We start from the raw sequence: 86821 nt of genomic DNA on the forward strand, positions 1-86821 counted from the left end.
GACCTTGCGCTCTTCCGGGAGCCAGTTGACGGGGCCGAGCCGCTGGAAGGCAGGCTCTTCGGGAGTTTCGGCCATGGGGATGCTCGCCTATCGCTAGCGGAGAGATGTCATGGTACGCGGAGCGTGGGGGAGCGCGCCGGTGAAGCGGCCAAAAGCCGTACGAAAGGGGCTATTCCGACCGGATGCCCTGGGAAGCCGGCGAGAGGTTGTCGCCCTTGAGCCACGCCGAGATCACCCGGGCGATGCGCGGCCCGGCGGCGCCGTCCCACAGCGGGGGCAGCTCTCCCGACGGCGTCGAGGCGCCGTCGGCCAGCGCCTTCTCCGCGGCGGCCGGCAGCAGAGCCGGCGTGACCAGCCGGTTGGTGCCGTGGGTGATCGTGACCGGCCGCTCGGTGTTGGGCCGCACGGTCAGGCACGGCACGCCGAGCATGGTGGTCTCCTCCTGCACGCCGCCCGAGTCGGTGACCACCAGCGCGGCCCCGCGTACGAGGGAGAGGAAGTCCACGTAGCCGAGCGGGTCCACGACCTGGACCGACGGGCCGTCCACGAGCCCGGCCTCCGCCAGCCGGGTGCGCCCCCTGGGGTGGATCGGCACGATGATCGGGATCTGCCGCGAGACCTCCAGCACCGCCGAGACCAGCTCGGCCGCCGCCTCCGGGGTGTCGACGTTGGCGGGCCGGTGCAGCGTCGCCACCGCGTAGCGCTCGGGCGCGCCCAGTCGCGCCACCACGGGCGCCGGGTCCAGCGACGGCAGCGCCGCGAACAGGCTGTCGATCATGGGGTTGCCCACCAGGTGCAGCTTCGAGGCCGGCACGCCCTCGGCCGCCAGGTACGACAGCGCCTCGGGGGAGGTGGCGAACAGCAGGTCCGACAGGGAGTCGGTGACGATCCGGTTGACCTCCTCCGGCATCCCGCGGTCGAACGAGCGCAGCCCCGCCTCCACGTGCGCGGTGCGGACGCCGAGCTTGGCGCAGACGAGGATCGCGGCCAGCGTGGAGTTGACGTCGCCGTAGACCACGACCAGGTCCGGCGCGTGCTCCAGCACGACCTCCTCCAGGCCGACGAGCAGGGCCGCGGTCTGCTTGGCGTGGGTGCCGGAGCCGACGGCCAGGTTGGCCACCGGCTCGGGCAGCCCGAGGTCGGCGAAGAACACGTCGGACATCAGCGCGTCGTAGTGCTGACCGGTGTGGACGATGCCCTGCCGCACGCCGAGCTCGCCGAGCGCTCTGACCACCGGGGCCGCTTTCACGAAGTTGGGCCGGGCGCCCAGGACGTGCAGGACCAGGGGGTTCTCCCTCATTGACCTCGCCTTTCGGTGCGGAAGGGAAAAAACGCTGCCTATGGTACGGTCACCGCGTGGTATCCGACGCCAGTCGACCAGACTCCTCCAAGGTTTCCGCCAAGTCCGCGCGTGCCGGTGTCGGTGGGCTGCTGAAGGGCTTCGTCCAGCACCCGATCCTCGTCTCCAGGGTCGTCTACACCAAGGTCAAGTCCGACCCGGTGCGGGTCGCGCAGGCCGCCGCCGAAGCCCTTCCGCCGAGCCTTCGCCCCGTCGTCGGCAAGGTGGCCTGGCCCGCCGCGCGCCGCGCCCGCCGGGCCGTGCGCAAGTTCGGCATGCGGGTCATCAGGGCGCCGTGGGACGAGGCCAAGGAGCACTGGAACGCCGGCCGGGTCAGCATGGCCGCGCAGGTGCTCGAAGCCCACACCAAGTACCCCTTCGTCAAGCGCCGGGCCGCCTACTACCGGGGTGAGCTGGCCGCCATCAGCCCCGGCCCCATCCCGCCCGGCGCCAAGGTGTCCGTCGGCGAGCGCGTCGAGGGCCGGGTGCTGCACTGCGTCACCAACGCCCTGCCGTACACCCAGGCGGGCTACACCGTCCGCACCCACCGCATCGTCACCGCCCAGCAGGCCGCGGGGCTCGACCCGCACGTGGTGACGAGCTGGGGCTGGCCGATGTTCCAGGGCCACGCCGACGCCACGCCGTACGAGGAGATCGACGGCATCCCGTACCACCGGCTGCTGCCGGACGGCCACGGCGACATGCCGTTCGAGATGCGCGGCCGGATGGTGCGCGGCGCCGACGCGGTCACCGACCTGGTCAAGGAGCTGCGCCCGCAGCTCCTGCACGCCGCCACCGACCACCGCAACGGCTCGGTGGCCCACGCCGTCCGCGACCGCACCGGCACCCCGTACGTCTACGAGGTGCGCGGCTTCCTGGAGGAGACCTGGGCCTCCCGCGACCCGATCCGCGTCGGCAGCGAGCGGCACGTGCTCCAGCGCGAGCGTGAGGCGTTCCTCATGCGCGAGGCCGACGCCGTCGTCACGCTGGCCGAGACGATGGCCGCGGAGATCGTCGAGCGCGGCGTGCCGAGGGAGCGGATCTTCCTGGCCCCCAACGCGGTGGACGACTCGCTCCTGAGCACCCACTACGACGGCGCGTCCTTCCGCAGGAGCATGGGCATCGGCGACGACGAGATCGTGGTCGGCTCGGTGTCGAGCATCGTGGCCTACGAGGGCTTCGCCACCCTGCTGCGGGCCGCGGCGCTGCTGCGCGACCAGGGCGCGCCGGTGCGCGTCCTCATCGTCGGCGACGGCGCCGAGCGCCCCAACCTGCTGGAGCTCGTCGAGGAGCTCTCGCTGACCAGTGCCGTCCTGCCGGGCCGGGTCGGGCCCGACGAGGCGCTCCAGGCCCAGGAGGCCATCGACATCTTCATCTGCCCGCGCGAGGACCTGCGCGTGTGCCGTCTCGTGACGCCGCTCAAGCCGGTCGAGGCGATGGCCCTCGGCAAGCCCGTCGTCCTCAGCGACCTGCCCGCGCTGTCGGAGCTGGTCGGCTCCGAGGGCGCGGGGATGCTCGTGGCCCCTGGCGACCCGGCGGAGCTGGCCAAGGCCATCGCCGGGCTCAGGGACGATCCGGCCAGGCGCGCGGAGATGGGCGAGGCCGGTCGCGCCGAGGTCGCGGCCAAGCGGACCTGGGGCCGCGTGGCCGAGACCTACCGGGACCTTTACCGGTCGCTCACCTGATGCTGGCCTCCGGATTGCCTGTCTGTTACGACAGGTTCAGCGGCATTAGGCGTGAGCTAGGTGGACTTGAGATAACCTTTGCGACCATGAAGTGTTGTTTCCGTCTTTCCAAGGCACTGCTGTGACAGAAATAGACTTGTCTGTCATCGGCCTGGGGTACGTCGGCATGCCGCTCGCCAAGGAGGCGGTGGCCGCCGGACTGAAGGTCGTCGGCGTCGACGTCGACCCCGCCAAGGTCGACGCGCTCAACGCCGGACGGTCCTACATCGACGACCTGTCCGACGCCGACCTCGAGCACATGCTGGCCAACGGTTTCAGCGCCACGCTCGACGAGTCCGTCCTGGCCAGGAGCAACACGATCGTCATCTGTGTGCCGACTCCGCTGGACGAGGACCACCGCCCCGACCTGTCCGCGGTCGAGGGCGCCACCAGGACCGTCGCGCGCAACCTGAGCAAGGGCACGCTGGTCGTCCTGGAGTCCACCACCTGGCCGGGCACCACCGACGAGGTGGCCCGCCCGCTGCTGGAGACCTCCGGCCTGGTCGCCGGCGAGGACTTCCACCTGGCGTTCTCGCCCGAGCGCATCGACCCGGGCAACCCCAAGTTCGGCCTGCGCAACACCCCGAAGGTCGTCGGCGGCTACACGCCCACCTGCCGCGACCGGGCGACCTCGTTCTACGGCCGCTTCATCGAGCAGGTCGTGCCGGTCAGCGGCACCCGCGAGGCCGAGATGGCCAAGCTGCTGGAGAACACCTACCGGCACGTCAACATCGCCCTCGTCAACGAGATGGCGATCTTCTGCGACGAGCTGGGCATCGACCTGTGGGAGTCGATCGAGGCCGCGGCCACCAAGCCGTTCGGCTTCCAGAAGTTCCTGCCCGGGCCCGGCGTGGGCGGCCACTGCATCCCCGTCGACCCGTCGTACCTGTCGTACACCGTGCGCAAGCTCGGGTACCCGTTCCGGTTCGTCGAGCTGGCGCAGGAGATCAACGAGCGGATGCCGTCGTACGTGGTCGCACGAGTACAGCGACTGCTGAACCGGCATAAGAAGCCCGTGAACGGCGCCAAAGTGGTTATGCTCGGCGTCACCTACAAACCGGACATCGCCGACGAACGCGAGACTCCTGCCCTCCCCGTGGCCCGCGCGCTGCTGGAACTGGGCGCCGATCTCACGTTTGTGGACCCGTATGTCAAGGAATGGTCGGTCGACGGCACACCCGTGCCGCGCGAAGAGGATCTGGCCGAGGCCGTGGTCGGCGCCGACGTGACGCTGCTGCTCCAGCAGCACGCCGCGTTCGACCTCGACATGGTCGAGGCGAAGGCCAGGCTCGTTCTCGACACCCGCGGCGTGCTCGCCGAGGGTGAACGCGTCGAGCGGCTGTAGCGACGGAGGGTTGCGCGCTGTGCACGTGCTCGTCATGACGGTGGTGCATAACCCCGAGGACGCGCGGATCCTGCATCGGCAGATCCGCGCCCTCGTGGACGCCGGTCATGAGGTCACGTATGCGGCGTCCTTCACGGCGCACGGCATCGTGCCCCGGCCGTGGGTCAACGGCGTGGACCTGCCCCGGGCCGCGCAGCGCAAGCGCCTCGCGGCCGTCTGGGCGGCTCGCAGGCTGTTCAAGCGGATGCGCGACAAGGTCGACCTCGTGCTCATCCACGACCCCGAGCTGCTGTTCGCGGTCTGGGGGGTGCGCAACAGCCCGCCCGTGGTGTGGGACGTGCACGAGGACACCCCGGCGACGCTGTCGCTCAAGCCGTGGCTGCCGTCGTTGCTGCGCCCGCCGGCCCGCTTCCTCGCCCGCATGCTGGAGAGCATGGCCGAGCGCCGGATGCACCTGCTGCTGGCCGAGACCGCCTACGCCGGCAGGTTCAAGCACGCCCACCTCATCGTGCCCAACGAGACGTGGGTGCCCGACTCGGTCACGCCGCCGGGCGACGACCGGGTCGTCTACCTCGGCTGGCTGTCCAGGGCGCGCGGCGTCATGGAGGCCATCGAGGTGGCGCGGCTGCTCCAGCCGTACCGGGTGTCCGTCGAGCTGATCGGCTACGCCGACCCGCAGAGCCGCCCGCTGCTCAACCAGGCCGTCACCGAGGGCCTGCTGGAGTGGCGCGACTTCATGCCGAACGACGAGGCGCTCAAGCGGCTCGACGGTGCCCTGGCGGGCCTGTCGCTGCTGCACGACGAGCCCAACTACCGGCACTCCATGCCCACCAAGATCATGGAGTACATGGCGCACGGCATCCCCGTCATCACCACGCCCTCGCCCCGCGCCGTCGAGCTGGTCGAGCGGTACGAGAGCGGCGTCGTGGTCCCCTGGGAGGACCCCAAGGCCGTGGCGCGGGCCGTCCTCACCCTCCGGGACGACGTCAGGGAGCGGCGGGCGCAGGGCGCGCGCGGCTACGCGGCGGCCCGGTCCAACCACCACTGGCCCAACTCGGCCAAGCGGTTCGTCGCCCAGCTCGAAGCCTGGGCCGCGGGCCTGCGCTAGCGGCTGACATCCGGTATATCCCGAGGGCGGTAGGTTCCTGAACGTGCGCTGGCTCTTCGTGCTCGTGGGCGCGGCGATCCTGGCGGCCGTCGCGGCCGTGGTCGTCGTCCTCCCGTCGGATCGGCCGTCCAGGCCCGTCAGCCGGCAGACCGTGCCGACGCCCTCCGCCACCTTCCCGACGCCGCAGGTCAGCGCGGTCACCGACTCCTGCGGCACGTTCGACACCGGCGAGAAGGCCCCGTACGCGGTCACCGGCTACTGGGTGACGCCCACCTCCAACCCGTGCACCTGGCGCAAGCAGCTCCAGGAGATCCACAACGTCGGCGGCGACACGGTCATCAGGATCGGGTACGGCCTGCAGTACCGCGCGGTGGACGACGAGGGCCGCGTCCTCGACAAGGACGGCGAGCTCGACACCCTCTACAGGGACTGCGAGGAGGACGGGCTGTCCTGCCACGACGCGGCCGAGCGCGACCTGAAGAAGGCCGGCGCCGGCAACCGGGTGGCCCGCACCTACGTCTACCGGACCGACGAGGCGTTCGGCGACGACCTGTTCCGCTGCGCCACGATGGAGCACCGGGTCATGTCGGCCAAGCGCGTCTACTACCGCCTGCTGGCCCCCATGGACGGCTCCGACGACGCCACCTGCGACTTCACCAAGCCCCGGCCGTACGACCTGATCATCGTCGCCGGCGCGACCAGGAAGGGCGACGGCGAGGTCAAGGACAGCCTGACCACGCTGCTGGACCTCGGCGACCAGTTCGGCATCCGGATCTTCCCCGCGCTGCCGCTGGCGCCGCGCCAGCGGGACAACCAGACGAGGGCCAACCCCGAGCACATCGACACGCTGACCACGCTGACCCGCCGCATCCTGCAGGACTACGGCGTCCGCTTCGCCGGCCGCGACTCGCTCGGCGGCGTCTACCAGCCGTTCGAGGTGCAGATGGCCGCCACCCTCGCCAGCAACCCCACCCTGCAGGTGTACGCCGGCCAGCACGACATCGTCCAGCAGGAGCTGCCGGGCAAGCCCATCCTCATCAGCCCGTACCTGGACGCCCGCAAGCGGGTCCCCTTCGGCCAGACGCCCAAGCAGGTGGCCGCGGCCTTCAAGGCGCTGGCCCTGACGGGCGTCGGCATCATCGCGCCGCAGGACAGCCGCGGCACCGGCAAGGTCGGCCTGTTCTGGCCGGACGAGCGCGACCAGGAGGTCGACGAGCGGCTGCGGCCCGTCGTCGGCGAGAGCACGTACGGCACGGCGTACCACGGCTCCACCCGCGACTACTACCGCGAGATGGCGCTCGTCCGCGAGGAGCTGGTCAAGGGCGGCCGCGACGTGGACCTGTGGGCCAACGTCGAGGCGTTCGAGCCCTCCGGCGAGGAGCCGTGCGCGGCGCAGGGCTCGCGCGGCAAGACCGACAAGAAGCGGCTCGACCAGGCGGTCACCATGGCCGGCCGGTACGTCCAGAAGATCGTCTCCTACATGTGGAGCGACTTCATGACCTGCGGCTCGCCGTCCCTGGAGAGCGAGGTCATGAAGGACTGGGCCCGGCCGATCGCCGTCGACGCGATCCGGCGCGGGCGCGACGTGCAGGACGGCATCGAGGTGCGCGGCTACAACCTCAAGGGCGGCACCGTCACCGTGGAGTGGGAGAGCGGAGCCCGGGACCTGGACGTGGCCGCCGTCGGCTGGCTGGACGACGACCCGCTGGAGGAGCTGCCCGAGGGCATGCAGACGGCATGGGTGCCGTTCGACTGGGCGCAGGTGCCGTCGGGGGCGTGGGTCCGGGTCGGGGTCAAGCTGCCGTCGGGCCAGGAGACCAGCGAACGCCTGCACGTCCGCATCACCTCGTGACGTCCGCCCGTCATGCCGTCACGCGGCCGGGCGGGGGCGTGTAACGTGCAGGCCATGGTCCCGAGCGTCCCGGTCAGCGTCGACCTGGTCGTGCTGACCGTGCGCTGCCAGGAGCTGTGCGCCCTGGTGTGGCGGCGCGACAACCCGCCGTTCCTGCGCCGCTGGTCCCTGCCGGGCGGGTTCGTCCAGCTCGACGAGGACCTGCCGGCCGCGGCCCAGCGCATCCTGGCCGAACGGGCCGGCCTGCCGGGCGCGCCCGTCCACCTGGAGCAGCTCCAGACCTACGGCTACCCCGACCGCGACCCGCGCCAGCGCGTCGTCAGCGTCGCCTACCTCGGCCTGGCCCCCGACCTGCCGGCCTCGGAGAAGGCCCACATGAGCTGGCGGCCGGCCACCGAGCTGGCCGTGATGGCCTTCGACCACCGGCGCATCATGCTCGACGGCATCGAGCGGGCCCGCGCCAAGCTGGAGTACACCTCGCTCGGGGCGGCCTTCTGCCCGCCGGAGTTCACCGTGGCCGACCTGCGCCGGGTCTACGAGATCGTCTGGGGGCGCACCCTCGATCCGCGCAACTTCCACCGCAAGGTGACCAAGGCCGAGGGCTTCCTCGTGGAGACGGGCGCGTCGACGACGCGTGACGGCGGCCGCCCCGCCAAGCTCTACCGGCGCGGCCCCGCCGAGCTGCTCCATCCGCCCATGCTGCGCTCCCTGAAGGAGTAGGCACGGACGTCGTTAGAGTGAGGGCATGCCTCGTTTCCGCCCCATTCTCGACACCATGCCGCCCTACCGGCCGGGCAAGGCCGTGGCCACCGCCGACGGACGGTCGTACAAGCTGTCCTCCAACGAGTCGCCCTACGACCCGCTGCCGTCCGTGGTCGAGGCCATCGCCGCCGGCGCCCGCCAGGTCCACCGCTACCCCGACCCGGCCGCCGTCGCCCTCACCGAGGCCATCGCGGAGCGGTACGACGTCCCCACGGGGCACGTGGCGCTCGGCGCGGGGTCCGTCACCGTGGCGCAGCAGCTCTTCGAGACCGTGGGCGAGCCGGGCGCCGAGGTGGTCTACGCCTGGCGCTCCTTCGAGGCGTACCCCCTGCTGGCCGACCTGTCCGGCGCCACCTCCGTACGGGTGCCGCTGGCCGGGGAGGACCATGACCTCGACGCCATGGCCGAGGCCATCACCGAGCGGACCCGCATGGTGTTCGTCTGCAACCCCAACAACCCGACCGGCACCGCGATCCGCCGCGCCGAGCTGGCGGCGTTCCTCGACCGGGTGCCCGGCGACGTGCTGGTGGTGCTCGACGAGGCATACCGCGAGTACGTCCGTGACGAGGACGTCCCCGACGGCCTGACCCTCTACCGCGACCGGCCCAACGTCTGCGTGCTGCGCACGTTCTCCAAGGCGTACGGCCTGGCGGGGTTGCGGGTCGGCTACCTGATCGGGCACGAGCCGGTCGCCGACGCGGTGCGCAAGACGATGGTGCCGTTCGCGGTCAACCACCTGGCGCAGGTCGCGGCGGTCGCCTCCCTGCGGGCGGAGGACGAGCTGCTGGAGCGGGTGGACCGGGTGGTCAAGGAGCGCACCCGGGTCCGGGAGGCGCTCATCGCCCAGGGCTGGACCGTGCCGCCCACGGAGGCCAACTTCGTCTGGCTGCGCCTGGGCGAGCACACGCTCGACTTCGCCGCCGCGTGCGCGGTGGAGGGCGTCGCCGTGCGGCCGTTCGGGGGCGAGGGGGCGCGGGTCTCGATCGGCGACCCGGAGGCCAACGACGCCTTCCTGAAGGCGGCGGCGGCCTTCCACACCCGGCTCTGATCCCTCCCTGGCCGGGGCCGTCCACTCTTCGGACTCGTCAGTCGTGCGGGGCCTCGGCGGGCTGCCGGGCGTCCCGTACGGCGTCCTCGCGCGGCGTGGTCTCCACGTGCTCCGTCCGGCGGCCCCTGCGTTCGGTCGAGATGACCAGCGCGACCCCCACCAGGATCACCAGGCCGCCCGCGATGATCTGGACCGTCACCTGCTCGCTCAGCACGAGGGCGCCCAGGACCACGGCCACCACCGGGTTCACGTACGCGTAGGTCGACACGAGTGAGATGGGCGCGTTGCCGAGCAGCCACGAGAACGCCGTGAAGCCGACCAGCGACCCCACCAGCACCAGGTAGACCAGCGCCAGCCACGACCTCCCGGTGACCGCCGAGACGTCCAGCCGCTCGCCCGTCGCGACGCCGAGCAGCAGGAGCCCGGCGCCGCCCGCCAGCATCTCGACGGCGCTCGCGGCGAAGGCGTTGGCCGGCATCGCGATGCGGCTCGACAGGAACGATCCCACCGACCACGACAGCGAGCCCACCAGGACGATCACGATCCCGGTCGTGCTGCCCGCCTGCCCGCCGGTGAGCGAGAGCGCCGCCACCCCGGCGAACCCCACCAGGACGCCGGCGAGCGTCAGCGTCTTCGGCCGGTCCCGCACCACGAACCTGAACACGACCAGCCACAGGGGCACCGACGCCACGAGGAGCGCGGCCAGGCCGCTGCTGATGTACTGCTCCGAGACGGCCAGCATGCCGTTGCCCAGCGTGAGCAGCAGCAGCCCGACACCGGCCGCACCCAGGAACTCCCGCCGGGTCATCCGGAACGCCCCGGTCCCCGACCTGGCCAGGACGATCCCGCCGAGGAGCAGCGCGGCGACGAGGAACCGCATCGCGCCGCTGAGCATGGGCGGGATGGACTCGACGGCCACGGCGATGCCGAGGTAGGTCGAGCCCCACACCACGTAGACGATGCCGAGCGCACCCCAGATGAGGAGGGGAGCCCGGCGGTCAGGTGTGTTCTCGTTCATGGGTCATGACGATAGCGGCCGGCACCGACAGAAAACCCGCAGATATCGGACAATCAACTGGCGGGATCTCATCGGTCGCGGACCTGTCCGCCACTGTCGCGGGACACCCGTTCGTTGCGAGGATTCCGCTGAAGCCGGACCCCTGGCCGGGAGCCGGCTCCGCGCATCCGATGCATCGGATGCGTCCGCCCCGGCGACGCATCCGCCCGACGATGGGAGTCCACGCACCATGTCCGCCGTCACCGCCGTACCGCCCGCCGCCAACGCCGCGGCGCTCGCCCACTTCGCCGGCCGCCTCGCCTTCGAGACCGACGTCTCGGACGTGGCCGCCGATCTGGCCGCCGCCGTGCCCGGCATCGTCGTCGTCGACTCCCGCAGCCGGGAGAGCTGGGAGCAGGGCCACATCCAGGGCGCCGTCCACCTGCCCACCGCGGAGATCGCCGCGCGGGCCGCGGAGGTGATCCCCGCGGGCGCCACGGTCGTGACCTACTGCTGGGGCCCCGGGTGCAACGGCGCGACGCGGGCCGCGCTGGAGATGGCCAAGCTCGGCCACCCGGTCAAGGAGATGATCGGCGGCTTCGAGTACTGGGCCAGGGAGGGCTTCCCGGTGGAGACCGCCTCAGGAGTCGCCCGGCGCCCCGTGGACGCCCTCACGGCCCCGGTCACGGGCATCGCCTGCGCGTGCTGACCTCCGAACCGGGAGGCGCCCGCGACGCCACCGTCTTCGACGGCGGATGACGGTGTCATAGTGGACAGCTGTCAGATATCGCCGCCTTCTTCGGATGGGTGAGGAACGTCATGAGCGAGCTCAAGCGGGCATTGGTGCTGGGTGGCGGAGGCGTGGCCGGAATCGCCTGGGCCACCGGCGTCCTGGCAGCCCTGGCCGCCAACGGAGTGGACGTTCCCGCCACCGCCGACAAGATCATCGGCACCTCGGCCGGTTCCGCAGTAGCCGCCCAGATCACCAGCGGTCTTTCGATGCCCGAGCTCCTCGAACGCCAGACGAACCCCGCCCTCCAAGCCCCCGAGCTCAGGAGTGGCGTGGAGATGGACCAGCTCTGGGCCGTCATGCAGGAGATCTACGAGAGCTCCAGGGACCGGGTGGAGCGGCTGCGCGGGTTCGGCGCGATGGCCCTGGCCGCGGACACGGTCCCGGAGGCCGAACGCCGCCGGGTGATCGAGGGCCGCCTGCCCGTCCACACCTGGCCGGAACGCGACCTCGTCATCGTGGCGGTGGAGGCGCTCACAGGGGAGACCGCCCTGTTCGGCCCCGGCTCGGGTGTGGAGCTGGTCGACGCGGTCGCGGCGAGCTGCGCGATCCCGGGTGTCTGGCCGCCGGTGACCATCGACGGCGTACGGTACATCGACGGCGGCGTGCGCTCGGCCGCCAACGCCGACCTCGCTTCCGGCCACGACCGGATCCTCGTCATCGCGCCGATGCCGGAGCCGGTCGAAGGTTTCGAGGCCACGGGCGGCAAGGTCGAGGTGGTCGGACCTGACGAGGCGTCACTGGCGGCATTCGGCGCCGACCCCCTGGCTCCCGAGGTGCGAGGCCCCGCCGCCGAGGCTGGATACGCCCAGGGCGCCGCTCTGGCGGCCCGCATCGCCGAACTGTGGGGATGAACCGGTCCAAACCGGTGCGGCCCCTGGGGGGGCCAGGAAATGTTGGCGCCCCCGTCCGAATCCCGTCGATCGGGGGCTCCCAGAACATACCCCGATCTGCAACGGTCAACCAAGAACCTCGCAACCAGGCTCCCGAAAATCCTGGAGCATCCCCATGAGGGGGCAAAGTCCGGTTCTGTCTGACTCGTCCCTCGGCAGGCGTGGCCCGCGGTTTTCCGGGAAGGCATGGCCCGTGGTTTTCCGGGAAGGCATGGCCCAGAGGACGCCGTGACGGCGGCCCGCCACCATCCGGTCAGCGGCCGTCTCCCTGGAGGCCCTCGGCCCCGTGCGGCGGGTGGGGGCAGGTCGGCTGTGCCGTGAAGGATGGCAAAAGGGCGGGCCCGCCGTCCTGGAAGGGGAAGGAGAACGGCGGGCCCTGTGTGATCAGCGGGCTGTGATCAGCGGGGTGTGATCAGCGCGGCCCCAGCTTCTCCACGATGAGCCGGTAGAGCTGGCGCGGACGCCCCGGCTGCGGCGTGCGGTTCGGCGGAAGCGGCCACGCGAGTCCCTCGTCAACCAGCGTGCGCAGCAACCGCCGAGCCGTACGCGGCGTGACGCCCAGCATCTTGCCGGCGCCCTCCGCGTCCACGACCGTGTCCCCGCCCTCCAGCTTGGCCGCCAGGCGGGCCAGCACCTCGACGCCCTTGGGCTTGAGCGTGCCGGCGCCCGTGGGCGGCATCCGCGGGGCCGGGATCAGCGCTCGGCCCTCCCTGTCCACCGCGAACCCCTGGGCCTGCTTGCCCGCCTGGGTGCGCGCCAGCGCGGCCCGCGCGTGCGCCTCCGCGTCGTGCGCGGTGCGGCCCATGCCCACCCCCACCTCGACGGCCAGCCCCAGCTCCTCGCGGATCCTGGCGGCGAACGGCAGCACCCTGAACCCGTCCGTGGCCGCCGTGATCGAGCCCCGGGTCGCCGTGACCAGGTAGCTGTGATCGTCGATCGGCCACACCGTGGCGTTGATGCGGTTCGCCTCCTGCACCAGTAACCGGTGCAGGGACAGCCGCAGCTCGTCGCGCCAGTAACGCGGCGCGGCCCGGCGTACGGGCTCGCGCAGCGTCGGCACCTCCACCAGCACCACCGTGAGCTGTGACTCCTCCAGCCGGTGGTGGGCGCCGAGCAGCGCCGCCGTGTGCAGCGCGCTGCGCACGGCCGCCGACGTGGGCCTGATCCTGATGGCGGGCACGCCCGCCGTCTGCAGGCGGTCGGCCACCGCCGGCAGGCACGTCAGCGCCCCCGTCGTGGCCCCCTGCCGGTTCAGGCGCTCGTGGTAGGCCGCGATCGTGCCGGTCGCTCCCGGCTCGTCGCGGCTGTGCACGTCGGACGCGGGTATGCCGAGATCGGTGTACGCCTCCTCCACGTCCGCACGTGACACCACGTCGATGCTCACCCGCTGCGGCTCGATGCGCGGATCCAGTGCCGCCTTGGCCAGCGCCGCCACCAGGGCAGCGCCGCCGAGCTGCACGTACGTCGCCGGCATCGTCAGCACACCCGAACGCCTGGCCAGGTCATAGGGGACCGGGCTGGCGAACAGGCACGCGTCCACGCCGGGACCGAGCCGTGTCACCTTGTCGGGCGCCTCCTGCTCATCGCGGTACGCGGCGGCCACGAGGCGACAGGGCAGAGGCGCGGCGGCGTGCCCCATCAACATGACGCGCTCGACCAGATCGTGGGGCCCGACCACGCCAATGGTGAGGTCCGGTGTCATGGCGCCCGGGCGCGACACTCGAGTTGTTTCTTCGGCCCTCTCGACCAATGTTCGTCCCATCCTGCCGTAAGTTGCAGTGCTCTCTTTTGGAACGATCGCTCGCGAGGGCCGTAATGTCACGCCCGACTTTTCCGGAAAGTCGTTCAGCTTGGCCGCGTGGGAAGAAGTTCTAGCAGCTCAGAGAGGATTTCCCGGCCATTTTCAACCTTCAGAAATCTCTCGTGTAATGTCCGCTCCGAGTGCCCGCATTCGGTCGGCGAGATGCGCGTGGCCACGGTCGATGAGGTATCCCGACTCGATGAGGGTCTCGCCCTCGGCCGCCAGTCCCGCGAGCACCAGCGCGATGCCCGAGCGAAGGTCGTGAGCGGTCACCCGCGCGCCCGTCAGCGGGGTCGCCCCCCGCACGATCGCCCGGCTGCCGTCGACCTCCACGTCGGCGCCCATCTTGTTCAGCTCGCCGGCCAGCGCGAAGCGGCCGTCGAAGATGCGCTCGTGGATGTAGCTGGTGCCGTCGGCCAGCGCCGCGACCGTCATCATGGGCGACTGGAGGTCGGTGGCGAAGCCGGGGTAGGTGTCGGTGATGATGTTGATCGGGCGCAGCGGCCGGTCGCAGCGCACCTTCAGCACCGCGCCCTGCCGGGCGAAGTCGACCCCCATCTGCTCCAGCTTGTAGCGGACCACGCCCAGGTCGAGGCCGGTGCCGACGAGGCTCAGCTCGCCGCCGGTGATGGCCGCGGCCATGGCGAACACGCCCGCGTCGAGCCGGTCGGGCATCACGGTGTGCTCGACGGCGTGCAGCTCCTCGACGCCCTCGACGGTGATGAAGCCGGTGCCGCCGCCGCTGATGCGGGCGCCCATCTTGGTCAGCATGTCGATGACGTCGAGGACCTCGGGCTCCAGCGCGGCGTTCTCGATCACGGTGGTGCCCTTGGCCAGGGCGGCGGCCATGATGAGGTTCTCGGTGCCGGTGTGGGAGGGCGTGTCGAGGTAGAGGGTGGCGCCCGTCAGGCCCGACGCCTTCACGTGGATGACGGTCTCGCCCTCGTCCACGACCGCGCCGAGGCGCTTGTAGCCGAGGTAGTGGAAGTCGAGGTTGCGGCTGCCCAGGTTGCAGCCGCCGACGCCCTCGACGATGGCCTCGCCCAGCCGGTGCAGCAGCGCGGGCGTGAACAGGACGGAGCCGCGGAAGCGCCGGGCGATCCGGGCCGGCAGCACGGCCTTGTCGAGCCTGGAGGCGTCGATGACCAGCGTCCGCTCCGCCTCGTGCAGCTCCACATGGGCGCCCACGGCCTCGGCCAGCTCGACGGCCCGGCGCACGTCCTCGATGATCGGCACGTTGCGCAGGACCGTGCGGCCCTGCGGCACGAGAAGAGCGGCGCCGATCATGGGCAGCACGGCGTTCTTCGCGCCCTGGATGAAGGCGGTTCCACGCAGGGCGTTGCCACCGCGCACGCGGTAACGGACCATTTCCGGCGGCTCCTCGGAAGTCATCGGTGGGGGCGGGGGATCGGGCCAACAGTAGCCGCTCGCACCACCTGCCCCAGCCGAATCACCTGTTAAAGGAACTGCCGGTGATGCGTTCGTACGCCTCCAGGTAGCGCTGCCTCGTCTGCTCGACCACCTTGTCCGGAAGAGGCGGCGGCGGGTTGCCCGAGGATTTGTCCCATCCTGATTCGGGCGACATTAGCCAATCGCGGACAAATTGCTTATCGAATGACGGCTGCGCACGCCCGGGCGTCCATCCGTCGGCCGGCCAGAAACGCGACGAGTCGGGGGTGAGCACCTCGTCCCCGAGCGTGAGCACGCCGTCGGAGTCCCAGCCCAGCTCGATCTTGGTGTCGGCCAGGATGATGCCGCGCTCCCGCGCGATCTCCGCGCCGCGCGTGTAGACGGCCAGCGTGATGCGGCGCAGCTCCGCTGCCGTCTCCTCGCCGACCTGCTCGACGACCTGCTCGTACGAGATCGGCTCGTCGTGCTCGCCCATCGGCGCCTTGGTCGACGGCGTGAAGATCGGCTCGGGCAGCCGGGAGCCGTCCTCCAGGCCCTCGGGCAGCCGCACGCCCGACACCGCCCCGTCGCGCCGGTAGTCGGCCAGCCCGCCGCCCGCGAGGTAGCCCCGGGCCACGCACTCGACCGGGACCATCCGCAGCGGCCGGCACAGCACGCTGCGCGCGTCGGGGCCGGGAGCGGCGATGTGGTTGGGGATCACGTCCGCGAGCTGCTCGAACCACCACAGCGAGAGCTGGGTGAGCACGGCGCCCTTGTCCGGGATGCCGGGCTCCAGCACGTGGTCGAAGGCCGAGATCCGGTCCGAGGCGACCATGAGGAGCAGCCCGTCGGGAGCCTCGTACAGGTCGCGAACCTTGCCCGAGTGCAGATGCCTCATCACGCGTCCTCCATGCCCGAGCCGGCGATGTCCGTACGGTGGAAGGAGCCGCGTAGCTCGATGCGGGCCACCAGGTCGTAGGCGTGGCGCCGCGCGGTGCGCTGGTCGGGCCCGGTGCCGACGACGCTGAGCACGCGCCCGCCGTCGGAGACGACCTCGCCGTCCACCCGCCGGGTGCCCGCGTGGATCACGTACGCGTCGTCCGTGGGCTCCAGCCCCTTGATCGGGTCGCCCTTGACCGGCGCCTCCGGGTAACCCTCGGCCGCGACCACCACGGTCACCGCGGACCCCTCGCGGAAGGCGGGCGGGGCGTGCTCGGTCAGCGTGCCGGTCGCGCAGGCCAGCAGCAGCGCGCCGAGCGGCGTCTCCAGCCGGTCGAGCAGCACCTGCGCCTCCGGGTCGCCGAAGCGCGCGTTGAACTCCACGACCTTCGGGCCCTTGGCGGTCAGCGCCAGGCCGACGTACAGCACGCCCTGGTACGGCAGGCCGCGCCGGGCCAGCTCGCCGATCGTCGGGTGGACGACCTCGCGCATCACCTGCTCGGTCAGCCCCTCGGGCGCCCACGGCAGCGGCGTGTAGGCGCCCATGCCGCCGGTGTTGGGGCCCTGGTCGCCGTCGTAGGCGCGCTTGAAGTCCTGGGCGGGCTGCAACGCCACCGCGGTCGTGCCGTCGCACAGCGCGAACAGTGACACCTCCGGCCCGTCGAGGAACTCCTCGACCACCACCCGCTCGCAGGCCCGCGCGTGCTCCAGCGCGTGGTCGCGGTCGCCCGTCACGACCACGCCCTTGCCGGCGGCCAGCCCGTCGTCCTTCACCACGTACGGCGCCCCGAACTCGTCGAGCGCCGCGGCCGCCTCCTCGGGCGTCGAGCACGTACGGGCCCGCGCCGTGGGAACGCCGGCGGCGGCCATGACGTCCTTGGCGAACGACTTGGAGCCCTCGATCATCGCGGCGTCCCCGGACGGCCCGAAGCACGGGATCCCGGCGGCGCGCACGGCGTCGCCCACCCCGGCCACCAGCGGTGCCTCGGGACCCACGACCACGAGGTCGGCGCCGAGCCGGGTGGCCAGGGCGGCCACCTGCTCCGGGTCGGTGGGGGTGACGGCGTGCAGGGTGGCGACCTCCTCGATGCCCGGATTGCCCGGGGCGCAGTGGAGGTCGGTGACCTGGGGGTCGAGTTTGAGTGAGCGGCACAGGGCGTGCTCACGCCCGCCGGATCCGATGACTAGAACGCGCACGCGCCCATTCTCGCAGCTACCGCCGTCCGCCCCGCATCCACGTGGGCCGGAGGCCGTATGGGGAACATCCCTGATGGCCGGGCCGCCATGCGGGTATCGTCGGCTTGGTTCTCACCGCCTGTGGTAGCTTGGGGCGGCTATGTGCGTCTCGTGTGATTGGAGGTGGTCCGGGATGAATCCTGGTGATCCCAGCAGTACGTGCTCGTTCACGTACACCATCAATACCCCCGACCACTCCAATCCGGCAGCCTGATCGTGCCTCCACGCATTTGTGTTGATTGAGGTGACTTTTCGTCGCGCGTGGAGCGTGCCAGGTCGGGCGGAAAGGGACTGCCATGCGCTCGTCCACGCTTTTCCGTCGCATCAACCGTCACCCGGTTCAGCCGCACTCCCAGCGCCAGCACTCCAAGCTGCTGCCTGAGGTCCGTGTGCCCCACTCCATCGTCGAGTACGGCGCCTACATCGACGGCAAGAAGACCGGGGCCGTCGGCATCCCGGAGTCGCTGCGCCTCGTCCGCGAGCACAACGCCGGCGCCGCCAAGCCCAGCGCCTTCCTCTGGGTCGGCCTGCACGAGCCCGAGGCGCCCGAGGTCGAGTGGCTGGCCGGGGTGTTCGGGCTGCACCCGCTGGCCGTCGAGGACGCAGTCAAGGCCCACCAGCGTCCCAAGGTCGAGCGCTACGGCGACTCCCTGTTCATGGTGCTCAAGACGATCGCGTACCTCGACCACGACGAGCTGACCGCCACCAGCGAGATCATCGCGACGGGCGAGATCATGGTGTTCCTGGGCGCCGACTTCGTGGTGACCGTACGGCACGGCGAGCACTGCCCCCTCACCGAGGTGCGCGAGCGCCTCGAAGAGCGTCCCGAGCTCATCACCCGCGGCCCGGCCGGCGTGCTGCACGCCATCTCCGACCACGTCGTCGACCGCTACCTCCAGGTGGCCGACCTCATGCAGATGGAGCTGGAGGAGGTCGAGGCCACGGTCTTCGCCGACGTCAGCTCCCGCGACATCAACCGCATCTACCAGCTCAAGCGGGAGATGCTGGAGCTCAAGCGCGCGGTCACGCCGCTGCAGCACCCGCTGGCGGCGCTGCCCCAGCGGCGCGTCATCCCCTCGGAGATGCGCGAGTACTTCCGCGACGTCGGCGACCACCTGTCCCGCGTCTGCGAGCAGGTCGAGTCCTCGAACGAGCTGTGCAGCTCCATCCTCCAGGCCGCCCTGGCCCGCTCGAACGCCCTCGCCAACGAGGACATGCGCAAGATCTCCTCCTGGGTCGCCATCCTGGCCGTCCCCACGATGATCGCCGGCATCTACGGCATGAACTTCGACTTCATGCCCGAGACCAAGCAGGTCTGGGGCTACCCGGCGGTCCTGGCCATCATGATCACCGCCTGCGTCCTCCTCCACCGCGGCTTCCGCCGCAACGGCTGGCTCTGAAGGGACCCTCTCGGCAAGGCCCTCGCTGACGGGGGCCCTCAAGGCATGGCCCTCGCTCCGCTCGGACGCCCCACCGGGGGCTACGCCCCAGGTGGGGGCCTACCGGCCCCCACACCCCCAGTCCTTGCCGATGGAACCGGCTGTTTGTCGTGGCACCGCTTCAGACATTGATCAATCGGTATCCTTCGGATGTCGGGGGGATGCGTAGATCACCCAAACAGTGCGGGCGGCGTCGTCTATGACATAGCGAACGCGCCCGCCGTTGGTGACCTCGAACTCCCACTGCTCCAGGTTCTTGCCATTGTGACGATGTGTCGCCATATCGCCGCGCAGACGATGCTGCCGCTCATGATTCGCGCGAGAGCGCGGGTCGGCGCGTAGCGCCTCGAAGCATCGGCGTGTATTGGTCAGGGCGTGACGGCACAGTTCTTCCCACCCTGTGACGGCGTCACTGTCGCCGAACCGTAGATCCCACTCGTCGCCAGAGGGCGGCACCGTGACCCGATCCCCTCGTTTCGGGCTCATGCCGAAATCTCTACCGGCCCGTAGTCACCGCTCGTCGCCTTGCGGGCCTCGGCATAGTGCGCGGGATCGGCCTTGATCCGAGCGGTGGCGCGCCAGCCGGCGATGACCTCCTGTGTAGTGGCATCCACGTCGAGTTCGACGGCATCGGACAGGGCCTCGACCAGTTCGAGAGTGAATGCGCGGAGCTCGTCGGAGGTGAGGTGGCGAACCCATGGAAAGACCTCTGGCATGGCGATGACCAGCATGCGGGCTGTCGGATCGTGCTTGAGCAGCGCGAGGAACAGCCGGGATGCCGTTGTCAGGGTCTCCTCGCGCCGCTCCTCGCGGTCCGCGGCGGTCAAGTAGAAGTCCGGGGCGTCACGATGGGTGACGCGTACGCGGCCCAGGCGGACTGCGCGTTGAGCGACGGCTCGGGGGTTGCGGGAGAGGTCGGAGAAGGTCACTGAGTCGGCTTGGCTGGTGCTCACCCCATCATGCTAAGTCAGAACACGTTCTGATGTCGGACGTTGTGAAACTCGCCGTGGACGTGATGTGGCCGCACGAACGCCGATCCACGTCCGTTGCGGACCTCACCTGTGGTCGCGGAGGAAGGCGGAGATGTCGGCGGGGGTCGGGTAGTTCCGCTGAGGCGACGGCTCGCCCTGGAGGAACGCCGTGATGACGGCGGCGGCGCGCTCGTTGTTGTCGTCGAGACCGTTCCACATGTGGTGTCCGACACCGGGCATGTATTGGGTTCGCTCGATGGCGGGGTCGGCGGCGAGGACGGCGGTCGCCCATTGACGCACCTGTGAGGAGCATTCGGCGATCATCAGCATCGCTGGTGTGCGGGAGCGTTTCAGCTCGGAGGCGATGGAGGGCGAGCCCTTGATCGTTTGCATGATGCGGAGGCTCGCGGCGACGTTGAAGGAGAAGTTCTCCGCGGTGTCCTCGACAGGGATGCGGCCGGCGTCCCGCGCGCAGTAGGCGGAGGCGGTGTCGCCGCCGAGATCGGCGGGCTTGAAAACGTTGACGCCTTCGGCCTGCGTGATCAGACCGGTGTCGGCTGGGAGGAGCCCGAGTTGGATGAGGCCGAGCGCGACGGCGTACCGGGGGACGCGCGTCGCCCGCGGTCCGCTCGGGGTCGGTGCGAGGCCGCGCGCGGACGGTCGTCCCTTTTGCCCGCTGATCAGCGCGGTGGGGCCGTCCATGGGGCCGGGCTCGGCGATGATCGCCCGGTGCACGCCGACGGCGACGTCCGGGGTGGCCAGGGCCCGGGTGAGCACGACCCCACCCGCGGAGAATCCGAGGACGTCGACCGGACCCTTGTCCAGGTGATCGATGAAGGCGGAGAGGTCGCGTACGGACCTGGAGATCGTGTACTGCTCCATGGGCAGCAGGTCGCTCCGTCCGCCGCCGGGCTGCTCGTAGGCGTACACGTCGTAGCCCCGTCCGGCCAGGAGTCGCAGGAATCGGTGGTCGAGCACGGAGATGGAGCGGACGGGCCCTCCGTGGAGGTACACGAGCGGCGTGGGACGGCGGGGGGCGCCGGCGGCGGGGGGATAGTGGTAGACCGCGACCCGGCTTCCCGTGCTCAGGCTCCAGTGTCTCGTCGCGACGAATGGCAGGTCGGGCGGATACTGCCGGGTCGTGGGGGCGGTGGGGACACAGATCAACGCCGTGAGCGCAGCGGCGGCGACCACCGGCGCGAAGGGCCACAGCCGGCCTGGCCAGGTACGGCCGCGGCCTCGCCACAGCGCGGCGACGACTCCGGCGCCGAAGGCCGCCAGCCAGGCGGCGAGCCCGGAGCGCGCGCCGTCCGTCAGAACGATGAGGGCGAGGAACAGCCCGGCCAGCATCACGACGGCGAGCACGCCGAGGATCAGGCGGCCGGTGAGGCGGACGGGAACGGGAAGAGGCATAGTTTTTTCCAAACGCTGTTTCAAAACGATGTTTGGATACCGTAGCAGCTCGGCTAGGCTGGTCGTCGTGGGAAGGCCGAGAACGAACGACGACACGGTGAAGGACCGCCTCATCGAGTCCGCGACCGAGATGTTCGCGACCCGGCCACGGGAGTCGATCACCATCCGCGCCCTGGCCGCCGCCGCCGGGACCGCGACCGCCGCGGTCTACTCGCTGTTCGGCGGCAAGGACGGGCTGATCGCCGAAGTGCGTAACAGGGCGGTCGCCGGGCTGTTCGAGGACCTGTCGGCGGCACCGACCTCCGAAGACCCCCTTGCCGACCTCTACGCGCTCGCGGTCGCGTACCGGCGGTGGGGACGCGAGCACCGCCACCTGTACACGGTGTTGTTCGGCGGCGTGCAGAGCTTCGAACCGTCCGGCGACGTGGGTGCCGCAGATCCCGTCAGGCCGCTCATCGAGGCGATAGACCGCGCTCTGTCGGCCTCCGTGCTCTCGGGCGACGCGACCTCCATCGCGCTCTCACTCTGGGTGACCCTGCACGGGCTGGTGACTCTCGAACTGGCCGGCGCCCTCGACACCGCCACGGCCGAGACCACGTTCCGCTCCACGATTCCCGCCGCGCTGCGTGGCTGGGCGGCTTGACTCCGCAGCGTCAGCCCACGCAGCGCCCTCAACTGTCCCTCCGCCGCGGCGGCCGTCGTCGTGGCACTGGGCACTGGCGGATTCGGCCGTGCCGCCACGCCCTCGAGCAAGGCTCCGATCACGATTGTGCCTCGCCGGCCCTCGCGTCTCCCCGGTTCGGGACCTTCTGACGCCCGGTCCCTCCTGCTGGCCGCGGCCGATACCGCCGCCCGTGAGTGAGCCTGACTACGACATCGCACTGTCCTTCATGATCGGCACGCATCGTCGAAAGGCGCCGAAGAGGGTTGGCAGACCGTCAGGGCCGAGCTCCGGCTCCTCGGTGCGTGAGTGGACGAGCTGGAGGAGCCGCGCGTGCTCTTCACGCACCTGATCTGGCCGGAGCTGGTCGACCAGGCGGTGAAGGTCTTCGTACTGCCCGGCCGTTGGTGTCCTAGGGTTCGGTGTCGTGTCTCGACGATCATGGATTCTGTGGAGTGCGGCATTACTGGTCACCCTGACTCCCCGAGTCTTCTTCTGGATTCAGTCGCTCCTGACCGGAGACGCGGGTGGCCGGGGCTACGTGTGGATGTCGGGGGGTTCGTGCCTGGGCGACCAGATCAACGAGCTGATCAGATCACCGGAACGCATGGTCAGGATCCTGCCCCTCTTCTGGTACGGCGGCGCGCCGATGATCGTCGTGGCCTTCGCCTGCTGGTACCTGAGCGTTCGGACCGGGCGTGACCGGCTCGGCAGGGTCATCGCCCGCTCAGGCGCCGTGACCCTTCTCCTCTTGCGACTCCCCGAGCTGCTGCTGTTCACGCTCGACGGGGCGCTGGGCCAGGAATGCATGGACGCGTGGGGCCCACCCGAGATAGCGACCCGGAACGCGGGCATGGACCTCTACTTCCTGGCGCCGCCGATCCTGGTCCTGCTCGCGGTGCGCCCCGCTCGCCGCGGTTTCGTCCGGAGAGGCCGCTTCGCCCGTACGGTGGTCGCGGTCCTGACGCTGATGACGACCCTTCTGGTCGTGGACCAGGCGGCCGCTTCCGGCAAGGTGAGCAGCGACCGGGAGCTCGACTGCGGCGGTTTCGGCAACGGCACCGTCCATGACGTGACCAAGGCGGAAAAGGACTTCCTGTGCCGGGTCCGCGGCTACGACTCGTTCATGGACGACGGCATCGAAAGCTGGGCGAAGGTTCCCGATCGGGTGGTCCTGACGCAGGGTCGTCACCTGTGCCGTCTCGCCGAACAGCATGGCGGCGACACCGGCGCCCCCGCCGTGCGGGAGGCACCCCACGCGGCGCTGGCCGGCGCACTGGCACCGTTGTGCCCCGCGGTGGCCCGCGCCCAGGAGCTGGCCGGCCAGCGCCAACAGGCGGAACATGCCGCGTACTTCGCCGAGAAGGAGAAGGCCTGTGCCGCGCACCCCGCCCACCGTCCGAAGATCAAACCGGTCCGGCAGCACCGAGCCACCATGTGGACCGAGTTCTGGAATATCGGCGGATGGGAGGACGGATACGAAGACAGCGTCCCCGACCTGGTCAAGGAGTTGGTCGGAAGCGAACCGGGCGCGCTGGCCATCTGGGCCGCCGACGAGATCGGCCACGCTTGCGTGACCACCGAGTCCTACACCCGGCGGCCGCCGCTGGAGACCAAGGGGTGGAAGGAAGTGGTCGAGGTCGCCTACGAAAGCCCGACCGGTTCGCTGACCCTGGTCGACGGTAAGGGGGCGACATCGCCCAAGCTGACGACCAGCGGTCCCGGGTCCTACCGGGTTCGGGTCCACCTGCGCGGCCGGGCCCTCGTCCACCAGGTTCCCTATCCTCCGGACGGCGCCGTCGAGCTGCTGATCATGGTGTTCCCCGGCGAGCGGAAGGGGCCGACCGTCTACCGGTGACGTTGTGCTTCAGAAGGAGCCTTGGCGCCGCCCCGGCGGAAGCGGGAAACAATCCTGCCCGTCTGCCAACCTTTTCCCGCCACCTCCGCGTCGAGGCCATGTGAGTGACCCAACGGAAGAAGCCGCGTACGCCGCCTTCGTCGAGGCGGCCTGGAACAGGCACATGGCCGTCGCCATCCTGCTCACCGGCGACCGCCACCGGGGCGAGGAACTGCTCCAGGACTGCCTGGTGCGGCTGTACGTGCGGTGGCGGCGCGTAGCCCCCGACGACCCGCACGCCTACCTGCGACGCATGCTGGTCAACGGGAACGTCAGCTGGTGGCGACGGCGTGGACGGGAACTGCCCACCGCCGAGCCGCCTGACCACGCGGATCCTCGGTCCGGACCGTACGAGCCGCACGAGGGCTTGCGGCGCGCGCTGCTCTCCCTGCCGCGCAGGCAGCGCGCCATAGTCGTGCTCCGCCACTACGAGGACCTGACGGAGAAAGCGGTCGCGGCCGCCCTCGGTTGCACGGTCGGCACAGTCAAGAGTCAGCACTCCAGGGCGATGGCGCGGCTGCGCACGGCTCTGCGGGAGAACCAGGAGGCAGCACGATGAACGACGATCAGGAACAGCTCGCGCGAGCGTTGCGTACCCTCGCCGACCGAGAGCCGGCCACCCCCGCGCCGGTGTCGGACCTGGTACGCCGGGGACGCCGCGCCAGGAGGACCCGTGCCGTGGTGGGCGCCATCGCGGGAACGGGTCTTGCCGCGGCAGCCGTCGTCGTGGCCCTGGGCGCCGGCGGGGTCGGCCCTGCCGCCACGCCGTCGAGTACGGCTCCGGTCGCCAGTGGGCCGCGCTCCGGAGACGGTTCGCCGCCCCCGCGTCTCCCCGGTTCGAGATCTCTCGACGCCCGCTCCGTCCTGCTGGCCGCGGCCGAGACCGCCGCCCGTGAGCCGGCCACGTCGGGCCACTACTGGTACACCCGTCAGCGCATCTCCCAGCCGGTGCGTCGCCTGCCGAAGGACATCGGAAAGCCGGGACGCCAGGAGATACCGTTCTCGGCGACCGTGGCGAGTACCCAGGACAGCTGGTACGCGAGCGACAAAGGCGCGCCCAGCCGAACCGTGACCGGCCAGAACCCGAAGGCCGCCTTCGCCTCCCCGGAGGACGAGGCGAAGTGGAGGCGACTGGGCTCGCCGGCGCTGGTCGAGGAGAAGCCGTCGACCAACGACTACGACATGGCACTGTTCTTCCAGATCGGCACACACCGCTTCACGGTCCGGCAACTGCTCGAGCTGCCGGCCGAGAAGGACAGCCTGGAGAGCCGGTTGCGGCGGCTGTACGACGAGGAGCCTCCAGACGAATGGTCGCCCGCCAAGCCGGAGTTCACCGACTACGTGTGGTCGACGGCGCAGGACCTGCTGGCCGGGCCGATCAGTCCCGGGACCCGCTCCGCCCTCTACCGGGTGCTCGCCGAACAGCCCGCGATCAGGTCGCTGGGAGGGGTCACCGATGCGCAGGGCCGCACCGGGACCGCCCTGGCCAGGACCGTGGCAGGGGAGGGTGAGGGCGAGTCCCGGCTGATCGTGGACGACGACACGGCGGAGCTGCTCTCCTTCGAGTTCCGCTCGCGAGGGGAATCGTCGCCGGCAATGCAGGTCACCTACGAGGACATGGGCTGGGTCGACAGCCTGGGCGAGCGCGTGTCCGGGTAGGACGAGTTCGGAGTGATCGGCCGAGCGACAGGTGATCGTCCATGAGAATCCTCATCGTCGGGGGCAGTGGTTTCCTCGGCAGTGAGCTGGCCCGGCAGTCCGTCGCCGGAGGGCACGTGGTGGCTGCGACCTGCCTGTCCCGTCCCGGGAAGGTGGAAGGCGTCGAGTGGTCGGCGCTGGACGTCCGTGACCGGGAGGCCGTCGCCGCTCTGGTCAGCGCCTTCCGGCCTGATGCGGTCGTCAACGCCGCGTTCCGGCAGGCGGACTGGACGGCGACGGCGGACGGCGCCGCTCATGTGGCGCTCGCGGTCTCCGCGGCCGGTGGGCGGTTGGTGCACGTGTCCAGCGACGCCGTCTTCTCGGGGAGGGCGGTCACCTACGCGGAGGAGTGCGTGCCGGACCCCGTCTCCCCGTACGGGGCGGCGAAGGCGGCGGCCGAAGTGGCCGTCCGGGCGATCGCGCCGGCGGCGGTGATCGTCCGGACGTCTCTGATACTCGGTGACGGGCGGTCCGGGCACGAGTCCTTCGTACGCGACCTGGCGACCGGCCGGAGGCAGGGGACGCTGTTCACGGACGACGTACGCTGCCCGGTGCACGTCGGCGACCTCGCCGCCGCCCTGCTGGAGCTCGCGGCCGCTGACCGTCAGGGGGTCCACCACGTGGCCGGAAGCGACGCGGTGAGCCGGTACGAGCTCGGCTGCCTGGTCGCGCGCCGTGACGGGCTCGATCCGTCCCGTCTGACGCGGGGACGACGTGCCGACACGGACCTGACGGGGCCGCTCGACGTACGACTGGACTGCACGATGACGCAGCGGTTCCTGAGGACGCGGCTGCGGGGCGCACGGGAGTTCCTCCAGCCGTGACAGTGCCGGTGGCGGGTCAGCGTTTGCGGGCCATGGTGATGCCGTCGCGGACGGGCAGCATCACGCACACCGAGCCGTACGGGCCGCTGCTCGGCCTCTACCGGGCCGGCATCCCCCGCCTGCCGCCCGGCGAATGAGCCGGCCCGAGGAGGGCCGGAAGCGGGTCCTGGCCGAGGAAGCGGGCTCCGTTGGCGGCCGAGTCGCGGACGGCCGCGAAGCCGTACTCGACCATCTCGCCCTCGTACGCCCGCAGCGCGTCCAGAGGATCGCCGCCTTGAGCCAGGGCCGAGGCGAGGGCGGTCGCGTCGCGCAGGGCGATGCCGGCTCCCGCCCCCGCCGCCGGGCTCATGGCGTGGACGGCGTCACCCAGCAGCGTGACCCGGGTGGTCGGCCACGCCGGGACCGGCACGCTGGTGCGCAGCTCCAGCGGGAAGATCTCCGTCCAGCGGGCGATCATCTCGTGGACGCGGGGGTGCCAGCCGGGCGTCATGGCCAGGACCATGGCGCGGAGCCGTTCCTGGCTCAGCTCGTCCAGGCCGGCCGGGAGGTCCTCGGCGCGGGCGCTGAACGAGAAGGTCGTGTAGTCCCGGGTGGGCGCGACGCCCACCACCCGGTGGCCGGACCCGGAGATCGCGGTGAACACGTTGCCCATGTCGTCCGCCAGACCGTGCGGGATCTTGCCGTAGAGCTGGACCAGGCCCGTGGCGACGACCCGGGCATGCGGCAGGTACTGCCGGCGCACCGCGGAGTTGACGCCGTCGGCGCCGACGAGCACGTCGCCCGTGGCGGTGGACCCGTCGGCGAACAGCGCCGTCACCCCGTCCGGCCGCGCGTCGAAGGCCGTCAGGCGCCGGCCGAACGTGACCGCGTCCTCCACCCCGGCCAGCAGCGCCCGGCGCAGGGTCTCCCGGTCGACGGCCAGGTGCCGGCCGTGGTGCCCCATCTCCACGACGTCGAGGACCTTCAGCGCCGGGTCGAGCCGGACGAAGCGCGGCCGCGGCACGTGGGCGGTGGCCAGGAACTCCTCCCACCGGTCGGGCGGCAGCACGGCGGTGAGGGCCTGGATGGCCGTCTCGCCCAGGTGCAGGCGGTAGCCCTGCCGGCGGGTGTTCAGCGCCGGGTCGCGCTCGTGGACGGCCACCTCGATCCCGGCCCGGCGCAGCGCGCCGGCCAGGCACAGCCCGCCCAGCCCCGCCCCGGCGACGATCACTTTCACGCGGGGAACCTCTCGAACGCGCCGGCGTGCTCGGCGGCCCAGGCGGCCAGCGTCGCCGGGGGCGTCCCGGTGACGTCCTCGACCGTGCTGGTGGGGGCCGGGGGCGGGGCAGAGGTCATCTTCGCGTACCCGGCGAGCAGCTCGTCCACGAAGGAGTCCGGGAAGGACGGGTCGGCGAGCAGCCGCTCCCGCTCCTCCGCCAAGGAGAGCTCCACCCAGCGAAGGGGACGGCCGATCGCCTCGCCGATCACCCGTACCTGCTCGGCCTGCGTCAGCGCCTCGGGGCCCGTCAGGTCGTAGCGGCGTCCCCCGTGCCCGGACCCGGTCAGCGCCGCGACCGCGACCGCGGCGATGTCGTCCTCGTGGATCGGCGTCATGGTCACCGAGCCGTACGCTCCCCGGACCGTGTCGCCGGCCCTGATCTGGTCGCTCCACCACAGGGTGTTGGTCATGAACGTGCTGGGGCTCAGCACCGTCCACTCCACGCCCGACTGCTCGATCAGGTGCTCCACGGTGGCGTGCCAGCGGGCGACCGGGTTCGGCTGCTCCTCCGGCGGCAGCCCGGGACGCACGCCGCCGCCGGTCATGAAGACCACGCGGCGGACGTTCCGCTTGATCGCCTCGACGAACGGGCCCGCCTGCTCGGCCGAGTGGAACGGCCACATCAGGAACACCGCCTCGACGTCCTCCAGGACGCCGGGCGCGGTCAGGTCGGGGGCGACCACCTCGACTCCCTCGGGCAGCCGCGCCGACTCGGGGCGGCGGCTGGTGGCGCGCACGGCGGCCCCTGACCAGGAGAGTCGCTCAGCCACTCGCCTGCCGACGTTACCGGTGGCGCCGAAAACCAGATATGTGCTCATGGCTCAACCATCGTCCCGGCAGCCCGGGTGACGCAGCTCGGAGTCGGTCGGATGATGATTTCCGGCACTAGATCGGGAAATTTGGCGAAAAGCGGCTTATTCGCGGCGATCGGCCCAGCTCTCGTGCATGCTCGGCGACTCGATGGGCGCGCCGTCCCCCTCCGGCTGATCGGCTGTTGACAGGCATTGGCTAATGACAGTAGCTTTAAAGCAACAGAGATTAGCCAACAGGAGGACGGCATGACCCAGTACCTGGAGATCGAGGGCGGTCGGCTGGCTTACGACGTGGCCGGTGAGGGGCCGCTCGTCGTGCTGGCGCACGGGATCGGGAACGGCCGGGAGGCGTACCGCTTCCTGGCGCCCCGCCTGGTGGCCGCCGGCTACCGGGTCGCCACGGTCGACATGCGCGGTCACGGCGAGTCCAGCCTCGACTGGCCGTCCTACACCCGCACGGACGTCGCGGGTGACCTGCTGGCCCTGGTACGCCATCTGGGGGGCCCGGCCGTCATCGCCGGCCACTCCTTCGCCGGCGGCGCGGCCACCATCGCGGCGGCGCTCGCGCCCGACCTGGTCAGCGCCGTCGTCGAGATCGCCCCGTTCACACGGGAGCAGAAGCCCGACCTCGGGGGCCTGCTGCGCAACGGCCGGCACCGCAAGGGGATCAGACTGCTGATGAGCGCGGGGATGCTGCGCAGCCTGAAGCTGTGGCGCAGCTACCTCGACCACGCGTACCCGGGCGCCAGACCCGCGGACCACGAGGCGTACATGTCCGCGCTCGCCGCCGCGCTCAGCCGTCCCGGCCGGATGGACGTGGTCGCCAAGATGGGCCTGTCCGCTCCGACCGACGCCGGCGCCCAGCTCGCGAACCTCCGCGTCCCCGCTCTGGTCCTCATGGGTACGCTCGACCCCGACTGGGCCGACCCCGAGGCCGAGGCGGAGGGCATCGTCGCCGGCATGCCGGCCGGGCTGGGTACGGTGGTGATGGTCGAGGGCGCGGGCCACTACGCCCACACCCAGTTCCCCGAGGAGGTCGCCGAGGTCATGCTGCCCTTCCTCAAGGAGCACGCCCGTGGCTAGGGCCGGCCTGTCCCGGGACGCGGTGGTCGATCTCGCCCTGCGGATCATCGACGAGGAAGGCGCGGCCGCGGTCACGCTGGCGGCGGTGGCCGGCCGCGCGGGCGTCGCCACGCCGTCCCTCTACAAGCACGTGCGCAACCTCGCCGAGCTCAACACCCTCGTGTCCGTACGCGTGATGGACGAGCTGGCGGACCGCCTGCGCGAAGCCGTCCTGGGCCGCTCGGGGGACGAGGCGCTGCGCGCCTGCATGGCCGCCTACCGCGACTACGTCACCGGCAACCCCGGCAGGTACGCCGCCGTCGTCCAGGCCGCCCGCCCCGAGCAGGACGACATGGCCAAGGCGGGCCAGCGGGTGATCGACATCATGCTCGCCACGCTCCGGGGGTACGGGCTGGAGGGCGCGGACGCCGTCCACGCGGCGCGGTGCCTGCGCTCGGCCGTCCACGGCTTCGCCGTTCTGGAGAGCGGGGGCGCGTTCGGGCTCCCGCTGGACCTGGACGCCAGCTACGCCCTGCTCGCCGATATGATCATCTCGGGCCTCCCCTCCCCGGCTCCGCGACCATGAGCGGCAGCTCGATGGACGCGCTCGACCTCGCTCTCGTGCATGCCCTCCAGGTCGACGGACGGGCCCCGTTCAACGGGATCGGCGAGGTCCTGGGCGTCTCCGAGCACACGATCGCCAGGCGTTACCGGAGGCTTCGCGCGCAGGGGCTGCTGCGCATCGTCGGCACGCTCGACGGCACCCTGCTCGGGCACACCTCGTGGGCCGTCCGGCTGGTCTGCACGCCCGACGCCGCCGGGCCCGTGGCCGAGGCGCTGGCCCGGCGTGACGACACGGTGTGGGTGCGCCTGCTGTCCGGCGGCACCGAGATCGTCTGCGGCGTCCACGCCGGCGGCGAGGAGGACGGCGACGCGCTGCTGCTGAAGAAGCTGCCGCGCACGCCGCGCGTCGTGTCCATGACCGCGCACGCGACCCTGCACATGTACGCGGGATGGCGCTCGCGGATCGCCGTCCTCTCCGAGGAACAGGTCGCACGGCTCAGCCCCGCCCCGCCGTCCACGACGGAGGTCTCCTTCAGCGAGCAGGACCTCGCGATGCTGCGGGTGCTCGCCCAGGACGGACGCGCCGGGTACGGCGACCTGGCGGCGGCGGGGCGCTGCTCGCAGTCGACGGTACGGCGGCGCGTCGAGCAGCTTCGCGGCGCCGGCGCGCTCAGGTTCGACGTCGAGATCCCGCCGCGGGCCCTCGGCTACCGGGCCGAGGCGTGGCTGTGGATGAAGGTGCGGCCCGCGCGGCTGGCGGAGGTGGGGGCGGCGCTGGCGGCGCATCCGGAGGTGGACGTGGCCGCGGCCGTCACCGGCCCGAGCAACCTCATGGCCGGCGTGACGTGCCGCGACACCCAGGACCTGTACCGGTACCTGACCGAGCGGGTCGCGCCCCTGGACGGTGTGCGGGAGGTGGAGACGTCGCCGGTCATCCGCACCGTCAAGCGGGTGGGCGCCGTCCTCCCCTGAGCCGTCCTCCTCTGAAGGGTTTCAGGCGGGGACGGGCCTCAGGGGCTCGACCGGGGCGGGCAGCGGCAGCCCGCGCTCACGCCACAGCTCCCGCATCCGGTCCGGGTAGTCGGTCACGATGCCGGAGACACCCAGGTCCAGCATGCGCGCCGCGAGCCCGGCGTCGTTGACCGTCCACACCGCCACGTCGAGCCCGGCGGCGGCGGCCTGGGACATCAGGCGCTCGTCCACCATCACGTGCTCGGGCGACAGCGTGGTGGCGCCGGCGTCGCGGGCGGCGGCCGGGACGTCGTCGCCCAGGTCGTCGTGCCAGTGCAGCGTGTCGGGCTCGATCAGCGCGAATCGCCGCGTCCCGGGCGCCATCGCCGCCGCGTGCGTGATGATCCGCCAGTCGAAGCTGAGGACGGCGACGTTGTCCAGCCTGCCGTGCCGGTCGAGCTCCTCGATCACGAGCCCGGTGAACAGCTCCGGGTCGGGGGTCAGCTCGGGCCGGGTCGGGTCGGACTTGAGCTCCACGTGCAGGCGCACGGCGTCCGCCTCGTAGGCGTTCACCAGTCCGAGCACCGCGCCCAGCGTGGGCATGCGGGTCTCCGGGACGGGCACCTGCGTGATGGCGAACGGGTCGTCGGGGTGTCGCGGCAGCCGCACGCCCACGTCGAGCGTGCGCAGCTGGGCGAGCGTGAGGGAGTTGACGGGCTTGCCGACGTACGGGTACGCCGGGTCGCCCACCCGGACCGGCCGCGTGTCGGCACTGGTCACGGCCGAGACCGTGAGGTCGTGCGTGAGCACGAGCCGCTGGTCCGCGGTGAGGGCGACGTCCAGCTCCAGAGCGTGGACCCCGAGCTCCAGCGTGCGGCTCAGGCCAGGCAGCGTGTTCTCGGGCCAGAGGCCCCTAGCCCCCCGGTGGCCATGTATCTCGACGCGCACACCCGGACCCTACCGGGCGCCCGCCGCCTTCCCGCGCCGCCACGCCGCATCCCTTTTGCCCGCAAAATCCCTACATTGGACCGTCGAAGGCCCAGGTGTAGATCACCTGCTCCCACTCCGGGTCGCCGCCCGTGCCCGAGTACGTCGCCTGGGCCGCCGCGTTGTCCTTGCCCGTCGCCGTCCACAGCCCGTACAGGCCGCGCTCCCGGGCCAGCCGGCCCAGCGCCAGCACCAGTGCCCGCCCGATCCCCTGGCCGCGGAAGCGCTCGTCCACGCCCAGCTCGTACAGGAACATCTCCGTGCCCTTGTCCGGGTGCGTCATCTCCACCCCGGTGACCATCCCGGCGGGCGTGCCGTCCACGTACGCGATGAGCAGGTGGTGCCCCTCGTCGGCCAGGAACCTGCCGGTCGCCTCCCGTCGCGGCGGCGTGTCGAACAGGTGGCCGGCGGCCTCGACGGCCTCGAACGCGGTGACCCGGCGGATGTCCATGGGGTCGAGATTAGGTGTCCGGTGTGAGCTGTCGCATGCCTTTTTTGCCTGGATAGCTGCAATCTTCCTGCAATAAGCTGACCGCCATGACACGGGCTCTCAAAACGGTCCGGCCCGCGACCGTACGGGCTTGGGTGGACGGCTGGGTCGTCTCCCGCAACGCCCCCACCCCCGTGCGCGAGCCCTGGGGCCTGAGAGTCGACGTCGGCCTGCCCGGCCACGTGGTCCGCCACGTCGTCCCGGCTCCCACCCCGGCCACCCTGCGCCACCTGACGGCCCTGCCCAGCGCCCCCGGCACCTGGCTGAAGCTCTGCGCGCCGTACGAGGAGGTCGCGCCCTGGCTGCCGCGGCCGTGGGACGTACAGGAGCAGGAGTTCATGATGACCGCCTCGCTCGACCCCGCGCCGCGCACCAGGGGCCTGACCGGCGCGACGGCGGCCGCGCGGGCCGGCGTGGTCGCGCCGGACGGCTACACGCTGGCCGTCACCACGCGGGCCGGCGTCACCGTCGCGCGCCTGCTCACCGCCGCCGGCGAGATGGCCGCGCGGGGGCAGATGGCCATCGCGGGCACCACGGCGGTCGTCGACCAGGTCGAGACCGCGCCGCACCACCGGCGGCGCGGCCTCGGAACCATCGTCATGGGCGCCCTCACCGCGACCGCCGCGGCCGGCGGAGCCACCGACGGAGTGCTGGTCGCCACCCCAGCCGGCCGCTCCCTCTACGAGACCCTCGGCTGGGCCGTCCACACCCCCATGACGGCCGCGGTCCTCACGAGCTGACCGGGGGGCGCCCAGGTGAGCGGGCGCGCCCCCCACCGCCGCTCAGGTGAGCGGGCGCGCCCCACGGCCGCTCAGGTCAGCGGGCGCAGCACCAGGGTCGCGTCACGCGCCGGGCCCACGCCCACCGCGCTGATCGGGGCCCCGCTCATCTTCTCCAGCGCCCGGACGTAGTCCTGCGCGTTGCGCGGCAGGTCCTCGAACGTCTTGGCGCCCGAGATGTCCTCCTGCCAGCCCGGAAGCTCCTCGTAGATCGGCTTGGCGTGGTGGAAGTCGGTCTGCGTCATCGGGATCTCCTCGTGCCGCACCCCGTCCACCTCGTACGCCACGCAGACCGGGATCCGCTCCAGCCCGGAAAGGACGTCCAGCTTGGTGAGGAAGAAGTCGGTCACCCCGTTGATGCGGGCCGCGTACCGGGCGATGACCGCGTCGAACCAGCCGCAGCGGCGGTTGCGGCCGGTGGTGACGCCGTACTCGCCGCCGGTCGTGCGCAGCCAGTCGCCCATCTCGTCCTCGAGCTCGGTCGGGAACGGGCCCGACCCCACCCGGGTCGTGTACGCCTTGAGGATGCCGATGACCTTCGTCAGCCGGGTCGGCGGGATGCCGGAGCCGGCGCAGGCGCCGCCCGAGGTCGGCGAGGAGGAGGTGACGAACGGGTACGTGCCGTGGTCGAGGTCCAGCAGCGTGCCCTGGCCGCCCTCCAGCAGCACGAACTTGCCCTCGTCCAGCGCCTTCGACAGCACCAGCGAGGTGTCGGCGATGTGCGGCTTGAGCCGCTCGGCGTAGCCGAGGTACTCCTCCAGGACCCGCTCCGGCTCGATGCCGCGGCGGTTGTAGACCTTGGTGAGCACCTGGTTCTTCTCGGTCAGCGCGGCCTCGATCTTCTTGGCCAGGATGCCCGGGTCGAGCAGGTCCTGGACCCGCACACCCATGCGGTAGACCTTGTCGCCGTACGCGGGCCCGATGCCGCGCCCGGTCGTACCGATCTTGGCCTTGCCCAGGTAGCGCTCGGTGACCTTGTCGAGCGCACGGTGGTGGGGCATGATCAGGTGCGCGTTGGCCGAGATCAACAGCCGCTCGGCGGAGATTCCCCGCGCGGCGAGCCCGTCGATCTCGTCCAGCAGCACGCGCGGGTCGATGACCACGCCGTTGCCGATCACCGGCACCACGTCGGGCGACAGGATCCCCGTGGGCAGCAGGTGCAGAGCGTACTTCTGGTCGCCGATGACCACGGTGTGGCCCGCGTTGTTGCCACCCTGGTAGCGGACGACGTAGTCGACATCGCCACCGAGCAGGTCGGTGGCCTTGCCCTTGCCCTCATCGCCCCACTGGGCGCCCACGAGAACGACAGCCGGCATGGTTCTAGTCTCCCGAGCACAAAACGAAACCCCTGGCGCAAGCGCGACAGGGGCTCTTGCGTAGAGAGACTACCCGAGTATGCCTATTCGTCCCAAGGGCTACCCGGCCAACGCGTCATAGGCGGCCTCGTCGCTGTCCTTGAGGAACTGGACGCACCGCTCGGCCTCGTCCTTCTCGCCGATCGCCTGCGCGGCCCTCGCCAGGGCGTACAGGCAGCGCAGGAAGCCGCGGTTCGGCTCGTGCTCCCACGGGATCGGCCCGTGCCCCTTCCAGCCGCTGCGGCGCAACTGGTCGAGCCCGCGATGGTAGCCGGTACGGGCGAAGGCGTAGGAAGTGACGGCGTGCCCCTGCGCGAAGTACTCCTCCGCGAGCGCGGCCCAGGCCGTCGGGTAGGCCGGGAACCGCGCGGCCACGTCGGAGGGCTTGGCCCCGGCTTCCAGCGCCTCCCTGGCCTCGGGCAGGTCCGGAAGGTACGTCGGGGGCGGCCCGGCGAGAAGGTTGTCCATAGGACAAGTCATACCCGCCGGGCCCCTGACGTGGCTAGGAGATCTTCGTCCCAGCGCTTCCGAGGTGTTCGCACGCCTCACGCACGCGGGTGGCCATCCCGACCTCCGCGGCCTTGCCGTACGAGCGCGGGTCGTAGCTCTTCTTGTTGCCGACGTCGCCGTCGACCTTCAGCACGCCGTCGTAGTTGCGGAACATGTGGTCCGCGATCGGCCGCGTGAAGGCGTACTGCGTGTCGGTGTCGATGTTCATCTTGACCACGCCGTACGAGATGGCTTCCCGGATCTCCTCCAGCGACGAGCCCGAGCCGCCGTGGAAGACCAGGTCGAACGGCTTCTCCTTGCCGTACTTGGCGGCGACCGCGTCCTGGAGCTCCTTCAGCACGCCCGGCCGCAGCTTGACGTGGCCGGGCTTGTAGACGCCGTGCACGTTGCCGAACGTGGCCGCCAGCAGGTAGCGGCCCCTGTCGCCGATGCCGACCGCCTCGGCCGTGGCGAGCGCGTCGCCGGGCGTGGTGTACAGCTTCTCGTTGATCTCGCCGACGACGCCGTCCTCCTCGCCGCCGACGACGCCGATCTCCATCTCCATGACGACCCGCGCCCGCGCGCACTTCTCCAGGAGCTCCTGCGCGATCTCAAGGTTCTCCTCCAGCGGCACGGCCGAGCCGTCCCACATGTGCGACTGGAAGAGCGGGTCGAGGCCGCGTGAGACGCGTTCGAGGGAGATGTCGAGGAGCGGCCGCACGAAGCCGTCCAGCTTGTCCTTCGGGCAGTGGTCGGTGTGCAGGGCCACGGTCACCGGGTACTTGGCGGCCACCACCCGGGCGTACTCGGCCAGCGCCGTCGCGCCCGTCACCATGTCCTTCACCGACGCGCCCGACAGGAACTCGGCGCCGCCCGTGGAGATCTGGACGATGCCGTCGCTCCCGGCCTCGGCGAAACCGCGCAACGCGGCGTTGAGCGTCTGGGAGGAGGTCACGTTGATGGCCGGGTAGGCGAATCCGCCAGCCTTGGCCCGGTCGAGCATCTCGGCGTAGATCTCTGGAGTGGCTATCGGCATGATCGTCTCCCTGAGAAGTAAGGCTGCGCGCTGCCCAGTATTACCGTCAGCTACCCCATGTGGTAGTGACAACGCGCCTCGGACCACCCGTCGAGCCCCCGCTCTCCAGGTAGGCTCAGCCTGTGGACTCGCTCTTGAACCTTCTCGATCCGACGTGGTGGCTCACCCTTTTCGGCGCCTTCGCGACGATCGGCGTGCTCGTCATCATCTTCGCCGAGACGGGTCTGCTGCTCGGCTTCTTCCTGCCGGGCGACTCTCTGCTGGTCGCGGCCGGTATCTTCAGCTCCGCGTCGGTGGCCGCCGGCATGGGGATCGAGCCGCTGTCGTTCCCGATGCTGCTGATCGGCGCCCCGCTGTGCGCGATCGCGGGCGCGCAGCTCGGTCACTTCCTCGGGGCGAGGTTCGGGCGGAGGCTGTTCGACAAGCCCGACTCGCGGCTGTTCAAGCGCGAGCACGTCCTGCGCGCCGAGGAGTTCTTCGACAAGTTCGGCCCGGCCAAGGCCGTGGTGCTGGCCCGGTTCGTGCCGATCATCCGCACGTTCATGAACCCGGTCGCCGGCGTGCTGGAGATGCCCGCGAAGCGCTTCCTCCTCTGGAACGTCATCGGCGGCGTGGTCTGGGTCGAGGGCATGCTGCTGCTCGGCCACTACCTCGGCGACAAGGTCGATCCCAAGGCCATCGACAAGTACATCCTGCCGGGCGTCTTCCTCATCGTGCTGATCTCGCTGATCCCCATCATCTTCGAGGTGCTCAAGCGCCGCAGGTCGCCCAAGCCCGCCGGGCCGGCGCCCACGGGCAAGCACCACCGCGTTCCCACGGGCACTGACGGCCCGTAACCGGAACCGGCCCGTTCCGGGAGTACTCTCCGGTGTGTGGGACGCCACAGGTCAGATCCGATGGGCCTCGCCCGCCTCGCGGTCGCCGTTCTGGCGGTCGCCGGCATCGCGACGCTTCTCGTCATCGGCGGGCGCGCGTTGTTCCTGACGCTCGACACCCCTGAGCGGGCCGAGCCGCACCGTGCCACCACCGAGCCGTCGGCCGGCGCCCAGGCGCCGACCGTGCGCATCGAGTGCGTGGCCGACACCTGCCCCCTCGTCACGGTCCGGGTGCCGGGCGGAGACGTCCTGCAGTACCGCGACATGAGCAGGGGCGAGGAGGTCAGCTACTTCCAGCCCGAGCTCGACGTGGTCCTCAGCGACGCGGCCACGGTCCGGGTCACGGAGAACGGCAGGCCGCGCGCCCAGGGCAAGGCCGGCGCGCGGGAGGCGTTCACGGTCAAGGCGCCTTAGCGCCGCGCCGTCCGTCCGGGCGGCTCAGAGCCCCAGGTCCGTGAGCGTGAACGCGGTGCGGTACTCCAGGCCCTCCTCGGCCATGCGCGCGGCCGCGCCACGGTCGACGATCGTGGCCACCGCCACCACCTCGGCGCCCGCCTCGCGCAGGCCCTCCACGGCCGTCATCGACGACCCACCGGTCGTCGAGGTGTCCTCGACCACGAGCACCCGCCGGCCCGTCACGTCGGGGCCCTCGACGCGGCGCTGGAGGCCGTGCACCTTCTGCGCCTTGCGCACCACGAACGCGTCCAGCTCCCGCCCCCGGGCCGCCGCCGCGTGCAGCATCGCGCCGGCCACCGGGTCCGCGCCCAGCGTGAGCCCGCCCACGGCGTCGTAGCCGAGATCCTCGGTCAGGTCCAGCATCACCCTGCCGACCAGCGGCGCCGCCACGGCGTCGAGCGTGATGCGGCGCAGGTCCAGGTAGAAGTCCGCCTCCCGCCCGGAGGAGAGCACCACCTTGCCGTGGACCACGGCCTTCTTCTTGATCTCGGCCAGCAGGTCGTCGCGATCCGTCATGCGCCCAAGCTTAGGGGCCGGCCTTCCACGCCGGACGACGGCCCGTCCGAGGTAAAGGCTCGCGAGGGGTTTGGCCATGCCCATGGCTGCGGAATGACTCGGCGAGGCAACGAACCGTAATCGCGAGGTGACCATGTGTATCGAATCACCACAGAGCGATGCCGAGCTCCTCGAAGCCGTCAGAGAGGGCGACGCCGCCGCCTACGGGCGGCTCCATGAGCGGCACGCCACCGCCGCCCGCGCGCTGGCCCGCCAGCTCGTACGGTATGAGGAGGAGATCGAGGACGTGGTGGCCGAGGCGTTCACCAAGATCCTCGACCTGGTGGGGCGGGGCGGCGGGCCCGGGGACGCCTTCCGCACGTACCTGCTGACGGTGGTGCGGCGCACGGTCTACGACCGGGCGCGGATCGAGAGCCGGCAGGTGTCGGCGGACGACACGGAGCGGTTCGACCCGGGTGTGCCCTTCGTCGACCCGGCGCTCGTCGGGCTGGAGAAGTCGATGATCGCCCAGGCGTTCCTGTCGCTGCCGGAGCGGTGGCGGGCGGTGCTCTGGCACACGGAGGTGGAAGGCGCCAAGCCCGCCGAGGTGGCGCCGCTGCTGGGACTCGCGCCGAACGGGGTGCCGGCGCTGTCCTACCGGGCCCGCGAAGGGCTGAGACAGGCGTACGTCCAGATGCACCTGTCCGCCTCCTCGGGCTCGGCGTGCGAGCCGGTGCTCTTCAGGCTGAGCGCGCATGTCCGGGGCGCGCTGTCGCGCCGCGACTCCAGGACGGTGACGCGGCACGTGAACGGGTGCCCGCGCTGCCACGCGGTCATGACGGAGCTCGCGGACATCAACGGGGGGCTGCGGGTCGTCATCGGGCCCCTGCTGCTCGGCCCGGTCTTCCCGGGCTACGCCTCGGCCCTGTCCCGGCCTGCACCGGCGCCTCCGTCGTCGGCGCTCGTCCGCGTCACTCCGGCTCCCCGCCGCTCCGCAGCACCCCTCGGGCCGGACACGGCGGCGGTCGAGGCGCCGTTCGGTACGCCGGTGGCCACCGGGCGCGCGGAGGAGGAGACCGCGTTCTGGGAGGAGGACGGCGGTCTGGCGGACGCGGACGAGGACCTCGAGCTCGAGGAGGACCACGACGATCGGGCGGGCGAGGGCTCGGCAGAGGAGGGACGGCCCGGTGGGGAGCGGGAGGCCGGCGCCTGTGGGGCGCGCCGGACCCCGTACCTGCTCGCCTGGCTCCAGCGCGTGGCCGCGAGCCGGCGGGTGGCCGTGGCGGGCGGCGCGGCGGTGGCCGTCGCCGCCGCCACCACCTTCGCCGTCGCCTCCGGCCGCCACGCGGTCGACCGGCCCGCCACCTTCCCCATGGCCCACCCGCTCACTCCGGGGCGTTCACCGCTGACCGTGACGGAGCCGAACCCGGTGTCGCCGCCCGGCCCCGAGCCCGGGTGGGCGGCCGGCGGCGGCGCCCGGCTGCACGCCACGATCGACCCGCTCGGCGCCCTGGTCCGCGCCCGCCCCGGGATCGTCGCGATACGGGTCCGCAACTCCGGAGGGGGGCCGAGCGCGGGCGTGAAGGCACTGGTGGACCTGCCTCCCGGCGTCACGATGATGCCGCCGGGCAGCCGCGGCCACGGCGCCGTGCTGGGCCCCGCCACGGGCCGCGGCCTGCTGCCTGGTCGCGGCGCGCTGCCGGGCCGCGACGCAACCTCGGGCCGCGATGCGACGGCGGGCCGGGACGCGACCTCGGGACGCGATGCGACGGCGGGCCGGGACGCGACGGCGGGCCGGGACGCAACCTCGGGCCGTGACGCGACGCCGGGCGGCGCGGCCAAGCGCCACGGGCGTCGCGCAGCCGTCCCTCCGGGCTCGCGGGAGGCCGTAGGGGCGACGGGCGCGGGCAGTGCGGTCGGCGGGTGGGTGTGCCGGGCCGTCCCGGAGGGGGCGCGGTGCGTCCGGGGAGCGCTGCGCGCCGGTGAGAGCACCGTGCTCTTCCTCCGGGTCCAGGTGGCCCCCGACGCCCGGGAGGGCGCGGCTCCGGCCGTACGGGTGCGGGCCGGTCGGCAGAGGACGGCGGCGCGGGCCGCGGCGGGCGTGCGGCTGTCCGGGGCGCCCGCGAGATTCGCCACGGAGGGCAAGGTGTCGGTCATGGCGGTCGGCAACTCCCTGCTCACCTGCCCCGACGGCCAGAGCGGCTGCCCCGAGGCGAGGCGGCGCGAGGGCACCAGACGCGACAACGACCTGTGGTCGATGGTCCCGCTCGACGCCGACCGGACCGCCTCCACCGCCGCGTCCAGCGCCGCGCGCCTGCGCATGCCGGGGCGCGGCAGGGTCGTGTGGGCGGGGCTGTACTGGTCGGCGGGCGGCGGAGTCCCGGGGCCGATCAGGCTGAGGCCGCCCGGTCACAGGAGGTACGAGCCGGTGCGGCCGGACCAGGTGGTGGCCGGCAGGCTGCCGTCCGGGACGGCCTACCAGGCGTTCGCCGACGTCACCGGCCTGGTGGCCAACTCCAGGAAGGACGGCGACTGGTGGGCGGCCGACGCGCCCATGGAGCGCGGCGTGTCCCGGCACGCCGGGTGGAGCCTCGTGGTCATCTCGACCGACCCCGCCAAGCCGTACACCAGGACCGTCGTCCTGGACGGGGCGGCCGTGACGGGCGACGGCAAGGGGCCGCTGCGGCTGCCGCTGGACGGCCTGACGCCGGGCCGCGCGCCGGCGCGGGTGCGGCTGGTGACGTGGGAGGGGGACGCGGAGCTCGGCGGCGACACGGTGTCCGCCGGCGGTGGCCCGCTGGTGCCGGAGGGCGGCGACCACGACGCCGCGAACCCGTTCGACGGCTCGTCCGGCGGGGCCGCGGGGACGACGTTCGGGGTGGACGTCGACACGTTCGAGGCGGAGCTGGGCGACGATCCCGCCCTCACCATTGCCAGCGAGAAAGATGCGATTCTGTTTGGAATTGCCGCAGTCAGCACCCGTACGCGTCAGTAACCATAAACCGGGACAAACTGGTACGGTCTCCCTGAATCGTCTGGCCTATGCCCGGTGCGGTGGCGAATCGTCGGGATTAACCTCGGACGATCACCTGCTTTCACTACCCTGAGAAAGGGCCGCCGAGTCCGGCTCTGACGGTGCAGAGCCTTTGAGGGCGGACCATCAGGAAAGGGGCGGTGTCAGTGGATCGCTGCGCGCTGTTCGTGGACGCCGGCTATCTGCTGGCTGACGGCGCGATGGCCGTGCATGGGACCCGTCATCGCGAGGCCGTCGCGTGGGACTACCCGGGTCTGCTCCAGCTCATGAGCAACCTCGCGCGCGAGCGCACCGGGCTGCCGCTGCTGCGCTGCTACTGGTACGAGGCGACGGTCGAGGGCCGCCGCACCCCCGAGCACGACGTCCTCGCCGACATCCCCGGCCTGAAGCTGCGCCTGTCCCGCATCCGCCCCGGCCGGCGCGAGGGCGTGGACGCCCAGGTCCACCGCGACCTCATGACGCTGGCCCGCAACAACGCGATCTGCGACGCCGTGGTCGTCAGCGGCGACGAGGACCTCGCCCAGGTCGTCTGCGACGCGCAGGACCTCGGCATCCGGGTGACCGTGGTGCCCATCGCCACCGAGGACGGCTGGGCCGTCTCGCGCGCCCTGCGTCAGGAGGGCGACGACCTCATCGAGCTGGGCAACACCCACCTGCGGCCCTACGTCAACCTGGTGAGCGGCGTCAGCGAGACCGGCAACGGCCACCATTCGCTGTCCAACGGCCGCTCCGCCGCCCACGCCGCGACCCACTCGCTGCCGCCCGCTCCGCCGCCGTCCTCGTCCCTGCCGACGCCGCTGCCGGCTCCGAAGCCGAGCGGCAGCCACGCCGCCCCGCCGACGACCCCTTCCCCCTCGCTCCCGGCGGGCGACGGCCAGCCGCCCTCCGGACGGGGCCAGGCCGCGCCGCCCTCGATGCCCACCTACTACCACCAGGAGCCGCAGGCGCCGGCGACCGGCCCCATCCCGCAGCAGCCGTCGCAGTCCCCGTCCACCGGGCAGTTCGCCGCGCAGCCGTCCAACGGCGCCTACCAGCAGCCGCCACAGCCGTCACAGCCCCCACAGCCCGCGCAGCCCGCGCAGCCGGCCAACGGCAGCTACCAACCGGCGCAGTTCGGCGCCTTCACCGGGCCGCAGTCCGGGGTGACGCCGACGCCGCCGTCCAGCTCGCAGGCCACCACGCTGGCCGACGCCGTGAAGGCCGCGCACCGCGAGGGCCACGACTTCGGCGAGTCGGTCGCCCGTGACGCGCCCGCGCTCTGGCTGGAGGCCGTGCTGGCGCGCAAGCCACGCATGCCCTCCGACCTGGAGGCCAGGCTGCTGCAGGGCTCCTCCCTGCCGATCGACTTCCTGCTGCACGACGAGGTCCGCCACGCCCTGCGCCGCGGCTTCTGGGACGCGCTGGAGCGCGCCCGCCACTGACCCGGCCTTTCTCACCAGCGCAGCAGCGCGCCCACCCCGTCGTACGCCGCCAGGGCGCCTGCCGCGCCGGCGTGGACGACAGTCACCTCGGCCCCGCTCTCCAGCGCCCGCTCGATCATCCGCTCCCCGAGGTCGGGCTCGTCCGTGGTGACCGTGCCGTGCGGCACCTGCTCCGCCGGGTAGAGGAAGCCGTCGGGCCCCCGTGCGCCGCGCCACCGCCCGTTCTCGTCGATCAGCAGGCAGTCCACCCGCCCCTCGTTCAGCAGCGCGAGCGTCTGCCCCAGACCGAGCACGGCGCGCCCGCCGGACCGCGCCGTGTCCACGACCCGCCGGACCAGCGCGGTGTCCCTGCGGACGCGCACCGCGACCAGCTCCGCCGAGACGCGGCTCACCACGTCCCCGGCCGGGCCGTCGGAGATCACCCTGTCTACCTGGATGAGGTCGAGCGGGCGCAGCGCCTCCGCCAGCGTCGAGGTCAGCCGCGGATCGCCGACCAGCAGCACGTCGGCCCAGCGCAGGGCGCCCATCCGGTTGCTGATCTCGGGCGCGATCCCCTGCAGGTAGCGGACCAGGCTTTCCTCGGCGCGCCGCCGGAAGCGCTCGTGGTGCGCCGACGAGCGCCGCTCGGTGCCGGCCCGTCCGGGGCCGCGCATCTCCCGCCAGTCGTCGCTGTCCAGCTCGTACGAGGACCGGTACACGTCCTCCGCCATGCCGTACCGGTAGTCGATGAGCCGGACGCCGTCCCGGCTCACCACGGCCACGCCGGCGGGCGCGCTGGTCGCCATCGCGGCGATCATCGGCCGGACGTACGCCGTGGACTCCAGCACCGCGCACGTGCCCACGGGCACCTGGAGCGACGTCCGGTGGATCTCACCGGTGCAGACCGGGGCGAACAGCGCCCGCCCGAGGCCGGGCGAGGCCGGGTCGACCAGCCGGGCGATCTCGGGTTCGAGGGCTTCCAGGTGCTCCAGGACGGTGGCGCGCCGGACCCGCTCCGGCCAGGCCGACACCCTGGCGCGTATCGCGGCGAGGTCGTCACGCAGCCGGATCTCCCACGCGGGCCGGATCCCCGGGTCCACCCGCGGCCCCGCGTCCACGTAGAGCGAGACCACGCCCATCTCGTCCTTCATCGCGACGAGCTCACGGAGGAAGCCATGATCGTGCAGCACGTCGGTTCTCCTCTGCGTCGGCCTCATTCCGACTGTAGAGAACCCGAAAAGGCACAAATCCCCACGTTAATGGATATTGTCCCCGGTTTTACGCACGTCAGGACAGCGCGTCGAACCCGGCCCGCAGGTTGGTCACCCGCTCGGCCAGATCGCCCAGCGGGATCGCCAGCGCCGGGTCCTGCGACTTGCGCGCCAGCTCCCGCACCCTGGCCAGCTCCTCCTCCACGGCAGTCAGCCGGCGCGACAGCTCGGGCAGCACCGCCGCGGGGTCGCCCGCGCCCGGCGCCAGCTCGCCCGCCATCCGCTCGCGCAGCATCGACGACTGCTCGGCCAGCCGCTTGTTCATGTTGTACAGCTCGATGAACACCGCCACCTTCGCCCGCAGCACCCACGGGTCGAACGGCTTGGTCAGGTAGTCCACGGCGCCCGCCGCATAGCCCCGGAAGGCGTAGTCGGGGGCGCTGTCGACCACCGTGAGGAAGATGATCGGGATGTTGCGCGTCCGCTCGCGCCGCTTGATGTGCGCGGCCGTCTCGAAGCCGTCCATGCCCGGCATCCGCACGTCCAGCAGGATGAGCGCGAACTCGGTGTTGAGCAGGGCCTTGAGCGCCTCCTCGCCCGACCGGGCGCGCACCGGCACGAGGTCGAGCGAGCTGAGGATGGCCTCAAGGGCGATCAGGTTCTCCTCGCGGTCGTCGACAAGGAGGATGTTGGCTCGATCCGTCATGGATCACGCCCCTTCGGCTGAGTCCGTGGTGGTGGACACCCGCCCACGGCTGAGCCAACCGCGCAGTCGTTCGAGCAGGCGGTCCACGTCGACCGGCTTGGGCACGTAGTCGGACGCGCCCGAGGCGATGCTCTTCTCACGATCGCCCCGCATGACCTTAGCGGTCAACGCGATGATCGGCAGATCGGCGAACTGCGGCATGCGGCGGATGGCCGACGTCGTGGCCCAGCCGTCCATCTCCGGCATCATGATGTCCATCAGGACCAGCGCGACGTCCTCGTTGCGTTCGAGCTGCTCGATGCCCTCGCGCCCGTTCTCGGCGTAGACGACCGTCGAGCCGTGCCGCTCCAGCACGCTGGTGAGCGCGAACACGTTGCGGATGTCGTCGTCCACGATGAGGATCTTCGCGTTGTTGAGCGGGTCCTCGCCCTGCCACTGCGGCGTCTCGGACGGCGTCTCGACCAGCTCGGGCAGCTCCATCGGCATCGGCGGCTCCGGCGCGGGCTCCTCGACCGGGGTGGTCATGAGCTGCCGGCGGCTCGCGTCGCCCTCGGCGGCGGCCAGCGGGCCGCTGTAGGAGGCCGGCAGGTACAGCGTGAACGTGCTGCCCTCGCCGAGCTCGCTGTCCACGTGGATCTCGCCGCCCAGCAGCCGGGCGATGTCGCGGCAGATCGCCAGGCCCAGGCCCGTGCCGCCGTACTTGCGGCTGGTGGTGCCGTCGGCCTGCCGGAACGCCTCGAAGATCAGCTCCCGCTTGTCCGGCGCGATGCCGATGCCGGTGTCGACCACCTGGAACGCCAGCAGGTCCGGGGCCTCGCGCAGCGTCTCGTCGTCGAACACCACGCCGGGCGGCGCGACCGCGACCCGCAGCCTGACCTCGCCCTTGGGGGTGAACTTCACCGCGTTGGACAGCAGGTTGCGCAGCACCTGCTGCAGGCGCTGCTCGTCGGCCAGCAGCTCCCTCGGGACGTCCTCGGCCACGTCCACGGTGAACGCCAGCCCCTTGTCGGCGGCCAGCGGCGCGAAGGCCGCCTCCAGCAGGTCCACCATCTTCGGCAGCGACACCTGGATCGGGTGGATGTCCATCCGGCCCGCCTCGACCTTGGACAGGTCGAGCATGTCGTTGATGAGCTGGAGCAGCGCCGAGCCGGCCCCGTGGATCGTGCGGGCGAACTCGACCTGCTGCGGCGTCAGGTTGCCCTCGGCGTTCTCCGTCAGCAGCTTGGCCAGCACGAGCAGGCTGTTGAGCGGCGTGCGCAGCTCGTGCGACATGTTGGCCAGGAACTCGGACTTGTAGCGCGAGGACACGGCGAGCTGCTCGGCCCGCTCCTCCAGCGTGCGGCGGGCCTGCTCGATCTGGAAGTTCTGGATCTCGATCGCGCGGTTCTGCTTGGCCAGCAGCGCCGCCTTGTCCTCCAGCTCGGCGTTGGAGCGGCGCAGCTCCTCCTGCTGGCGCTGCAGCTCGTCCGAGCGCTCCTGGAGCTCCCGGGTGAGCCGCTGCGACTCGGTCAGCAGGTCCTCGGTGCGGGAGTTGGCGATGATCGTGTTCATCGTGACGCCGATGGTCTCGACGAGCTGCGTCAGAAAGTCGAGGTGCACCTCGCCGAACGGCGTGAACGAGGCCAGCTCCAGCACGCCCAGCACCCGGTTCTCGAACAGGATCGGCAGCACCACGATCTGCGCCGGCGTCGAGGAGCTGAGCCCGCTGTCGATCGTGACGTAGCCGGGCGGCACGTCGTCGAGCACGATGTGCCGGCCCTCGGCGGCGGCCTGGCCGACGATGCCCTCGCCGACGGCGAAGCGCTGGCGCGGACCGCGGTCGGGCCGCACGCCGTAGCCGCCGATCAGCAGCAGCTCGTGGTCGCCCTCGGGATCGACGCTGTAGAAGGCGCCGTAGCGGGCGGAGACGAGCGGCGTCAGCTCGCTCATCGTCAGCTTGGCCACCTCGAACAGGTCGCGGTGGCCCTGCATGAGCCGCGAGATGCGGGCCAGGTTGGACTTGAGCCAGTCCTGCTCCTGGTTGGCCTGCGTGGTCTCGCGCAGGTTGGCCACCATGGAGTTGATGTTGTCCTTGAGCTCGGCCAGCTCGCCCTGGGCCTCGACGGCGATCGAGCGGGTCAGGTCGCCCCGGGCCACGGCGCTGGTCACGGTGGCGATGGCGCGCACCTGCGTGGTCAGGTTGCCGGCCAGCTCGTTGACGCTCTCGGTGAGGCGTTTCCACGTGCCCTCGACGCCCTCCACCCGGGCCTGACCGCCGAGCTGGCCCTCCGAGCCCACCTCGCGGGCCACGCGGGTCACCTCGGAGGCGAACGACGAGAGCTGGTCGACCATCCGGTTGATGGTGGTCTTCAGGGCGAGGATCTCGCCCTGCGCGTCCACGTCGATCTTGCGGGTCAGGTCGCCGTTGGCGACCGCGGTGGTCACCTCGGCGATGTTGCGCACCTGGTACGTCAGGTTGTTGGCCATGAAGTTGACGTTGTCGGTGAGGTCCTTCCAGACGCCCGACACGCCCTGCACCCGCGCCTGCCCGCCCAGCTGGCCCTGCGTGCCCACCTCCCGGGCCACGCGGGTCACCTCGTCGGCGAACGACGAGAGCTGGTCCACCATCGTGTTCAAGGTGTCCTTGAGCTGGAGGATCTCGCCCTGCGCGTCAACGGTGATCTTCTTCGACAGGTTGCCCTGGGCCACGGCCGACGACACGGCCGCGATCTGCCGCACCTGGGAGGTCAGGTTGTTGGCCATCGAGTTGACGTTGTCGGTGAGGTCCTTCCAGACGCCCGACACGCCGCGGACCTGCGCCTGCCCGCCGAGCTGCCCCTCGGTGCCCACCTCCCGGGCCACGCGGGTCACCTCGGAGGCGAAGGAGGAGAGCTGGTCCACCATCGTGTTCATCGTCGACTTGAGCTCCAGGATCTCGCCCTGCGCGTCGACGTCGATCTTGCGGGTCAGGTCGCCGTTGGCGACCGCGGTCGTCACCTGGGCGATGTTGCGCACCTGGTACGTCAGGTTGTTGGCCATCGAGTTGACGTTGTCGGTGAGGTCCTTCCAGACGCCCGACACGCCCTTCACCTCGGCCCGGCCGCCCAGCTTGCCCTCGGTGCCCACCTCCCGGGCGACGCGGGTCACCTCGTCGGCGAACGACGAGAGCTGGTCCACCATCGTGTTGAGGGTGTCCTTGAGCTGGAGGATCTCGCCCTGCGCGTCAACGGTGATCTTCTTCGACAGGTTGCCCTGGGCCACCGCGGTCGCCACGGTGGCGATGCTGCGCACCTGGCTGGTGAGGTTGTTGGCCATGAAGTTGACGTTGTCGGTGAGGTCCTTCCACACGCCCGACACGCCCGTCACCTGCGCCTGCCCGCCGAGCTGGCCCTCGGTGCCCACCTCGCGGGCCACCCGGGTGACCTCCTCGGCGAACCCGGAGAGCTGGTCCACCATGGTGTTGACGGTGTTCTTCAGCTCGAACATCTCGCCCACGGCGTCGACCGTCACCTTGCGGCTCAGGTCGCCCCGGGCCACGGCGGTGGTCACCACGGCGATGTCGCGCACCTGCGCGGCCACCCGCGAGGACATCGTGTTCACGGCCTCGGTCAAATCGCGCCAGCTGCCCGACATGCCGCGCAGGTTGGCGCTGCCGCCCAGCCGGCCCTCGGTGCCCGCCTCGCGCGCCACCCTGGTCACCTCGGAGTTGAACAGGGCGAGCTGCTCGACCATGCCGTTGATCGCCTTGCCCAGGCGGCGCACCTCGCCGCGGGCCGACCGGTCGAGGTCGATGCGCCGGGACAGGTCGCCCTTGGCCACGGCGTCGATCACGTCGGCCGCGCCGCTGACCGGGCTCACCAGGGCCTCGATCAGCATGTTCACCGACTCGACGCCCTCGGACCAGGCGCCCACGCCGGGCCCCGGCGTCAGCCGCTCGCCGAAGCGGCCCTCCTTGACGATCTCCTTGCGCACCCGGGTCAGCTCGTTCGCCAGGTGCTCACGGCGATCGGCCACCTCGTTGAGGAGCAACCGGACCTCACTGAGGATCCCCGGCTTGGCGTGGGGCACACGCCGCCGGAAGTCGCCGTCTCGCCAGGAGAACAGGGTCTCCAGGATCGGGACGAGATCGGCCTCGCTGTAGACCTTCTCCTCAGATACAGGTGCGGTCCTGACCGTGGTCATAGGCCCTCCTTGACGCGCGGGGTGCCGCTTGAGTGGTTCAAGTCTGTCACGTTGTGTAGCCCGTAGTCCTGTCCTTGGATTTACCCCAAGTCACCGGGAAGTGTGGTAGGCACGTGGGGATGACTGCTTCTCCTCAGGCCGTGCTGGCCGCCACATTCGCGCCCGGCGAGACCGCCGTGCCGGCCGCGATGCGGTTCACGCGCGAGGTGATGACCGCCTGGGCCGTCGGCGGCGCGCTGCTGAACACGGCCGAGCAGGTCACCGGCGATCTGGCGGAGCAGGTGGTCGACGAGCCGTTCGAGGTCGTGTGGAAGCACTTCGGCGACGCCGTGCAGGTGGAGCTGAAGCAGCGCAACGCCCCCCAGGGTGATCCGAAGGCGCCCTCTGCGGCGGTGGCGGAATGGGGGATCACCTTCTCTCGGGATGGGCACGTCCACTGGGCACGTCTCACGCTACCCGGCTTCACGGAAACAGTCGTCTCCGATCGCCCGTCGGAGGGCTCGCGGGGACCGCACTGGCTGGGGTTCCTGGCCGACGCGAGCGACCTGCTCGCAGGCACGCTCAACCCCGACATGGTGCCCGCCATCGTCGCCCAGGTCGTGGTGCCCAGGCTGTCGAGCTGGTGCGCCGTCTACACCGCCGACAACGCGACCGGGCCCATGCGCCTCGTCTACGTCTGGCACGCCGACGAGGCCCGCATCGACGGCCTGCGCCAGGAGCTGGACGGCGTGGACGTGGACTCGGCCGGCACGCAGCCGTCCATCCTGCACCTGGGCGACTCCCAGGTGCTCACGGTCCCGCTGACCGCCCGCGGGCGCAGCCTCGGCGTGATGTGCCTGGGCCGCTCCGACCGCTTCCCGGACGAGGTCATCCAGCTCGCCGAGGACATCGGCAGGCGCGCGGCGCTGGCCATGGACAACGCCCGCCTGTACGCGCAGCAGGCCGCCGCCAACCGGGCGCTCCAGCGCAGCCTGCTGCCGCCCAACGAGCCGGAGGTGCCCGGCCTCGACTACGGCGTCATCTATGAGGCGGCCGGCGAGGTCAACGAGGTCGGCGGCGACTTCTACGACCTGTTCAAGGCCGGCGACGACTCGTGGCGGTTCGCGATCGGCGACGTGTGCGGCACCGGGCCCGAGGCGGCGGCGGTGACGGGCCTGGCGCGCCACACGCTGCGGCTGCTCGCCCGCGAGGGGTACGGCGTGGCCGCCGTGCTGGGCCGGCTCAACCAGGCGATCCTGGAGGAGGGGGAGCGGGCCAGGTTCCTGACCCTGCTGCACGGCGACATCACGCCGGTGGAGACGGGCCTGGAGATCCGGATGGTGTCGGCCGGCCATCCCGAGGCGCTGCGCCTCAAGGCAAACGGCCAGGTCGAGTCGGTGACCACTCCTCAGTCGCTGCTGGGGGTCTTCCCCGAGGTGGTGTTCGAGGCCGACACCATGCACCTCGACCACGGCGACGTGCTGCTCGCGGTCACGGACGGCGTCACCGAGCGCCGCTGCGGCGACCGCCTGCTCGACGACGACGGCGGCCTGGCGAAGCTGCTGGGCGAGTGCGCGGGCCTGTCGGCGCGGGCGGTCGCGGAGCGGATCCGCCGGGGCGTCGCCGACTTCGCCGTCGAGCCGAGCGCCGACGACCTCGCCATCGTGGTCCTGCGCGCCCGCTGAGCCGCCGCACCCAGCCGGGCGGTCAGTGGCGCAGGTGCTTGCGGGCGAACTCCAGTTGCAGGCTCATCTGCGTGATCCGCTCGGCCACCACCAGCGAGCCGCGCACCGCGTCGTAGGTGTAGACCTCGTACGGCCGCCCGTGCTCGGCCAGCTTGGCCACGTACTTCTTGATCTGGCGCAGCGGGCAGCGCGTGTCGTTCTCGCCGGCCAGGATGAGCACCGGGCTCTCGACCCGGTCCACGTAGGTGATGGGGGAGCTGGCGGCGTAGCGCTCGGGCTGCTCGTCGGGCGAGCCGCCGAGCAGGGCGCGGTGGTAGGCGCGCAGGCTCTCGGCCTCGTCCTCGTACGAGGTCTGGTGGCAGGCGATCGGGACGGCCGCGATGCCCGCGGCCCACAGGCCCGGCTGGGTGCCGAGGCCGAGCAGGGTGAGGTAGCCGCCCCACGCGGTGCCGCTCAGCAGGATCCGGTCAGGGTCGGCGACGCCGCGCTCGACCACCGTCTCCCGGACGGCCGCCACGTCCTGTAACTCGATGTGGCCCACGTCGCCCCGCAGGGCGTCGCGCCAGGCCGAGCCGTAGCCCGTGGAGCCGCGGTAGTTGACCCGCACCACGGCGAACCCGGCGTCCACCCACGCCGCGACCTCGGGGGAGAAGGCGTCGCGGTCGTGCGCGGTGGGGCCGCCGTGCAGCATGAAGATGGTCGGGAACGGTCCGCCGCCGTGCTCGGGCCGGGAGACCAGCGCGTGGATCCGGCCGCCGGGGCCGGTGATGTCGAGGTCCTCCACGGGCACGCTGGGCGGCGCGGCGGGGCCGCCGGCGTTGATCACGACCTGGCCGTTGGTCGACTTGATGACCGGCGGGCGGGACGCGCTCGACCAGGAGTACTCGACGTGACCGGCGGGGCGCGGCGCGGCCTCCTCGATCACGCCGTGCGGCGTCTCGATCGGCGTCAGGCCGCCGCCTCCCAGGTCGTAGCGGTGGAGGTACGTGCGTGCCCGGTTGTCGCGCAGGATCAGCAGGCCCCGCCCGTCGTGGTACCACTCGGCGGCCAGGTCGCCCGAGTCGCGCAGCCAGATCTCGCGCTGCTCGCCGGTCACCGGGTCCCAGACCAGGGGCTCCTGCCGATGGCGGCGCTCGTGCAGGGCGAGCAGCCGGCGGTCACCGGCCACGGGGGCGAAGCGGAGGCCGATCACGCCCTTGCCCGGCCCGTCGTACAGCTCCCGGACCGTCTCGCCGTTCTGGCGCACCACCCGGAGCGCCGGGTGCCGGAAGTCGCCGTACTCGCCGTGGTTGATGGCGATGAGCTCCCCGTCGAGGGACATGTCCGCCACCCAGGCGGCCTCGGGGTGCTCGTAGAGCAGGTGGGAGGGCTCGCCGGGTCGTACGAGATGGATGCGGAAGGTGCCCTCGCTGGCGAGGCTGATCGCGGCGAAGCCGGTGCTCGACAGCGCGATGCCGCCCGGCTGGCCGGGTGGCAGGCCCGGCGCCACGAGCTCGCTGGGGCCGCCGTTGAACGGCTGCCGCCACCACACGCCGAACTCGTCGCCCTCGGTGTCGGCGAACCAGTAGATCCACTGGCCGGTGGGGTCGATGGTGGCGTGGGCGGTGCCCTTGGGCCGCTCGGTGACCTGGCGGGTGGCGCCGTTGGCGCGGTCCCAGGTGTAGACCTCCCAGGTGCCCGTGGCGTTGGAGCGGTAGACGGACCTGCTCGGTGCCTGGCGCGCCCAGATCGGCAGCGTCATGCGCGACGCTCGGAACCTGGCCTGCCAGCGTTCCTCGGCCTTCATCCGGCGCGCCCCCTCCCTCTGCCGCCCGCCTCCGGCCACGGGTTGCCGTCCAGTATTGCTCCTGTATCGCGGAAATACTCGCCGAATGTAGGGGAATTTCGGGTTAAATGCCTCATGAGCAACACCAGCCCCACATGTCCGTCAAGGAATGGTCCTTGACTTCGGCGCCGCCTCGAAGACGGACAGGTGAAAGGCGGCCCGCGCCACCGCTTTTCCCGGGTTTCCCGCCGCTCCCGCCGTTGTACCGGTGCCGCGCGCGATATACGCGGCGATTCGTTCGTCCAGCTCCGCGGGGTCCGTGTGCCACGCACTCGGGCCCATCCGCACGACCTCGGCCACGCCGTGGCGGTCCAGCTCCATGTCGAAGGTGATGGAGCGCCGATCCACCTCGGCGAACCCCTCCATGCCACGTGCCAACCGCCGCTCCTTGTCCTCGTCGACGGAGAGCAGCCCCAGCTCCTCGACCAGCGGGCTGAGATGCGCGGGCGCGGGCGTGACGACGACCACGGCTCCGCCGGGCCGCAGGACCCGCAGGAACTCCGCCGAGTTCCTGGGCGCGAAGACATCCATCACCACGTCGGCCACCCCGCTCCGGATGGGCAGCGGCCGCCACACGTCAGCCACGAACGCTCCCAGCCTCGGATGCGCTCGCGCCGCCCGCCGGACGGCGTGCTTGGACACATCGAACGCCACTCCGATGCTTCTGTCGACCGCCTGGAGCACGCTTGCCAGGTAGTGCCCGGTGCCCGCTCCGGCGTCCACGATCACCGGCCTCGGCGCGTCGCCGGGCTCCTGCCCGACCGGCTCCGCCCGGTGACCGGGATCCACTCCGGGACCACCGTACGCCTTCGCCGCCGCCCCGTCCTCCGGCTCAGCGAAGCTTTTCTCACGAATCGCCGTTCCTGCGCTCTCCCGGCCGACCGTAATCCGCATATCTACACATTCGGCGACAGCTTCGACAAGCGGCGCGAAATGCCCATTGCTCAAGAAATCCGCACGTGCGGCGACCATCTCGGCGCTGTCGGCCGTCCCGGGTACGCGTGATCCCACGAGCAGGCTCACGTATCCCTGCTTGGCGATGTCGAACGCGTGCCCGTCGCCACATCGGACGGCACCCCGGTCAATGGTCACCGGTTCCCGGCAAATAGGGCAGGCCAGAAATTCGATGATGTCAGCGAGCATGCCGCTATTCTTCCGGCTGCCGGTCGGGGCCGCCTCCGAGGGGAGGGGTCAGGCGGCCGCCGCGTGGAGGAAGTCGGCGTTGCTCGTCGTCTCGCGGAGCTTGCCGATCAGCAGCTCCAGCCCCTGGTTGCGGTCGAGCGCGGCCAGCATGCGGCGCAGCCGCCACACGACCTGCAGCTCGTCGCCGGGCAGCAGGAGCTCCTCGCGCCGCGTCCCGGACGCCTCCAGGTCCACGGCCGGGTACAGGCGGCGCTCGGCCGAGTCCCTGGCCAGGTGGAGCTCCATGTTGCCGGTGCCCTTGAACTCCTCGTACAGGCTGTTGTCCATGCGCGAGCCCGTGTCCACGAGCGCGGTCGCGAGGATCGTGAGGGAGCCGCCCTCCAGCACGTTGCGGGCGGCGCCGAAGAAACGCTTGGGCGGGTAGAGCGCGGAGGCGTCGATGCCGCCGGTCAGGACGCGCCCGCCGCCGGGCGCCAGGTTGTTGTAGGCGCGCCCGAGCCGCGTCAGCGAGTCGAGCAGCAGGACGACGTCCCGGCCGGCCTCCACGAGCCGCTTGGCGCGCTCGACGGCCAGCTCCGCGACGGCGGCGTGGTCGTGGTCGGGGTGGTCGAAGGTCGAGGAGAAGACCTCGCCGCGGATCGAGGCGCGCATCTCGGTGACCTCCTCGGGCCGCTCACCGACGAGGACGACCATGAGGTGGACCTCCGGGTGGTTGCGGGCGACGGCGGCGGCCAGGGCCTGCAGGACCATGGTCTTGCCGGCCTTCGGCGGGGCCACGATGAGCCCGCGCTGCCCCTTGCCGATCGGCGCGAACAGGTCGATGACGCGGGTGCTGAGCGACTCGGTCTCCAGGCGCAGCCGCTCGGACGGGTGCACGGGGGTCAGGTCGGCGAAGGCCGGCCGGTCGCGCCACTCGGCGGCGCCGTTGACCGACTCGACGCTCACCAGCTTGCCGCCCGCGACGGAGGCGGCGACATGGTCGCCGTGGCGCAGGCCGAGCTGCCGGGCCCGGTCCGGGAGGACGCGGACGTCGCCTGGGCCGGGCGCGTGCCCGGCGCGGATGAAGGCGTCGCGCTCCCGCAGGTCGAGCAGGCCGGTGACCTGCCGTACGGGTGCGCCGGAACGCTGCTGGGGAACGGAACGCTGCTGGGGGAGGGTGTGAACAGACATGATGGGGCCCCTTTCAAGGGCAGGCAGGACGGAGGTCCGGCGGCCAGGGCTCGTACACGGAGAAACGCCGTGTGACCCGGCGGGGTGGGATGGTCGCGATCCGGCCCGACGAAAGAGGGCGGTTCGCGGAGAAGAAACCGGCGGAGCGGTAGCTCAACGCCAATCGGAACGTATCACACGTTCTGAGCCATGCAACGCCTAGCCCGCATGGGCTATTCCCGGGCTGTTCTCGTGTCGTAGCACGCCGGACGACCTGCGCGGCCGTAACAATGTTCTTCTCGCGACGCCGTCGAACGACACCGAGGCCGTCGAACGACGCCCATGCGGCGCGTACGACGACATGGAACGCCCGGCCGTGCCGCGGCATCGTGTCAAGCGTGATGCAGGGCTCCTGCAATCCGGCCAGGTTTTCCTGTAGGCGAGCAGCATTCCAAGGGGGATCCCATGAAGACCAGCACCTGTTGCCCTCAGTGCCACCACGAGCTCGACGAGGGGCCGATCATGTACCGGTGCGCGCACTGCCGCCGCACGGTCTACGCCGCCGACCTCGACAACGAGTACGTGCCGCGCACGCCCGTCGCCGCCTAGGAGCAGGTGTCCGAGGCCCAACGCGGCCGAAGCCGTCAGGTCGTCCGGCGACCGCTCCATGCGCGCACGTGCGACGCGTCGAGGAGTTCGGCCCCGTCTCCGAGCGGCAGCGCCGCGGAGGTCCTGCCCTCGACGAACCGGTCGAGGAACGCCAGCGTGAGAGCCCCCACGAGCCGGGTGACGCCCTCCCCGTCCACGGGACCGAGATGGTCGAGGCGCTGCTTGCCGGGCAGCAGCGCCAGGTCCGTGAAGTCCCGGTGCGCGGCGTCGGCGATCTTGACCCGTACTACGTCTCCGCGCAGCCCCGTCCGGCCGAACTCCTCGTAGAACAGGTGGCTGTGGTGCACACGGCCCTGGAAGTCCGCGTACAGCCCGAGGATCGGGACGCGGGCGGGGCGACCGAAGAGGTCGGCCGCGAGGTGCATGCCGTCGAGGTTGACGGCGGCGCGGGCGCGCGGGTCTGCCTGCGCGGCGCTCGCGGCGGCGCTCCCGCCGAGGGACATTCCCATGTACGTCAGCCGCGCCAGGTCGCAGGCTCCGGCGAGGTCGCCGAAGGGGCCGTCCGGTGTCGCGGCCGACAGCGCGTCGCCGACGGCGATCATGCGATCGCGCCACTGCCGTACGAGCGGGACTATCTTGCCGCTCTCCCAGAGGTCGGCGTACCAGTCATGGCGGGCGTCGAGGTCGGCGCCGAGCGACGTGAGGCGCTCCAGCCGAGAGAACAGGTCGACGGCCGCGGCGAAGATCGGCTCCCTCGGTCCGAGCCGCGATCCGTCGGGCCGCGCGGCGAACCCGCCGCCGCGCTGCAGCACGCTGACGACGACGTAACCGTGGGAGGCGAGTTCGGTCATCAACGCGGTGTTCTGGGCGGGGTACAGGTCGGCGCCGTGGGAGTACACGATCGTCGGATGGGGTCCCGGCAGGGCGGGTGCGTCGCGGTGGTCGTGCGTGAGCGCCGCGGCGAGCAGGGCCGTGGTGGTGTTGGGCGGCCAGGTCGGGTTGCGGCGGGCGGTCCACTCCAGCAGCAGGTCCCGCTCGCTGCCGACCGCGTACGGCCGGGGCCGGCCCGTCGCCGCCGCCGCGGGGTACCAGACTCGCATCAGCAGCGGGCCCGTCTCGATGTCCCGGACGCCGGCCAGGCGAGGGCCGGTGGGGCGGGGAAGGCGTACCTCAGGCATCGGCGCCGTCCCCCCTCAGCCAGATCAGCCCGTCGCCGAGACGGCTGCGCCACCAGGTCTCGTCGTGGCCGCCGGCGAACTCGCGGTAGCGGTGGTCGTAGCCCTTGAGCGCGAGCACGTCGCGCAGGTGCCTGCTGGCGTGGATCTGGCCGGGCGTGGCGGGCGGCGGCCCCGTCTCGAACGCACCGACCTCCTGGTAGATCCGGATGGGCACGCGGTCGGCCCGCCGGAACTCGTCGATGAGCGCGGGCGTCCTGGACCTGGCGCCGACGACCGTGTCGGCCGGATTGGAGGCGGGGTCGGCGAGGCAGAGGTAGGCGCGCAGGGTGTCCGGGTCCCACCAGGCCGATCCCGACAACATGAGCACGCCTCCGAACACGTCAGGGTGCTTGAGCCCGGTGTAGGCCGCGCACAGCCCGCCCAGGCTGCGGCCGGTGATGACGGTAGCCGCCGGGTCCTCGGTGAGGGGGTGGCGCCGACGCGCCCAGGGCAGCAGGTCCTCGGCCAGGTGGCGAGACCATTCCGGGTTGCAGGAGAGTTCCTTGCCACGGTCGCCGTTCTGGACGAACAGCGCCGCCGTCGGCGGGATCAGTCCCTCGGCGTGCAGGTTGTCGAGGACGGTGCTCGCACTGTGGCCGGCGTAACCGTCGAGCACGACCAGAACGCCCAGGGGAGCGCCTGGCTCGTCGTGGCCCGCCGGGATGTACGTCCACACCTTCCTGCCGTCGTCGTACACCCCCTCGGTCACCGTTCCCCTCGGGACGTCGGGGCGCCGGTCGGTCCACGACAGCGGCTCGGCGTCCGGGCACACCAGCACCGACTCCAGCGGCGGCACGCCGCGCGCCATCTGAGCGGCGAAGTCATGCGGTTCGCGGACCCGGGCGTACGGGTCGGGGACGCGCTCGGTCCCGGACGCGTCGGCGACCTCGAAGCTGTAGGTGGTGCGCACGTCCGCCCTGATCCTCCAGGTGAGGAACCAGGTGGCGGTGCCCGGCACCGGCAGCAGAGAGCGCCGGTGCGGCGGGAGCCCGCTGACCGTCTCGTTCACCGTGACCCGCTCGACCGGCCGGTCCGCCTTCCACAGGAAGGTCACCAGGCGGGTCCGCGGGTCGTCGGGGCACGTCTCGATCAGCGGCGTGCCGCCTGACCGCAGCTCGGTCCACAACCGCGCCTCGCTCCCGACCGGATCGTCCGACTCGAACAGAGCCTTGATGCTCGGGCTGAGCACGTCGTCCCCCATGTCGCCGGTCTCCCCTTCTCGCTCGCCTGTCTGGCTGAACGGAACCAAAGCACGGTACGGCGACGGATGGCCGAATCATGAGCGATCCGTCACGGCGGGCGGCGTGACGACGGATTCGTGCCAGGGGTCGAGCGGGACCACCCCGATCGAGCGCCCGTCCGCGTCCAGCACGCGGCCCATGCGCTTGACGACGCGCAGGGCGACCATCCGGTCCAGGACCTCCAGGGACGGGATCGCCCCCGTCATGCGGGCCTCGCCGTACGGGACGTCGGACACGTGGCGCAGCCACTGGCTCGCGAAGAGGTTCGGTCGCGCGGCGACGGCGAAGCTGCCCCGGTTCTCCGGCAGGGCGGCCAGCGCCCGCCCGACGGCGTCCAGCTCGACGGCCGGCACGCGCAGGAAGTAGTTGACGAGGATCGGCCAGCCCGCGGCCTCCTGTGTGACGTCGCACCTGATCGACACCAGCCCGGCGGCGATCATGGCCGCCACCCGCCGGCTGGTCGTCGAAGGGCTCTCGCCGACCTGCTCGGAGAGCGCCGCCACCGGGGCGCGGGCATCCAGGCTGAGCGCGCGGAACAGCGTCCGGTGCCGTTCGGAGACGGCGAACGGCCGGGGCGCGCGTTCGGAGCGGCGGTCGAGGCCGCTGATCTCGGAGCGTGCCAGCGCGTCCAGGCGCCAGGAGCTGCCCTCGCCGTACACCTGTGTGATCGGGTAGAGCTCGGTGCGCAGCACGCCCGACAGGGTTTCGATCCGGGCGAGGACGAGGTCGGCCAGGGCCTGGTGGGAGGCGGCCATCAAGGTCAGGAACAGGCTGCGGCCGGAGCCGACGATCGTGATCGAGGCCACCCGCGGGTTGACGAGCAGGGCGGCGATCACAGCCTCGCGGTCGGACGGCCGGCACTCCACGTCGAGGTAAGCGGGTGCGAGCCGGCGCAGGAGCGCGGGACCGGGCGTCACCAGCACCGACACCAGGCCGCGGTCCACCAGCCGCTGCCAGCGCCGGGCGGCGGTGATCGGGTGCTGGGCGCAGGCGGGGCCGATCGTCGTCCAGGGGGCTCGCGGCGCGAGCTGGACCGCGTGGATCAGCCGAAGATCCTGCTCGCTGAGCTCCTGCCGCACGGATCCGTCACCTCCAGCCCTGGATTTGCCGATTCGCTGACGATAGCGGCTACCGGATGGGTGGATCTGCTGCACTCCAGCGACGAAGCCCATCCAAGCAGGAGGACGATCCGTGATACCCACCGGCCTGTTGGTGTCCCTGCGCCGAGCGCTGCACGCCGACCCAGAGCTGGGGCTCGCGCTGCCCTTGACCCAGCGGCGGGTGCTCGACGCACTGGGCGGGCTCCCCCTGGAGATCGCCCTGGGAGCCGCCTCGACCTCGGTCACCGCGGTGTTGCGCGGCCGAGGGAAGCGTCCCGCGGAGGAGGGACCGGTCGTCCTCCTGCGCGCCGACATGGACGCGCTGCCGGTCCAGGAGCAGACGGTCCTGCCGTACGCCTCCCGCGAACCGGGCGTGATGCACGCCTGCGGCCACGATCTGCACACCGCGATGCTCGTGGGCGCGGCGCACCTGCTGTGCGCCGCGCGCGATGAGCTGCCGGGCGATGTGATCCTCATGTTCCAGCCGGGCGAGGAGGGGCATGACGGGGCCGCGGTGATGCTCTCCGAAGGGGTGCTGGAAGCGGCCGGCGCTCCGCCGCTCGCGGCGTACGCGCTGCACGTGCAGTCCGTACGGCGGGCCGGCGTGTTCGCCACCCGTTCAGGCACCGTGCTGTCGGGCACCGCGCGGATGCGCGTCACCGTGCACGGCAAGGGCGGCCACGGCGCCGTGCCGCATCGTGCGCTCGATCCCGTGCCCCCGCTCGCGGAGATGATCACAGCCGTGCACGCCCTGGTCACCCGCAGGTTCGACGCCTTCGACCCGGTGGTCGTGACGGTCGGCCACGTGTCGGCCGGATCGCACGGAACCGCCATCCCCGCCTCGGCGTTCTTCGAGGCCACGGTCCGCACCTACTCCGAACGCAACCGCGTGGCGGCCCGCCGCCTGCTGCGCGAGCTCGTCACAGGTATCGCGGCGGCGCACGGAACCACAGCGGAGATCGAGTACGACGCCGAGCTGCCGGTCACCGTCACCGACCCGGCGGAGACCGCCTTCGCGGGCGATACGATCCAACAGCTGTGGGGCGCGCAACGGCTGGCCGCGATGCCCCACCCGCACCCCGCCTCCGAGGACTTCTCGCGCGTGCTGGCGCAGGTGCCCGGGGCTTTCGTGTTCCTGGGCGCGCGCCCGGCGCGTCTGGGCCGCGACGAGGCGCAGGAGAACCACTCTCCGCTGGCGGAGTTCGACGACGTGGTGCTGGACGACGGCGCGCGGCTGCTGGCCGAACTGGCCATCCGGCGACTGCGTGCGGCCGGCACGGCCCCATGAGCGCCGCCTTGGCTGCGTCTACACGTCGCCAGGCTTCCGGTGTTCGCTGAACCGGTGGGCGATCGATTCGAAGGTTTCGGCCCGTGCGGGCAAGCCCGGCAGAGCCCACGGTCATGCCGCGGCACTCTAGTCTGGGCTGGTGCCACACCAGCCCCTCATCGTCTCGGGCGTCGAGGTCACGCCCCTCTGCGACGCCGTCGGACCCATGGGCGCGAGCATCCTCCGCCCGATGGCCGAGATGTTCCCGGGAGCCGACCTCCCCGAAGAGCCGTGGACCCTCCACTTCCACTGCTTCCTGATCCGCGACCCGGCCGACCGGCTCACGCTCGTCGACACCGGCATCGGCGCCGCGGGCTCACCGGCGTCCAGCTGGGCGCCGGTGCCCGGCTCGCTGACCGGTGAGCTGGCCGCTGTGGGCGTCTCGCCCGCCGACGTCGGCACCGTGATCCTGACCCACCTGCACAGCGACCACGCCAGTGGCGCGGTCGGCGACGACGGCACGCCCGTGTTCGCGGACGCCCGCCACGTCCTCCAGCGCGCCGACCTGGACGTGGCCGGCGGGCAGGTGCTGGATCAGGTGATCACGCCCCTGAAGGACCTGCTGCACGTCGTCGACGGCGACGCGGAGGTCGCCCCGGGCGTGCGGGTCCACCTGACCCCCGGCCACACGCCGGGCCACCAGATCGCCCGCGTCGGCGAGGTCGCCATGACGGGCGACCTGGTGCTCCACCCGGCGCAGCTCGCCGACCCCGCCGTGCGGTACGTCTACGACGACGACCAGGAGCAGGCGGCGGCCACGCGCGCCAGGGTCCTCGACGGGCTGCGCGCCGACCGCGCGGTCCTGGCCACGGCCCACTTCGCGGACCCGTTCGTCCGGCTGTGACCCCTCCGGTCCCGGCGTGACGTCCGGGGCCGGCTCAGTGGTCGGCCATGGCCGGCCGGCCGGACAGGATCGACGCGGGCAGCGCGACCATCGCGGTCAGCCCCCCGTACGGTGAGGCCCCGAGCCGGACCCGGATGCCCTGCCGGGCCGCCAGCCGGCTCACGACGAACAGCCCGAGCCGGTCGCTCTGCGCCAGGTCGAACTCCGGCACCTCCTCCAGCCGGGCGTTCAGCTCGTCCAGCTCGGCGCGCGGGAGCCCGAGCCCGCGGTCCTCGATCTCGACCGTGACCCCGTGCGAAGTGATCGTGGAGCGGACGTCCACGCGCGTCTGCGGCGGCGAGAACAGCGTGGCGTTCTCCACCAGCTCGGCCACCAGGTGCGCGACGTCGGTGACCGCGCCGCCCAGCACGGACACCTGCGGCGGCTGCAGCACCTCCACCCGCGGGTACTCCTCCACCTCGGCCACGGCGGCCCGCAGCACGTCCATGAGCGGGACCGGGTTGCGCCAGCCGCGCCCCGGCGCCTGGTCCGACAGGATGATGAGGCTTTCGGCGTGCCTGCGCATGCGGGTCGTGAGGTGGTCCAGCTTGAACAGGTCGGCCAGGATCTCCGGCTGCTCCGTGTGGCGTTCCATGCTGTCGAGCTGGATGAGCTGGCGGTGCAGCAGCGTCTGGTTGCGCCGGGCCAGGTTCACGAACACGTGGCTGACGCCGTGCCGCAGCCGCGCCTGGTCCACGGCCGCCTCGACGGCGGTGCGCTGCACGCTGTTGAACGCCGTGACGATGTCCCGCACCTCCGCCGTCTCCGCCTTGACCTCCAGCGGCGCCAGCTCCTCGGGCGTGGGATCGCCGCCGCCGGCGCGCAGCCGCTTGACCAGTCCGGCGAGCCGCACCTCGGCCAGCTCCGTCGCCGCGTCACGCAGGCCGGCCAGCTCCTCGCCCAGCCGGCGGCGGAAGCGCAGCGAGAGCAGGATCGAGGCGACGACCGCGAGCAGGCCCGCGCCGCCCGCCACGCCGATCTTGGTGAGGATGCCGTTGGCGGCGGGCGTGACGCGCCGCACGAAGCCCTGCACGGCCTGGGAGTGGTCACGCTCGGTCGCGGCCCACAGGTTGGCGCCGTCCACGGGCCACGTCGCCGCGGAGGCGGGCAGCCCGTTCGTCGCGGCCTGCCCGCGGATGGCGTCCTCCGCCTGCACGAACTCCTGGTACGCGGGGGAGGCCACCAGCTTGTCGTACGGTCCGCGCAGCTTCCCGTCGAGGTGGGAGAGCGCCTCGGTGTAGAGGAGGCGGCGGGTGGCGACCATGCCGATGAACGCCTCACGCTCGGCCTTGGTGATCCGGCCCCGCGCCAGCACCACGACGATGACCGCGCGCTCCCGGGACAGGATGTCCTTGGCCTCGCCGAGCATGGTCACGGCCCTGGCCTGCCGGTAGAGCGACTGCTCGGGCACCAGCACCATGGCGTCGAGCATGCGGAACGCGGCGTCCACGATCCGGCTGTAGCCGTCGATCACCTGGAGCGGCGCGGCGTCCGAGCCGTCGACCCTGCGGCGCAGCTTGTCCAGCTTGCCGAGCTCGCCGTACAGGGCGGTGAGCTGGGTGGCCATCTGCGGGGACAGGCCGCGCTCACGGCCGGCGAGCTGCCGGAACGTGGCCACGGTCCGGTCGGTGAGCGCCCGCTGGGTGGTCAGGCGCTGGCGGCCCTGCCTGCTGGTGAGGTACTCCACCGAGGCCAGGCGCTCGTTCTGGAGCTGCACGTTGATCTGCTCGGCGGGGTCGGACAGGTTCGTGACCAGCTCGTTGATCTGGAGGAGGCGCAGCCCGTCGCCGCCGGTCAGCGACGCGGCGAACGCCCACAGGCCCACGAGCGAGGTGAGCGGGACGAGCAGCAGGACCAGCAGCTTGAGCGCGATGGGACGGCCACGTGTGGGGGGCATGCGACCTCCGGAGGCATGGTGAGATCGCCTCGCAGAGTACACCTCTTTGGGGGGATTTCTCCGGCCTCACAGCGTCGGGCCGTGGCGGGGCGTCCTGGACGCCGCACCACGGCCCGTCGTGTCCTTCGAGGCACTCGGCCTCGAGGGGCCCGGTCAGGGCATCCTGTCCTCGCGGCCGCGCGCCACCAGGCGGTCGCCCGGCATGCGCGCGTGGGCGGGGCCGTGTGCCCGCGCCTCCGTGTACGCCGGCTCCCGGCCCGCGCCGTCGCGGCGGAAGGGAGCGGTGTCGCGGTCCTCTTCGTCCCGCTCCACCGCCCGGTCGCCGGCGGCCGTACGGTCGGCGGCGGCACGGTCGGCGCTCGCGCGCTCGGCGGCGACGCGGTCCTCGGCGGCGCGCTCGGTCTCCAGCCGGCGCTCCAGCTCCCGCTTCTCGTCCTCCAGCCGGGCGACCCGGTCGGAGGTCTGCGCACGGGCGCTGCGCATCTGCCGGCGCTTGCGCGCCGACCTGCGCGTGCCCGCCACCATCAGCGCGATGCCCAGGAGCAGCACCGCGGCGGTGACGGCTCCGGCCACGAACATCTGGAAATGGTCGGGCTCTAACGTGTAACCGAACAAGATGTACCTGGACGTCTCCTCGGTGGCCACCAGGATGACGGCACCACCGGCGAGCAGGACCAGGACCAGCCCAAGAAAGGTCATCCGAACTCACCCCTTGTCGTCTGAGCGAGTTTCCCCCTGCCCCCAAGCGGCCCCGGTATGCCGCGCAGGCCCCATCCGGCAGGGGTTCCAGGCCATGATGGCGTTCATGAGACCCGAGCCAGGACAGGTGCTGCACTTCTCCGAGGACCCGGCCATCGAGCGGTTCGTGCCGCACGTCGCGCCGACGTCGGCGCTCTCCGAGTCGTACGTGTGGGCGGTCGGTCCCGAGCGCTGCCCCGACTACTGGTTCCCGCGCCAGTGCCCCCGCGCGATGGCCTGGCGCGTCCCGGACACCACCGACGCCGACGCCGAGCGCGTCATCGGCGCCGGCTGCGGCGACCGGGTCCACGCCGTCGAGTACGGCTGGCTGCGCGCGATCATGGAGACGCGCCTGTACGCGTACCGGCTGCCGGCCGAGCCGTTCGCGCCCATCGGCGACCCGCCCCACGCCGTGGTCGCGCGGGTGCCGGTGGAGCCCCTGGGCCCTCCCGAGCCCGTGGGCGACCTGCTGGAGCTGCACGAGCGGGCCGGGATCCAGCTCCGCGTCCTCGACCGGCTCTGGCCGTTCTGGGACGAGGTGACGTCCAGCACGCTCGGGTTCAGCGGGATACGGCTGCGGAACGCTCGTCGATGAGGGCGGTCAGGCGCTCGACCGGCATCGACCCGGGCGGGAGCTTCTCGCGCGCGTAGCGGCCGCTTTCGAGCTGGAGCACCTCGTTGACCGGAGTGGGCACGCCGTGGTCGCGGCCGAGCAGGACGATCTCGCCGTTGAGGTAGTCGGTCTCGATGGAGCCGCTGGAGCGGGCGAGGCTCTGCCAGGACGAGCCGCCGCCGCGGGTGACCCCGTCGATGGGCAGCAGGTCGACCAGGTGGCCGCGCAGCTCGCGCTCCTCCTCCTGGCCGCTGAAGGGGATGCCCGCCTCCTTCAGCACCGCGGCGCCCTCGGCGCGGGCCCGCTCGTACACCGCGTCGGCGCCGGGCCGGTGACCGCACAGAGCCTCGACGGCGTTGCCGAGGTTGCCGATCAGCTTGCCGTACTTCCAGCGCATCACGTCGGTCTGGGCCAGGGCGACGAGGCCGCCCTTGGTCAGGTCGGCGACCATCTGACGGGTCAGGTCGTCCACAGCCTGGGGATAGCGGCCCACGTGCAGGAGGCCCGAGTGGGGATGGCCGTAGGCGGCGACCGTGCCGGGCTCCAGGTGCAGGGCGGGCAGCCACACGCACATGCCGTAGACGCGCTCGAACCTGCGCAGCACGGTCCGCTCGTTCTCGACGCCGTTCTGGGCGCAGACCACCGGCAGGTGCCGCGGCCAGGGGTCCAGCGCGGCGATCGTGTCCTGCGACTTGGTCGCGACGACCAGCACGTCGTCGTCGCGGGTGGGAACGGGGCCGTCGGCGGCGGGTATGGGGAGGGTCTCGTCGGACTGGGGGGTGATCAGGCGCAGCCCACTCGTCCTGAGCGCCTCGTAGTGGCCGCCCCGCGCGATCAGCAGCACCTCGTGGCCGCCCTGGAAGAGGCGGGCCCCGATGGTGCCGCCGACCGCTCCCGCTCCTATGACGATGTAACGCATGCGTTCGAGGATGTCACCCTCGTCACCGCCGGCGCCACCGGCCCCGTCGCGCTCGGCGAGGCTACTTCGCGAGCGCCACCTGGGTCCGGGGAGTGGCCGCGCCGCGGAAGCGCTCACGCACGATCGTCCTGAGCACCCGCCAGCCGTCGCGCACGGCGTGCAGGTTGCTCTCGCCGTGGATGCGGCTGCGCTCGTGGCTGGGGACCTCGGCGATGGCCAGGCCGGCCTGGGCGGCGCGGACGTTCATGAGCGTCTCGATCTCGAAACCGTCGCAGTCGAGCGCCATCGCGTCCAGGTGCCGGGCCCAGAAGGCGTTGTAGCCGTAGCACAGGTCGGTGTAGCGGGTGCCGTACAGCCAGTTGGTCAGCCCGGTCAGCGCCCGGTTGCCCAGGGACCGCAGCGGGCTGATGTCGTCGGAGCCGCCGCCCGGGGCGTACCGGGAGCCCTTGGCGAAGTCGGCCCCGTCCTCCAGTGCGGCGACGAAGGAGAAGATCTCCCGGCCGTCGGTGGAGCCGTCAGCGTCGATCATGACGATGATGTCGCCGCCGGCCGCGGCGAAGCCTTCGATCAGGGCGTTGCCCTTGCCCCGTCCGGTCTGGGTGACCACCCGGAGGTCGGGGCGCAGCCGACGGGCCACGGCGACGGTGTCGTCGCTGGAGTCGCCGTCGACGAGGACGACCTCGTCGATCCAGGCGGGCAGGGTCGCGAACACGTGTGGCAGGTTGTCGGCCTCGTTCATCGCGGGGACGACGACGGTGACGCTGGCGGTGAATGGCCCCTTGTTCATGCCTAGACCGTGCAACCCGGCACATGCAAGCCGCTTGACTTCGCCTTGCAGGGATCATGGTAATCCCTGCTTCATCAGGGCGTGTTCATCATCCTGTGACCTGGTGACACACTCGCGGCGCAGGGGTTGCGGGGCCTCGTCCGACGACCTTGACTTCGCCTGTCGAATGTGCGCCTCTAGCGAAGCAGGGGCAGCCGGCCGGTCAGGCGCTCCACGTCCGCGCGCGGTCCGAGCAGGCTCACGGCGTAGTACGACAGCTCCTCGGCCCCGGTACGGGCCAGCTCCGCGAGGTAGTCGTCGTAGACGTTGGTCCGCTGCGCGATGGCGGCCATGTCCGCGACCACCACGCCGGCCGTCCGGGCGGCCTCGTCCCTGACGGACCGGACGATCGCGGACGGCGCGGCCAGCACCGTGCACCCCGTCCACGGCAGCCCGGCGTGCGGCTGGCCGGAGGCGTCCGCGCCGCCCGAGCCCAGGATCGACGGCACGGCCTGGCTCGTGGACGCGGCCAGGCACGCCGCGGCGTTGGCCTGGAGCCCGCGGGGGAGGTCGCGGTCCATCACGATGACCCACTTGACCGGGAGCTCCCTGGTCGGCAGGTCGGGACGGCGGTCGAGGTCGGCCAGCGCGGTCATGAACGATCCTTTCTCCGAACTTATGGAGCGACCATCACAGATGCTCCGCTGACATGACAACACGACTACGCTGTTTCCGAAGGAAGTTCGGAAATTCGTCAGGGAGCGCGTACGTGGACGAACTTGATACGGCGATCCTCGCCGAGCTCCAGCGCGACGGCCGCCAGACCAACAGGGAGCTGGCCGAGCGCATCGGCATCGCCCCCTCGACCTGCCTGGAGCGCGTACGGTCACTGCGCGCGAACGGGGTGATCGAGGGCTTCCACGCCGAGGTCAACCTGGCCGCGATCGGCCGCCCGGTCCAGGCGCTGATCAACGTCCGGCTGCACCCGAAGATCCGCGAGGCGGTCGAGGGATTCCGCGAGTACATAGCGGCGCTGCCCGAGACGCTCGCGGTGTTCGTGGTGTCGGGCGGCGACGACTTCATCATCCAGGTGGCCGTACGCGACACCGGGCACCTGCGGGACTTCGTCCTGGACCACGTGTCGCGGCACCGCAACATCGCCGACGTGCGTACCTCGCTCGTCTACGACCACATCCGCAAGACGTCGATGGAGGTCCTGCCGCCGGACGGCCCGAGCAAGCACCCCCGCACGGGCCGCAGATCCCGCTGAGCCCCCACGCCCGCCGCCCGCCCGAGCCGGCTCAGATCAGGGCCTCGTCCCGGCGGGCCAGGATCTCCTCCACCGTCTCGGCCGGCGTCTGGCTCGACGTGTCCAGCCAGAGGCCGATGCGCGGTGTGCCGTTCCGCAGCGCGTCGTCCAGGGCGGCGACCGTCCACGCGCCGTACCCGGTCTTGGGCCGGCCCTCCTCCCGCCGCTCCACCGCGGCCGGGTCGGGCGCGAGCACGACCACCCGCAGCGGCCGGCCGCCGACCAGCGACACGAAGTGGGCCAGGTCCTCGCCCAGCACCACGTCCTGGACGATCGCGGTGAACCCCTCGTCGGCGTACAGGTCGGCCGCCGCGGCCGCGAGGCGGTACCTCAGGCGGAGCTGGCGCGCCGCCTCACCGGCGTCGTCCGGCGTCATGTCGGCGCGGCCGTTGACGATCATGCGCCGGAACAGGTCGCCGCGGACGTGGACGGACCGCGGCAGCCGCTCCGCCAGCGCCTGCGCGACCGTCGACTTGCCCGCGGCCATGATGCCGGTGATCAGCACGACGCCCTTCACTGGGCCGTCGATTCCTGCGGGGCCTCCGGCGTCTCCGGCACCTTCAGCGCCACGATGGCGACGTCGTCGCTGAGCACGCCGGACTGGAACGCGGACACCTCGTGCAGGAGCCGCCCGGCCATGTCCGAGGCGCTCTCGTCCCGCGATGCGGCCAGCACCCGCTCCAGCCGCTCGTCGCCGAACAGCTCGTCGTCGCGCCGCGCCTCGACGACGCCGTCGGTGAAGAACACGACGCTCTCTCCGGGGAGGACCTCCACGGTGACGTCGCTCAGCCGCAGCTTCCGCAGCATGCCGAGCAGCGTGCCGGGGTTGCCGATCCGCGACGGGCCCTTTTCCGTGAGGTGGACCGGTTGCGGATGCCCGCCCAGGCTCAGCGTGAGCAGGCAGCCCCCGCCGGGCGAGGGCGACACCTGGGCGTACACGGCCGTGACGAAGCGGTCGGTCCGCTCCTTCACCACCGCCCGGTGCAGCGAGGCCAGGGCCGCCGACGGGCTGGTCTCGCGGGCGGGCGCGGCGCGCAGGGTGTAGCGGGCCAGGCTGGTGACCACCGCGGCGGCCACGCCCTTGCCGGACACGTCCCCGATGACCAGCGCCCAGCCGTCGCGGGTCTCGTACATGTCGTAGAAGTCGCCGCCCACCTCCTCACCGAGGCCGGCGGGTGCGTAGACGCCCGCCAGCTCGATGCCGTCGATCTGCGGCAGGGTGGGCGGCACGAAGCTGGCCTGCAGGACGCCGGCCAGCTCGCGGGCCTCCTTCTCCGACTGCTCGGCCCGCTGCCGGGCGAGCAGCAGCTCGCGCTCGTAGCCACGCCGGTCCGTGGCGGCGAAGACGCACACCCAGATCTCCCGCGGCCCGGGCGGCTCGCCCTTCATGACGGCGTTGAGCAGAACGGGCAGCCGGTCGCCGGCCGCGCCACGGAAGTCGACGGCGATCTCATGGGCGGAGGACTGGAGAGCGAGCAGAGGGGCGAAGTGCGTCTCGTAGAAGATCCGGTCGCCGACCACGAGCAGCTCCTGGAGGCGGACCCGGCCCACCAGGTCCTCGGCGCGGCGGCCGGTCATGGTGAGGAAGGTCCGGTTCGCCCGGCGGATCACACCGTCGGCGTCCGTCACGAGGAACCCGCACGGCGCGTCCTCGAACAGCTCCTCGAAGCCGCTCGTCAGGCCCACGTGGACCCCGCCCGCCGCGTCACAGGAAGCCCTTGATCGCCGCGATCGTCTCCTCGGGTGCGCTGAGGTTCGGGCAGTGTCCGGTGGCGCGCATGAGGACCAGCTCGCTGCCGGAGATCGCCGCGTGGACGTACCGGCCGACGACCTCCGGTGCGATCACGTCGTTCGAGCACTGCAGGACGAGGGACCGCGTCCGGCACTTCTCCAGGTCGGCGCGGTTGTCGGACAGGAACGTCACCTGGGCGAACCGCCTGGCGATCTCCGGGTCGGTCCGGCAGAAGCTGTTGGTCAGCTCCTCGCCGAGCTCCGGCCGGTCCGGGTTGCCCATGATGAGCGGCGCCATCTGGCTGGACCAGCCGAGGTAGTTGCTGTCGAGCGACTCCAGCAGCTCCTCGATGTCCTGGGCGCTGAAGCCGCCGACGTAGCCGCCCTCGTCCACGTAGCGGGGCGAGGGGCCGATGAGCACCAGGTTCGCGAAGCGGTCCGGCTCGGCGTTGGCGGCGAGCACGCCGATGAGGGCGCTCACGGAGTGACCCACGAAGCTCACCTCCGTGAGGTCCAGCTCGTGGCAGATGTCGAGAACGTCCTGCGCGTACCCGTGGAGGCTGGAGTAGCGCTCGGGGGTGTAGGCCGACAGGTCGGACCGTCCCGCGCCGACGTAGTCGAACACCACGACCTTGTACGCGTCCTCGAAGGCGGGCGCGACGAGGCGCCACATGTTCAGGTCGCAACCGAAGCCGTGGGCGAACACGAGCGGCTTGCCGTCCGGCCGGCCGGAAATTCTGACGTTGTTGCGTACCAGAACACTCATGATTACTGAGCATAGGCCATCAAAAACGCCCAAATAGCTCCACATAATGGCAAAGCGCGCACCTAGAACCCGCGTTATACAACAGGAGGATCAGCTGCCTTGGCACCTGGCCGCGGACGAGCATATGCATTCAGCTCGTCGTCACCGTCCTCGTGTTACTGACGCTCGCTGTCAACGGAATCCTGCTGGTCACCTTCTTCTTCGGGCTCGGCGCGTCCGTGCTCATCGGCTTGGTGGTGTGGTCGGTCCTGCCTTCCTCGGCCTGGTCACCATCGAGGCCTCCTGAAAGAGCCTCCTGGAACGACGAGATCCCGCCCGATCACCAAGATCGGACGGGATCCCGTCAATTGCGGTCCAGCCGGCTCAGGCCTACTGCTTGAGCGCTCCGGGACGGATCGCCACATCGTCGATCTGGAACGCCGGCCCGGGGGCGCTCGCGTTCCAGACGAAGGTCCAGTCGACGCGGGTCGTGCCCGCGGGCGCGGTGAACGTGCCGGTCGCTTCGGTCCAGGCGGTCTTCCGGGCCAGGGAGATGGCGTCCGTACGCAGCACCGTGCCGGACTCGTCGCGCCACCGCACGTTCCACGTGACGGCGGGCATGGTCGCCACGGCCTCCCGGTACCACAGCGACACCTTGTAGCTCGTACCGGCGACCACGCCGCTGTATCCGGGGTAGTTGTCGAGCGCCACCGCGCTGCCGGACGCCTGGCTGCTGGTCATCTGCAGCGAGCCGGTGCCACCATGCGCGCCGCCGGTCTGGTGCGCCACACTGGCCCCGTACCACGCGGAGTAGGGCGAGGTCGTCGAGCCGGACTCGAAGTCCTGCTCGGTGATCGCCGGCGGGACGGGCGCGCCGCCGTCGAACGTGCTGCCGGCGTCCTGGCCGTACTGGGGGCCGGCCCACTGTCCGGGCGAGATGCGATTGCCCATGTCGCTGACCCTGAACTGCCACGGGCCCGTGTAGGTGTTGTCGTGCCAGGAGTTGTGCGACCCGTACACGATCGCCTGCTGGATCACGGAGCCCTTGTACGGGGACCAGTCCGGGTACGTGCCCCAGTTGGACAGCAGGGCCATGTGCCCGCAGTACTGCGTCGGGCAGCCGCCGTTGACGGCGCTGGGGTTGAAGGCGAACGTGTTGTGGTGAACGTCGACGTTCTTGGTCCACCAGCGGCAGTCGGTCTTGAGCGGCTCGTTGTTGATGGCAGGAGCCGAGCACTGTGAGGTGTTAGTCGGCCCGACGATCAGCGTGCAGTCGCCGGTCGTCGAGGCCGGGCTGTTGCAGAACCGGTCGGCGTTCGCCCACGCGGTGATCCCGCCCCAGTTGTTCTCGAGCAGGTTGCCGGTAATCTCGATCTTGCTGGTCCGCGCCGGCACGCGGGGCTCACCATCCGCCTCGGACAGGTAGATCGCCGCTTCGGGGAACGGGTCGCCCTTCGTCGCCCGCTCGGCGCCGGAGGCCACGGCGTTGCCGCGGATGGTGTTGTTCCGGATCACGGCGTTGTAGCTGATCTCGTAGAAGATCGCCAGTGACTCGTTGTCCTCGATGAGGTTGTTCTCGATGAGGAAGTCGTTGTTGTTGGTATCCGCCCAGACCCCCGGCCCGTGGTTGCCGTGGACCCAGTTGCCGGTCACGTCGGCACCGTTCACCGCCCAGAACTTCATGCCACCGGTGCACCCGCACCCAGGCTTCTGGTGCTCCCAGTCCCCGGTGTTGTTGCCGGTGAACTCGTTGTCCGCCACCACCAGGCCGGTGATGGTGTTGCCGGCCTTGTACGCGTTCAGGCCGTACTGCCCGTTGTCCTTCAAGCAGTTGCCACGAATCTTGTTCGTGGCCCCGGCCATCAGCCCCGCGCCGGAGTTGTTGCGGATCGTGTTGTGCTCCACGACCCAGCCGTCGCCGGAGTCATGGTTGACCGCACCCTCGTCGTGCGGCGGGATGAAGCCGGTGATGGTCAGGTACCGGATCGTGACGCCGGTCGCCTTCTGACCGAACGCGTACTTGTTCAGCCCCTTCCCGTCCAGTACCGCGCCGGGCGCGCCGATGAACGTCGCGCCGTCGCCGGGCAGGATCTGGGCGTACTCGCCGGTGCCCAGCGTGTGCGTGCCGGTCTGGAAGTAGTACGTGGTGTTCGCCTTGCGTAAGTCCACGCCGCTGTTGTCGCCCGCGGGGACCACGACCGCGCCGGCGGGCGGTGTGGTCGGGCCGTTCAGTGACGAGCTGCCGCAGACCGCTGCCTTTGCCGTCGTCGAACCGGTTGCCCGATCGACCGCGTCGCCACTCGCCGGCGTCGCGCCGCCCATGACGACAGTGGCGAGGGCCACCAACGCCACTGGCCAAGTTTTTCGCATGCCTGTTCTCCTCCAGCTTTTGACCGGCCTTGGCCGCACTCGACCTTCGGCCGCCGCCACTGTAGCCAGGGGCCGCGCGCACCCTCAAGATCAACTACTGAGAGAGACCGCGGGGCTACCCGGACGAGGCCGCCATGGCTTTCCAGCCGGCCGCCGGCATCCGGACACCGCCGACGCACAGCTCCGGCGCCCGCAGTGCATAGGAGGGAGCTCTGCGAAGCTGCGGTCTTCGCCGTTGTCGCAGATACCCCGCATGGGTATATTCGGCAGCAAGGAGTCGTCCGTATGGGGGTGCACGAAATGAGCGATGTGTCGGATATGTCCGCTGTGGCGCCGGTCGAGGGGTTCGTCGAGGACGGGTACGACAAGGTGCGGGAGGTCCTCCAGAAGCTGGTGCACGATGGCCGGGAGACGGGCGCGGGAGTGTCGGTCTGGCGCGACGGCCGTGAGGTCGTCCGGTTGAGCGGGGGTTGGGCCGATGCCGAGCGCCGCCGCCCCTGGCGCGCCGACACCCTCGTCCAGCCGTACTCGCTGTCGAAGTCGTTCGTGACGCTCGCCCTCCTGGTGGGAGTGCGCGACGGAGCGCTGGCGCTCGACGAGCCCGTGGCCAGGTACTGGCCCGAGTACGGGGTCAAGGGCAAGGAGCGCACCACGTTGCGCCAGGTGCTCACGCACCAGGCAGGGCAGCCGCGATTCCCGGCGGAGGCGGCGGGCTTGGACCTGCTGGACGACGCCGGGCTGCGCGAGAGCCTGGCGCAGGCGGCACCGGAGCACGTACCAGGAACGTCGCTCGGGGAGCACGCGCTGACCTACGGGCACCTGGTGGACGGCATCCTGCGCGCGGGCGCTGACACCACCCTGGGAGAGATGTTCAACGAGGTGGTGCGGCCCGCGCTGGATCTGGACGCGTGGTTCGGGGTGCCGGATGACGCGCTGGACCGCGTCGCCGACCTGGAGTACGCCGCCCCGGACTGGCCGCGCCGGTTGCACGCGGCGCCGTGGCTGCAGATTCCGGACGGGACCTTGGACGTCGAGCGGGCGAACTCCAGGGCGTGGCGGCAGGTGGTTTTCGGTGCGGTCAACCTGCACACGACCGCTACCGCCATGGCGCGGTTCTTCTCCGAACTGACCGCCGAGGACGGCCCCGTACGTGCGCTTCTCGGGCCGGAGTTGCACGCGGAGTTGCTCGCCTCGCAGGTAACGGACTTCGACGAGGTCTTCGGCACCAGGATCACCTGGACGTTGGGCTTCGTCCGGGACCAGGGCAAGATCGCCAAGGGTGGTATCGGTGGCTCGGCGGCCTGGTGGTCGCGCAGGCACCACCACGGCTGTGCCTACCTGACGCGACGGCTGGACGATCATTCCCGAGCGGCGGAGATCGCCGCCGCACTGGGCGACGACCTGACCGTGGTGGGCGAGGACTGATCTGGCGTCACATGACGGATTCGCCGGTGGGCCGCCCGGAGACCGCCACCCGGCCCGCGCCCGAGGCCGGGGCCGGGCTGCAAGCCATTTCCAGGGTCGTGGTGCATTCGGACCGGCTCGTCGGCGGTGTCATGGGCGGATCGCGCCGAGCAGGCGGTTGCGCCAGTAGTCGTCCAGGTCTGACACCTTGATGACGTCGCCGGTCTGCGGCGCGTGCACCATCTTGCCGTTGCCGACGTACATGCCCATGTGGCCCAGCCCTTTGCTGAACAGCAGGTCGCCAGGCTGCAGGGCGTCCAGCGAGACGCGTCGGCCGGCGCCCCATGCCCATTGTGTGTAGGTCGTGCGGGGCAGTTCGACTCCTGCGGTGCGCCAGGCGGCCTGGGTCAGGCCCGAGCAGTCGAAGGAACCCGGCCCGGTGCCGCCGTACCGGTAGGGCTTGCCGATCTGGGCGAAGGCGAACTCCAGCGCGGAGCGGGCATTGCCGGAGGCCGGCCCGGTGTACCGGATGCCGGGGCTGGTGGGGTCGCCGGACTTGAAGGCGCCCAGGCTGCGCAGGAGCTTGAGCTGCTCCTTGACCAACTTGTCGACCTCGGCCTTGTCGTCGCCCACCTTGGCGCGCGCGGTTTCGGCCTCTGCCAGGGCCTTCTGGGCTTCTTCGCGGCGGTCGCGTAGATCCTTGGTCGCCGCCTTGAAGGCCCGCACCTTCTCCGCCCTGGCCCGGGTGATCTGCTGGACGGTGACCATGCCGGTGAGGACCTGCTCGGGGCTGCCCTCGGCGACGAAGCGCTCCCAGCCCATCCAAGAACCGAACTGGTAGTCGTTGACGGCCACCGTGACAAGGTCTCGGCGCAGGGCGTCGGCCTGCGCCCCCTTGCTGCCGTACTCGGCGTTGACGGTGTCGTACTTCTTCTTGGCCTTCTTGTACGTCTCCGTGGCCTGGTTGTACTGCTCGACGAGTTGGTCGGCCTTCTCGTTCAGCTTCACCAGCTTGGCCCTGGCCTTGACGGGCGACGGCTCGGCATGGGCGTTCGTGGTCAGTGCGATCAGGGTGAGCGCTGCGGCCAACGCCGTTCGACCAAGCCTCGTCGGCACGCCCACTACGATGCCTCCTCGTAAGTCTGCAACCTGGGAGGAAATGGTACAGAAGTGCAAGGAGCTACTGGCGCGATCGCGGTAAGTCGCCTCAAGAAGCTGATGTCTACTAGCCGCGATAGCACCTATCACAGGGAGATACGCGTGCTCGCTCTGTGGCGTTCAGCGGCGTGCCCCCGGGGTCCGCGACAGCACCGGAGCCGGGGGCACGCCGCCTCAGCGATCGGCGCGGCGGGCGGCCGCGAGTGGTGCGGACGGGATGACCAGCGTGGGCCGGCCGGTGGAGTGCATGACGCGGGTGGAAGTGCTGCCGGACAGCACCGCCCGCACTCCGTGCCGCCCGCGGGAGCCGAGGACGATCAGCGAGGCGTCGAGCTCCTCGGCGACGTCGACGATGGTGTCCGCGACGACCTCCTCCGGGACCGAGGCGACGCGAGGTTGGGCCTTGAGCCCGAGGCTGCGGGCGCGCTCGGCGCCTTCGGCGGCGAGCCGTTCGGAGGCGTCGAAGGTCTTGGCGTCGATGTCACGCAGCTCTTCCAGGGCGGAATGGCCCTCAAGGTGGGCTGCCAGGCTCTCCAAGGGCCGGCGGGCGTAGAGCACCACCGCGGAGGCGCCCGGGAAGAGCCGTGCGGTCTCCTCGATGGCGTGCCTCGCGTCGGGTGAGCCGTCGTAGGCGATGAGGATGGGCGTGGACATGGGGATCTTCCTTTCGCGCGTCGAGTGTCACTTGCGGGAGGTGGCGACCTCGTCGGCGGGCACGGAGGTGTGCGAGCGCAGGGTCGCCGCGGCCAGTAGCGCACCCACCAGGGCGACGCCGGCGGCTCCGACGAATGCGGCGGAGAAGCCGCTGGTCATGGCCGGGAGGTTGCCGAGCTGTGCGGCGCCGTTGGCGGCGGCGACGGCGGTCATCGCGGCCAGGCCGAGCGCGGAGCCGACCTGGTAGCTGGTGTTGACGATGCCGGAGGCGAGGCCGCCTTCCTGCGGCGGGGCGGACGAGATGGCGGTGCCGAGGGAGGGGATGAAGGCCAGCGACATGCCAAGGGCGGCCACCAGGCTGGCGGGCAGGACGTCGGCGGCGAAGCTGCCGTCCGGGCTGATCAGCGACAGCCATCCCATGCCGGCGGCCAGCAGGGCCAGGCCGATGACGGTCGTGGTCTTGGGTCCGAACCGGTTGATGGTCCGGGGTGCCAGGACGATCATGCCGATCATGATGAGAACGGTCATCGGGAGCAGGGCGGCGCCGCTGGGGAAGGCGCTGTAGCCGAGGACCTGCTGCAGGTAGAGGTTGAGGAAGAACCACATCGGGATCCAGGCGCCGCCGAGCAGCAGCTGGGTGACGTTGGCGGCGGCGAGGTTCGGGGTGCGGAGGATGGACAGCCGCATCAGCGGCTCGCGGCGGCGGGCCTGGATGGCGACGAACGCGCCCAGCAGTACCACGGCGGCGGCCAGCACGAGCCAGGTCTGCGCGGAGCCCCACCCGATCTCCGGCGCGCGGACGATGGCGTAGACGGCGGCACCGAGGCCCAGGGTGACGGTGAGGGCGCCGGCGACGTCGACGGAGCCGCGCCGGGCCTCGGCGGCGGGCATCAGCGGGCCGGTGGCCAGCAGCGCGACCAGGGCGATGGGGATGTTGATGTAGAAGACCCACGGCCAGCTCAGGTACTCGGTGATGACGCCGCCGAGGAACACCCCGGCCGTGCCGCCCGCCGGCGCGGCGGCACCGTACAGCGCCAGGGCCTTGGTCAGCTCCTTGGGGTCGTGACCGAACAGCATCATCAGCAAGGTGAGCGCGGAGGGAGCGATCAGGGCGGCGCCCACTCCCTGGACGGCGCGGCCGGTCAGCTCGACCCACACCTCCGGCGCGATGCCGGCGACGAGCGAGCCGACCAGCAGGATCAGCCAGCCCGCCCCGAACAGGCGGCGGGCGCCGAACAGGTCGGACAGGCGGCCACCCAGCAGCAGCAGACCACCGAAGGCGACGACGTAGGCGTTGAACACCCAGGACAGGCTCTCCTGGGTGAAGCCCAGGTCCTCCTGGATACGGGGGAGGGCCACGCCGATGATCGACGTGTCCATGATGACGATGAACTGTGCGGTGGCGATCAGGGCCAGGGCGGTCCATCGCCTGGGGGATGGTGCGGACATGAGCACTCTCCACGATGAGCCCTACCGGGGTAGGGTATGTCCCGACTGGACCTCGATACCAAACGGGGGTATCGCGGTGACCGGTAATCAATACCACCTAGGGGTATATGTCAAGCGGGATCAGTCCCGCGGTATCCCCGCAACGCCCCTCCGGCGAGCGCCGCCGCCGGGATGACCAGCGCGAACCCGACCGCCATCCTGGTGCCAAGCTCCGCGAACCCTGGAGTCGTCCGAGCGCCGCGTAGAGCACACGTGGCTGTGTTCCGGGCGCCGTCGGGCAAGCTGTCGGGAGGCCGCACGGGGCTTTCCGAAATACCATAGGGGGGTATAGTGTTGTCGTGAGTGAGGAGCTCGAGGGAGGAACGACATGCCCGGACACGCCACCATCAAGCACGACAATGCGGTGAGACTGCGCCGCATCGAAGGCCAGATCCGCGGCCTCCAGCGCATGGTCGACGAGGACCAGTACTGCATCGACATCCTGACCCAGGTGTCGGCGGCCACCAGCGCGCTGCGGTCGTTCTCCCTGTCGTTGCTCGAAGAGCACCTGGCCCACTGCGTCGCGGAGGCGACGCTGAAGGGCGGCCCCGAGGCCAAGGCGAAGGTCAAGGAAGCCTCGGACGCCATCGCAAGACTCGTCCGTTCGTGACCGCATGGGACGCATCTAAGGAGAGATCGTTATGAGCATCGCCACCTACACCGTCAAGGGCATGACCTGCGGCCACTGCGTCAGCTCGGTCAAGGAAGAGGTCAGCGAAGTGTCCGGCGTGACCAACGTCGAGGTGGAGCTGGCCACCGGGCTGCTGACCGTCGACAGCGACGCCCCCGTCGATTCGGCGCAGATCGTCGCCGCCGTCGAGGAGGCCGGATATGAGGTGGTGAACCCGTGAACGCCGCGGCCAAGCTCGGTTCCTACGTCCTGGGGCTGGCCGTCGTCTTCGGCGGCGCTCTGGGCGTGGGCAAGGCGGTGGGACCCGTGGGGGCGCCCCCGGCAGAAGACCATGCCGCCATGACCACCACGGCGACGCCGACGGCGGGCGAGGGACACGGACAGCACACCACCGAGCAGGCGAAGAAGGATACCCCCGGAGGGCTTCAAGTGTCCGAGAACGGCTACACCCTCACCCCGCTCACCGCGGCGATCAAGCCGGACGAGCCCACCGACTACCGTTTCACCGTGACCGGTCCGGACGGCCGGCCGGTCACCGACTACAAGGTCGAGCACGACAAGAAGCTGCACTTCATCGTCGTCTCCCGTGACCTGACCAGCTTCCAGCACCTGCACCCGGAGATGACGTCCGACGGCGTCTGGTCGGTCAAGCTCACCCTTCCCGACGCGGGGACGTATCGCGCATTCGCCGATTTCGCCCCGAGCGGCGGCAGCGCTCTGACCCTGGGCACTGACGTGCCGGTCGCCGGCGGCTACGAGCCCAAGGCGCTTCCCGAGGCCAGCCGTACGGCCGGCGTCGACGGATACGAGGTCACACTCGACGGCGAGCTGGCGCCAGGACAGGCGAGCAAGCTCACTCTCAGGGTCAGCAAGGACGGCAAGCCGGTCACCGACCTCCAGCCGTACCTCGGCGCCTACGGTCACCTGGTGGCCCTGCGCGCCCGAGACCTCGCCTACCTGCACGTCCACCCGGACGGCGAACCCGGCGACGGCAAGACCAAATCCGGGCCCGAGATCGTCTTCTACGCCGAGGTGCCCAGCGTCGGCGACTACCGGCTGTTCCTCGACTTCCAGCACGACGGCAAGGTCCGCACCGCCGACTTCACCGTCGGCGCGGGCGGGCGGCCGGCGATCCCGACACCCACGCCCACCTCGACCGAGCACGGCGACCACAGCCACTGAGCGAGAGAAAGGAGAGCGCTGATGTCTCAGGTCACCGATGACCGGCAGAACGCGGTCGAGCTCTCGATCGGGGGCATGACCTGCGCCTCGTGCGCCAACCGCATCGAGCGCAAGCTGAACAAGATGGACGGCGTGACCGCGACGGTCAACTACGCCACGGAGAAGGCGAAGGTCAGCTTCCCCGAAGGCGTCGACCCGCAGCAGCTCATCGCCGAGGTGGAGAAGGCCGGCTACACCGCCGCCCTGCCGGCATCGCCCAAGTCGGAGGCGGGGGCAGCCGAGCAGGAACCGGAGGACGAGCTCCGGCCCCTTCGCCAACGCCTGATCACGTCTGTGGTGCTGGCCGTGCCGGTGATCGCCATGGCGATGGTGCCGCCGTTGCAGTTCACCCATTGGCAGTGGCTGTCGCTGACCTTGGCGGCACCTGTGGTGGTGTACGCGGGCTGGCCGTTCCACAAGGCGGCCTGGACCAACCTGCGGCACGGGGCTGCGACGATGGACACGCTGATCTCGATCGGCACCATCGCCGCGCTGGGCTGGTCGCTGTGGGCGCTGTTCTTCGGCACCGCCGGCACGCCCGGAATGACGCACCCGTTCGCGTTCACCATCGAGCGCACCGACGGCTCCGGCAACATCTATCTGGAGGCGGCTGCGGGCGTCACGGCGTTCATCCTGGCCGGCCGCTATTTCGAGGCCCGCTCCAAGCGGCGGGCGGGCGCGGCGTTGCGAGCCTTGCTGGAGCTGGGCGCCAAGGACGTGGAGCTGGCAGACGGTCGGCGGGTGCCGGTCGATGCGCTTTCGGTCGGAGACCGGTTCATCGTCCGTCCCGGTGAGAAGATCGCCACCGACGGGGTGATCGAGGAAGGCACCTCGGCGGTCGACGCCTCCATGCTGACCGGTGAGTCCGTGCCCGTCGAGGTCAAGCCGGGCGACGGGGTGACCGGTGCGACGGTGAACGCGGGCGGCCGATTGATCGTCCGCGCGACCCGGGTCGGTGCCGACACCCAGCTGGCGCAGATGGCCAAGCTGGTGGAGGAGGCGCAGACCGGCAAAGCCGCGGTGCAGCGGCTGGCCGACCGGATCTCGGGCATCTTCGTGCCGATCGTGATCGCGCTGGCGCTCGGGACGCTGGGTTTCTGGCTCGGCACCGGCGACGGCGTGGGGGCCGCCTTCACGGCCGCGGTGGCGGTGCTGATCATCGCGTGCCCGTGCGCGCTCGGCCTGGCCACGCCAACGGCGTTGCTGGTCGGCACCGGTCGGGGCGCGCAGCTCGGCATCCTCATCAAGGGGCCGGAGGTGCTGGAGTCCACCCGGAAGATCGACACGGTCGTGCTGGACAAGACCGGCACGGTCACCGAGGGCAAGATGACCCTGGTGGACGTGCACGTGGCCGAGGGCGAGAGCCGGGAGGAGGTGCTGCGCCTGGCGGGCGCGCTGGAGCACGCCTCCGAGCACCCGATCGCCCAGGCCATCGCCCGTGCCGCCGGTTCCGACGCCACCGTTGAGGACTTCGCCAACATCGAGGGACTCGGCGTGCAGGGGATCGTCGACGGCCACGCGGTCCTGGTCGGCCGACCCCGGCTCCTGGAGGAGTGGTCGCAGCACCTCACTCCTGACCTGGAGCGGGCTCTGCAGGACGCCCAGACCACCGGCCGTACCGCGGTCGCGGTGGGCTGGGACGGTCAGGCGCGGGCGGTGCTGGTGGTGGCCGACGTGGTGAAGCCGACCAGCAAGGAGGCCATCGCACAGCTGCGGGCCCTCGGGCTCACCCCGGTGCTGCTCACCGGCGACAACGAGGCCGTGGCCAAGACCGTGGCCGCCGAGGTGGGCATCGACGAGGTCATCGCCGAAGTGCTGCCCGCCGACAAGGTCGACGTCGTCAAGGAGCTCCAGAGCGAGGGCAGGGTCGTGGCCATGGTGGGCGACGGCGTCAACGACGCCGCCGCGCTCGCCCAGGCCGACCTGGGTCTCGCGATGGGCACCGGCACCGACGCGGCGATCGAGGCGAGCGACCTGACCCTGGTCCGTGGGGACCTGCGGGTGGCCGCCGACGCCATCAGGCTCTCCCGCAAGACACTCGGCACGATCAAGAGCAACCTGTTCTGGGCCTTCGCCTACAACGTGGCCGCCCTGCCGCTGGCCGCCCTCGGCCTGCTCAACCCGATGATCGCGGGGGCGGCCATGGCCTTCTCCAGCGTGTTCGTGGTGAGCAACAGCCTGCGGCTACGCCGATTCAAGTAGAGGTACCTTGACGGCTCCGAGCGGACACCGGCTCGGAGCCGTCAACGTACGCGACTATGGTCCGTCGTAGCAACGGCCGTCAGAGGCCTCACTACGGCTCCCACAACGCCAGATGCCGAGCAGTTCAGCCTCGACTTCGATCTCTGAGTCTGAGGTCACGTGGACAGGGACGGTTACCCACCCGATCGCGGGCGATGGCCATACGGTGAACGGCCTCGGTGAGCCGGTCCGGTGCGGTGGCGAAGTTGAGGCGGACGAACCCATACCCAGGCGGCCCGAACCTGGTGCCGGACGACAGGCCGACCCTGCCGTGACGCAGGAAGATCTGAGCGGGGTCGTCGCCCCAGCCGAGCGCGTGGCAGTCGAGCCAGGCCACATAGCCTGCCTGGGGCAGGTGATAGCCGATTCCGCGCAGGCGGTCGGCGAGCTGGGCGGCCAGGCTGCGGCGGTTCTCGTCCAGGTCGGCGATCAACTCCTGGAGCCAGGGGTCACCATGGGTGAAGGCCGCCTCGGAGGCGACCACGCCGAACAGGCCGGCGCCTTCGCTGACCTCCTCATGGATGGCCGCCACCTCGGCGCGGGCCTCGCCCCCAGGCACCGCGAGGGCGGCCTTGAGCCCGGCGATGTTCCAGGCCTTGGAGGCCGAGACGAGGGCGACGGAACGGGCCGCGGCGGGGCTGTCCAGGGACGGGAAAGGGATGTGCCGGTGGCCGGGGTAGGTGAGGGGCGCGAGGATCTCGTCGGTGACGACCCGCACGTCGTGGCGGTCGGCCAGCGCGGCCACCTGCGTCAGCTCCTCGCGGGTGAGGACCATGCCGGTGGGATTGTGCGGGTTGCACAGCAGGTACGCCCGCGCGCCGGCGGCGAAGTCGCGTTCCAGCCGGTCCAGGTCGAGCCGGTGCCCGTCCGGCCCGCCGGCCAGCGGGCTGGGGACCACCTGGCGGCCGATGCGCTCGATCCAGTAGAAGAACGGCGGGTATCCGGGGGTGTTGACGACGACGCGGTCGCCGGGCTCGGAGATGATCTGCAGGATCTCCACGATGCCGGACATGACGTCCGGGACCAGGCGGGCGGCGGTGGCGTCGGGGCGCCAGCCGTACCGCCGGGCGGCGAACCCGGCGAACGCCTCCGGCAGCGCTCCGGCGAGCGCGTACCCGGTGTCGCCGCGGCCGATGGCAGCGACCAGCGCTTCGGCAACGGGCTCGGCGAGCGGAGTGTCCATCTCGGCGATGCGCATGGGCAGGACGTCCGGCGGGAACTCCCGCCACTTGACGCTGTGCCGTTGACGCAGCTCCTCGATGCTGTAGGTGGTGAGAATCGCGTTCGGGTCCGTGGTCAACAGTGGTCTTCTTTCGCGGCTGGGGTGCGTCAGGACTGCTCGGCCCCGGCGGCGGGGCCGGTCGCGGGGATATGGCGGAGCTTGGCGATCGCGAGGATCGCCGCGCCGGCTGCGATGGCCGCGGCGATGACGGCGGCGGTGTTGAGCCCGCTGGTGAAGGCCTCGCGGGCCGGGGTGAGCAGCGCCGTGCCGAGCTCGGCCGGCAGGCTCTGCGCGGCCGAGACTGCGCCGTCCAGGCTCTCGCGGCCGGCCGCGGAGGCCGCTGACGGCAGTCCGGGCGGGATCGTGGTGGCGGTCTGGGCGCGGTAGACGGCGGCGGCGATGCTGCCGATGATCGCGATGCCGAGCGAGATGCCCAGGTCGCTGCAGGTGGTGGCCAGCCCGGACGCCGCCCCTGCCTTCTGCGGCGGCACCGAGCCGACGACCAGGTTCGTGGTCAGAGCCATGGACGGCGCGACAGCGGGATACAGCACGATGAACCCCGCGACCAGCAGCGGGAGCCCGCCGGCGGCGTCGACGTGGGTGAGCATCAGGTAGCCGATCACCTGCACGGCCAGCCCGGCCGCGATGAGGTATCCAGGGCGGACGCGCCGTACCAGGGCGGGTGAGACGGCGGAGACGACCACCAGCAGGGCGGCCCCGGGCAGCACCCACAGCCCTGCCCTCAGTGGCGAGAGCCCCTCGACGAGCTGCAGGTACTGGGTGAACAGCAGGTAGACGCCACCGAGCGCGGTCGCCGCCAGCAGGAAGACGCTCAGCGCGCCGCCGACCGTGCGGTTGGCGAACAGCCGCACGTCCAGCAGTGGCTCGGGCAGGCGCAACTGCCGCAGCACGAACCACGCGCCGAACGCCAGCCCGGCCGCGATGCCGGCCAGCGCGGGCAGCAGCGCGTCGGGCTTGGCCAGTTCCTTGACGCCGTAGACGATCGGCAGCAGCGTGGCCAGCGACAGCAGCACGCTGAACAGGTCCACGCGGCCGGCGGCCGGGTTGCGGGGGTTGGGCAGCAGCAGCGGGGCGCCGATCACGACGATCGCCATGATGGGCACCGCGACGAGGAAGGCCGCGCGCCAGGAGAACGCCTCCAGCAGCGCGCCGCCGATCACCGGGCCGAGACCAGTGCCGACGGAGATGCCGCCCGACCAGACGCCGACGGCGATGCCGCGCTGCCGGGGGTCGGCGAAGGTGGAGAAGATCAGTCCTAGGGTGGCGGGCATCTGGGTGGCCGCGGCGATGCCCAGCAGCGCCCGCCAGACGATCATCAAGGCGGGGTCGGAGGTGTTGGCCGCGATCACCGACACGACGGCGAAGACGGCCGCGCCCGCGATCAGCAGCCGGCGGTGACCGATGCGGTCGCCCAAGGTGCCCATGGTGACCAGGAGACCGGCCATGAGAAAGCCGTAGATGTCGATGATCCACAACGTCTGGGTGCTGCTCGGCTTCAGGTCCGCGGCCAACTGGGGAATGGCCAGGAACAAGACGGTCAGCATCATGAACAACAACATGGCGGGCAGGACCAGCACAGCGAGCCCGAGCCAGGCTCTGGCGCCGGTGTGCGCCCCCGGGGTTGTCTCTGTGGACGGCATGAACGTCCTCCTTCGGCGGGTTCTGACAGTGAGTGATCTGGCACATCGTGCGATCGGCCATGGCCCTCGGACGCGAACGTCCGGGTCCATGACGGCTTCGCACCCGACCGCAACGGCGAGCAGCGCGGTCGCGTCGTGATGCCTGGCGTGCGATACGCCCGCTCAGTGAAGGAGTGGCTCGTGAAGCGACCTTGCGGGGCTCCTGACGCGAGGAACACGACGTCGCCAACGTTAGGAAGGCCCCGGCGGTCGCCGAATCAGTGAAGTCGCCGGTATCAGCCGGTATCAGGCTGGGCGTTCGGCGAGGACCAGCCGCATGAGCTCGGCTCGCGAGGTGATGTCGGTCTTCTGGAAGACCTTGCGCAGGTGGTAGTCCACCGTCCGCGGGCTGAGGAACAGCTGGGCGGCGATCTCCCGGTTGGTCAGCCCTTCACTGACGGCCAGCGCGATGCGCAGCTCCTGCGCGGTGAGCGTGCTCAAAGCTCCTGCTCCGGGCGCGCGTACCGACCCACCCGTCGCGCGTAGCTCGCTCAGCGCACGGCCGGCCCAGGCGAGCGCGCCGATACGGCGGAAGGTCTCCACCGCGCCGCGCAGGTGATGCTGTGCCTCCGAACGTCGCCGGTCACGCCGCAACCGCTCGCCGCGCAGCAGCTCGGTCCTGGCATGCTCCAGCGGGGCGTCGAAGCCGGCGTGCAGCCTCAGGCTCTCCGCGTAGTGGTCGTCGGCGGTGCCATCGGTGCTGATCAGCGCGCGGCAACGGGCCGCGAGGGCGGCATGCTCCAGCGAGACCGCGTGCCTGGCCCACCCGACGTAGCGGGCCGCGGCTGCGGCCGCCCGCTCGTGCTCGCCGGCGCGGACCAGCGCTTCGACGAGGTCGGGGACGACTCCCACGACGACGTCCGGGGGCGTGTAGGTGTCCCAGCCGCCGACCGCCTCCAAGTGCCGCGCGGCCTCCCGATATCTGCCTGCGCCCAGCTCGATGAGGCCCAGCGCACGCAGGGCATAGGACCTCGCGTCGGCCAGCCTGCGGCTGCTCGCCTCAGCCAGGACGTCGGCGGCCAGTTCGGCGGCGTCGGGACGGCCCTGAACGGCCGCGCACAGGGCCAGCAGCCCCCGATTACGGCAGGCCGTACTCGGCTGGCCCACCTCCATGGCGAACTGGTACCCCTCCTCCGCATACGCCTCGGCGACCCCGAACCTGCCGCGCGTGATTTCGTCGGCGGCCTGGTACTCCAGATTCCAGGCGAGCGCGCCCAGCGATCCGTTGGCACGCGCCCGCCGCCCGGCGTCGCGGTACAGGCGCCTGCTCAGCTCGTGCTCGCCGAGCCCGCGAGCCAGGGCCCCGGCCAGCGTCATCAAGATCGGATCGGTGAGCGACTCGATCGCGGCGCCGTCCTCCGCCATGGCAGGCGCCACATGACGGCCGGAACGGGCGTGACAAGCACGGCGCAGGAGCAGCAGCACCGCGTCCTCCGGGTCGTCCGGCGCCAGCGCGATGTTCTCCAGCCAGCCGGCGAGCTCGGACCATGCGTCCGGCCGGTTGGCGCGGGTGCCCAGGTCGCCGTACATGGCGACAGTGGGCGTGAACCGGCGCCGATCAAGGCGCAGTACGCGGGGGATCCACGGCCTGATGAGGTCCATCGCGTCCTCGGGCGAGCCGGCGAACTCGGCCACGATGGCGCGCATCACGGCCAGCGGGATCCGGTCCTCCTCGTCAAGGTGGGGCTCGCGCTCCGCTCGATCGAGCAGTTCCGCGGCCTTCTCGGTGAACCCGCCCAGGGCGGCGGCGTGCGCGGCAGACCACAGCCGCCGTCCCCGGCGCGGACCGTCCGCGGTGAGCTCGGCCGCCTTGGCCAAAGCGGCCATGGCCGCGGCGGGGCCACCGCGCAGGGCGGCCTGCTCAGCCGAGCGCTCCAGCTCCTCGGCGGCCTGCTCGTCGGGTCCCACGGCGGCCTGGCCGAGATGCCAGGCACGGCGATGCTGGTCGGCCAGGCTGTCGAAGGCCGCGGCAAGGGCTCGATGGATCGTGGCCCGCCGGTCAGGCGTGGCGCTGTGATAGATCGCGGACCGGATCAGTGGATGCCGGAACGCCAGCCGCGTCCCGTCGTAGGTCAGGAGCTCGTCGAGCTCGGCGCGGTGCAGCGGGCCGGTGTCCGCCGGCAGCGTCGCGGCCGCCTTCTCGAGGGTGCCGACGCCGCCCGTGCCATGGGCGGCGATGAGCTGCAGCAGTGGCAGCGACTCGGCGTGCCGCGCCCGGACCCTGGCCAGGAACGACCGCTGCAACTCGTCGGTCATGGCGAGCGGCTCGTGCGTGCCCTCCGGGGGCTGCGGCCTTCCGGCGAGCTCGATCAGGGCCAGGGGGTTCCCGCCCGTGGCGGTCAGCAGGTGGCTCTGCTCGCTGTCGGTCAGCCGCCGCTCGCCAAGGCGCTCGGCGAGCAACGCCTTGGCCGCCTCGCGGCCGAGGCCCGTGAGCGGGACGCGGCGCACGTCGGGCAGGTCGGCGCCGTGCCCCTCATCGGCCCGCGCGGCCAGCGCCAGCGCGACGGGCTCGTTGTCCAGGCGCCGGGCGACGAACGCCAGCGTCTTCAGCGTCGGCTGGTCCGCCCAGTGCGCGTCGTCGACGACGCACAACACGGGGCGGGTGTCGGCCAGCAGGGACAACAACGACAGGGTCGACAACGCCACCAGGAACGGATCAGGTGGTGCTCCATGTGCGCGTCCGAACAGGATGTTCAGGGCCTGCGCCTGGGGGCCCGGCAGCTCGTCCACCGAGCCGAGCACGGGGAACAACAACTGGTGCAGGGTCGCGTACGCGAGATCGGACTCCGGCGCGGCGCCGACGGCGCGCAGCACCAGGAAGCCGGCCGCCCGCTCCTCCGCGTGGGACAGCAGGGTGGTCTTGCCGATTCCCGGCTCCCCGAGGAGGATCACCCCGCCGCCGCGTCCCTCGGCGGCGTGCCGCAGCAACGACTCGAGCAGATCTGTCTCGTCGTCTCTGCCCAGCACACGCCGAGCATAGAAACCCCCCGGCACTCGTGACAAAGCGCCCCGAGACCGGCGACTTCGCCGATGCGCCCGCCGCGGTGCTCCTCCTGACGTCGGACCGCACATCACTGGGAACCCGTGGGCGAGTCAGCCCTTGGACGGGCGCGGCCGGTGTGGTGAGCGGCTGCGGCTTCTTCGGCACCCTGGCCGGCATCGGTGTCGCGGCCTCGGGTCCGCAGTGGCAGTCGCCCCCTTTGACGCGGGGATCGGAACCGACTGGACGCCCCGCGAGCTACGTCACTCATTCGTCTCGATCATGAGTGACCAGGGCGTACCCATCGAGACCATCGCCGATCTCGTCGGGCACGTCGGCACCAGCGTCACGGAAGCGGTATACCGCACCAGCTCAAGCCGGTGATCACCAAGGGCGCCCACACCATGAACACGATCTTCGGCGACATGCCGACGGGTTGAGTCCGAGTGAGACGGCTACCCGATCGGCTCCCATCGACTTCCGGAAACGGAAAAGGGCCCGACCCGCTTAGCGAATCAGACCCTCTACCTGGCTGTCGGGGTGGCGGGATTTGAACCCACGACCTCTTCGTCCCGAACGAAGGCAAACGCCCAGTTCAGAACCACTGGGCGATGCTTTCACCTGGGAAA

At 71.4% G+C, this 86821-nt stretch carries 77 protein-coding genes (1 of these 77 running past the window's edge); 35 read left to right on the forward strand and 42 right to left on the reverse strand.

The features are described 5' to 3' along the window. Together ACIBG4_RS26975 and wecB are read right to left on the reverse strand one after the other, a co-directional pair. Positions 1-75, reverse strand: partial view of a glycosyltransferase gene (locus tag ACIBG4_RS26975; RefSeq protein ID WP_397204187.1) — the 5' end (the start) only. 1962 nt of this gene lie to the left of the window's left edge; 75 of the gene's 2037 nt are visible here — the first part of the coding sequence; its start codon is at positions 73-75; its stop codon lies beyond the left edge, outside the window. Positions 76-169: 94 nt separating this feature from the next. Beyond that, positions 170-1300 carry a non-hydrolyzing UDP-N-acetylglucosamine 2-epimerase gene (gene wecB, locus ACIBG4_RS26980; RefSeq protein ID WP_310707412.1) on the reverse strand — a complete coding sequence of 377 codons (1131 nt, stop codon included), beginning with the start codon at positions 1298-1300 and terminating at the stop codon, positions 170-172. Between the two features lie 56 nt (positions 1301-1356). On the opposite strand from wecB, the gene ACIBG4_RS26985 reads away from it, so the two are divergent. The 6 genes from ACIBG4_RS26985 (at position 1357) to hisC (ending at position 9178) form a co-directional block, all read left to right on the forward strand. Then, positions 1357-3024: a glycosyltransferase family 4 protein gene (locus tag ACIBG4_RS26985; RefSeq protein WP_397204188.1), complete on the forward strand. Its 1668-nt coding sequence runs from the start codon at positions 1357-1359 to the stop codon at positions 3022-3024. A 136-nt stretch (positions 3025-3160) separates the two neighbouring features. After that, positions 3161-4408 (forward strand): nucleotide sugar dehydrogenase, encoded by a 1248-nt coding sequence (locus ACIBG4_RS26990; RefSeq protein ID WP_397204189.1) that lies wholly within the window; start codon positions 3161-3163, stop codon positions 4406-4408. Positions 4409-4427: 19 nt separating this feature from the next. Next, positions 4428-5516 (forward strand): glycosyltransferase, encoded by a 1089-nt coding sequence (locus tag ACIBG4_RS26995; protein ID WP_310707534.1) that lies wholly within the window; start codon positions 4428-4430, stop codon positions 5514-5516. 43 nt (positions 5517-5559) lie between these two features. After that, the gene (locus tag ACIBG4_RS27000) at positions 5560-7368 is read left to right on the forward strand and encodes a DUF4434 domain-containing protein (protein WP_397204190.1); all 1809 of its coding nucleotides are present in this window, start codon (positions 5560-5562) and stop codon (positions 7366-7368) included. A 54-nt stretch (positions 7369-7422) separates the two neighbouring features. Beyond that, positions 7423-8088, forward strand: coding sequence for an NUDIX hydrolase (locus tag ACIBG4_RS27005; protein ID WP_397204191.1), 666 nt, complete (start codon positions 7423-7425; stop codon positions 8086-8088). A 25-nt stretch (positions 8089-8113) separates the two neighbouring features. Continuing rightward, positions 8114-9178 (forward strand): histidinol-phosphate transaminase, encoded by a 1065-nt coding sequence (hisC, locus tag ACIBG4_RS27010; protein ID WP_310707408.1) that lies wholly within the window; start codon positions 8114-8116, stop codon positions 9176-9178. Between the two features lie 37 nt (positions 9179-9215). Here the strand turns inward: hisC and ACIBG4_RS27015 are convergent, their stop codons facing one another. Next, the gene (locus tag ACIBG4_RS27015) at positions 9216-10196 is read right to left on the reverse strand and encodes an EamA family transporter (RefSeq protein WP_397204192.1); all 981 of its coding nucleotides are present in this window, start codon (positions 10194-10196) and stop codon (positions 9216-9218) included. Positions 10197-10425: 229 nt separating this feature from the next. Here ACIBG4_RS27015 and ACIBG4_RS27020 point away from each other — a divergent pair, with 229 nt between their 5' ends. Further along, on the forward strand, positions 10426-10884 hold the full coding sequence (locus ACIBG4_RS27020) for a rhodanese-like domain-containing protein (protein ID WP_397204193.1): 459 nt from the start codon (positions 10426-10428) through the stop codon (positions 10882-10884). A 110-nt stretch (positions 10885-10994) separates the two neighbouring features. Continuing rightward, positions 10995-11819, forward strand: a complete 825-nt coding sequence (locus ACIBG4_RS27025) for a patatin-like phospholipase family protein (RefSeq protein WP_397204194.1) — start codon at positions 10995-10997, stop codon at positions 11817-11819. Between the two features lie 451 nt (positions 11820-12270). On the opposite strand, the gene ACIBG4_RS27030 is transcribed toward ACIBG4_RS27025, so the two are convergent. The 4 genes from ACIBG4_RS27030 to purD form a co-directional block, all read right to left on the reverse strand. Then, positions 12271-13560: a GTP cyclohydrolase IIa gene (locus ACIBG4_RS27030; RefSeq protein ID WP_310707404.1), complete on the reverse strand. Its 1290-nt coding sequence runs from the start codon at positions 13558-13560 to the stop codon at positions 12271-12273. 201 nt (positions 13561-13761) lie between these two features. Continuing rightward, positions 13762-15027 (reverse strand): UDP-N-acetylglucosamine 1-carboxyvinyltransferase, encoded by a 1266-nt coding sequence (gene murA, locus ACIBG4_RS27035; RefSeq protein ID WP_310707403.1) that lies wholly within the window; start codon positions 15025-15027, stop codon positions 13762-13764. Positions 15028-15109: 82 nt separating this feature from the next. Further along, on the reverse strand, positions 15110-15946 hold the full coding sequence (locus tag ACIBG4_RS27040) for a phosphoribosylaminoimidazolesuccinocarboxamide synthase (RefSeq protein WP_397204195.1): 837 nt from the start codon (positions 15944-15946) through the stop codon (positions 15110-15112). Then, a complete protein-coding gene (gene purD / locus ACIBG4_RS27045; protein ID WP_397204196.1) occupies positions 15946-17184 on the reverse strand; it encodes a phosphoribosylamine--glycine ligase in 1239 nt (412 codons plus the stop codon). The genes ACIBG4_RS27040 and purD overlap by 1 nt, the downstream gene beginning before the upstream one ends. Positions 17185-17519: 335 nt before the next feature. Between purD and corA the strand changes: the two genes are divergently transcribed. Beyond that, positions 17520-18623, forward strand: a complete 1104-nt coding sequence (corA, locus tag ACIBG4_RS27050) for a magnesium/cobalt transporter CorA (protein ID WP_310707400.1) — start codon at positions 17520-17522, stop codon at positions 18621-18623. Between the two features lie 171 nt (positions 18624-18794). On the opposite strand, the gene ACIBG4_RS27055 is transcribed toward corA, so the two are convergent. The 3 genes from ACIBG4_RS27055 to ACIBG4_RS27065 form a co-directional block, all read right to left on the reverse strand. Beyond that, positions 18795-19148: a hypothetical protein gene (locus ACIBG4_RS27055; RefSeq protein ID WP_310707399.1), complete on the reverse strand. Its 354-nt coding sequence runs from the start codon at positions 19146-19148 to the stop codon at positions 18795-18797. Then, positions 19145-19615 (reverse strand): hypothetical protein, encoded by a 471-nt coding sequence (locus tag ACIBG4_RS27060; RefSeq protein ID WP_310707398.1) that lies wholly within the window; start codon positions 19613-19615, stop codon positions 19145-19147. Before ACIBG4_RS27060 ends, ACIBG4_RS27055 begins: the two co-directional genes overlap by 4 nt. A 102-nt stretch (positions 19616-19717) precedes the next feature. Beyond that, complete coding sequence (locus tag ACIBG4_RS27065; protein WP_397204197.1) at positions 19718-21046, reverse strand: alpha/beta hydrolase; 1329 nt, start codon at positions 21044-21046, stop codon at positions 19718-19720. A 67-nt stretch (positions 21047-21113) separates the two neighbouring features. Here ACIBG4_RS27065 and ACIBG4_RS27070 point away from each other — a divergent pair, with 67 nt between their 5' ends. The 6 genes from ACIBG4_RS27070 to ACIBG4_RS27095 all read left to right on the forward strand — a co-directional run bounded on the left by ACIBG4_RS27070 (position 21114) and on the right by ACIBG4_RS27095 (position 26263). Next, complete coding sequence (locus tag ACIBG4_RS27070) at positions 21114-21689, forward strand: TetR-like C-terminal domain-containing protein (RefSeq protein WP_397204198.1); 576 nt, start codon at positions 21114-21116, stop codon at positions 21687-21689. A 565-nt stretch (positions 21690-22254) separates the two neighbouring features. Further along, the gene (locus ACIBG4_RS27075) at positions 22255-23565 is read left to right on the forward strand and encodes a hypothetical protein (protein ID WP_397204199.1); all 1311 of its coding nucleotides are present in this window, start codon (positions 22255-22257) and stop codon (positions 23563-23565) included. Positions 23566-23665: 100 nt separating this feature from the next. Then, complete coding sequence (locus ACIBG4_RS27080) at positions 23666-24163, forward strand: SigE family RNA polymerase sigma factor (protein WP_355434324.1); 498 nt, start codon at positions 23666-23668, stop codon at positions 24161-24163. Continuing rightward, complete coding sequence (locus ACIBG4_RS27085; RefSeq protein ID WP_397204200.1) at positions 24160-25263, forward strand: CU044_5270 family protein; 1104 nt, start codon at positions 24160-24162, stop codon at positions 25261-25263. The genes ACIBG4_RS27080 and ACIBG4_RS27085 overlap by 4 nt, the downstream gene beginning before the upstream one ends. Before the next feature lie 41 nt (positions 25264-25304). Next, positions 25305-26126: an SDR family oxidoreductase gene (locus ACIBG4_RS27090; protein ID WP_397204201.1), complete on the forward strand. Its 822-nt coding sequence runs from the start codon at positions 25305-25307 to the stop codon at positions 26124-26126. Then, positions 26123-26263, forward strand: a complete 141-nt coding sequence (locus tag ACIBG4_RS27095) for a hypothetical protein (RefSeq protein ID WP_397204202.1) — start codon at positions 26123-26125, stop codon at positions 26261-26263. The genes ACIBG4_RS27090 and ACIBG4_RS27095 overlap by 4 nt, the downstream gene beginning before the upstream one ends. On the opposite strand, the gene ACIBG4_RS27100 is transcribed toward ACIBG4_RS27095, so the two are convergent. Then, positions 26224-27342 carry an FAD-dependent oxidoreductase gene (locus tag ACIBG4_RS27100; protein WP_397204203.1) on the reverse strand — a complete coding sequence of 373 codons (1119 nt, stop codon included), beginning with the start codon at positions 27340-27342 and terminating at the stop codon, positions 26224-26226. The genes ACIBG4_RS27095 and ACIBG4_RS27100 overlap by 40 nt on opposite strands. Beyond that, a complete protein-coding gene (locus ACIBG4_RS27105) occupies positions 27339-28202 on the reverse strand; it encodes an SDR family oxidoreductase (protein ID WP_397204204.1) in 864 nt (287 codons plus the stop codon). Before ACIBG4_RS27105 ends, ACIBG4_RS27100 begins: the two co-directional genes overlap by 4 nt. Before the next feature lie 240 nt (positions 28203-28442). Between ACIBG4_RS27105 and ACIBG4_RS27110 the strand changes: the two genes are divergently transcribed. Genes ACIBG4_RS27110 through ACIBG4_RS27120 form a run of 3 tightly spaced genes read left to right on the forward strand, consistent with a single transcriptional unit; the run spans position 28443 to position 30794 of the window. Then, on the forward strand, positions 28443-29279 hold the full coding sequence (locus ACIBG4_RS27110; RefSeq protein ID WP_397204205.1) for an alpha/beta fold hydrolase: 837 nt from the start codon (positions 28443-28445) through the stop codon (positions 29277-29279). Next, positions 29272-29844, forward strand: a complete 573-nt coding sequence (locus ACIBG4_RS27115; RefSeq protein ID WP_397204206.1) for a TetR/AcrR family transcriptional regulator — start codon at positions 29272-29274, stop codon at positions 29842-29844. Before ACIBG4_RS27110 ends, ACIBG4_RS27115 begins: the two co-directional genes overlap by 8 nt. After that, the gene (locus ACIBG4_RS27120; protein WP_397204207.1) at positions 29841-30794 is read left to right on the forward strand and encodes an Lrp/AsnC family transcriptional regulator; all 954 of its coding nucleotides are present in this window, start codon (positions 29841-29843) and stop codon (positions 30792-30794) included. Before ACIBG4_RS27115 ends, ACIBG4_RS27120 begins: the two co-directional genes overlap by 4 nt. A 21-nt stretch (positions 30795-30815) precedes the next feature. Here the strand turns inward: ACIBG4_RS27120 and ACIBG4_RS27125 are convergent, their stop codons facing one another. Beyond that, complete coding sequence (locus ACIBG4_RS27125) at positions 30816-31721, reverse strand: glycerophosphodiester phosphodiesterase family protein (protein WP_397204208.1); 906 nt, start codon at positions 31719-31721, stop codon at positions 30816-30818. A gap of 70 nt (positions 31722-31791) precedes the next feature. Next, positions 31792-32211, reverse strand: a complete 420-nt coding sequence (locus ACIBG4_RS27130; protein WP_310707382.1) for a GNAT family N-acetyltransferase — start codon at positions 32209-32211, stop codon at positions 31792-31794. An 86-nt stretch (positions 32212-32297) separates the two neighbouring features. Here ACIBG4_RS27130 and ACIBG4_RS27135 point away from each other — a divergent pair, with 86 nt between their 5' ends. After that, the gene (locus ACIBG4_RS27135) at positions 32298-32990 is read left to right on the forward strand and encodes a GNAT family N-acetyltransferase (protein ID WP_355434279.1); all 693 of its coding nucleotides are present in this window, start codon (positions 32298-32300) and stop codon (positions 32988-32990) included. Positions 32991-33061: 71 nt separating this feature from the next. Here the strand turns inward: ACIBG4_RS27135 and ACIBG4_RS27140 are convergent, their stop codons facing one another. The 3 genes from ACIBG4_RS27140 to fbaA form a co-directional block, all read right to left on the reverse strand. Then, complete coding sequence (locus ACIBG4_RS27140; RefSeq protein WP_397204209.1) at positions 33062-34345, reverse strand: adenylosuccinate synthase; 1284 nt, start codon at positions 34343-34345, stop codon at positions 33062-33064. 99 nt (positions 34346-34444) lie between these two features. Beyond that, a complete protein-coding gene (locus ACIBG4_RS27145; protein ID WP_310707379.1) occupies positions 34445-34852 on the reverse strand; it encodes a DUF3151 domain-containing protein in 408 nt (135 codons plus the stop codon). Between the two features lie 34 nt (positions 34853-34886). Further along, positions 34887-35909, reverse strand: a complete 1023-nt coding sequence (fbaA, locus tag ACIBG4_RS27150) for a class II fructose-bisphosphate aldolase (RefSeq protein WP_310707378.1) — start codon at positions 35907-35909, stop codon at positions 34887-34889. Positions 35910-36031: 122 nt separating this feature from the next. Here fbaA and ACIBG4_RS27155 point away from each other — a divergent pair, with 122 nt between their 5' ends. Both ACIBG4_RS27155 and ACIBG4_RS27160 read left to right on the forward strand, forming a co-directional pair. Beyond that, the gene (locus ACIBG4_RS27155) at positions 36032-36745 is read left to right on the forward strand and encodes a DedA family protein (protein WP_397204210.1); all 714 of its coding nucleotides are present in this window, start codon (positions 36032-36034) and stop codon (positions 36743-36745) included. Between the two features lie 36 nt (positions 36746-36781). Next, positions 36782-37198, forward strand: coding sequence for a hypothetical protein (locus tag ACIBG4_RS27160; RefSeq protein WP_397204211.1), 417 nt, complete (start codon positions 36782-36784; stop codon positions 37196-37198). Between the two features lie 24 nt (positions 37199-37222). Here the strand turns inward: ACIBG4_RS27160 and pyrE are convergent, their stop codons facing one another. Then, the gene (gene pyrE, locus ACIBG4_RS27165) at positions 37223-37756 is read right to left on the reverse strand and encodes an orotate phosphoribosyltransferase (RefSeq protein WP_397204212.1); all 534 of its coding nucleotides are present in this window, start codon (positions 37754-37756) and stop codon (positions 37223-37225) included. Between the two features lie 133 nt (positions 37757-37889). Here pyrE and ACIBG4_RS27170 point away from each other — a divergent pair, with 133 nt between their 5' ends. Continuing rightward, a complete protein-coding gene (locus ACIBG4_RS27170; RefSeq protein ID WP_397204213.1) occupies positions 37890-40730 on the forward strand; it encodes a sigma-70 family RNA polymerase sigma factor in 2841 nt (946 codons plus the stop codon). 185 nt (positions 40731-40915) lie between these two features. Further along, entirely contained in the window at positions 40916-42190 is a 1275-nt protein-coding gene (locus tag ACIBG4_RS27175; RefSeq protein ID WP_397204251.1) for an NYN domain-containing protein, read from the forward strand. 11 nt (positions 42191-42201) lie between these two features. Here the strand turns inward: ACIBG4_RS27175 and ACIBG4_RS27180 are convergent, their stop codons facing one another. From ACIBG4_RS27180 to ACIBG4_RS27190, 3 genes are all read right to left on the reverse strand, one after another. Next, positions 42202-43359, reverse strand: a complete 1158-nt coding sequence (locus tag ACIBG4_RS27180) for a VLRF1 family aeRF1-type release factor (RefSeq protein ID WP_397204214.1) — start codon at positions 43357-43359, stop codon at positions 42202-42204. 97 nt (positions 43360-43456) lie between these two features. Beyond that, positions 43457-44086 carry a two-component system response regulator gene (locus ACIBG4_RS27185; protein WP_397204215.1) on the reverse strand — a complete coding sequence of 210 codons (630 nt, stop codon included), beginning with the start codon at positions 44084-44086 and terminating at the stop codon, positions 43457-43459. A gap of 3 nt (positions 44087-44089) precedes the next feature. Next, on the reverse strand, positions 44090-48247 hold the full coding sequence (locus ACIBG4_RS27190) for a HAMP domain-containing protein (protein ID WP_397204216.1): 4158 nt from the start codon (positions 48245-48247) through the stop codon (positions 44090-44092). Positions 48248-48366: 119 nt separating this feature from the next. Here ACIBG4_RS27190 and ACIBG4_RS27195 point away from each other — a divergent pair, with 119 nt between their 5' ends. Further along, the gene (locus ACIBG4_RS27195) at positions 48367-49911 is read left to right on the forward strand and encodes a GAF domain-containing SpoIIE family protein phosphatase (RefSeq protein ID WP_355434255.1); all 1545 of its coding nucleotides are present in this window, start codon (positions 48367-48369) and stop codon (positions 49909-49911) included. Between the two features lie 22 nt (positions 49912-49933). Here the strand turns inward: ACIBG4_RS27195 and ACIBG4_RS27200 are convergent, their stop codons facing one another. From ACIBG4_RS27200 to rho, 3 genes are all read right to left on the reverse strand, one after another. Then, positions 49934-51697 (reverse strand): S9 family peptidase, encoded by a 1764-nt coding sequence (locus tag ACIBG4_RS27200; RefSeq protein ID WP_397204217.1) that lies wholly within the window; start codon positions 51695-51697, stop codon positions 49934-49936. A 141-nt stretch (positions 51698-51838) separates the two neighbouring features. Beyond that, positions 51839-52879: a putative RNA methyltransferase gene (locus ACIBG4_RS27205; RefSeq protein WP_397204218.1), complete on the reverse strand. Its 1041-nt coding sequence runs from the start codon at positions 52877-52879 to the stop codon at positions 51839-51841. A 48-nt stretch (positions 52880-52927) separates the two neighbouring features. Then, complete coding sequence (gene rho, locus ACIBG4_RS27210; RefSeq protein ID WP_397204219.1) at positions 52928-54049, reverse strand: transcription termination factor Rho; 1122 nt, start codon at positions 54047-54049, stop codon at positions 52928-52930. Positions 54050-54493: 444 nt separating this feature from the next. On the opposite strand from rho, the gene ACIBG4_RS27215 reads away from it, so the two are divergent. Continuing rightward, entirely contained in the window at positions 54494-54637 is a 144-nt protein-coding gene (locus ACIBG4_RS27215; RefSeq protein ID WP_310707366.1) for a hypothetical protein, read from the forward strand. Between the two features lie 35 nt (positions 54638-54672). Here the strand turns inward: ACIBG4_RS27215 and ACIBG4_RS27220 are convergent, their stop codons facing one another. The 3 genes from ACIBG4_RS27220 to ACIBG4_RS27230 form a co-directional block, all read right to left on the reverse strand. After that, entirely contained in the window at positions 54673-55815 is a 1143-nt protein-coding gene (locus ACIBG4_RS27220; RefSeq protein WP_397204220.1) for a hypothetical protein, read from the reverse strand. After that, entirely contained in the window at positions 55808-57055 is a 1248-nt protein-coding gene (locus tag ACIBG4_RS27225; RefSeq protein ID WP_397204221.1) for an alpha/beta hydrolase, read from the reverse strand. Before ACIBG4_RS27225 ends, ACIBG4_RS27220 begins: the two co-directional genes overlap by 8 nt. A 75-nt stretch (positions 57056-57130) precedes the next feature. After that, the gene (locus ACIBG4_RS27230) at positions 57131-58174 is read right to left on the reverse strand and encodes an Lrp/AsnC family transcriptional regulator (RefSeq protein ID WP_397204222.1); all 1044 of its coding nucleotides are present in this window, start codon (positions 58172-58174) and stop codon (positions 57131-57133) included. A gap of 112 nt (positions 58175-58286) precedes the next feature. On the opposite strand from ACIBG4_RS27230, the gene ACIBG4_RS27235 reads away from it, so the two are divergent. Together ACIBG4_RS27235 and ACIBG4_RS27240 are read left to right on the forward strand one after the other, a co-directional pair. Next, positions 58287-59483 (forward strand): M20 family metallopeptidase, encoded by a 1197-nt coding sequence (locus ACIBG4_RS27235; protein WP_397204223.1) that lies wholly within the window; start codon positions 58287-58289, stop codon positions 59481-59483. A 139-nt stretch (positions 59484-59622) separates the two neighbouring features. Beyond that, positions 59623-60366, forward strand: a complete 744-nt coding sequence (locus ACIBG4_RS27240; RefSeq protein WP_397204224.1) for an MBL fold metallo-hydrolase — start codon at positions 59623-59625, stop codon at positions 60364-60366. Between the two features lie 34 nt (positions 60367-60400). Here ACIBG4_RS27240 and ACIBG4_RS27245 read toward each other — a convergent pair whose 3' ends face one another. Beyond that, entirely contained in the window at positions 60401-62302 is a 1902-nt protein-coding gene (locus ACIBG4_RS27245) for a nitrate- and nitrite sensing domain-containing protein (protein WP_397204225.1), read from the reverse strand. Between the two features lie 153 nt (positions 62303-62455). Further along, the gene (locus ACIBG4_RS27250) at positions 62456-63001 is read right to left on the reverse strand and encodes a hypothetical protein (RefSeq protein ID WP_397204226.1); all 546 of its coding nucleotides are present in this window, start codon (positions 62999-63001) and stop codon (positions 62456-62458) included. Positions 63002-63107: 106 nt separating this feature from the next. Here ACIBG4_RS27250 and ACIBG4_RS27255 point away from each other — a divergent pair, with 106 nt between their 5' ends. After that, positions 63108-63635 carry a DUF6886 family protein gene (locus tag ACIBG4_RS27255; protein ID WP_397204227.1) on the forward strand — a complete coding sequence of 176 codons (528 nt, stop codon included), beginning with the start codon at positions 63108-63110 and terminating at the stop codon, positions 63633-63635. On the opposite strand, the gene ACIBG4_RS27260 is transcribed toward ACIBG4_RS27255, so the two are convergent. The 3 genes from ACIBG4_RS27260 to ACIBG4_RS27270 all read right to left on the reverse strand — a co-directional run bounded on the left by ACIBG4_RS27260 (position 63601) and on the right by ACIBG4_RS27270 (position 65994). After that, positions 63601-64572: a ketopantoate reductase family protein gene (locus ACIBG4_RS27260; RefSeq protein WP_397204228.1), complete on the reverse strand. Its 972-nt coding sequence runs from the start codon at positions 64570-64572 to the stop codon at positions 63601-63603. The two genes, ACIBG4_RS27255 and ACIBG4_RS27260, sit on opposite strands and share 35 nt — an antisense overlap. 61 nt (positions 64573-64633) lie before the next feature. Beyond that, complete coding sequence (locus ACIBG4_RS27265; RefSeq protein WP_397204229.1) at positions 64634-65359, reverse strand: glycosyltransferase family 2 protein; 726 nt, start codon at positions 65357-65359, stop codon at positions 64634-64636. Between the two features lie 176 nt (positions 65360-65535). After that, a complete protein-coding gene (locus tag ACIBG4_RS27270) occupies positions 65536-65994 on the reverse strand; it encodes a DUF2000 domain-containing protein (protein ID WP_310707355.1) in 459 nt (152 codons plus the stop codon). Between the two features lie 113 nt (positions 65995-66107). Between ACIBG4_RS27270 and ACIBG4_RS27275 the strand changes: the two genes are divergently transcribed. Beyond that, positions 66108-66608 carry an Lrp/AsnC family transcriptional regulator gene (locus tag ACIBG4_RS27275; RefSeq protein WP_355434220.1) on the forward strand — a complete coding sequence of 167 codons (501 nt, stop codon included), beginning with the start codon at positions 66108-66110 and terminating at the stop codon, positions 66606-66608. Between the two features lie 31 nt (positions 66609-66639). On the opposite strand, the gene ACIBG4_RS27280 is transcribed toward ACIBG4_RS27275, so the two are convergent. From ACIBG4_RS27280 to ACIBG4_RS27295, 4 genes are all read right to left on the reverse strand, one after another. Next, positions 66640-67164 carry an AAA family ATPase gene (locus ACIBG4_RS27280; RefSeq protein ID WP_397204230.1) on the reverse strand — a complete coding sequence of 175 codons (525 nt, stop codon included), beginning with the start codon at positions 67162-67164 and terminating at the stop codon, positions 66640-66642. Next, positions 67161-68333 (reverse strand): PP2C family protein-serine/threonine phosphatase, encoded by a 1173-nt coding sequence (locus ACIBG4_RS27285; RefSeq protein WP_397204231.1) that lies wholly within the window; start codon positions 68331-68333, stop codon positions 67161-67163. The genes ACIBG4_RS27280 and ACIBG4_RS27285 overlap by 4 nt, the downstream gene beginning before the upstream one ends. Before the next feature lie 19 nt (positions 68334-68352). Next, positions 68353-69144, reverse strand: a complete 792-nt coding sequence (locus tag ACIBG4_RS27290) for an alpha/beta fold hydrolase (protein WP_397204232.1) — start codon at positions 69142-69144, stop codon at positions 68353-68355. Between the two features lie 369 nt (positions 69145-69513). Further along, on the reverse strand, positions 69514-71475 hold the full coding sequence (locus ACIBG4_RS27295; RefSeq protein WP_397204233.1) for a right-handed parallel beta-helix repeat-containing protein: 1962 nt from the start codon (positions 71473-71475) through the stop codon (positions 69514-69516). Between the two features lie 336 nt (positions 71476-71811). Between ACIBG4_RS27295 and ACIBG4_RS27300 the strand changes: the two genes are divergently transcribed. Further along, positions 71812-72918, forward strand: coding sequence for a serine hydrolase domain-containing protein (locus ACIBG4_RS27300; protein WP_397204235.1), 1107 nt, complete (start codon positions 71812-71814; stop codon positions 72916-72918). 129 nt (positions 72919-73047) lie between these two features. Here ACIBG4_RS27300 and ACIBG4_RS27305 read toward each other — a convergent pair whose 3' ends face one another. The 3 genes from ACIBG4_RS27305 to ACIBG4_RS27315 all read right to left on the reverse strand — a co-directional run bounded on the left by ACIBG4_RS27305 (position 73048) and on the right by ACIBG4_RS27315 (position 76158). Next, positions 73048-74013, reverse strand: coding sequence for a C40 family peptidase (locus tag ACIBG4_RS27305; RefSeq protein WP_397204236.1), 966 nt, complete (start codon positions 74011-74013; stop codon positions 73048-73050). A 216-nt stretch (positions 74014-74229) separates the two neighbouring features. After that, positions 74230-74709 (reverse strand): universal stress protein, encoded by a 480-nt coding sequence (locus ACIBG4_RS27310; protein WP_397204237.1) that lies wholly within the window; start codon positions 74707-74709, stop codon positions 74230-74232. 27 nt (positions 74710-74736) lie between these two features. Then, on the reverse strand, positions 74737-76158 hold the full coding sequence (locus tag ACIBG4_RS27315; protein WP_397204238.1) for an MFS transporter: 1422 nt from the start codon (positions 76156-76158) through the stop codon (positions 74737-74739). 367 nt (positions 76159-76525) lie between these two features. Here ACIBG4_RS27315 and ACIBG4_RS27320 point away from each other — a divergent pair, with 367 nt between their 5' ends. Genes ACIBG4_RS27320 through ACIBG4_RS27335 form a run of 4 tightly spaced genes read left to right on the forward strand, consistent with a single transcriptional unit; the run spans position 76526 to position 80251 of the window. Beyond that, a complete protein-coding gene (locus ACIBG4_RS27320) occupies positions 76526-76807 on the forward strand; it encodes a metal-sensitive transcriptional regulator (RefSeq protein WP_397204239.1) in 282 nt (93 codons plus the stop codon). Positions 76808-76838: 31 nt separating this feature from the next. Next, positions 76839-77048 carry a heavy-metal-associated domain-containing protein gene (locus ACIBG4_RS27325; protein WP_397204240.1) on the forward strand — a complete coding sequence of 70 codons (210 nt, stop codon included), beginning with the start codon at positions 76839-76841 and terminating at the stop codon, positions 77046-77048. Then, a complete protein-coding gene (locus ACIBG4_RS27330) occupies positions 77045-78010 on the forward strand; it encodes a hypothetical protein (RefSeq protein ID WP_397204241.1) in 966 nt (321 codons plus the stop codon). The genes ACIBG4_RS27325 and ACIBG4_RS27330 overlap by 4 nt, the downstream gene beginning before the upstream one ends. Before the next feature lie 21 nt (positions 78011-78031). Then, positions 78032-80251, forward strand: coding sequence for a heavy metal translocating P-type ATPase (locus ACIBG4_RS27335; RefSeq protein WP_397204242.1), 2220 nt, complete (start codon positions 78032-78034; stop codon positions 80249-80251). 124 nt (positions 80252-80375) lie between these two features. On the opposite strand, the gene ACIBG4_RS27340 is transcribed toward ACIBG4_RS27335, so the two are convergent. From ACIBG4_RS27340 to ACIBG4_RS27350, 3 genes are all read right to left on the reverse strand, one after another. Beyond that, positions 80376-81590, reverse strand: coding sequence for a MalY/PatB family protein (locus ACIBG4_RS27340; protein ID WP_397204243.1), 1215 nt, complete (start codon positions 81588-81590; stop codon positions 80376-80378). Between the two features lie 29 nt (positions 81591-81619). Next, positions 81620-83173: an MFS transporter gene (locus ACIBG4_RS27345; protein ID WP_397204244.1), complete on the reverse strand. Its 1554-nt coding sequence runs from the start codon at positions 83171-83173 to the stop codon at positions 81620-81622. A gap of 285 nt (positions 83174-83458) precedes the next feature. Beyond that, positions 83459-86179: a helix-turn-helix transcriptional regulator gene (locus ACIBG4_RS27350; RefSeq protein WP_397204245.1), complete on the reverse strand. Its 2721-nt coding sequence runs from the start codon at positions 86177-86179 to the stop codon at positions 83459-83461. Positions 86180-86474: 295 nt separating this feature from the next. On the opposite strand from ACIBG4_RS27350, the gene ACIBG4_RS27355 reads away from it, so the two are divergent. Continuing rightward, positions 86475-86576 carry a hypothetical protein gene (locus tag ACIBG4_RS27355; RefSeq protein ID WP_397204246.1) on the forward strand — a complete coding sequence of 34 codons (102 nt, stop codon included), beginning with the start codon at positions 86475-86477 and terminating at the stop codon, positions 86574-86576. The last annotated feature ends 245 nt before the right edge of the window (positions 86577-86821 follow it).

This window comes from Nonomuraea sp. NPDC050383, assembly GCF_044459125.1.
Lineage (GTDB): Bacteria > Actinomycetota > Actinomycetes > Streptosporangiales > Streptosporangiaceae > Nonomuraea.

What these genes read in the sequence shown, in the direction of transcription:
- wecB (WP_310707412.1), bottom strand. Translation starts at nt 1,300, where the DNA reads ATGAGGGAGAACCCCCTGGTCCTGCACGTCCTGGGCGCCCGGCCCAAC.
- ACIBG4_RS27005 (WP_397204191.1), top strand. Translation starts at nt 7,423, where the DNA reads ATGGTCCCGAGCGTCCCGGTCAGCGTCGACCTGGTCGTGCTGACCGTG.
- hisC (WP_310707408.1), top strand. Translation starts at nt 8,114, where the DNA reads ATGCCTCGTTTCCGCCCCATTCTCGACACCATGCCGCCCTACCGGCCG.
- ACIBG4_RS27015 (WP_397204192.1), bottom strand. Translation starts at nt 10,196, where the DNA reads ATGAACGAGAACACACCTGACCGCCGGGCTCCCCTCCTCATCTGGGGT.
- ACIBG4_RS27020 (WP_397204193.1), top strand. Translation starts at nt 10,426, where the DNA reads ATGTCCGCCGTCACCGCCGTACCGCCCGCCGCCAACGCCGCGGCGCTC.
- ACIBG4_RS27025 (WP_397204194.1), top strand. Translation starts at nt 10,995, where the DNA reads ATGAGCGAGCTCAAGCGGGCATTGGTGCTGGGTGGCGGAGGCGTGGCC.
- ACIBG4_RS27030 (WP_310707404.1), bottom strand. Translation starts at nt 13,560, where the DNA reads ATGACACCGGACCTCACCATTGGCGTGGTCGGGCCCCACGATCTGGTC.
- murA (WP_310707403.1), bottom strand. Translation starts at nt 15,027, where the DNA reads ATGGTCCGTTACCGCGTGCGCGGTGGCAACGCCCTGCGTGGAACCGCC.
- ACIBG4_RS27040 (WP_397204195.1), bottom strand. Translation starts at nt 15,946, where the DNA reads ATGAGGCATCTGCACTCGGGCAAGGTTCGCGACCTGTACGAGGCTCCC.
- corA (WP_310707400.1), top strand. Translation starts at nt 17,520, where the DNA reads ATGCGCTCGTCCACGCTTTTCCGTCGCATCAACCGTCACCCGGTTCAG.
- ACIBG4_RS27055 (WP_310707399.1), bottom strand. Translation starts at nt 19,148, where the DNA reads ATGAGCCCGAAACGAGGGGATCGGGTCACGGTGCCGCCCTCTGGCGAC.
- ACIBG4_RS27065 (WP_397204197.1), bottom strand. Translation starts at nt 21,046, where the DNA reads ATGCCTCTTCCCGTTCCCGTCCGCCTCACCGGCCGCCTGATCCTCGGC.
- ACIBG4_RS27075 (WP_397204199.1), top strand. Translation starts at nt 22,255, where the DNA reads ATGTCGGGGGGTTCGTGCCTGGGCGACCAGATCAACGAGCTGATCAGA.
- ACIBG4_RS27085 (WP_397204200.1), top strand. Translation starts at nt 24,160, where the DNA reads ATGAACGACGATCAGGAACAGCTCGCGCGAGCGTTGCGTACCCTCGCC.
- ACIBG4_RS27090 (WP_397204201.1), top strand. Translation starts at nt 25,305, where the DNA reads ATGAGAATCCTCATCGTCGGGGGCAGTGGTTTCCTCGGCAGTGAGCTG.
- ACIBG4_RS27105 (WP_397204204.1), bottom strand. Translation starts at nt 28,202, where the DNA reads ATGAGCACATATCTGGTTTTCGGCGCCACCGGTAACGTCGGCAGGCGA.
- ACIBG4_RS27110 (WP_397204205.1), top strand. Translation starts at nt 28,443, where the DNA reads ATGACCCAGTACCTGGAGATCGAGGGCGGTCGGCTGGCTTACGACGTG.
- ACIBG4_RS27120 (WP_397204207.1), top strand. Translation starts at nt 29,841, where the DNA reads ATGAGCGGCAGCTCGATGGACGCGCTCGACCTCGCTCTCGTGCATGCC.
- ACIBG4_RS27130 (WP_310707382.1), bottom strand. Translation starts at nt 32,211, where the DNA reads ATGGACATCCGCCGGGTCACCGCGTTCGAGGCCGTCGAGGCCGCCGGC.
- ACIBG4_RS27135 (WP_355434279.1), top strand. Translation starts at nt 32,298, where the DNA reads ATGACACGGGCTCTCAAAACGGTCCGGCCCGCGACCGTACGGGCTTGG.
- ACIBG4_RS27140 (WP_397204209.1), bottom strand. Translation starts at nt 34,345, where the DNA reads ATGCCGGCTGTCGTTCTCGTGGGCGCCCAGTGGGGCGATGAGGGCAAG.
- ACIBG4_RS27145 (WP_310707379.1), bottom strand. Translation starts at nt 34,852, where the DNA reads ATGGACAACCTTCTCGCCGGGCCGCCCCCGACGTACCTTCCGGACCTG.
- fbaA (WP_310707378.1), bottom strand. Translation starts at nt 35,909, where the DNA reads ATGCCGATAGCCACTCCAGAGATCTACGCCGAGATGCTCGACCGGGCC.
- pyrE (WP_397204212.1), bottom strand. Translation starts at nt 37,756, where the DNA reads ATGACGGATCGCGACGACCTGCTGGCCGAGATCAAGAAGAAGGCCGTG.
- ACIBG4_RS27170 (WP_397204213.1), top strand. Translation starts at nt 37,890, where the DNA reads ATGTGTATCGAATCACCACAGAGCGATGCCGAGCTCCTCGAAGCCGTC.
- ACIBG4_RS27185 (WP_397204215.1), bottom strand. Translation starts at nt 44,086, where the DNA reads ATGACGGATCGAGCCAACATCCTCCTTGTCGACGACCGCGAGGAGAAC.
- ACIBG4_RS27190 (WP_397204216.1), bottom strand. Translation starts at nt 48,247, where the DNA reads ATGACCACGGTCAGGACCGCACCTGTATCTGAGGAGAAGGTCTACAGC.
- ACIBG4_RS27195 (WP_355434255.1), top strand. Translation starts at nt 48,367, where the DNA reads ATGACTGCTTCTCCTCAGGCCGTGCTGGCCGCCACATTCGCGCCCGGC.
- ACIBG4_RS27200 (WP_397204217.1), bottom strand. Translation starts at nt 51,697, where the DNA reads ATGAAGGCCGAGGAACGCTGGCAGGCCAGGTTCCGAGCGTCGCGCATG.
- ACIBG4_RS27205 (WP_397204218.1), bottom strand. Translation starts at nt 52,879, where the DNA reads ATGCTCGCTGACATCATCGAATTTCTGGCCTGCCCTATTTGCCGGGAA.
- rho (WP_397204219.1), bottom strand. Translation starts at nt 54,049, where the DNA reads ATGTCTGTTCACACCCTCCCCCAGCAGCGTTCCGTTCCCCAGCAGCGT.
- ACIBG4_RS27215 (WP_310707366.1), top strand. Translation starts at nt 54,494, where the DNA reads ATGAAGACCAGCACCTGTTGCCCTCAGTGCCACCACGAGCTCGACGAG.
- ACIBG4_RS27220 (WP_397204220.1), bottom strand. Translation starts at nt 55,815, where the DNA reads ATGCCTGAGGTACGCCTTCCCCGCCCCACCGGCCCTCGCCTGGCCGGC.
- ACIBG4_RS27225 (WP_397204221.1), bottom strand. Translation starts at nt 57,055, where the DNA reads ATGGGGGACGACGTGCTCAGCCCGAGCATCAAGGCTCTGTTCGAGTCG.
- ACIBG4_RS27245 (WP_397204225.1), bottom strand. Translation starts at nt 62,302, where the DNA reads ATGCCCCCCACACGTGGCCGTCCCATCGCGCTCAAGCTGCTGGTCCTG.
- ACIBG4_RS27250 (WP_397204226.1), bottom strand. Translation starts at nt 63,001, where the DNA reads ATGACCTTTCTTGGGCTGGTCCTGGTCCTGCTCGCCGGTGGTGCCGTC.
- ACIBG4_RS27255 (WP_397204227.1), top strand. Translation starts at nt 63,108, where the DNA reads ATGAGACCCGAGCCAGGACAGGTGCTGCACTTCTCCGAGGACCCGGCC.
- ACIBG4_RS27260 (WP_397204228.1), bottom strand. Translation starts at nt 64,572, where the DNA reads ATGCGTTACATCGTCATAGGAGCGGGAGCGGTCGGCGGCACCATCGGG.
- ACIBG4_RS27265 (WP_397204229.1), bottom strand. Translation starts at nt 65,359, where the DNA reads ATGAACAAGGGGCCATTCACCGCCAGCGTCACCGTCGTCGTCCCCGCG.
- ACIBG4_RS27270 (WP_310707355.1), bottom strand. Translation starts at nt 65,994, where the DNA reads ATGACCGCGCTGGCCGACCTCGACCGCCGTCCCGACCTGCCGACCAGG.
- ACIBG4_RS27290 (WP_397204232.1), bottom strand. Translation starts at nt 69,144, where the DNA reads ATGAGTGTTCTGGTACGCAACAACGTCAGAATTTCCGGCCGGCCGGAC.
- ACIBG4_RS27300 (WP_397204235.1), top strand. Translation starts at nt 71,812, where the DNA reads ATGTCCGCTGTGGCGCCGGTCGAGGGGTTCGTCGAGGACGGGTACGAC.
- ACIBG4_RS27310 (WP_397204237.1), bottom strand. Translation starts at nt 74,709, where the DNA reads ATGTCCACGCCCATCCTCATCGCCTACGACGGCTCACCCGACGCGAGG.
- ACIBG4_RS27315 (WP_397204238.1), bottom strand. Translation starts at nt 76,158, where the DNA reads ATGTCCGCACCATCCCCCAGGCGATGGACCGCCCTGGCCCTGATCGCC.
- ACIBG4_RS27320 (WP_397204239.1), top strand. Translation starts at nt 76,526, where the DNA reads ATGCCCGGACACGCCACCATCAAGCACGACAATGCGGTGAGACTGCGC.
- ACIBG4_RS27325 (WP_397204240.1), top strand. Translation starts at nt 76,839, where the DNA reads ATGAGCATCGCCACCTACACCGTCAAGGGCATGACCTGCGGCCACTGC.
- ACIBG4_RS27335 (WP_397204242.1), top strand. Translation starts at nt 78,032, where the DNA reads ATGTCTCAGGTCACCGATGACCGGCAGAACGCGGTCGAGCTCTCGATC.
- ACIBG4_RS27345 (WP_397204244.1), bottom strand. Translation starts at nt 83,173, where the DNA reads ATGCCGTCCACAGAGACAACCCCGGGGGCGCACACCGGCGCCAGAGCC.
- ACIBG4_RS27355 (WP_397204246.1), top strand. Translation starts at nt 86,475, where the DNA reads ATGAGTGACCAGGGCGTACCCATCGAGACCATCGCCGATCTCGTCGGG.